Annotated in this window: 97 protein-coding genes (2 of these 97 only partly in view); 58 read left to right on the forward strand and 39 right to left on the reverse strand. The window is 37.2% G+C overall.

All coding sequences use genetic code 11. The annotated features are described in order from the left end of the window. The 14 genes from ACOXY8_RS02380 to ACOXY8_RS02445 all read left to right on the forward strand — a co-directional run. Nucleotides 1–755, forward strand: partial view of a restriction endonuclease subunit S gene (locus ACOXY8_RS02380; RefSeq protein WP_458329956.1) — the 3' portion only. It extends 475 nt beyond the left edge of the window; only the last 755 of its 1,230 coding nucleotides appear in the window; its start codon lies off the left edge, out of view; its stop codon occupies nucleotides 753–755. An 11-nt stretch (nucleotides 756–766) separates the two neighbouring features. Continuing rightward, entirely contained in the window at nucleotides 767–3,073 is a 2,307-nt protein-coding gene (locus tag ACOXY8_RS02385) for a hypothetical protein (RefSeq protein WP_458329957.1), read from the forward strand. Beyond that, nucleotides 3,074–4,441: an RNA-binding domain-containing protein gene (locus ACOXY8_RS02390; RefSeq protein WP_458329958.1), complete on the forward strand. Its 1,368-nt coding sequence runs from the start codon at nucleotides 3,074–3,076 to the stop codon at nucleotides 4,439–4,441. A 6-nt stretch (nucleotides 4,442–4,447) separates the two neighbouring features. Continuing rightward, nucleotides 4,448–7,687: a type I restriction endonuclease subunit R gene (locus ACOXY8_RS02395; RefSeq protein ID WP_458329959.1), complete on the forward strand. Its 3,240-nt coding sequence runs from the start codon at nucleotides 4,448–4,450 to the stop codon at nucleotides 7,685–7,687. Next, a complete protein-coding gene (locus ACOXY8_RS02400) occupies nucleotides 7,680–8,390 on the forward strand; it encodes a M48 family metallopeptidase (RefSeq protein ID WP_458329960.1) in 711 nt (236 codons plus the stop codon). Before ACOXY8_RS02395 ends, ACOXY8_RS02400 begins: the two co-directional genes overlap by 8 nt. Nucleotides 8,391–8,499: 109 nt before the next feature. Continuing rightward, nucleotides 8,500–8,697 (forward strand): hypothetical protein, encoded by a 198-nt coding sequence (locus tag ACOXY8_RS02405; RefSeq protein WP_458329961.1) that lies wholly within the window; start codon nucleotides 8,500–8,502, stop codon nucleotides 8,695–8,697. A gap of 12 nt (nucleotides 8,698–8,709) precedes the next feature. Next, nucleotides 8,710–9,252 (forward strand): hypothetical protein, encoded by a 543-nt coding sequence (locus ACOXY8_RS02410; protein WP_458329962.1) that lies wholly within the window; start codon nucleotides 8,710–8,712, stop codon nucleotides 9,250–9,252. 127 nt (nucleotides 9,253–9,379) lie between these two features. Continuing rightward, a complete protein-coding gene (locus tag ACOXY8_RS02415) occupies nucleotides 9,380–11,653 on the forward strand; it encodes a bifunctional SulP family inorganic anion transporter/carbonic anhydrase (protein WP_458329963.1) in 2,274 nt (757 codons plus the stop codon). Nucleotides 11,654–11,734: 81 nt separating this feature from the next. Then, the gene (locus tag ACOXY8_RS02420) at nucleotides 11,735–12,463 is read left to right on the forward strand and encodes a hypothetical protein (protein ID WP_458329964.1); all 729 of its coding nucleotides are present in this window, start codon (nucleotides 11,735–11,737) and stop codon (nucleotides 12,461–12,463) included. 229 nt (nucleotides 12,464–12,692) lie between these two features. Further along, on the forward strand, nucleotides 12,693–13,361 hold the full coding sequence (locus tag ACOXY8_RS02425) for a response regulator transcription factor (RefSeq protein ID WP_458329965.1): 669 nt from the start codon (nucleotides 12,693–12,695) through the stop codon (nucleotides 13,359–13,361). Beyond that, the gene (locus tag ACOXY8_RS02430; RefSeq protein WP_458329966.1) at nucleotides 13,358–14,725 is read left to right on the forward strand and encodes an ATP-binding protein; all 1,368 of its coding nucleotides are present in this window, start codon (nucleotides 13,358–13,360) and stop codon (nucleotides 14,723–14,725) included. The genes ACOXY8_RS02425 and ACOXY8_RS02430 overlap by 4 nt, the downstream gene beginning before the upstream one ends. A gap of 112 nt (nucleotides 14,726–14,837) precedes the next feature. Further along, on the forward strand, nucleotides 14,838–19,166 hold the full coding sequence (locus ACOXY8_RS02435) for a CusA/CzcA family heavy metal efflux RND transporter (protein ID WP_458329967.1): 4,329 nt from the start codon (nucleotides 14,838–14,840) through the stop codon (nucleotides 19,164–19,166). 2 nt (nucleotides 19,167–19,168) lie between these two features. Further along, entirely contained in the window at nucleotides 19,169–20,344 is a 1,176-nt protein-coding gene (locus ACOXY8_RS02440) for an efflux RND transporter periplasmic adaptor subunit (protein WP_458329968.1), read from the forward strand. 2 nt (nucleotides 20,345–20,346) lie between these two features. Next, nucleotides 20,347–20,826, forward strand: coding sequence for a hypothetical protein (locus ACOXY8_RS02445; RefSeq protein WP_458329969.1), 480 nt, complete (start codon nucleotides 20,347–20,349; stop codon nucleotides 20,824–20,826). Nucleotides 20,827–20,909: 83 nt separating this feature from the next. Here the strand turns inward: ACOXY8_RS02445 and ACOXY8_RS02450 are convergent, their stop codons facing one another. From ACOXY8_RS02450 to ACOXY8_RS02465, 4 genes are all read right to left on the reverse strand, one after another. Then, on the reverse strand, nucleotides 20,910–23,141 hold the full coding sequence (locus tag ACOXY8_RS02450) for a prolyl oligopeptidase family serine peptidase (RefSeq protein ID WP_458329970.1): 2,232 nt from the start codon (nucleotides 23,139–23,141) through the stop codon (nucleotides 20,910–20,912). A gap of 132 nt (nucleotides 23,142–23,273) precedes the next feature. After that, complete coding sequence (locus ACOXY8_RS02455; protein WP_458329971.1) at nucleotides 23,274–25,028, reverse strand: M14 family metallopeptidase; 1,755 nt, start codon at nucleotides 25,026–25,028, stop codon at nucleotides 23,274–23,276. Between the two features lie 8 nt (nucleotides 25,029–25,036). Next, nucleotides 25,037–26,671 (reverse strand): M14 family metallopeptidase, encoded by a 1,635-nt coding sequence (locus tag ACOXY8_RS02460; protein ID WP_458329972.1) that lies wholly within the window; start codon nucleotides 26,669–26,671, stop codon nucleotides 25,037–25,039. A gap of 207 nt (nucleotides 26,672–26,878) precedes the next feature. Further along, nucleotides 26,879–27,880 carry a zinc-binding dehydrogenase gene (locus tag ACOXY8_RS02465; protein WP_458329973.1) on the reverse strand — a complete coding sequence of 334 codons (1,002 nt, stop codon included), beginning with the start codon at nucleotides 27,878–27,880 and terminating at the stop codon, nucleotides 26,879–26,881. 289 nt (nucleotides 27,881–28,169) lie between these two features. Here ACOXY8_RS02465 and ACOXY8_RS02470 point away from each other — a divergent pair, with 289 nt between their 5' ends. The 4 genes from ACOXY8_RS02470 to ACOXY8_RS02485 all read left to right on the forward strand — a co-directional run bounded on the left by ACOXY8_RS02470 (nucleotide 28,170) and on the right by ACOXY8_RS02485 (nucleotide 34,301). Beyond that, nucleotides 28,170–28,823 carry a transposase gene (locus ACOXY8_RS02470; RefSeq protein ID WP_458329974.1) on the forward strand — a complete coding sequence of 218 codons (654 nt, stop codon included), beginning with the start codon at nucleotides 28,170–28,172 and terminating at the stop codon, nucleotides 28,821–28,823. A gap of 140 nt (nucleotides 28,824–28,963) precedes the next feature. Beyond that, nucleotides 28,964–29,869 (forward strand): hypothetical protein, encoded by a 906-nt coding sequence (locus ACOXY8_RS02475; RefSeq protein WP_458329975.1) that lies wholly within the window; start codon nucleotides 28,964–28,966, stop codon nucleotides 29,867–29,869. 357 nt (nucleotides 29,870–30,226) lie between these two features. Next, the gene (locus ACOXY8_RS02480) at nucleotides 30,227–32,860 is read left to right on the forward strand and encodes a DUF5686 and carboxypeptidase regulatory-like domain-containing protein (RefSeq protein WP_458329976.1); all 2,634 of its coding nucleotides are present in this window, start codon (nucleotides 30,227–30,229) and stop codon (nucleotides 32,858–32,860) included. 547 nt (nucleotides 32,861–33,407) lie between these two features. Continuing rightward, nucleotides 33,408–34,301 (forward strand): MBL fold metallo-hydrolase, encoded by an 894-nt coding sequence (locus ACOXY8_RS02485; RefSeq protein WP_458329977.1) that lies wholly within the window; start codon nucleotides 33,408–33,410, stop codon nucleotides 34,299–34,301. Nucleotides 34,302–34,314: 13 nt separating this feature from the next. Here ACOXY8_RS02485 and ACOXY8_RS02490 read toward each other — a convergent pair whose 3' ends face one another. Next, the gene (locus tag ACOXY8_RS02490) at nucleotides 34,315–34,596 is read right to left on the reverse strand and encodes a hypothetical protein (RefSeq protein WP_458329978.1); all 282 of its coding nucleotides are present in this window, start codon (nucleotides 34,594–34,596) and stop codon (nucleotides 34,315–34,317) included. Between the two features lie 22 nt (nucleotides 34,597–34,618). On the opposite strand from ACOXY8_RS02490, the gene ACOXY8_RS02495 reads away from it, so the two are divergent. From ACOXY8_RS02495 to ACOXY8_RS02515, 5 genes are all read left to right on the forward strand, one after another. Beyond that, nucleotides 34,619–34,891 carry a hypothetical protein gene (locus tag ACOXY8_RS02495; protein WP_458329979.1) on the forward strand — a complete coding sequence of 91 codons (273 nt, stop codon included), beginning with the start codon at nucleotides 34,619–34,621 and terminating at the stop codon, nucleotides 34,889–34,891. A gap of 145 nt (nucleotides 34,892–35,036) precedes the next feature. Further along, complete coding sequence (gene epsC, locus ACOXY8_RS02500) at nucleotides 35,037–35,867, forward strand: serine O-acetyltransferase EpsC (RefSeq protein WP_458329980.1); 831 nt, start codon at nucleotides 35,037–35,039, stop codon at nucleotides 35,865–35,867. Nucleotides 35,868–35,869: 2 nt separating this feature from the next. Further along, entirely contained in the window at nucleotides 35,870–36,760 is an 891-nt protein-coding gene (gene cysM / locus ACOXY8_RS02505) for a cysteine synthase CysM (RefSeq protein ID WP_458329981.1), read from the forward strand. A gap of 75 nt (nucleotides 36,761–36,835) precedes the next feature. Then, nucleotides 36,836–37,174 carry an ArsR/SmtB family transcription factor gene (locus tag ACOXY8_RS02510; protein ID WP_458329982.1) on the forward strand — a complete coding sequence of 113 codons (339 nt, stop codon included), beginning with the start codon at nucleotides 36,836–36,838 and terminating at the stop codon, nucleotides 37,172–37,174. After that, a complete protein-coding gene (locus ACOXY8_RS02515) occupies nucleotides 37,165–37,806 on the forward strand; it encodes a protein-tyrosine-phosphatase (protein ID WP_458329983.1) in 642 nt (213 codons plus the stop codon). The genes ACOXY8_RS02510 and ACOXY8_RS02515 overlap by 10 nt, the downstream gene beginning before the upstream one ends. Before the next feature lie 33 nt (nucleotides 37,807–37,839). On the opposite strand, the gene ACOXY8_RS02520 is transcribed toward ACOXY8_RS02515, so the two are convergent. Next, nucleotides 37,840–38,367, reverse strand: a complete 528-nt coding sequence (locus ACOXY8_RS02520; RefSeq protein WP_458329984.1) for an acyl-CoA thioesterase — start codon at nucleotides 38,365–38,367, stop codon at nucleotides 37,840–37,842. A gap of 176 nt (nucleotides 38,368–38,543) precedes the next feature. On the opposite strand from ACOXY8_RS02520, the gene ACOXY8_RS02525 reads away from it, so the two are divergent. Beyond that, a complete protein-coding gene (locus ACOXY8_RS02525; RefSeq protein ID WP_458329985.1) occupies nucleotides 38,544–39,422 on the forward strand; it encodes an HAEPLYID family protein in 879 nt (292 codons plus the stop codon). Between the two features lie 54 nt (nucleotides 39,423–39,476). After that, nucleotides 39,477–40,325 (forward strand): SDR family NAD(P)-dependent oxidoreductase, encoded by an 849-nt coding sequence (locus ACOXY8_RS02530; protein WP_458329986.1) that lies wholly within the window; start codon nucleotides 39,477–39,479, stop codon nucleotides 40,323–40,325. Here the strand turns inward: ACOXY8_RS02530 and ACOXY8_RS02535 are convergent. Beyond that, entirely contained in the window at nucleotides 40,322–40,846 is a 525-nt protein-coding gene (locus ACOXY8_RS02535) for a DinB family protein (RefSeq protein ID WP_458329987.1), read from the reverse strand. The genes ACOXY8_RS02530 and ACOXY8_RS02535 overlap by 4 nt on opposite strands. A gap of 98 nt (nucleotides 40,847–40,944) precedes the next feature. Between ACOXY8_RS02535 and ACOXY8_RS02540 the strand changes: the two genes are divergently transcribed. Continuing rightward, nucleotides 40,945–42,306 (forward strand): M28 family metallopeptidase, encoded by a 1,362-nt coding sequence (locus tag ACOXY8_RS02540; RefSeq protein WP_458329988.1) that lies wholly within the window; start codon nucleotides 40,945–40,947, stop codon nucleotides 42,304–42,306. Between the two features lie 69 nt (nucleotides 42,307–42,375). Here the strand turns inward: ACOXY8_RS02540 and ACOXY8_RS02545 are convergent, their stop codons facing one another. Together ACOXY8_RS02545 and ACOXY8_RS02550 are read right to left on the reverse strand one after the other, a co-directional pair. Continuing rightward, complete coding sequence (locus ACOXY8_RS02545) at nucleotides 42,376–43,611, reverse strand: pyridoxal phosphate-dependent decarboxylase family protein (protein ID WP_458329989.1); 1,236 nt, start codon at nucleotides 43,609–43,611, stop codon at nucleotides 42,376–42,378. A 118-nt stretch (nucleotides 43,612–43,729) separates the two neighbouring features. Then, nucleotides 43,730–44,791: a cation diffusion facilitator family transporter gene (locus tag ACOXY8_RS02550; protein ID WP_458329990.1), complete on the reverse strand. Its 1,062-nt coding sequence runs from the start codon at nucleotides 44,789–44,791 to the stop codon at nucleotides 43,730–43,732. A gap of 56 nt (nucleotides 44,792–44,847) precedes the next feature. Between ACOXY8_RS02550 and ACOXY8_RS02555 the strand changes: the two genes are divergently transcribed. Continuing rightward, the gene (locus ACOXY8_RS02555; protein ID WP_458329991.1) at nucleotides 44,848–45,396 is read left to right on the forward strand and encodes a ferritin; all 549 of its coding nucleotides are present in this window, start codon (nucleotides 44,848–44,850) and stop codon (nucleotides 45,394–45,396) included. Between the two features lie 84 nt (nucleotides 45,397–45,480). Further along, nucleotides 45,481–46,818 carry a sensor histidine kinase gene (locus ACOXY8_RS02560; RefSeq protein WP_458329992.1) on the forward strand — a complete coding sequence of 446 codons (1,338 nt, stop codon included), beginning with the start codon at nucleotides 45,481–45,483 and terminating at the stop codon, nucleotides 46,816–46,818. 30 nt (nucleotides 46,819–46,848) lie between these two features. On the opposite strand, the gene ACOXY8_RS02565 is transcribed toward ACOXY8_RS02560, so the two are convergent. From ACOXY8_RS02565 to ACOXY8_RS02600, 8 genes are all read right to left on the reverse strand, one after another. Beyond that, nucleotides 46,849–48,333: a Do family serine endopeptidase gene (locus tag ACOXY8_RS02565; RefSeq protein ID WP_458329993.1), complete on the reverse strand. Its 1,485-nt coding sequence runs from the start codon at nucleotides 48,331–48,333 to the stop codon at nucleotides 46,849–46,851. A 127-nt stretch (nucleotides 48,334–48,460) separates the two neighbouring features. Beyond that, nucleotides 48,461–48,670, reverse strand: coding sequence for a (2Fe-2S) ferredoxin domain-containing protein (locus ACOXY8_RS02570; protein ID WP_458330094.1), 210 nt, complete (start codon nucleotides 48,668–48,670; stop codon nucleotides 48,461–48,463). Nucleotides 48,671–48,712: 42 nt separating this feature from the next. Next, nucleotides 48,713–49,345 carry an NUDIX hydrolase gene (locus ACOXY8_RS02575; protein WP_458329994.1) on the reverse strand — a complete coding sequence of 211 codons (633 nt, stop codon included), beginning with the start codon at nucleotides 49,343–49,345 and terminating at the stop codon, nucleotides 48,713–48,715. Nucleotides 49,346–49,493: 148 nt separating this feature from the next. Beyond that, nucleotides 49,494–50,792, reverse strand: coding sequence for a TRAP transporter large permease (locus ACOXY8_RS02580; RefSeq protein WP_458329995.1), 1,299 nt, complete (start codon nucleotides 50,790–50,792; stop codon nucleotides 49,494–49,496). 4 nt (nucleotides 50,793–50,796) lie between these two features. Then, complete coding sequence (locus ACOXY8_RS02585; protein ID WP_458329996.1) at nucleotides 50,797–51,285, reverse strand: TRAP transporter small permease; 489 nt, start codon at nucleotides 51,283–51,285, stop codon at nucleotides 50,797–50,799. Then, nucleotides 51,278–52,264, reverse strand: coding sequence for a TRAP transporter substrate-binding protein (locus ACOXY8_RS02590; RefSeq protein WP_458329997.1), 987 nt, complete (start codon nucleotides 52,262–52,264; stop codon nucleotides 51,278–51,280). The genes ACOXY8_RS02585 and ACOXY8_RS02590 overlap by 8 nt, the downstream gene beginning before the upstream one ends. A 12-nt stretch (nucleotides 52,265–52,276) precedes the next feature. Then, nucleotides 52,277–52,948 (reverse strand): bifunctional 4-hydroxy-2-oxoglutarate aldolase/2-dehydro-3-deoxy-phosphogluconate aldolase, encoded by a 672-nt coding sequence (locus tag ACOXY8_RS02595; RefSeq protein ID WP_458329998.1) that lies wholly within the window; start codon nucleotides 52,946–52,948, stop codon nucleotides 52,277–52,279. Nucleotides 52,949–52,952: 4 nt separating this feature from the next. Further along, a complete protein-coding gene (locus tag ACOXY8_RS02600) occupies nucleotides 52,953–53,951 on the reverse strand; it encodes a PfkB family carbohydrate kinase (RefSeq protein WP_458329999.1) in 999 nt (332 codons plus the stop codon). Between the two features lie 121 nt (nucleotides 53,952–54,072). Here ACOXY8_RS02600 and ACOXY8_RS02605 point away from each other — a divergent pair, with 121 nt between their 5' ends. Further along, nucleotides 54,073–55,719: a UxaA family hydrolase gene (locus ACOXY8_RS02605; protein WP_458330000.1), complete on the forward strand. Its 1,647-nt coding sequence runs from the start codon at nucleotides 54,073–54,075 to the stop codon at nucleotides 55,717–55,719. A 990-nt stretch (nucleotides 55,720–56,709) separates the two neighbouring features. Here the strand turns inward: ACOXY8_RS02605 and ACOXY8_RS02610 are convergent. The 11 genes from ACOXY8_RS02610 to ACOXY8_RS02660 all read right to left on the reverse strand — a co-directional run bounded on the left by ACOXY8_RS02610 (nucleotide 56,710) and on the right by ACOXY8_RS02660 (nucleotide 72,947). Continuing rightward, nucleotides 56,710–58,050, reverse strand: a complete 1,341-nt coding sequence (locus tag ACOXY8_RS02610) for a pectate lyase family protein (RefSeq protein ID WP_458330001.1) — start codon at nucleotides 58,048–58,050, stop codon at nucleotides 56,710–56,712. Between the two features lie 32 nt (nucleotides 58,051–58,082). Then, complete coding sequence (locus ACOXY8_RS02615; protein ID WP_458330002.1) at nucleotides 58,083–59,618, reverse strand: pectate lyase; 1,536 nt, start codon at nucleotides 59,616–59,618, stop codon at nucleotides 58,083–58,085. Nucleotides 59,619–59,668: 50 nt separating this feature from the next. Next, the gene (locus tag ACOXY8_RS02620; protein WP_458330003.1) at nucleotides 59,669–61,318 is read right to left on the reverse strand and encodes a hypothetical protein; all 1,650 of its coding nucleotides are present in this window, start codon (nucleotides 61,316–61,318) and stop codon (nucleotides 59,669–59,671) included. Nucleotides 61,319–61,357: 39 nt separating this feature from the next. Further along, nucleotides 61,358–63,106, reverse strand: coding sequence for a RagB/SusD family nutrient uptake outer membrane protein (locus ACOXY8_RS02625; protein ID WP_458330004.1), 1,749 nt, complete (start codon nucleotides 63,104–63,106; stop codon nucleotides 61,358–61,360). Nucleotides 63,107–63,124: 18 nt separating this feature from the next. Then, nucleotides 63,125–66,340: a SusC/RagA family TonB-linked outer membrane protein gene (locus ACOXY8_RS02630; protein ID WP_458330005.1), complete on the reverse strand. Its 3,216-nt coding sequence runs from the start codon at nucleotides 66,338–66,340 to the stop codon at nucleotides 63,125–63,127. A 464-nt stretch (nucleotides 66,341–66,804) separates the two neighbouring features. After that, the gene (locus ACOXY8_RS02635; protein WP_458330006.1) at nucleotides 66,805–67,566 is read right to left on the reverse strand and encodes a rhamnogalacturonan acetylesterase; all 762 of its coding nucleotides are present in this window, start codon (nucleotides 67,564–67,566) and stop codon (nucleotides 66,805–66,807) included. A gap of 18 nt (nucleotides 67,567–67,584) precedes the next feature. Further along, complete coding sequence (locus ACOXY8_RS02640; protein ID WP_458330007.1) at nucleotides 67,585–69,285, reverse strand: glycoside hydrolase family 28 protein; 1,701 nt, start codon at nucleotides 69,283–69,285, stop codon at nucleotides 67,585–67,587. Between the two features lie 4 nt (nucleotides 69,286–69,289). After that, complete coding sequence (locus ACOXY8_RS02645; protein ID WP_458330008.1) at nucleotides 69,290–69,451, reverse strand: hypothetical protein; 162 nt, start codon at nucleotides 69,449–69,451, stop codon at nucleotides 69,290–69,292. A gap of 1 nt (nucleotide 69,452) precedes the next feature. Beyond that, nucleotides 69,453–70,463, reverse strand: a complete 1,011-nt coding sequence (locus ACOXY8_RS02650) for a pectinesterase family protein (RefSeq protein WP_458330009.1) — start codon at nucleotides 70,461–70,463, stop codon at nucleotides 69,453–69,455. Then, the gene (locus tag ACOXY8_RS02655; RefSeq protein ID WP_458330010.1) at nucleotides 70,460–71,674 is read right to left on the reverse strand and encodes a glycoside hydrolase family 88/105 protein; all 1,215 of its coding nucleotides are present in this window, start codon (nucleotides 71,672–71,674) and stop codon (nucleotides 70,460–70,462) included. The genes ACOXY8_RS02650 and ACOXY8_RS02655 overlap by 4 nt, the downstream gene beginning before the upstream one ends. Before the next feature lie 10 nt (nucleotides 71,675–71,684). Beyond that, nucleotides 71,685–72,947, reverse strand: coding sequence for a DUF4861 domain-containing protein (locus ACOXY8_RS02660; protein ID WP_458330011.1), 1,263 nt, complete (start codon nucleotides 72,945–72,947; stop codon nucleotides 71,685–71,687). A 260-nt stretch (nucleotides 72,948–73,207) separates the two neighbouring features. On the opposite strand from ACOXY8_RS02660, the gene kduI reads away from it, so the two are divergent. The 10 genes from kduI to ACOXY8_RS02710 all read left to right on the forward strand — a co-directional run bounded on the left by kduI (nucleotide 73,208) and on the right by ACOXY8_RS02710 (nucleotide 82,535). Continuing rightward, a complete protein-coding gene (kduI, locus tag ACOXY8_RS02665; RefSeq protein ID WP_458330012.1) occupies nucleotides 73,208–74,047 on the forward strand; it encodes a 5-dehydro-4-deoxy-D-glucuronate isomerase in 840 nt (279 codons plus the stop codon). Nucleotide 74,048: 1 nt separating this feature from the next. Continuing rightward, nucleotides 74,049–74,837: a gluconate 5-dehydrogenase gene (locus ACOXY8_RS02670; protein WP_458330013.1), complete on the forward strand. Its 789-nt coding sequence runs from the start codon at nucleotides 74,049–74,051 to the stop codon at nucleotides 74,835–74,837. 6 nt (nucleotides 74,838–74,843) lie between these two features. Continuing rightward, on the forward strand, nucleotides 74,844–75,875 hold the full coding sequence (locus tag ACOXY8_RS02675; RefSeq protein ID WP_458330014.1) for a LacI family DNA-binding transcriptional regulator: 1,032 nt from the start codon (nucleotides 74,844–74,846) through the stop codon (nucleotides 75,873–75,875). Between the two features lie 15 nt (nucleotides 75,876–75,890). Beyond that, nucleotides 75,891–77,330 carry a glucuronate isomerase gene (gene uxaC, locus ACOXY8_RS02680; RefSeq protein WP_458330015.1) on the forward strand — a complete coding sequence of 480 codons (1,440 nt, stop codon included), beginning with the start codon at nucleotides 75,891–75,893 and terminating at the stop codon, nucleotides 77,328–77,330. 56 nt (nucleotides 77,331–77,386) lie between these two features. Beyond that, on the forward strand, nucleotides 77,387–78,790 hold the full coding sequence (locus tag ACOXY8_RS02685) for a tagaturonate reductase (RefSeq protein ID WP_458330016.1): 1,404 nt from the start codon (nucleotides 77,387–77,389) through the stop codon (nucleotides 78,788–78,790). Nucleotides 78,791–78,925: 135 nt separating this feature from the next. After that, on the forward strand, nucleotides 78,926–79,762 hold the full coding sequence (locus ACOXY8_RS02690) for a hypothetical protein (RefSeq protein ID WP_458330017.1): 837 nt from the start codon (nucleotides 78,926–78,928) through the stop codon (nucleotides 79,760–79,762). 241 nt (nucleotides 79,763–80,003) lie between these two features. Beyond that, nucleotides 80,004–80,510, forward strand: coding sequence for an RNA polymerase sigma factor (locus ACOXY8_RS02695; protein WP_458330018.1), 507 nt, complete (start codon nucleotides 80,004–80,006; stop codon nucleotides 80,508–80,510). Further along, entirely contained in the window at nucleotides 80,503–81,087 is a 585-nt protein-coding gene (locus ACOXY8_RS02700; RefSeq protein WP_458330019.1) for a hypothetical protein, read from the forward strand. The genes ACOXY8_RS02695 and ACOXY8_RS02700 overlap by 8 nt, the downstream gene beginning before the upstream one ends. Before the next feature lie 4 nt (nucleotides 81,088–81,091). Beyond that, the gene (locus ACOXY8_RS02705) at nucleotides 81,092–82,174 is read left to right on the forward strand and encodes a serine hydrolase (protein ID WP_458330020.1); all 1,083 of its coding nucleotides are present in this window, start codon (nucleotides 81,092–81,094) and stop codon (nucleotides 82,172–82,174) included. 169 nt (nucleotides 82,175–82,343) lie between these two features. Next, entirely contained in the window at nucleotides 82,344–82,535 is a 192-nt protein-coding gene (locus ACOXY8_RS02710) for a hypothetical protein (RefSeq protein ID WP_458330021.1), read from the forward strand. Between the two features lie 14 nt (nucleotides 82,536–82,549). On the opposite strand, the gene ACOXY8_RS02715 is transcribed toward ACOXY8_RS02710, so the two are convergent. Then, nucleotides 82,550–83,284, reverse strand: coding sequence for a response regulator (locus ACOXY8_RS02715; RefSeq protein ID WP_458330022.1), 735 nt, complete (start codon nucleotides 83,282–83,284; stop codon nucleotides 82,550–82,552). Next, a complete protein-coding gene (locus ACOXY8_RS02720; RefSeq protein WP_458330023.1) occupies nucleotides 83,281–85,224 on the reverse strand; it encodes a tetratricopeptide repeat protein in 1,944 nt (647 codons plus the stop codon). Before ACOXY8_RS02720 ends, ACOXY8_RS02715 begins: the two co-directional genes overlap by 4 nt. A gap of 174 nt (nucleotides 85,225–85,398) precedes the next feature. On the opposite strand from ACOXY8_RS02720, the gene ACOXY8_RS02725 reads away from it, so the two are divergent. The 6 genes from ACOXY8_RS02725 to ACOXY8_RS02750 all read left to right on the forward strand — a co-directional run bounded on the left by ACOXY8_RS02725 (nucleotide 85,399) and on the right by ACOXY8_RS02750 (nucleotide 91,634). After that, nucleotides 85,399–85,806: a RidA family protein gene (locus ACOXY8_RS02725; RefSeq protein WP_458330024.1), complete on the forward strand. Its 408-nt coding sequence runs from the start codon at nucleotides 85,399–85,401 to the stop codon at nucleotides 85,804–85,806. Between the two features lie 26 nt (nucleotides 85,807–85,832). Beyond that, nucleotides 85,833–86,765, forward strand: a complete 933-nt coding sequence (locus ACOXY8_RS02730) for an NAD-dependent epimerase/dehydratase family protein (protein WP_458330025.1) — start codon at nucleotides 85,833–85,835, stop codon at nucleotides 86,763–86,765. A 9-nt stretch (nucleotides 86,766–86,774) separates the two neighbouring features. Next, nucleotides 86,775–87,410 carry a DUF2306 domain-containing protein gene (locus ACOXY8_RS02735; protein WP_458330026.1) on the forward strand — a complete coding sequence of 212 codons (636 nt, stop codon included), beginning with the start codon at nucleotides 86,775–86,777 and terminating at the stop codon, nucleotides 87,408–87,410. Nucleotides 87,411–87,466: 56 nt separating this feature from the next. Beyond that, nucleotides 87,467–88,258 carry a sterol desaturase family protein gene (locus ACOXY8_RS02740; protein WP_458330027.1) on the forward strand — a complete coding sequence of 264 codons (792 nt, stop codon included), beginning with the start codon at nucleotides 87,467–87,469 and terminating at the stop codon, nucleotides 88,256–88,258. Between the two features lie 166 nt (nucleotides 88,259–88,424). Then, complete coding sequence (locus ACOXY8_RS02745) at nucleotides 88,425–90,584, forward strand: ATP-binding protein (RefSeq protein WP_458330028.1); 2,160 nt, start codon at nucleotides 88,425–88,427, stop codon at nucleotides 90,582–90,584. Nucleotides 90,585–90,596: 12 nt separating this feature from the next. After that, a complete protein-coding gene (locus ACOXY8_RS02750; protein WP_458330029.1) occupies nucleotides 90,597–91,634 on the forward strand; it encodes a zinc-dependent alcohol dehydrogenase family protein in 1,038 nt (345 codons plus the stop codon). A 57-nt stretch (nucleotides 91,635–91,691) separates the two neighbouring features. Here ACOXY8_RS02750 and nqrE read toward each other — a convergent pair whose 3' ends face one another. The 9 genes from nqrE to ACOXY8_RS02795 all read right to left on the reverse strand — a co-directional run bounded on the left by nqrE (nucleotide 91,692) and on the right by ACOXY8_RS02795 (nucleotide 99,100). Continuing rightward, nucleotides 91,692–92,303: an NADH:ubiquinone reductase (Na(+)-transporting) subunit E gene (nqrE, locus tag ACOXY8_RS02755; RefSeq protein WP_458330030.1), complete on the reverse strand. Its 612-nt coding sequence runs from the start codon at nucleotides 92,301–92,303 to the stop codon at nucleotides 91,692–91,694. Between the two features lie 11 nt (nucleotides 92,304–92,314). After that, nucleotides 92,315–92,980, reverse strand: a complete 666-nt coding sequence (locus ACOXY8_RS02760; RefSeq protein WP_458330031.1) for an NADH:ubiquinone reductase (Na(+)-transporting) subunit D — start codon at nucleotides 92,978–92,980, stop codon at nucleotides 92,315–92,317. 11 nt (nucleotides 92,981–92,991) lie between these two features. Further along, a complete protein-coding gene (nqrC, locus tag ACOXY8_RS02765) occupies nucleotides 92,992–93,765 on the reverse strand; it encodes an NADH:ubiquinone reductase (Na(+)-transporting) subunit C (RefSeq protein ID WP_458330032.1) in 774 nt (257 codons plus the stop codon). After that, nucleotides 93,752–94,954, reverse strand: coding sequence for an NADH:ubiquinone reductase (Na(+)-transporting) subunit B (locus ACOXY8_RS02770; RefSeq protein WP_458330033.1), 1,203 nt, complete (start codon nucleotides 94,952–94,954; stop codon nucleotides 93,752–93,754). The genes nqrC and ACOXY8_RS02770 overlap by 14 nt, the downstream gene beginning before the upstream one ends. Before the next feature lie 7 nt (nucleotides 94,955–94,961). Further along, nucleotides 94,962–96,326 (reverse strand): Na(+)-translocating NADH-quinone reductase subunit A, encoded by a 1,365-nt coding sequence (locus tag ACOXY8_RS02775; protein ID WP_458330034.1) that lies wholly within the window; start codon nucleotides 96,324–96,326, stop codon nucleotides 94,962–94,964. A gap of 150 nt (nucleotides 96,327–96,476) precedes the next feature. Then, nucleotides 96,477–97,373, reverse strand: a complete 897-nt coding sequence (locus ACOXY8_RS02780) for a 4-hydroxy-3-methylbut-2-enyl diphosphate reductase (RefSeq protein WP_458330035.1) — start codon at nucleotides 97,371–97,373, stop codon at nucleotides 96,477–96,479. A gap of 10 nt (nucleotides 97,374–97,383) precedes the next feature. Then, nucleotides 97,384–98,079 (reverse strand): (d)CMP kinase, encoded by a 696-nt coding sequence (gene cmk / locus ACOXY8_RS02785; protein ID WP_458330036.1) that lies wholly within the window; start codon nucleotides 98,077–98,079, stop codon nucleotides 97,384–97,386. Between the two features lie 102 nt (nucleotides 98,080–98,181). Beyond that, on the reverse strand, nucleotides 98,182–98,868 hold the full coding sequence (locus ACOXY8_RS02790; RefSeq protein ID WP_458330037.1) for a phosphoadenylyl-sulfate reductase: 687 nt from the start codon (nucleotides 98,866–98,868) through the stop codon (nucleotides 98,182–98,184). A gap of 1 nt (nucleotide 98,869) precedes the next feature. After that, a complete protein-coding gene (locus tag ACOXY8_RS02795; RefSeq protein WP_458330038.1) occupies nucleotides 98,870–99,100 on the reverse strand; it encodes a DUF2061 domain-containing protein in 231 nt (76 codons plus the stop codon). Between the two features lie 181 nt (nucleotides 99,101–99,281). On the opposite strand from ACOXY8_RS02795, the gene ACOXY8_RS02800 reads away from it, so the two are divergent. The 13 genes from ACOXY8_RS02800 to argB all read left to right on the forward strand — a co-directional run. Beyond that, nucleotides 99,282–99,719, forward strand: coding sequence for an RrF2 family transcriptional regulator (locus ACOXY8_RS02800; protein ID WP_458330039.1), 438 nt, complete (start codon nucleotides 99,282–99,284; stop codon nucleotides 99,717–99,719). 172 nt (nucleotides 99,720–99,891) lie between these two features. After that, nucleotides 99,892–100,788 (forward strand): sulfate adenylyltransferase subunit CysD, encoded by an 897-nt coding sequence (gene cysD / locus ACOXY8_RS02805; protein ID WP_458330040.1) that lies wholly within the window; start codon nucleotides 99,892–99,894, stop codon nucleotides 100,786–100,788. A gap of 16 nt (nucleotides 100,789–100,804) precedes the next feature. Continuing rightward, nucleotides 100,805–102,052 (forward strand): sulfate adenylyltransferase subunit 1, encoded by a 1,248-nt coding sequence (locus ACOXY8_RS02810; protein WP_458330041.1) that lies wholly within the window; start codon nucleotides 100,805–100,807, stop codon nucleotides 102,050–102,052. Then, nucleotides 102,053–104,128: a nitrite reductase gene (locus ACOXY8_RS02815; RefSeq protein ID WP_458330042.1), complete on the forward strand. Its 2,076-nt coding sequence runs from the start codon at nucleotides 102,053–102,055 to the stop codon at nucleotides 104,126–104,128. It abuts the gene before it with no gap. Continuing rightward, on the forward strand, nucleotides 104,115–104,882 hold the full coding sequence (gene cobA, locus ACOXY8_RS02820) for a uroporphyrinogen-III C-methyltransferase (RefSeq protein WP_458330043.1): 768 nt from the start codon (nucleotides 104,115–104,117) through the stop codon (nucleotides 104,880–104,882). The genes ACOXY8_RS02815 and cobA overlap by 14 nt, the downstream gene beginning before the upstream one ends. Continuing rightward, nucleotides 104,879–105,445 carry a precorrin-2 dehydrogenase/sirohydrochlorin ferrochelatase family protein gene (locus tag ACOXY8_RS02825; RefSeq protein ID WP_458330044.1) on the forward strand — a complete coding sequence of 189 codons (567 nt, stop codon included), beginning with the start codon at nucleotides 104,879–104,881 and terminating at the stop codon, nucleotides 105,443–105,445. Before cobA ends, ACOXY8_RS02825 begins: the two co-directional genes overlap by 4 nt. A gap of 84 nt (nucleotides 105,446–105,529) precedes the next feature. Beyond that, on the forward strand, nucleotides 105,530–107,149 hold the full coding sequence (gene ade / locus ACOXY8_RS02830; RefSeq protein WP_458330045.1) for an adenine deaminase: 1,620 nt from the start codon (nucleotides 105,530–105,532) through the stop codon (nucleotides 107,147–107,149). Between the two features lie 72 nt (nucleotides 107,150–107,221). Then, nucleotides 107,222–107,908, forward strand: a complete 687-nt coding sequence (locus ACOXY8_RS02835) for a VIT1/CCC1 transporter family protein (protein ID WP_458330046.1) — start codon at nucleotides 107,222–107,224, stop codon at nucleotides 107,906–107,908. Between the two features lie 159 nt (nucleotides 107,909–108,067). Further along, nucleotides 108,068–109,543, forward strand: coding sequence for a potassium/proton antiporter (locus tag ACOXY8_RS02840; RefSeq protein WP_458330047.1), 1,476 nt, complete (start codon nucleotides 108,068–108,070; stop codon nucleotides 109,541–109,543). Between the two features lie 141 nt (nucleotides 109,544–109,684). Further along, nucleotides 109,685–109,894, forward strand: a complete 210-nt coding sequence (locus ACOXY8_RS02845; protein ID WP_458330048.1) for an alkylphosphonate utilization protein — start codon at nucleotides 109,685–109,687, stop codon at nucleotides 109,892–109,894. A gap of 52 nt (nucleotides 109,895–109,946) precedes the next feature. Next, nucleotides 109,947–110,480, forward strand: a complete 534-nt coding sequence (locus ACOXY8_RS02850) for a DUF922 domain-containing protein (RefSeq protein ID WP_458330049.1) — start codon at nucleotides 109,947–109,949, stop codon at nucleotides 110,478–110,480. 159 nt (nucleotides 110,481–110,639) lie between these two features. Further along, complete coding sequence (locus ACOXY8_RS02855; RefSeq protein ID WP_458330050.1) at nucleotides 110,640–114,938, forward strand: PAS domain-containing protein; 4,299 nt, start codon at nucleotides 110,640–110,642, stop codon at nucleotides 114,936–114,938. 392 nt (nucleotides 114,939–115,330) lie between these two features. After that, nucleotides 115,331–115,343: the 5' portion of an acetylglutamate kinase gene (argB, locus tag ACOXY8_RS02860; protein ID WP_458330051.1), read on the forward strand. 818 nt of this gene lie beyond the right edge of the window; the window shows 13 of its 831 coding nt (coding positions 1–13); it begins with the start codon at nucleotides 115,331–115,333; its stop codon lies beyond the right edge, outside the window.

Raw genomic sequence — 115,343 nt, forward strand, 5'->3', positions numbered from 1 at the left:
TTAAAATTCCACTTCCACCCCACAATGAACAACAAAAAATAGCCGAAATCCTTAGCACTTGGGATTTAGCAATATCAACCACACAAAACCTTATTAATGAACTCAAACTCCGCAATAAAGGACTTGCTCAGCAATTGCTAACGGGGAAGAAACGGTTAAAGGGATTTGAGGGGGAGTGGAAAACGAGCCCTTTGAGTTATTTGATAGTATATTCTCCAAGACCAGTTGATAAACCAACTAAAAACTACCTTGCTTTAGGTGTTAGAAGTCACGGTAAAGGAATTTTTCATAAACCAGATTTTGATCCTGATACTATAGCAATGGAAACATTATATGAAGTAAAAGAGAATGATTTGGTTGTCAACATAACTTTTGCATGGGAACATGCAGTTGCCATTGCAAGCAAAGGAGATGAAGGTGGTTTAGTTTCACACAGATTTCCAACGTATACTTTCAAACCAGATAAAGCATCACCAGACTTTTTCAAGTTCTTTATACTTCAACCTTACTTCAAATATTTATTGGATTTGATTTCTCCAGGTGGTGCAGGTAGAAACCGAGTATTGAGTAAAAAAGAGTTTATCAAACTTGAAATCAAATTCCCTATTCTGGAAGAACAAATTGCTATTGCTTCAGTGCTATTAGAATCAGACAAAGAGCTAAAATTATATCAACAACAATTAGAAACCTTGAAAGAGCAAAAGAAAGGCTTAATGCAGAAGCTGCTGACGGGGGAGGTTAGAGTTAAACTTTGAAATAATAAGGTATGAAAGATTTAAAAAATCATTTAAAAATACTCTCCGCATTGTCGGTTGCTGCATCAGATACTAGGAGAGATACCTTTATCTCCGTAGTTATCAGAACTCTTAACGAAATCACTTCCAGTGAACGTAAGGAGTTACCAGCATACATTAATGAGCAATTCGGTTTTGAGCCATATCAACCTGAGTTGGATGAAGTAGTCAATTTGCTTCTAAAGGAAAGACGGATCGTAGAAAAGAAAAACTTACTTTCCTTATCAGCAGAAGAGAAGGAAACAATCGATGCCCTAGATGTAGAGGCAAAAGACAAAGAGAAAAGTCGATATCAGAATTTCAAGAACTTTATCAAAGATGATCTTGATAATGATATAAAAGGGGATAAAGTGAAATTGCTTTGGGAGACCTTTTTAGAGTATCTATACAACTCTTTTTACGAATACGGAGAAGAAGCCATTAAAACATTACATCCTCATTTGAAAAATGGAAACGGGAACAGCTACTACGAAACCGTTCTTACAAGTACAATAAAGAAAATAGATGATCCCGAGGTTAAAATTCTTTTTAAACAGGTAATTGAAAGATTCCCAGATTTTGCCTCAACAGAAGACCTCAATTTCCTTAACGACTTAGCTCAGAAGACCCTTTCATTTTCTTCTCTTGGTTTTCACGCCAATATAGCCCAAGATACTATTAACCACAAAATTGTTGACTGGACTCTTTACCTCGATACAAACGTCTTATACTCTCTCTTAGACCTGCACTCCCACCCTGAAAACTATGCTTGCAAAGCACTTGTCCAGTTGGTAAGAGAAAATAAAGAGCACATTAAGGTCAAATTACGCTATTCAGATATTACCTATAAAGAGCTAGGGAAAAAGAAGGCTGATTTTGACCTATTAGATGATAAGCTAACCGATAGCTCAATCAGAGCAATGTTGAAAAGTGAAAACCTTGATGGTTTTTCAAGAAAATTCTACGAAAGCCTTTTGGAAAACCGTGAAGGCACGATTCACCCTTCTGAGGCCATTGGCTTATCCCAAACAACGCTAAAACATAAAACAATTGAAATAGCACGAAATGCAAAAAGAATTGAACATCTAGGTGAGGACTATATCAATGCAAAAGTTCAAGAATTTTATGAATTCATAAATAGTAAAAATGAAACGAGAAAAGAATTCTACGGCTCAAAAAATATTCCCTTTCATCCAATTGAAAAAAGTGAGAAGCAGTCCCTACACGATATAACCCTTCGCGAATTACTATTGGAAAGTCGACACAAAGAAATGAAAGACGAAGAGGTCTCATTAAATTCTATCAAATACTTTGGCGTGACTTTAGATGACCTTTTAATACAGTTTGATAAGTCTAGATTAAAAGATGTCAATGACGTTAACAGCTTTCCGGTATTTTTCAAGCCTTCATTTCTCCTTAACAAGTTGGTAAGGGTTTTACCAATCCAAACCACGGACTACAAGAAAGCTTTCATTAAGGCAGTTACTTCAAAAGGATTTCATAAGGATTCTTCAAAATCAAGAGATGTATTGAAAATTGTTAATTATCTTAAATCACAGGGTATTGACGATGAAAAAGTAGTTTATAATATAATTTCCCAAGACATTTTTCTTGAAAAGTATCATAGAGAGTCTCAGAATGAAGATTTTGACCAAGGAGAATTTATTGAATCGGAGCTCAACCGTGAATTCAAACTCTTTCAAGAGCAACTGGAAAATACCCGAAATGAACTGGAATCGACATCAAAAACTGCTAATGAGAGAGCAGAGGAAAACCAAAAATTAGAAGTTAGAAAATCAATTTTAGAATCTGATGTCCAGCAATATGAAAAGGCACTCAAGAAAGTAAATAAGCGGGTAGAGAGTTTGGAAAAGTCAGTGGGTGCATCTAGCGGCCAAAGCAGAATTAATTTTGAGGAAGGCGAGGCAAAAGCAAAAGCGGAAAAGGAAAAAGAGCATGTAGAAATTTTAAAAAAGAAACTTCGAAATGAAATCGAAGATCAAATTGAAAAAGAAAAAATAGCTAATGTAAGTATATGGCAAAATAAAACTTGGTTACATTTATTTTGGGTAATTCCATGCATTTTAATTGCATTATTCTTTGTACTTCCATTAGATCAAAACCCGATTACAGATCAGGAAAATCGCTATAAATTGGCAGGAGTAATTATGGTTCCTGTTATTTGGGTTTTTCTTTATCTAGTTCAAAATAGGTTTTGGAATGAAAATAATATTAAAGCAAGAAGGGACAACCACAAAACTTCTGAGAGCCTCAAAAATAAACTTAGAGAATTAGAATAAATGGGAAACCACCTTAAAACAGAGAATTTCCAATCCCTCATCCAATCAGGTGAAGGCTACAATGCGGAGTTTAAAGTCCAGGTGCCTAAAAAGTTAAAGGAGCTAAGTGAAGAGATCTGTGCATTTGCGAATGCAGCTGGCGGTGTTTTATTGATTGGTGTGAGTGATGATAATGTAATTCATGGAACAGAAATAGATAATGCTAAGCGTTCGGCCATTCAAAACTCTTTAAAGGAAATAAATCCATATATCCCTACTAGTCTATATTCGATAGAAATTGAAGGTAAAACCATTTGGGTGATTGAAGTAAATAGTGGCCCACAGAAACCCTATGTTCTGTCTGGAGCCATATATGTGCGTCAGGGTACAAATACCCAAAAACTTACCACTGTTGAGGAAATGCGATACTTTTTTCAACAATCCGACCGCATTTATTTTGATGAAGCACCTTGCCCTGGCTTTGTCCTCCAAAATGATATAGATCACAAATGGTTCGAAGAGTTCAGGCTACAAAGCGGATTGTCTAAAACAATCACTCAAGATCAAATCATACAAAACTTGAGACTGGTTTTGACAGATGGGAATTTTAAAAATGGAGGCGTTTTGTTTTTTGGTGCTGCTCCAGAGCAGTTTATTGAAACTGCTGTATTGCGTTGCATTGCTTTTGAGGAAGAGAACAAAACGCAAATTGTTGATGACAAGATCTTTGGTGGGCCGTTGATAAATCAATATAAACTGGCCATGCAATGGCTTAAAGGTAAGCTCAACGTTCGCTATGAAATAGAAGGTAGTGGTCCCAGAAAGGAAGTTTGGGAAATACCTGAAACTGCTTTAAAAGAAGCTATCATTAACGCTTTATGCCACCGTGATTATTACGATAAGGGAGCTAAAATCACTATTGAGTTATTTAAAGATCGCGTAGAAATCACCAACCCGGGTGGATTGACAAGCGCTATCCCTCCCGCTGATTTTGGAACCAAGAGTCACAGTCGAAACCCATTAGTCTTTGGGTTATTTGTTCGTATTCGTATGGTCGAGCAAGTGGGTTCGGGAATCGGTAGAATTAAAGATCAGATGATGAAGGCAAAACTACCAATACCTGAGTTTAGGACGGAAGGCTTGTTCACAGTAGTTCTCCGCAGGACTGTGGAAGAAACTGTGGAAGAAACTGTGGAAGAAACTGTGGTGATCATCTTAAAGGCCATGCGTGATAACCCTAAGATCACCGCTAAAGAACTGGAAACTTTAACTGGACTGACAAGACGCGGTATTGAGTACCATATCGATAAACTCAAAAAAGAAAAACGCATCAAACGAGTAGGTTCTACCAAAAGTGGAAGTTGGGAACTCATAACTCATAATTCATAATTCAAAATGGCAATACCATCATTCAAAGAAGACCATATATCACAGCTTCCTGCACTGAAGCTTCTTATGAATATGGGCTGGAAATACCTCACTCCAGAGCAAGCTTTGGAAGCTCGCGGCGGTAGAACATCCAATGTGTTGCTAGAAAATATATTGAAGGGTCAAATCAAGCTCATCAATACTATTGAATACAAAGGAAAAGAGTTTCCTTTTTCTGAGGCTAATGTAAACAATGCAATTCTTGCTATTCGTGACCTGCCTGTACAAGACGGGTTTATAGCTGCCAATAAAGCTTTTTATGAACTCCTTACTTTAGGCAGAAGCTTTGAGCAATCAGTTTTAGGTGATAAAAAGAGCTTCTCATTCCATTACATAGATTGGAAGCATCCTGAAAATAATTGCTACCATGTTTCAGAAGAGTTCAGCGTTCTTAGAAGTGCTAGCAATGACCATTATCGACCTGATATTGTCTTGTTCATAAATGGTATTCCGGTAGTAGTTATTGAGTGTAAAAGTCCGAAGATCAAAGAACCTATTGCAAAGGCAATTGAACAACATTTAAGAAATCAGCAGGAAAACGGAATACGTTCCTTATATCAATATTCCCAATTGGTGATGGGATTGGCAACACATGAGGCCAAATATGCTACAACCGCTACACAGAAAGAATTTTGGAGCTTCTGGAAAGAATTATTCAAAACCAAAGCAGAGGAAACCGCATGGCTTGACAATCTTCGAGCTTTAAAAAATCAGCCACTAGAGACAAACGAGAGTTCCACTCTTTTCCAAGATCGTTATAAGAATGTCTGGAATTACTTTCAGAACCTCGAAAAGGAAGAGCAATCACTCACAGAGCAAGACAAGCTACTATTCAGCTTATGCAGGCCTAAGCGACTTTTAGACATATTCTTCAACTTCACCTTGTATGATGATGGAATCAAAAAGGTGACAAGATATCAGCAATACTTTGCTGTACACAATACCTTGAATAAAGTTGTAAAAACAGACAGTGAGGGATTAAGAAAAGGTGGTGTGATTTGGCATACACAAGGAAGTGGAAAATCCCTAACTATGGTTATGCTTGCTCAACTAATTGCTACACATCCTGAAATCAAGAACCCAAAGATTATATTAGTCACCGACCGTATTGATTTGGATGATCAGATCACAGAAACTTTCAGAAAGTGTCAAATACCCATTGAAAATGCTCAAACAGGAAGGCACTTGGTAGAACTTCTAGAAGGAATAGGCGATAAGGTAATTACCACATTGATCCATAAGTTTGAAGCTGCTGTCAACCAAGCAAAAGAAGGCTTCAACTCTCCTGACATCTTTGTTTTAGTAGATGAAGGCCACAGAAGTCAATACGGTACTTTCAATATTAAAATGCAAAAGGTATTTCCACAAGGGTGCTTTATCGCCTTTACTGGAACACCATTGATGAAGAAAGAAAAAAGCACAGCAAATCGCTTTGGTGGCTTAATTGATGTGTATTCTATTACAGACGCAGTCGAAGATGGTGCCGTAGTTCCTCTTTTATATGAAGGTAGACACAACTTGATTGAGGTTAATGAAAAGCCTTTGGATAATTACTTTGAAAAGGTTTCTGAGCCACTTACATCTTATGGAAAAGCAGCACTGAAACGAAAATTTAGTACAACTAGTCAGCTTAATAAGGCTGAAGAAATAATTTATGCTAGAGCTTGGGACATTTCCTATCATTATGAACAAAATGTTCAGGGAATTCTATTTGGCGGATTGAAAGCAAAAGGGCAATTAGTCGCTCCTAACAAGACTTCTGCAATTAGGTATCGTGAGTTTATTAAGGAGATTTCTAAGGTAAGTTGCGAAGTACTTATTTCTGCTCCTGATATAAGAGAAAATTATGAAGATGCTTTCGAAGAAAGTGAGGACTTAGTTTTGAAGTTCTGGAAGGCTATGATGGATAAGTATGGTACAGCTGAAAATTATGAGAAATTATTAATTAGTTCATTTAAAAAGCAAGATCATCCGGAAATTATCATTGTAGTTGACAAGCTTCTTACTGGCTTTGATGCACCAAACAATTATGTTCTTTATTTGACCCGTCCACTAAAAGAGCATACTTTATTACAAGCAATTGCAAGAGTAAATAGATTGGCTCCCGGCAAAGAACATGGGTTGATAATTGACTATTACGGTAACCTACAGAATCTTGATAATGCATTAGAAACCTATTCAGGTGCAAATAATTATGATTCTATGGATTTGGAAGGCACATTAACCAACATAAATGAGGAAATTAAAAGGTTACCTCAAGCTCAATCCGAGGTTTGGGATATTTTTAAAGGAATCAAAAATAAATATGATGAGCCTGCTTACGAAGAACTATTACAAGATGAGGCAATCCGTCATCTTTTTTATGAAAAAGTTTCAGCGTTTGCGCGCTTACTCAAATTAGCCTTGTCAAGTTTTGAGTTCATTAGCAAAACCCCAGAGAAGCAAATCAATAAATATAAGCAAGATGCCAAATTCTTTTTGGGTCTGAGGATATCTGTAAAAAGACGATATTTTGATGACTTAGAGTATAAAGAGTATGAACCTCAAGTTCAGAAACTAATTGATAAACATATTACCACTGAAGGTGATGTTCTTCGCATAACAGATTTAGTAAATATTTTTGACAAAGAGCAAAGAGATAAAGAAGTCGAAAAATTAAATAGTAAAGCAGCAAAAGCGGATCATATTGCTAGCAGGACAATTAAGGCCATCAATGTGAAAATGGACGAAGATCCTATTTACTATAAAAAACTATCTAGCCTAATTAGAGATACTATTGATGATTATCACCAACATCGAATATCAGAGGTTGAATATTTGAATAAAGCAAAAGACTTCGAAGACCAATTCCACAACGGCAGACAAGAAAATGTACCGGAAAATTTGGCAGGAAACGATACAGGAATTGCGATTTATAACCTTACAAACGAAATATTCAAAGGACAACTCAAAAGAACAGAGGATGGAGAAAATATTGCAGCTATTATTGCTGAGGGCATTGACAGCTTAATTAAGTCAATTGTCTTTGAAAATGGTAAACCAATAATTGATTGGAGCAATAAATCAGACATTGATGGAAGAATCAAAATTGAGATTGATGACTATTTGTATGATCTAAAGGAACAGTACGGTCTTGTTTTACCATTTGATTCGATAGATGAATTGGTTGAAGCAGTACTTAAAGTAGCCAAGTTAAAATATGTCTGAAATTTTTACCATAGAAACTCTGAAATTTGGCTCCAAGGTGATCAATTATGAACTGTCTTTTCAAGATCGTAAAACCCTTGGCATTAGGGTCTACCCTAATTGTAAAGTGAGGGTAATTGCTCCTTTTGATACTACAGAAGAAAAACTTGAAGCCAAATTAAGAGAGAAAGCACCATGGATAATTAAGCAACAAATTGAGTTCCTTTCCTATCATCCTTTGACTCCACCTCGAAAATATATCAATGGAGAAACACATTTGTATTTAGGAAGACAATACAAACTCAGAGTCGAGAAAGCAACGAATAATAGTGTGAAACTATATCGCGGAAGATTAATAATCATGAGAAAGGAAAATTCATCTGCTAAAAATCTATTATCTGACTGGTATAAGGAAAAAGCATCTGTTTACTTCGAGGAATCATTAAAAAATATACTGCCACGTTTTGCTCGATATAATATCAATCAACCTGAGCTTCAGGTAAGAAACATGGCAACCCGTTGGGGAAGCTGTACGCCTAATGGTAAAGTGATTTTAAATCCCGAGTTGATCAAAGCACCAAAGGGAAGTATTGAATACGTAATAATACATGAGCTGTGTCATTTAATCCATCATAATCATACACGTGCATTCTACGACCTTCAAGAAACTATAATGCCTGAATGGAAGAAATGGAAAGAGAGACTGGAAAACACATTAAACTAGTAGGTTCAACCATAAATATGATAAAGCCAATTAAAGTTATAAGTGATTTTCCTTTTGCCACCTCACAAAACAGAACTCAACTGGACTATCCTTACAAAGGAAAATTATAATGAAAAGCCCAATTTCAGGAAAGGAAATGAAATTATCTTACGAATGGAGAGAGATTCCATTTCGCAAGGAGTCATTAAATATTCCATATCAGTTCTACCTCTGTGAGGAATCTGGTGAAAAATTTACCTCTACGGCATTGGATGAATTGAACATGCAAATGATTTACATTCAATATGGCCATTTAAATCAATCCTAAATTTATCGAATCATGACCGACCGCTGCCCCAAATGCAAATCCGTGCATATTTACACCAAAAGGAATATTGAAGTGCCTTGGGATTCAAGCAGCAACGCTTTTAATGATGGGTTCGATAGACCGATGGCTCGTGCAGATGATCCTGCCAAAATGTTAATGGAGTGCTTAGATTGTGATTTCAGCTGTTTACTTTCTGATTTTCCGGAAGTAAGTGCCAACATAGCAAAGTATAAAAAGGCAGATGAAGAGCTAAGGGATAAGGTTTACATAGAATCTAAAGTTAAAATATTATATGAAGCTGGCAAATTTGAGGAAGCTGAAAAAATTTACCTGAGCAAATATAAGTTTACTGATAAGAAGACAAATATCGACGAAGTTTACCGAGCTATTATTAAATCAAAAAACCAATCCTATTTTCTTATTATCACAATTTCGGTTTTAGTATTAGCATTGCTGATTTGGTTGCTATCTCCCTATTTTTGGGGAGTAGTAATTCTGGTATTTTTGATGTCCTTATTTTTTACATTAAGAAGCCTAACGCAACATTTTTTTTAACTAGCTGCATTTTTTTTCAACAATTATTTTAATCAGTTTTTGTGTTGTTGAGAAGTATCTGCTAAACGAATTGCTTCAATTCCCCTCAAATTTTCTATTTTAGAAGAAAATAAAAGGATAAAATATTTTGAATAACTATAAGCGCTTTCAGCAATTAATAACTAAAGCTAGCATTGAAACAAGACTAAGACCGATGTTCAGTCGACCTGAAAAGGACATTCCGTCGGGAATTGTAGTGTTTCTTGTTGCCCTCCCGCTTTGTCTAGGAATTGCATTAGCTAGTGGAGCGCCACTTATCTCAGGCCTAATTTCCGGAATTATTGGAGGCCTAGTTGTTGGATATTTGAGTCAATCAGAAGTAAGTGTAAGTGGACCAGCAGCAAGTTTAACTGCAGTAGTAATTGTAGCAATCCAAAATCTTGGAAGCTTCGATGTCTTTCTTTTATCCTTAGTAATTGGTGGCGTAATTCAGTTAGGGTTTGGTTTGGCCAAAGCAGGGCTTATTGCTGATTATATGCCTACTAGCATTATCAAAGGGCTTTTGGCTGCCATTGGTTTGATACTAATAATCTCTCAAATTCCTTACGCTTTAGGTATAGATCAAGAAAGCAGACTGCTTGATTACTCTCGAAATTTCCTATCTGATCCACCGGATTTCTCAACTATTATGAGCTCCTTTTCTGCTGGAGCAATAATTATCACTACCATTTCTCTATTGCTTATTATCTATTGGGACAAAACTGTACTTCGAAAATTCAAGCTAGTACCTCCATTTTTAGTAGTAGTGATTTTGGGCGTATTGATAAACTTATTATTCAAATACATGGTGCCTTCACTGTATCTTGATAGCATCAAATTAGTAAGCATTCCTCAAATTGATAGTCTTTCATCATTTCTAACATTTCCTGATTTCACTGCCATAGGCAATCCACAAGTCTGGACTTATGGGTTTACGATTGCGTTAATTGCTTCTATTGCCTCTTTACTTGCAATAGAAGCTGCGGATAATTTGGATCCACATAAGCGCAGGAGTCCACCCAATAGAGAATTGGTAGCTCAAGGTATCGGCAATACTTTAGCGGGTTTGATTGGTGGTATTCCCATCACTTCGGTAATTGTAAGAAGCTCTGTAAATATTGGAGCAGGTGCTGAGACCAAGCTATCAACTATTGTTCATGGAATTCTATTATTAGCCAGTGTATTCCTGCTTAGCTCCATTATCAATCTTATACCACTTGCTTCATTAGCAGCTATATTGTTGATGGTAGGTTATAAACTTGCTTCGATCAGCATATTCAAAAGCATGTTCAAAAAAGGCTGGGAGCAGTTTATTCCATTCGCAGTGACTACTGTTGGAATTCTTTTTTCTGACGTGCTAGTAGGTGTGTTAATTGGTACAGCATCAAGTCTATTCTTCTTGCTGAGAGGTAATTTTTATAATCCATTCTATATAGAAATAGTAAAGTCAAAGAAGAGAAAGGAATATCGCTTGGAGCTTTCCAATGAAGTTTCATTCTTGAATAAACCTGCCATTAAAAAAACGCTGTGGGGGTTGCCCAAAAACTCCAAGATTGTAATTGATGCCACATTTACAACTTACGTAGAAAGAGATGTTATTGAAATTCTGAATGATTACCAAAATACATTTGCCATTGAAAATGGAATAGATGTGGTAATTATAGGTTTGCGAGAAAGTTATGATTCGGAAGTGAAAGAAGAACTTTCAAAAGGGGCAATTAATTACGAGAAAAACATTGGAAATCCTCAGGATATATTGGACAGCTTTATTAATGGAAATCAGCGCTATGTTGATGGTAATTTGGTTTCCAAGCGACTGCGGAATAAGGAACTTCTTGATTTCATAAAGGATGCTCCGTTGGCTACGGTCATTAACTGTATGGATATGCGTGAGCCACTTAATATGCTCTTGAATACAGGAATTGGAGATTTGATTCCACTGAAGGCGGCTGGAAATCTAATCAGCGATAATATTATTTATAGTTCTGAAATTGCTTGCCGAAAACAAGGTGCAAAACTTATCTTGCTAATGGGGAATTCTAGAAATTCCTTTATTAAGGAGGGTCTAGAGCATTATATCAAAAATGAAGATTCATATTTGCGCGAATTACTAAAACCTGCAATTGATGCTGGAATATTAACAAAGGAAAAAACTCAGCATAAAGATTTGAATGAATTAGCTGATGAGATTACCCTTTGGAACCTAGAAGAATCCAAGAGGCGGATTATCCAAAAAAATGAGTTTATCAGGCGGGAGGTTATTCAGGGCAATATTGGATTATGCTCTGCTTTCTTCAATCGTAAAACTGGTAAAATAGATTTTTCTGAACTGTATGAGGTTACTGAAAACGAAAAAGAAACCCAAAATCTAATACAGCCTTAAAGCTTTTTTAGATAATTATTTAGAAATCAATTTTATAGAAAAAATAGATTTTTTATTTTTAAATAATTAACCTTTTAATCCATGAAAAAGATGCTTGGAATCAGCTTAATAGTAATTGGAGGATTAGTTCTTACTTCAGGAATTATTATCGTCATAAACTCTACTCCTCCCAAAGCTGAAAACTTGGATCAGGCCGTTTCGCTTGTTATGGCAGATGGTGTACTTACCCCTAAAGAAGAAAAACTTATACGGGAAATTGCTTCTGAAGAAGGTAAAGATGGTGATTATTACATCGAACAAATTAAGCTTGAACTAGCGTCTTCAGAAGAAGATTCTGAAACTGAGATAATAGATATAAACGCAAAAGCAGGGCTGGACTTTGAAAAATTTGTTGTTAAAAAATTCGATTCTGATTACTTTATTATTAAGAATTGGGCAAGTGATAAGTACGTTGAAGGTGTATATGCAGAGACCAATTTACATCCTGATTTACAACTTGAACTGAATTTAAGAGATGGGAAATACCCATTTGCAGTAGAATGCAAATGGAGAAGTAAAAGGGATAGTGAGTCAATTTGGTTTGCTGAAGACTATCAACTTAAGCGATATCAAAAGTTTGAGCGAGATAATGGCTACCCTGTATTTATAGTATTGGGTATTGGTGGAAAACCTTCAAACCCAGAGGAATTGTATATTATCCCAGTTAGTCTATTTAATACAGCAAAACAACCTAAAAATAAATTGGTCCAGTTAAGAAAAGATATTAGCAAGAACTTCTTTTTTGATGGAGAGAATGCCATACTAAGATAATTTAAAAACGATGATCGATGTAAATAATAGCTATCAGCAACAGCTGCATAAATATATCTCCACTTTATTCTAGTAGTATTCTGCCTTATCAAAAGGCAAAATATTCCCTAACCTATAAAAAAATGAAAGGCTTGATTTTGAGAATAGACTGCTTAGCCTTTTGTATTTTTAAGCAAATCTTAAGAAAGCCTTATACAAGGCTTAAATAAGATATTTGAATATTTGGCCAATGAGAATACTAGTAGTCGAAGATGAAGAAGGTATCGCTGCATTCCTAAAGCAAGGATTGGAAGAGGAATCTTATGCTGTAGATATTGCTAATGAAGGCAAAAAAGGTCTTCAACTGGCCCTATCAGGCGATTATGATTTAATACTACTAGATTGGATGCTTCCGGGCCTTAGTGGTATTGAAATTTGCAGGCAGTTTAGAAAAGAATTTGCAGATACGCCTGTTATATTCTTAACTGCTAAAGACACCCTCGATGAAACTATTTTTGGACTACAGACAGGAGCAAATGATTATATAAAAAAGCCATTTCATTTTGAAGAGCTTTTAGAAAGAGTGAAAGTGCAGCTCAGACCAAAAACAGGTGAGCATTCCATTTTTGTTCTTGGCGATATCACTTTGAATACAGAAACCTATCAAGTTCATAAAGGAAATCTTGAAATTAACCTTACCCAAAAGGAATTTGCCCTATTGGAATACCTTATCCGAAATAAGGGAAAAGTTTGTCGAAGGTCACGCATCATCGAAAGTGTATGGGATATTCATTTTGACTATAACACTGGCGTTATTGATGTCTATATCAATGCCCTGCGCAAAAAGCTCTTATTGTCGGAGGAAGAAAATTACATTCAAACCGTGCGTGGCGTAGGTTACATAGCCAAGGAAATATGAATTTCAGTTTTAAAAACAGAATAGCTTTTAACTATATGGTTGCTACGGCAATCATAATGGCTGTTTTATTTGGTGCTATCTATTTCATTGTTCATCAAACGGTGATGCTAAATCTAGATAATGACTTGTCTTATGAGGCAGAAAAGCATACAGGTGAAATACGGATATTAAATGATAGTATCAAGTTTATCAACATAGCTGAATGGGAAGAAAGAGAACATAGGGAAATTCAAGTCAATCCTGTATTTATTCAGATAATTGATAAAAATGGGCGAGTTATGGATAAATCACCCAATCTAAAAGAGGATAATCTTCCCTTTAAAGAATCGGAATTTGGAGGACATTTTAATGCAAAATTGAGTAATCGAGCCATCAGGCAAGTGCAACTTCCTATCGAGCAAAATGGCAAAATAATGGGCTATATATTGGCTGCTATATCATCAGAATCAGCTCAATCAGTACTTCTTAAATTGAGAAATGTACTTCTCATCTCCTACTTTATCGTATTAGCAGGCGTATATTTTGTCTCCCGTTTCCTTGCAGGCAGAAGTATTAAGCCAATACAAAAAGTAACTGATACTATCACTCAAATAACCAAATACAATTTGAAAGAAAGGGTTGCATTACCGCAACACCAAGACGAAATCTATGAGCTATCGTCTAATTTCAACGCTCTACTTGAGCGAATTGAAAATGCTATAGAGCGTGAAAGACAGTTTACATCCGATGCCTCACATGAATTAAGAACGCCATTGGCTACACTTAGAGGAACGTTAGAAGTATTGATAAGGAAGCCAAGAACCCAAAGTGAGTATGAAGAAAAGATAAAATATAGTTTAGTTGAGATTGAGAGAATGACTGTGATATTGGAGCAATTACTTTTGCTCGCCAGATTAGATGCAAGTAATAATGACAAAAAAAATGACTTTCCTTTACCCACAATAATTACTGAATCATTAGCTCATTTCAAGCGCCAAATCGTTGAAAAAGAACTCAAAATTGACTTCCAATTTAACCGAGAAAAGGAATTATTGGTACCACATTACTACACGAACTTAATTATTGAAAACCTTATTAGTAATGCTGTAAAATACTCTAAGGAATCTACGACTCTATACATCCATTCAGATGAAATTGATAATCATGTTGTTTTCTCAATTAAGGATGAAGGCATCGGAATAAAAGAGGAAGATTTAAAGCAAATATTTGAAAATTTCTTCCGTTCAGAGGCATTAACACACAAACAAATAACGGGTAATGGACTGGGCCTTAGTATTGTGAAGAAATGCGTAGATGCCATAAAAGCCAATCTATATATTACAAGCACCTTAGACGAAGGCACAGAGATAAGGATTAGCTTCTAAGCAATTAAGCCCGAATCAATTGATCTAAAATCTTAAGCAAATCTTAAGAAAGGCTTGAGAATAGCCTTAGGTCTCTCACTCTATTTTTGATGTGTAATTAAAAAACGCATCAATGCTAGATAGAATTATTCAGTATAGTATCCACCACAAGTTAATTGTACTTTTATTTTCAGCAGGAATCATTGGGTTTGGTCTATATTCTCTTTCTCAAATTCCCATTGGTGCTGTACCTGATGTTACCAATAATCAGGTGCAAATAATTACAACCTCAAAAAACCTTGCTACAGAGGATGTAGAGAAGTTTCTCACCTATCCTGTAGAATTAGAAATGGCTAATCTTCCTGATGTAAAGGAAATTCGTTCTGTTTCTAAGTTTGGCCTTTCTGTAGTCACGGTAGTATTCAATGACAATATTGGGACCTACCTACCAAGACAACTAATTGCAGAGAAGATAAAAGCGGCAGAAGAAAAGATTCCTGCTGGCTTTGGAACACCCTTTATGGGCCCAATTACAACAGGTCTAGGTGAAATCTACCAATATGTCATTGAAGTGGATTCTGCTCATCTAAATGACTACTCACTATCAGACATTCGAACTATTCAGGATTGGATAGTAAAACGACAGCTTTCTGGAATTCCAGGAGTAGTAGAGGTTAATACTTGGGGTGGTTTTTTGAAGCAATATGAAGTAGCCATCAATCCTGCAAAACTTAGGAGCTTAAATATTTCATTTGCTCAAACATTTTCAGCTCTTGAAAAAAATAATAGCATAGCGGGAGGTGGATATATTGAAAAGACTAATCAGACTTACTTCATACGAGGTGAAGGATTGGTAGGCTCTCTAGAAGACATAGAAGACATTGTCATCGAAGTAAGAAATGGCTCGCCCATTTTCATTAAAGATATAGCCACTGTAGGTTTTGGACATGCCACTCGTTTCGGAGCAATTACTGGCAATGGAGAAGGTGAGAAAGTATTAGGTCAGGTAATGATGCTCAAAGATGCCAACTCCAAAGCGGTGATTGATGCAGTAAAAGAGCGTGTAGCACAAATCTCTCCTTCCCTCCCGCCTGGCATTAGTATCAATGCATTTTTAGAAAGAAGTGAATTAATAGAAAAAACCACCTTTACCATAGCTGAAAACCTAATTTTAGGCTGTTTGATTGTCATTTTTGTGGTAGTACTATTATTGGGAAATATCCGCTCTGGATTAGTGGTGGCTTCTGTAATTCCAATGTGTCTATTATTTGCATTATCTCTTATGTACATCTTTGGAGTAGATGCCAATTTGATGAGCTTAGGTGCTATTGACTTTGGAATTATTATAGATGGAGCAGTCATTATTGTAGAGTTTATCGCATTCAAAATTACTGCCGAACGCTCTCAAATAATGGCTTTGCCAAAACTTGAAAGGCAGAATTTCATTGACAATATTACCCATATGGGCGCAAGCAAAATGATGCACTCGGCGGTATTTGGTCAGCTTATCATCATCATTGTTTTTATTCCAATCCTTTCATTGGTAGGCGTCGAAGGTAAGATGTTTAGACCTATGGCTTTGGTATTTTGCTTTGCATTGATTGGTGCTATGATACTCTGCTTCACTTATGTGCCTGTAATGGCTTCATTATTTATTAAGCCATCCGATCCTTCCAAAAAAACTATATCAACACGTCTCATTTCATTTCTAGAAGATAAATACAAGCCAACTATTGCTTGGGCACTACGCAGAAAAAGTCTAGTACTAAGTTTGGCATTTGCGCTTCTAGTCGCTGTAGGATTTCTATTTACTCGTATGGGCGGTGAATTTGTACCTACTCTCGATGAAGGCGATTTTGTAATACAGCCTGTGTTGAAAACAGGAACTTCCCTGAGCAACACTGTAATCGCTACAACAAGAATTGAAAATATTCTCAAGCAGTTTCCCGAGGTTAAGCAAGTGGTAAGCAGAATAGGTGCAGCTGAAGTTCCTACGGATCCGATGTCTATGGAGGAGAGCGATGTTATTATTAAGCTAATTCCAAAAGAAGAATGGGTATCTGCAGAAAGTAAAGATGAGCTAGCGGATAAATTCAAAGAAGCTTTAGCAATAATGCCAGGAATAGATTTTGAATTTACCCAGCCTATTGAGATGCGCTTTAATGAATTGATTACAGGCGTAAGAGCTGATCTAGCCATTAAGATTTTCGGTGAGGATTTAGAAGTACTTTATGATAAGGCTTTAGAAGTTGAAAAAGCAATTCAAGGTATAGAGGGAGCGGCAGATATAATTGTAGAAAAGGTAGCAGGACTCCCTCAAATGTCGGTAAAATACGATAGACGAAAGATTGCTAAATATGGTCTTAATGTGGAAGATTTAAACAACATAATCACCATGGGCTTTGCTGGAAAGACTGCTGGGACAGTATTTGAAGGAGAGAAACAGTTTGATTTGGTTGTGCGCTATGATAAAGAACATCATCAAGATATTGAAGATATCAAAACTGCAACCATTCAACTTCCAAATGGTAATCAATTGCCATTAAGTGAATTTGCATCCATTAGCTACACAAAAGGCCCAGCCAAAATATCTAGAGATAACACAAAAAGAAGAATTGTAGTAGGCGTAAATGTTCGGAATAGAGATTTAGAATCTGTAGTAAACGATGTTCAGGCAGTTATAAACAAAGAAATCAAACTTCCAACTGGTTATACCATCGAATATGGAGGTCAATTTGAAAATTTGAGAACAGCAAAAGATCGCTTAATGATTGCTGTTCCAATTGCTTTGATATTAATATTTGTACTTCTCTATTTTGCTTTTGATTCAGTTAAGGAAGCATTGATTATTTACAGTGCGATCCCTATGTCAGCTGTTGGTGGTGTTCTTCTTTTATACTTTAGAGATTTACCATTTAGTATTTCTGCAGGTGTAGGATTCATTGCATTATTTGGTATAGCTGTATTGAATGGAATCGTACTAATAGAAGAGTTTAAAGAATTAAAAGCTCATGGAGTTTCAGATATCAATAGACGGATTCTTATAGGCACAAAAAATCGTTTGCGTCCAGTTCTACTAACTGCATTTGCAGCTGCATTAGGTTTTTTACCTATGGCTATTTCTACTTCAGCAGGAGCCGAAGTACAAAGACCTTTAGCCACTGTTGTGGTAGGTGGACTTATTTCAGCAACTGCACTTACCCTAATTGTCTTACCTATTCTTTATGCCTTATTTGATAGAAAAGGACATTTTCCAAAAATAAATGTACCTGTAAAAGCAGTAATGATTTTGATACTAATAGCTATACCAGCATTAGGACAGAGTCAAAGTCAAAAAATTACGGTAGATCAGGCCATTGAAATAGCACTACAAAATAACTTAGGACTTAAAGCATCTTCACAACGAATAGAGCAAAGTTCGAAACTTACAGGAAGTGCCATCGATATCGATAAAACTCAAATTTATTACGGTTTAGATCAGAACAACATAGCTCCCAACAATCTACCTCTTAATGTTTGGGGAATTAGTCAATCTATTCAATTTCCAACTGTATATGGTGCCCAGCAAAAAGTAATGCAGGGTAAAACTAAATTGGTGACTGACCAATATGCTTTGGATAAGCGCATGGTTACTAAAGAGGTTTCCAAATCCTATTATGAAATAGTTTATTGGCAACAAATGTTTCAGAATTATACCTATTTGGATAGTTTGTATTCCTCTTTTGAATATGCTGCTAGCAGAAAATTCGAACAAGGTGAATCTAATTATTTGGAAAAACTCACCGCTGAGACCAAGAAAAAAGAAGTTTCCTTAAAGCTTAATCAAATAAAGGAAAGCATAGAAAAGTCAACAGTCCAACTAAATCAATGGCTGCAATCAGATACTATTTTTTCTGTGGATGAAGTGGAATTTGAAAGAATAACCCTTACTCCTCTTAATATACAAAACCATCCTGCACTGATTTATTATAAGGATGCAATAGAGCTTTCAGCACAACAAGTGGCATTGGAAAAACAAAAGCTATTGCCTGATTTACATGCCTCTATTTTCCGAGGAATAAACAATGGTCCAGGTGTTCAATCTTATTCAGGTTTTCAAGTAGGCCTTGCAGTTCCAATATGGTTTGGTAGTCATAAATCAAAAATAGCCGCAGCTAAAATAGATACTAATATTTTGGAGTATGAAAGTGATAATTATAAAGCGCAGCTAGATTCAAGGTACAATGCTTTACAATCGGATCTAAGACAATTTGAAGAAGGCCTTAATTACTATGAAACAACAGGTAATAAATTGGCTGAAGAAACCTTGCTTCATGCTATGATGGCATTCCAGAATGGTGAGATAAACTTTCTGCAATACATCCAACTATTGGATAATGCTAAAAGCATAGAAACCAATTACCTATCAACACTTTTCCAATACAATATGACAGTGTTGGAAGTAAACTATTTAATGAACTAAAGATGAAAAAATATAAAAACACTCAAATGAAAAAATACTCATTAGTCCTTTTGATTGTAGTGTCCATTATTTCTTTGAATTCATGTAATTCAAATTCAGAGGAGTCAACCATTGATGCATTACCCATGGAATCAGTTGACGAAGATATCTACAATCTAACCATATCACAGTTTACCTCTTCTGATATGAAATTGGGAACAATGGAAATGAAAACATTCAATGACATTGTAAAGGCTAATGGAATGTTTGATGTGCCACCTGAAAACCTAGCAACCGTAAGCACTTATTTTGGTGGAACAGTGAAGAGCATCCTACTTATACCTGGTGAGCAGGTGAAAAAAGGACAAGAATTATTTGTTTTAGAAAACCCTGATTATGTTCAAATACAACAAGAATATTTGGAAGCAAAAGGCCTGCTTGCATATTTAGCATCAGATTATGAAAGACAGAAAAATCTTGTTAAGGATAATGTTACTTCACAGAAAACCTTTTTAAAGGCTGAATCTGATTATACGGTAACTAAAGTAAAGCTTGAATCTTTAGGTAAGAAATTAGTCCTGATGGGAATTAATCCTGATGGTTTAACTGTAGATAATATCCGTACTACAATAAGTATAAAGTCACCAATTAATGGCTTTGTTTCCCAAATCGGTATCACAAGAGGAGCATTCTTACTTCCTACTCAATTTGCAATTGCAATTGTAAACACAGAGCATCTTCACTTAGAGCTAGCCATATTTGAAAAAGACCTACCAAGAATAAGTATAGGTCAAGCTATTAATTTTAGAATTCAAGAAGATAATAGTAAGGAATACCAGGCAACTGTTCACTTGATAAACAAAACAGTAGATTTAGAAAAAAGGACAATTGGCATACACGGCCACCTTTTGGATGAATCGCTTGAAGCTAAATTTAATCCCGGAATGTATGTGGAAGCAGAAATTTTAACCTCCTCTGAATTAAGAAATTCTATACCTCAAAATGCTTTGGTTGAATTAGATAATAAGTACTATGCCTTAGTTCTGCTTGATTCGACAAGTGATGGATATACTTTAATAAAAAAAGAAGTAATAACTGGCTTGACAAATGATGACTATGTAGAGGTACTTAATACCCAAGATTTCAAAGACAATGCAAAAATTCTAATTAACGGTGCTTTTAACTTAATCACAGAATAATCATGAACGGCGCACATTTTCATTTATTAGTTAATCACTTACCTATAGTAGGTCTGCTGATTGGAATTCTTATCCTTGTTGTTGGATTATTACTCCGGAAAACAGAGGTTAAACTGACTGCCCTAGGTGTATTTATTTTTAGTGCAATCACTTCAATTCTTGCCTTTTATACAGGCGAGAGTGCAGAAGATGTAGTAGAGAATATTACAGGAATTAGTGGGACCCTCATTCATCTCCATGAAGAATATGCAGAAACATTTTTCATAATTACTCTGATTTTAGGAGTTTTATCATTGATTGTATTCTTCGCACAACTAAAAAAATTCAAATACACTCAACATCTTATGTTTATTATTCTTTTGCTTGCCATAACTGATGGTGTCATTGCCAAATTTGTGGGAACCAGTGGCGGTGAAATTCGCCATACTGAAATAAGAAATGAAGCAAAGACAATCCTAATTAACAATGATTCTGACGATTGATTAATAAAATAAAGATCATTTGGAGTGAACGTAATACCAAAATAAATCAGAAACGCCCGACAAAATTGCCGGGCGTTTCTTTTTCAATTACTACTTGCTGTAGTTACAGCTTCAGTTTCTTTACCCTCCTTGTTAAAGTGTTTATCATAGAAGGCAAATACACGATTCCAATGATCATGGAAATCAGCTTCATCACTTGCTGCTCCAGCACCATGTCCACCATTTAGATAGTTTACCCAAATTACATCTTTACCCAATCTTCGCATGGCATAGTATAACTCACGTGAATTTGTCCCAGGCACATTCCAATCACCTTCTCCTGTCATAATCATATGCGGCGTTTTTATTCTATCCGCATACATTACAGCTGTTGTCGCTAGATATTTCATTGGCTCATCCCAAAGTGAACCTCCTATCCTATCTTGTCCATACTCAGCTGCTGTGTAGTTACGAGTGCCAATTTTTGGACTATCACCCAAGAAGCTAATGATATTTACCTTACCCGAAATATTTATCGCCGCAGCAAAACGATCTGTTTGAGTTATTAGCAGAGACGTTGCATAGCCACCATAGCTACCTCCTTGTACGCCTACTTTGTCATTATCTACTTTGCCTTCATCTACCAATTTGTTGATAGCAGAAGTGATTCCCTTTACCCAAGCCTCGCCAGGATAGCCCATTTCCAAATCGACAGATGGACGAAGAGCAAAATAGCCTTGGTTGGTGAATAAGTTCATATTACGATTGTATCCATTGGAAAAGAACCCTTCATAAATTTCACAAACAAGCGGGTACTTTTTGCCAGGCTCATAATCAACAGGGTAATAAAGTATTCCTTGCAGTTCCTTGCCATCTGAATTTCTATAGCTAATTAATTCAGAGCGAGTTAGTTTCTTATTATTCATCCATGGATTAAGATCTGTAAGGGCTTTCATATTTGCGAAACTTATGTCTGTAGCCATCACATTCGAGGGCATATCACCATCCGAAAAACTCAATACTACGCTACTTCCATCTTTAGAAAACTGCACTCCAGAATACAAATTGCTGTCTAGTAATAAGTTTTCCATTTGCTTAGTTTGCAGATCATATCTTGTAAAACCTCTCTCCCATTTATCTTTGGCTGAATAGCTAAAATATAGATATCGCTCATCTTGAGACCAATTGATCATATTAAGACTCGGAGCCTTATCCTTATCTTCTGGAAGCTCATATACCATTTCTAAATTTTCACCTTCTGTATCAACCAACCAATAGCCTTTGTCTGAGCTCAGCAATAATTTACCTTCTTGCGGACTCCAAGTCATCACAGAAAACTTCACTTCCTTTTTCTTTTCCTCATCTGAATATGCCTTTCCTTTGGTTAAGTTTTTGGCATCGTCCATACCTAGTGTTTGGATATAAACGTAGCCAGAATCCACCCAAGCATATTTGCTTTTGCTATCACTCCAGTTGAAATTTCTTCTTTGCTTATTGCGCTCATAGATGATTTTTGCGGAATCCTGCTTATTCAATTCTAAGTAGGCAGTTTGGTATTCTGTTCCTTCATTACGAACATAGGCTGTTTTTAATGGGAAAGTCTCACTGAAAATCATAAACTGACCATCTTCGCTTACATTAATGCCTCCATAATTCGATTCCTCTAAAAGCTTCACCGCTGAGCCACTGGCAATATCTACTTTGTGGACTACGGTAAGGCTATTTGTATTTCTGATTTCATCCCATTTCAAAAATGGTTTTGACCCGTCATATACCACTATCGGACCTTTTGTAGCTTCATTATAAAGTGCCATTGCCTTAGCCATCCATCCATCCTCCCGCGTATGCAATATCAAAGATTTGCTATCGGGAGTCCAAGTGAGAGATGAATTTGCTAGCAAAGGATTTCCTGCAATTTTCACTTCACGAAGCCTTTTTCTATCTACATCATAAACCATCAAATGGAGCTTTTCATCTTTCTCTTCCAAAAAAGCAATCTCCTTATTATTTGGTGCCCAAGACATAGAGGTAACTTTTGCGTTGCTCGTATAAGGCTTTATTTGCGAACCATCTTCTGTATTAATAATGACGAATTCTCCGGCATTTACATTGATATAACTAGGATCTTGAAATCTGAAATGATCGGTTCCAAACCTTGAGCTTCCGTCGCTAATCATTCCGGCGAGATACTTTCCATCGTTGGATAAATTTTGACTGCCCATTGATTTCACTTTTATAGCATCATCGATGGTAAAAGGAGTTTTTTGCGCAATACTACTTGGTAACACACACACCCACAGAATGATGGATAATGCGTAAATCTTTAATTTTTGCATGGCTATTTATTTTGCTTGAAACAAAATAGGGCAATTTTGAAATAATTACTAATGCATTGGTAAAAGCGGGAGGATAAAAACAAAAAAGCCACGCTTATTGCTAAACGTGGCTTTCAGATTGGTCAGAATTATTTATTTGGACTTAGATACTATGCCTCCTTTGGCACTATCTACTGTAATCGTGTAACTTCCGTTTCCTGATACAATCCAACGGACATGTACTACATCATTACCTGGGATATTAGCAACTTCCATTTTAGATGGATTTTGTGTTTGCTCAGTATTATTGTTAAAATCTGCATTCTGTACAATCATACCTGTGATCACTTTTGGACCACCACTAATAGTTACATAATCAGGTCTGTTGATTTTGAATTTCAAATCGTGACTAGAGTGAGTAGGGATTAATCTTTCGTTTTTGATCAATACATTCACCTCTTTCAAACCACCACCAAGGTCCTTCTCTTCGATGGATTGGATCGACAATTTAGGAGTATGGTATGCGTGGAAAATTGTGAAAGCCATATTTCTATGCGCATCTGATTCTAGCAAGAATCCTGGGTGAGCTCTGCCAAAATTCTTTTTGAAGCCACCAATTTCAACTTTTCCATACATTGGGTGATCGTACTCTTCCCATTCTACCAATGCATCGCCAAAAAGCAGATCATTATTGAAATCGTACTGAATATCTTGGCCACGTCCACCTTCTTGATTGTACATTAGATAGTTTGTCCAAAGTTCGTTGGTATAAGTAAATACACCACGTCCGCCATGGAACCAATCTAATTCACCACCAAATACTGAGTATAGATCTTTGTAAACCACCAAATAACGGTAACCTGGGATCATACTTTCGCCTTTGCGACCAATGATATCATATACTTGTGTATCCGCGCGATCGTAAGTTGGCAAATCCTCTTGCGCACCAGGACCGCGTAAAATCATCCCGCCAGAGTTATGGTAACTTTGAGCAGCAGCAATATTTGGATGCTTCATTGCAAACTCCATCACTGCTCTATTCTCAGGTTGTGAGAATGGATACTTCCACGCACCACCTTGAATATAGCCTGGTTGCCAATTCCAACCCCAATCTCTATTAGGATCGTAGAAACCTTCTGCACGGTCTTCACCGCTTGAGCCATCTCCATCATCATCAATACCTTCTTGGCCTAGCAATTCATATTCACCCTGTACTCCAGGATTTACAACAATCATTCTACGAGGATCCTGCGGATCAACAATAAAACGACCATTTGGATTTTTTCTTCTCATCTGAGTGATATGGCCATCACCATTCAAATCGTCATAACCATCATCGCCAATTATTTGGTCACGGTCATTATCGATTGGAATCACACCTGAACGAGGGGAGCTTGCAGTATTTGCTTTACGCATATAATGCTCACGGCCATCAGGGTTGATAGTAGGTACAATGTAGAAAGTCTTATCAGTAAGTAGTTCTTTGATGAACTCTACATCAGCAAAATTCTCTGTAAGGTACCATGCTGTATAAAGAGAAAACTCAGCTCCTTGAATTTCATTGGAGTGGATGTTACCATCGATATAGATAGCTGGCTTGCGGTCAGGATCACCACCTTCTTTGAAATTGGTAATGGTCAATAACCACAAATCTCTGCCTTCATAGGATTTGCCAATAGACTCTAATTTCGCCAAATCCGGATATGCAGCAGCAATTTTCTTCATGATGTCTGCAATGCCACTATGGGAATAGTAACGATTCCAAGCCACATTTACTTTTGGGTTGTGTGGTGTACCAGCAGCTCTGAAAAAATGTTCAGGGTTGTTGCTCTGACTTTGGGCATCATTTGATGCGAATAAGCCTGCGGCTACCAAAGTGAGGGATAATAAATATATTTTTAGTTTCATAGCCATTCTCAATTAAGGTTTAAGGTTTTGGTTATGTAGCCAGTATGTGGAGCACCAGCTTTGATTGTGACATTGCCGCTGCCTTGCACTAGCCATACCATTTTCTCATGGCTATCGCCAGCAATACTGTCAACTAGCGTTAGGCCTTGGCCAGAAAGAAACTTTTGTCCTCCCGCTAATCCAGTTTCGATTCTGATGCGCTTAAGCCAGCCTGCTCTATTTCCAAGTTCGCCGTGAGTTGGTAGCACACTTGTATTTTTCAAGTCCACAGTAATACGATAAACATTGTTATCCAACTTTTCAATTTTTTCATTTACTATGGATAAACCTGGGCTCATTGCACTAAAATCTACCATAAAGTCGGTATGCTCTTTTGCAATTTCAGCAACCATTTCGAATGGAGGATTATACATAGCAAATGGCTTGATGCCACCTACTTCTACCTTTTTACCTGGAAAATCTGGATGATTTACACTTGTCCACTCTACCAGAGCATCTACATTGTTTTGCTCAGCCCAGCGAATGAAATTCACTTCTCTATTTTTGTCTGTATTAGGCTTTTGATCTGCATTGTCTTTATCATCAGCAACCATTGGAGCCCACCAGCCGGGAGTACTGAAACTCATTTTGCCATAATGGAAATATGCCCATTGGAAAAAATCACCATCCGAACCAGAATTCTCAGGAGCATTCTTTTGAGTGATTGTTTTATTGTACATATCAGAAACTAATGCATTTAGCTTTTGGTCTTCTTCCAAAATACTTGTGATTACACGTACTGTTGCTCCAGAACGATTGTATTTCAAAGGTGAGCTCAAGTTGTTTGCTGGTCCAAATGTGAATACAGCAAACACATTCCATCTTTCATATAAGTAATCAGCAATGGCTCTAGTTTCTTTTTCAGAAACAGCGAATTCACCAGCACCCGGCTGGAAAGATGGATATTTGTAAGACCAGTTCGAGTTGAAGAAAATTCCTCCTTCACTGTCCTCGTTAAATTTACCATCCTTATCATTGTCCGCACCTTCAGTAAATAATTTGTAAGCTCCAGCTTCTCCTTTATCGGTTTTTGCAGGAATCAATACACGAGAATCAGCAGGATGAGGAATCAAAGTTCCAGTAGCATCTTCTACACGCATCATCGTGATAAGTCCATCATTATTTAGATCTTCGAAAGGATCTTCACTCATACGACCATCACGGTCCATATCTGTATTGCGAGCGTTGGCTCTCCTTTCATATTTCAATGAAGCAAAATATTGAGCAGAAGCATCAGGACTCATATTTGGGAAAATATAAAAGGTTGTTTTATCCAAAGCACTGCGCTTTTCGCCAACCAATTGTTCAGCGAATTGTAGTGCCAATTCGGTTCCAAGCAAATGGAATCCTTCAACGCCACCTACCACAGCGATACCCGGCTTGTTTTCTACATCTCCAGTTCCTATTCGAAGCACGTAGATGTCTGAGCCGCCATCGGTTTTGGTAAGGCTTTCGAGTTTAGCAATCTGCGAGTGGTCTGATGCAATCTTTTGCAGCCTTTGGGCAGTCTGAGCATTAGTAGGATAATTGCTCTGCGACATGCCTATAAAAGGAGCAAAAAGAAATGCCGCCACTAACATAGTCTTGGTAATTCTTTCTTTCATGTTTATTTATTTTGGTAATTTATTAGGGTTGATAAAATGTCAATTCCTGTCTCGGGACATCAAATTACAAATAATGCCACAGTCAGCGAAATTGCGTTTATAAATATTCTAAAAATAAAAATAACTAAGCACTAGGCATCATAATACGCTTTTTGATAGAAATACTCATTAACCTTTAAAAGGTAAAGATTGGCTTTAAGCGTTGGCTTAAATTTCTAAAATTATCTTTCCCATTTGAGAGGAATCTTTCATTTTGCTGAAAGCATCCAAATAATTCGATAATGAAATTGGCTCCTCGATAATAGGCTCGATTTTGAAATCGCTTACCAATTGAAGCATTTCGGCAAATTCTTCATCATTGCCCATGGTAGAACCTTCAATAGACGTTTGGCTCCAAAACATCTTGTGAAGCTCAAGTTTCCTACTAATTCCCAATGTGGCACCATAGAACACTAATTTACCACCCGGCTTTAGCAGTTTCATCAATTCATTAAGTTGATCACCTCCCGCACTATCAATTATCAAATCGAAGCCGCCTCCACTTTCTGCTTTAGCCGATTTGAGCCAGGTTACATCTTTATAATTAAAAACTGCCTGAGCTCCTAAATCCAAACTTTTCTTTAACTTTTCATCCGAACCTGATGTCGTATAAACTTCAGCACCAACAGCATTTGCAAATAAAAACGCCATCGTGGCTACTCCACCACCAATTCCACTTATTAGCACTTTTTTTCCTTTACTGGCATTTCCTTTTTTGATGGTGGCTCTGTACGCAGTGAGACCGCCTAATGGAAGCGCCGCCGCTTGGAAAAAATCCAAATGCTTAGGCTTGAGATGTAAGCGATCTACAGGAACGGCTACATATTCAGCAAAAGTACCATTGCTCGGCATTCCAAGGATATTGTATTTGGAAGATTGTACTGCTGGGTTTTCGCCCCAGTCTATATTTGGATTGATGACCACTTCCTTTCCGACCCAATTTTCATCATTCTTATTGAAGACAGATTCAACAATTCCTGCACCGTCTGAACCTAAAATTACACCATATTTTAATCCAGGATACATACCTTCCCTGCACCATTGGTCTCTTCTATTCAGTGCTGCCGCTTTTAATTTAACCAAAGCCATTCCTTCAGATAAAGATGGTTTGCTCAAATCAAGTAATTCCAATTTTTCTGGATGATGTTCACTTAAAATTAATCCTCTCATAAAATTCAATTTTTGATAAGGCTAAGATATAAAAGGAAAGCGGGAGGATAGGCGTTTCTGATATATTTCAATTTGCTTATTCAAGTCTAAGGAAGCTAAAAAGCTTAATTTAAGCTGCTATTTGACCTTAAGACATATTGCATTCATCCTGTTCAACATTTGCAATGTCGAACTCACAGATAAATAGGATTTGCAATCCGACAATAACAATCCCATCCTGAAAACTGGGAGAAGGATGTGGTTTACTCTACTCAAGTAGTATTTTGAAAATTGAGTAAAAAATCGTTCTTTGAATCTGAAAATCAACAATTTGGACAGATTCAAAAACAACTATAGAATACAATCAGCCCGCGCCCAATGGTGGGATTATGGATGGAATGGTGCGTACTTTATCACCATTTGCATTCGTGAAAAGGAACGGTATTTTGGTGAAATTGTGGGTGGGGAAATGGTTTTGTCAGATATTGGGAAAATTGCGCAAAAATATTGGAATGAAATTCCTAACTATTTTTCATTTGTAACATTGGATTCGTTTGTGATAATGCCCAACCATATGCATGGTATTTTAATTATAGATAAATCAGATCAAATAGCTAACAGCGGTAAAATGGGCAACATTTACCATTGTAGAGACGCGATTAATCGCGTCTCTACGGAACTGCAATCGACAACCAAACCCAAATTGGCAACCAAATCAGAATCAAAAACAATTGGGGGTATTTCGGGTTCAAAAAATCCAATGTTGCATGATAACATACCAAGGATTATACGTTGGTATAAAGGTCGTTGTACCTTTGAAATTCGCAAAATGAAATCACCATTCGCCTGGCAACCCCGCTACCACGACCACATAATCCGCAACAACGCAGAATTCCAACGCATTTCAGATTATATCAAAACAAATCCTGAAAATTGGGAGAAGGATAAGTTTTATTGTCATTAAGGGTTAGTTTGAAAGTTTTTTTATGCCAGTCACTTAAATATAATTTAGAGCAGATAGATTTTATCTAAAGACAAAACTATGGTTTTGTAACTATCTAGAGAAAACCTTAGATTTATAAAAATGGTAATTTAATTGAGATAATGGGTTTAGATAGTAGAGAAGAATCGAATGCACAAAAAGCTTTAAATGCTGCTATTAAGCAAGCAAAGAGTCTAAATATTCCTGATCTCAGATATAGTTTAGAGAAAATTTTCAAAGCTCACGCAAGCATAATTCAATCCATATATGATTATAAACCTAAACTTGATGTTGGTGAAGTTTATATTGAATCACTTTCAATTAAATTATTACTGGCTTCAAAAAGTATTGTGAAATTATCCTTTGGAGATAATCTATCGGGGGTTCATCAATATAAGAAAATTGAAATTATTGACAGGTCTTCTATTTTCATTTTAACTCGAGCCATTGTAGAAAACTTTCTAACATTAGAATACTTATTTTACAATGACTTATGCAAGGAAGAACAAATTTTTAGATATAATCTATGGAGAATCTCCGGCTTTAAAGTGAGACAATCTTATGGTGAAAATTTACGTCAACAGTATTTAGAAAAATTAGAAAGAGAAAAACAAGAAATTGAATATCTGACAGATTCAATACAAAAAAGTAAATATTATTCAAACTTAAATAAAAACAATATATGGAAATTAAATAAGTATGGTTTTCCTAGAATTCTAAGTTGGGATAAATTGATAGATGAAAGTCAACTAAACAGTTCGATAGTCAAAAAAGCTTATACGCTTTATTCAAACTACGCTCACTCTGAGTTTATTTCAGCAATTCAAATTAACGAAAATGGTAATCACAAAAACTCTAAATTCAACCAAGAAACATTAACAACTTCACTAAGTTTAATCAGAATGATAAATTGTGTATCAATTTTACAACTAATAAATAAATTTCAGTTTTCAAAAGAGGTTTATAATAAAATGAATAAGGAACTAAAACATGAAATAGAATTTTGGAAAAATATTATCACCTTATGATTAATTGTAATTGGAAATATTTAAATTCACCTCCTGTTCAACATTTATGATGTCGAACTCACAGATAAATAGGATTTGCAATCCGATAATAACAATCCCATCCTGAAAAACAAATCCTGAAAATTGGGAGAAGGATAAATTCTATTGTGATTAAGTATTGCTATGGAGCAGTTTCATAAATTCACACCCCTCCCCCAAATACCCAAAAATCTCCACAATAAGTAGCATTTTCCATCCACCAAATATCCCTACTAACCGTATAAGAAACCAACCAATCTAATAATCTTGTATTAAGCAGATTCATTTTCAACTTTGTGCAACCTTTCGGTATTTTCCGGCATCTCTAAAATAAAACTTGTGAGAAAAGCATTACTGATTCTATCCTTATTCTTCCTTACTTTTTCAGCATCTTTTGCCCAAGGCATCAAAGGAAAAGTAATTTCTTCAACCGGTGAAGTTCTGCCGTTTGCTTCCCTTTATATTTCAGAATTGAAAACGGGTACTTCCAGCAATGAGGAAGGGCTTTACGAAATTAGTCTGAAGCCTGGCACTTACACCATTGCGGTGCAATACATTGGCTATGCAGCTGTCAACAAGCAAGTAACAGTTAATAATAATTGGCAGGAAATAGATTTTACACTTCAGGAGCAGGGATTTACACTTTCGGAAGTGGTGGTAAAAAGCGGTAAAGAAGATGCTGCATACACCATAATGCGTAAAGCCATCGCAAAAGCTAAATATCACCTCTTGCAATATGACAGCTTCAATGTACAGGTTTATCTAAAAGGAACTGGTGTAATCGAAGGCGTGCCATTCTTCTTGAAAAACACCTTGAAAAAAGAAGGTGTAAATGTTGATGATGCATTTACGAGTGAATCGGTAAGTGTAATCACATTTAAACAACCGAATGAAATAGATGAGAAAGTTATTTCCATCCGTACTTCTGGGCAGGGTTTAGACAACGCCTCTCCTACTCCGTATATCGTCACTAGCTTTTATCAAGATAATATTGCTAGTGCAGTTTCTCCACTTTCTACATCAGCATTTGCCTATTACCGTTTCGAATATTTAGGCAGTTTTGTCGAAAATGAAATGATTATCAATAAGATAAAAGTAACTCCAAGGTCTCGCGGTGAGCAGGTTTTCGAAGGTGAGATTTTCATTATTGAAGACCTCTGGGCAATTCATAGTTTGGATCTCACAAGCTATTACCTAGGAATCCAAATAGATGTAAAGCAAACATACGCTCCGGTAGAGCCTGCAGTTTGGATGCCGATAAATCATCAATTTGAGTTTAGTGGAAAGATGCTGGGCTTCAAAGGGCGCTATAATTATCTGGCATCGCTTAGTGATTATAATGTAAGCTTGAATGAGGAAATAATGGCTACGCAAACCAACATTATCGATGAGAAGATTGAGGATGTGCCGGATGAAATCAAAAAAGCAGCACCAAGTATCATAGCGCAAAGAGATAGTGAAATTGCCAATCCTGAAGAAATGACGAGGAAGCAATTCCGAAAAATGATAAATGAGTACGAAAAGGAGCAAATCAAGCAAAGTGAAGAACCGGAAGTAGTGTCCGTCAGAAACTATAAAACGGACTCATTGGCTACTAAAAGAGATTCCAGCTATTGGGAAACCATCCGTCCAGTCCCACTTACGAGCAAAGAGATAAAAGGCTATAAAAGAGATGATAGCGTGGCGGTGATTAGACAGGTAGAGCTTACAGGCGTGGATACTACAGGCGTGATAAAGAGAAGGAAATTTAATCCAACAGATATAATTTTTGGTGGTAGCTACCGACTTGGGCCAAGCCTGCGATTGGGCATCGACAATAATATTACCCAAGTGTATTATAATACAGTGGAAGGTTTCAACACCAATATTGGCACATCGCTAACGTATAATTTTGATAGTTTGCGTCGCAGGATTGAGTTCAAACCTTTGCTTAGATATGGATTTTCAAGTAAGGATTTCTATGGAAAAGCGGCATTTGCCTATCGTAAATCTGCAAGAGCAGGCAAGCCTTCATTTAGATTGGAAGTCGAAGGTGGCAAATTTGTGGATCAGTTCAATACGGTAACCATGCCCATCCACCCGCATATCAATACGATGACTTCGCTATTATATCGCCAAAATTTCATGAAGATATTTGAAAAAAGCTATGGACAAATAGCTACTTCTTGGCAAAAAGGCGAGCATTGGAGCATCAAGGGTAAACTAGAATTTGCGCAGCGTTCTGAATTATTCAATACCTCAGATATTAGCTTATACAATAGAGGCGAAAGATCTTACACCGAAAATAGACCCGTAAATGTGGGTTTGGCAAATACCGGATTCGAAACGCACAATGCGCTGACTTTCCAAACAGAAGTAGCATTCAGGCCAATAGTTAAATACAGAATCGTAAATGGTCGTAGAATCAGTGATTTTAGTGATTCGCCGGAATTATTATTCCTCTATCGAAAAGGCATTAACAATGTAGCAAATAGTGCCGTAGATTTTGATCATATAGAATTGGGCATAAACCATGGATTTAGGTTCGGAATTAGTGGAAATTTGCAGTTTGAATTGAAAGCAGGTAGCTTCTTGAATAACAATAAGACCTATTTCATGGACTACAAACATTTTGATGGAAACCGAACGATTTTAAGTAGTCTGAGACCGGCGGGAGGATTCCGTTTGCTGGACTACTACAACTATAGCACTGATCAGAATTACTTCTCAGGCCATACACATTATCAGTTTAGGAAATTCTTGGTAACCCAGCTGCCTGGCGTCCGCATTAGTGGCTTACGAGAAAACATTTTTGTAAACTACCTCAAAACCGATGCTTCGCCACATTATGCAGAATTGGGTTATTCTATCGACAATATTTTCCGCTTATTCCGTGTGGAAGTTGCTGCTGGATTTAACGACTGGAAATATGAAGAAGTTGGCCTACGCATTGGTATTGCTACTATTATTTCGATCACTTCAGGTGATGATTAAGTAATCAATAGACTCCTTTGCGCAGAGCTATTTCTAAGTAATGACATAAACACAAAAGCCGTAACTAGAGCGCAGCAAAAGTTCGCTTTTGGTAAAGCGTAATCATCTATTTTTAGGGTTTGCAATCCGAGCCTTGAAAAGGTCTAAACTGTGATCAAGTTTGATAAAATGAATACTACAATTTTGTTGCTCATAATTTAGATTAAGCAGATTTACGAATATCGCTTCTGAAAAAGTGAAATTTAATCATAGCAAAAGACAACAATCACTCAACCCAAATTTGGCAAAAAATGAATAAAACTTAGGCCAAAGGAAGGGCGCAGAGGAGTCGCAAAGAAGAAATCAAAACTCTGCCCCATTGCTCAAGTGTATGCATTTAAATTATCTCTATCTTCTGATTCAATCAGTAATTTCAAATGATTGTCTTTTTGCCAATCAATGAAACCAAAATAACAGATTTTGCCTTTTCTTATTGAATGTACATTACTAGCCTAATATTGTAATACAGCGCCTTGCATGAGCATGCAATTTATAATTCGAAAACACCATGATAAAAGTACTTGACTTAAACTTCCTCGACCATAAACAGACCATTGCGGCATTTTTGGTGGAAACTTCTATTGGACCAATTTTATTTGAAACAGGCCCACATTCATCTTGGCAAAACTTAGGAATTGCATTAGCTGAACATGGCTACAAATATTCAGATATTAGACATGTATTCATTACCCATATACACCTAGATCATGCTGGTGCCGCTTGGGCAATGGCTGAGCATGGAGCAGATATTTATATGCATCCATTAGGCACCGCACACATGATCGACCCAAGTAAATTGCTAGCATCTGCAACCAAGATTTATGGCGATAAAATGGACTATCTCTGGGGGCAATTGAAACCCATTCCGACTAATAAAGTAAAAGCAGTTGCCGATGGAGCCATACTGAGATTTGGGGATACAGAAATCAAAGCTCATTATACTCCAGGGCATGCGATTCACCATATTGCTTGGCAAATTGGCGATGAAATAATTACAGGTGATGTAGCTGGTGTTTGTATCAATAATGGTCCAGCAGTACCTCCTTGTCCTCCACCAGATATAAATATAGAAGACTGGATTACCTCAATCCACAAGCTAAAATCTCTGAATCCAAAAGGCTTGTTTTTGACTCATTTTGGTAGAGTCGACGCACCAGAAAGTCATTTTGAATACTTGGAAGAAAGGCTCATTCGCTGGACAAACTTTATTAAGGAAAAGCACAATGAAGGAATTGAATTACAAGATCTTATTGCACTTTTCAGAAATACAACACTCGACGAATTGCAAGGTCACGCTATAGACGATGAAGACCTAAAAAGATACGATGCGGCCAACCCTGCCGATATGAGCGTGACTGGGATACTCCGCTATTGGAAGAAAAAGGGTGCGTTAATAGAATAGATTAAATGCTGGGCTAATAATCCTGAATTTGAACATTGAGCGTACTGCTATAAATATCTTTTCCTCCAATAGAACGGATATTTACATCGATTCTATTTTGGTCGATCAAACGAACATTTATGCTCCCATCTTCATTAAGCGGAATTAATCCATAGCTATTAGGTATCTCAGAATTTGCTTGCGCTGTATTTACAAATGATACATTCTGAAAAACCAATAGCATCAAGCAAAGGGCAATAATAGTTAGAATTGTTTTGGTGTAAGTGTCGGAATTTTTCATGATTGCTTTAGTCATTATGTATTTTCTTACGTAAATTATGAAAAAAATTTCAATAATGACTGGAGGACTTGGGTTTTCAAAGCTTGGAAAAGATCTTTTTGATAATAATCATAAGCAACTCAACCGTAGAACAAAGATGGGTGAAAACCCTTATGTGGGAGCAAAAAGTAAAAGAACAAAAAGACTAAATCCATATCTCAGAGAAATTCAGCAATGGAAAGAGACGAAATTACTTACTGAAAAACGTACTAAAATTATCTACTTAGCTGTTGCAGTTTTGATTATGATCATTCTCTTTTTTATAATTTAGAATACCCCGCAATTTGCTTTTTTCCACTAGTATCACATTTTCGCATTCCATATAATTAAACAGCCTATTTGAACCAATACAATAATACCTTGTTTTTGGATTTATGGTGTAATGTTTAATTAAGCCATTCTTAAATCTAAAATCAATGGACACCACATACTTAAAAGAGCTTTTTCATAAACATCAAAAAGCTGCTGAATGCCCTCAGCCGCAAAAGGTAGTTGAGTTTTTCGAAAAGACTCTAGGCTTATTATTCCCAGAATTCTCTAAAGTGAGTTTTACAACTTTTGAAGAACTCGAAGCATTTAATCAGCAACTTAGACTTGAATTTGAGGAAATTCTTTCCAAGAATATAACGCCAAGCTTAAGCATCGCAAAAACAATAACTGAAAACCTTTTCAAGGTACTCCCAAGTATTAGAGAAGCTCTAGTGGAAGATATAGAAGCCGTTTACCTTGGTGACCCTGCTGCACAAAGTACAGCAGAAGTAGTGAGAACTTATCCAGGTTTTTATGCTATTGCCGCACATCGAATTGCACATTTTATTTATCAACAAAAAGTTGCTTTGTTACCAAGAATCATTTCTGAACATGCCCATAGCAAAACAGGAATCGACATTCATCCTGCAGCGATCATCGGCAAGCATTTCTGTATCGATCATGGAACAGGTGTGGTAATTGGTGAAACTACCGTAATTGGTGATAACGTGAAGATATACCAAGGCGTGACGCTTGGAGCCTTGAGTGTTGATAAGGTAGATGCGCAAACCAAAAGACACCCAACAATTGGCAATAATGTAGTGATTTATGCAGGTGCAACCATTTTGGGAGGCAATACACATATTGGCGATAATTCAATAATAGGAGGTAATGTTTGGCTCACCCAAAGTGTGAAAGCAGGCTCAAAAGTTTACTATAAAGTACAGCCAAATACGGACGGAGTGCATACTGAATTAATTCTCCACAAGGATATATAGCAATGAATATCAAATATATAGAAGACACCATTGGCAATACTCCAATAGTTAGACTTAAGCATATTCCTATCAATCCAAATGTAGAAATCTACTGCAAACTCGAAGGAAATAATCCTGGAGGGAGTGTGAAAGATCGAGCGGCTTATGGGATGATAAAGAGTGCATTGGATAGAGGCGATATAAAGCAAGGTGATAATTTGGTAGAAGCCACAAGTGGAAATACTGGTATTGCGCTAGCTATGATGGCAAAAGTATTGGGCGTGACGATGACTTTGGTAATGCCAGATAATGCCACAAGAGAACGAGTACTTTCTATGAAAGCTTATGGTGCGGAAGTGATATTAACTCCTGCTAAACAAACCATTGAATATGCTCGCCAATTGGCAGCCGAAATGGAAGCGGGAGGTGATTACAAGCAACTAAACCAATTTGCTAATCCCGATAATTACCGGATGCATGAGAAAACTACTGGCCCTGAAATATGGCGAGATACAGATGGTAAAATAACTCATTTTGTATCGAGCATGGGTACTACAGGCACAATTATGGGTGTTTCTCGCTATTTGAAATCTAAAAACCCAGCCATACAAATTATTGGTGCTCAACCAACTGATGGCTCAGAAATTCCTGGCATCAGAAGGTGGTCACCAGAATACTTACCAAAAATATATGAGCCAAATCGGGTAGATACGATAATGGATGTAAGCCGAGCACAAGCTACTAATATGACTCGTCGACTAGCTAAGGAAGAAGGTATATTAGCAGGAATGAGTAGCGGAGGAGCTTTGTCAATCGCATTACAATTGGCAGAAAATCTCAGCAGTGGACTAATAGTTTGCATTGCCTGCGATCGTGGCGATAGATACCTAAGCTCCGATTTGTTTGAAGATTAATTAATCAAAAGGTAAAGATGAATTAAACCTATTTGAGGATTACATCGTAATATTGCAATATATTTGCAAAAAATTATGGGAGTTACCAAATCAGATTTATTTACAAAAGAGCAAAATGATTTAGCGCAATTAGCTAAATTATTTGCGCATCCGGCAAGAGTTGCTATTATTCAGCATTTGCTCAAAGTGAATGCTTGCGTCAATAGTCATTTGGTTACGGAGCTTGGTTTGGCTCAAGCCACTATTAGTCAGCATTTAAGAGAATTAAAGGACAGCGGGATTATCCAAGGAACAATTGAAGGTGTTTCCGTGAGTTATTGCATCAACCCTGATCGCTGGGCCGAAATTCAAGAAGTATTTAGTACTCTTTTCAATAGTTTCAAACAAGCAAATTGCGGTGATTCTTGCTGCTAAACACTCCTGAGAATATGAATTTCAACCTCCCGCTTTTTCCAAGACTTAAGGAATATCTCCAAAACCTCAAGACTAAAGAAATCCCTCAAGATAGAAAAGAAGTTCTTCAAGTATTGATTGACTACATTCAAGCAAAGCAAAATAAGCAAGAAGATACCCATCTTAATTTTATTTGCACCCACAATTCAAGAAGAAGTCAATTTGCTCAAATATGGGCGCAAACTGCTGCGAATTTATTTCGTGTAAAAGCTATTTGTTATTCAGGTGGAGTGGAAACTACTGCTTTCAACGAAAGAGCTGTAGCAGCTATGGAAAGAGCTGGATTTAAGGTAGATAAAGATGGAGAAGGCAATCCAAAATATAGTCTTTATACATCAGAAAATTCAGTTGCTATCAAGGCTTTCTCAAAATTATTTGATGATCCGAGCAGTCCAAATAAAGGATTTGCCGCAGTGATGACTTGCTCGCATGCAGACGAAAACTGTCCATTTATTCCAGGAACAGAAGCTAGAATTCCTTTGCTATATGATGATCCGAAAGCTTTTGACAGAACCGAGCTGGAAGCACAAAAATACGACGAGCGATGCAAGCAAATTGCAACTGAAATGATCTATGTATTCTCAAAAGTTTAGAACTGCAATCCTGTTATTCAAATACAGATTTATTTACTTTTCAGCCCAGCCTTTTATTTCGGTTTTAATTTCCTTTACTCTAACATTAAAATCATGTTGACTTGGGTCAAAGTCTGTGAGGCTTACCGCTTCTAGATATTCAACCACCGCACCTTGGTGAGGAACTCTTTGACCGCTTTTGAAATCGACATATTTCAGTGTAGTCCAAAGTACTGTTTTCAATTGCGTCTTATCGTCATTGGTCATAAAATACTCAACTACAGAAGTGTAGTCATCAAACCAAACAATACGAGAAAAAATCCGCACCCACTCTCCTACCATCGCCGGTCGGATGTATCCAATCTGATGCTGATAAACCACCCACGCAGCTTTATATGCATTGATGAAGTCCATCACCTGCAAGCCATATAATTTAGGCACCTGATCCTCCCGAGCATTGAAAAAATAATCGAAGTATTTCGCATTATTCAAATGCCGAAGCGGATCGCAATCTTGAAATCGGATTACAACTCGGCTTTCGGTAGTTTTTTGCGGGTTCTTTAATTTTTCGTAATCGAGCATCAGGTTCTTATTATTTTCAAACCGAAATTAAGACTTATTTATCAATTACAACCACAAATTGACTTAAAGTAAGGAATGTAATAAGGTTGATTTTTTTTTTAAAATTGCCCATTTCATGAAGCACTTTTAGCCTAATATTTGCTCAAGGCGAATCTGGAATTTAAAATAATCGCACCATGTTTTTGAGAGTTTTACTTTTTGGCATTCTTCTGCTTTGCACTTCATTTGTCATTTTTGCACAAGAAGTTGATAGCATAAAAATTGAAAATCAAGCACTTGACAGTATTTACATACAAGAAACAGAAGGAAAAAAAGAATCTCTTAAACTACTACACGCTGAACCATTATACATCGATCTTATTCGCGACTTAGGAGCTAGAAAAGGCGAGAGAGAATGGAACCTTGGTATGGGTATTACAGACAATCTGGCATTTGATAGTTATGAATTACTAGTCGAATACGAATGGGCGCCTATTGATAGATTGGGCTTGGAAGTTGAACTTCCATTTTTACTTAAGGCTCCACAAGCTGGTGTGCTTAAAGAGGATGTTCCATCAGATAGGCTTGAGAGTTTTAAAACTGCTTTTCAATATACTTTTCTGGTATCGGACAAAGCCAAAACGAGTTTAGCTTTTGGCTATATAAATGAATTAGTTTTTACAGAACTGAGGAATTTTGGTAAGCCCTTATTCGAAGGCAATGTATATAATCCATTCTTTGTTGCTGCAAAAAGATGGGGAGGTAATTATCACACACTTATTTATACAGGTCCAAGTTTCTATCGTGAGTTTGAAACCAAACTTTGGGAGTTTAGCTATGAATGGCATACAAACTTTCACTATATGATTCCAGGAACACGCAATTTCATTGGCTTAGAAGTGAATAAATATTTGCGTGATGATCAAGATTTTGATATGACTTTAAGGCCTCAAATTAGAGTTGCAATTGCTGATAATTTTTTGATCGGACTAGTTGGCGGAGTGCCTGTAGCTAGGGAAAATGAACGCTTCAGTATGTTTACTCGGTTAATTTGGGAGCCTCTCAAACATAAATAAGTCCTTTTCTGAAACATATGCTGTTGGATTCATAGTTAAGCATAAAAGGACACTATGAATAAAAAGAAAACAATACTCATTACAGGTGCCACTTCTGGCATAGGAAAAGCAACCTTACTAAAATTAGCTAATTCTCCTGATAGATATATTTTTATTGCTAGAAATAAGGAAAAGGCCGAGCAGACCAAGCTGGAGGTAATAGAGCAATGCAAAAATAAGGATGTAGATTTCTACCTAGCCGATCTGTCTCGCATGGAAGAAGTGAAGAAAGTAGCAGATGAAATTTCTGCTAAAGAATCAAGAATTGATACGCTGATAAACAATGCTGGAATTTTAGGACCAGATGAGAAGCAATTAACGGATGAAGGTTTTGAACTAACATTTGCTACCAATCACTTATCCATGTTTTTGCTTAGCAATTTGCTTTTACCACTACTTGAGAAAAGCAATGCAGCAAGAGTAATTAACGTCTCTTCCGAGGCTCATCGCATTACCAGTTTCAATCTCAACAACCTGCAAGGTGATGAAGGCTATTCTTCATTGAAGGCTTATGCACTTAGCAAAATGTGTAATATCTTATTTACTATAGAAGCGGCAAAAAGATGGCAAGACAAGGGAATTAAGGTAAACTGTATGCACCCAGGCGGAGTAAATACCAATTTTGGCGAAGGGAAAGGCTTTATTCGAAACCTCGCATTTATTTTAGCCAAACCATTTTTCATCAGTCCAGAAAAGGGAGCTGAAACAATCATTTACCTTGCCCAGAATGATATTGGGCTTAAAATCAATGGTAAATATTTGAAAAAGAAGAAAATTATAGAGCCATCCAAAAGTGCAAGAAATACTGAAAATGCCCTTAAGCTTTGGAACTTAAGCACAGCTCTAGTCAAAAGCCATCTTTAAGCTAGATAACGATCTTTCAAAATGTTGATATGGTGAGCTGCATGACCTGCTATAATATAGCACAGGGCAGCAACCGTTACCTTCAATCCATTAGCATTGCCCGCTTGATTCAGTTGAACTTCAGAAAAACTAGCTATTAAATCAATATTTGAAGCTCTTAAGCTTTTGAATTCTGAGATCAAACTTGCTAAACTTCTTGCCGCAAAACCTCCCGCATCCACATAATCATTTTCGTTGAATCCTGGTATTGATTGGAGTTCTGAACGACTAAACGCCAAGGCTCTAAACGCCATAATTCTTTCTGTATCAATCAAATGCCCAATTAATTCTTTTGTAGTCCATTTTCCTTCTGCGTATCTAAAATTCTCTTTTTCACTTGGTATAATTTTCAGCACTGAAATTATTTCTTTGCCTTGAATTTCAAGGAATTGAAGTAAATCACCCTCAGGTACTAAAGCTATATAATTGCTATAATATGCTGGAAATTCTCCCTGTTTTGGTCTTTGTATAAAAGTGCTCATGCTTATTTAAAAAAAGGATTAAATTGGAACCCAAATATGGTAAAAACACAGCCAATATTTTAATCTGGAAAATCAATTTCTAAACTAATACAATAAATATGAAGTACGGAATACGAAATGGTCTGTTGGTGGGTGCTATGATCCTTTTTGGAGGACAAGCAATTGCGCAAACAGAGATTGTAAACAGGGATCCTGTAATCAACGAAATGGTACAAGAAGTTTCGGCTGATAGTATAGAATCTTATGTTAGAAAATTATCTTCATTTGGAACGCGCCATACACTTAGCTCGCAAACAGATCCTGAAAGAGGGATTGGTGCGGCCGGTAACTATATCTTATCCAAGTTTCAAGAATGGGCGAAAGAATCTGGCGGGAGGTTAAATCCTGAACTAGACTACTTCACCCTTAAAGCTGATGGTCGCCGTGTAACAGAAGATGTTCAAGTTTTTAATGTAGTTGCCACACTTAATGGAACTGATCCTAATGATGATAGAGTGCTAATTGTAAGTGGACACATGGATAGCCGAGCTTCTAGCGTGATGGATCCGGATATTGATGCTCCAGGCGCAAATGATGATGGTTCAGGTACGGCAGCTGTGATGGAAATGGTGCGTGTGATGAGCAAAAAAGCATTCCCTCATAAGATCATTTTTATGACAGTAACCGGCGAAGAGCAAGGCCTGTTGGGTGCTCGTCACATGGCTGAAAAAGCTAAGGCTGAAAACTGGAATTTGGTAGCAATGCTCAACAACGATATGATTGGCAATAGCAATAGCAGCGGCACCAATATAAATGACAATACGCAAGTGAGGATATTTAGTGAAGGTGTACCTTCTGTTGAATCTGAGCGTGAAGAAGCACTGAGAAAACAATTGAGCTTAGAGAATGACGGAATATCACGTCAATTAGCTCGCTATAGCAAAGAAATTGGAGAGCGATACGTTGATCAATTGCAAGTAAAATTGATTTATAGAAACGACCGCTTTCTAAGGGGTGGCGATCATACTCCATTTGCTCAAAACGGTTTCGCGGCAATTCGTTTTTGCGAGATGAATGAGAACTACAACTATCAGCATCAGAATGTGACACTACGACTTGGCGAGAAAGTAGGTGATTTACCAGAATTCGTTGATTATGAATATATCAGAAAAATCACGGGAATGAATGTTTCAGTTCTAGCAAATCTAGCTAAGGCTCCGCCAGCTCCCGCCAGAGCAGGCATTAACATTAGGTTGGAAAACTCAACCACGTTAAGCTGGGAAGATGCAGAAGGACCAAAACCAAAAGGATACTATGTACTTATGCGTGAAACAGACCAAAGTATGTGGCAAAGGAAATTTTATGTTGAAGGAAATAGCGTAACCCTACCCTACTCAAAAGATAATTACTTATTTGCTGTACAATCTGTAAGTGCAGATGGACATGAAAGTTTGCCAGTGATCCCATTGCCGACCAGATAATTAACAAACATAAATTATAACAAAAAAGCCCGAATTATCGGGCTTTTTTCGGTTTATATAGTTGAAACATTATAAAGCTTTAGACATTCGAAATGAATCAAGAAAATTTGTCAACTTCTCACGGCTTACATGATCCATTATCACAATCTTATGCGCTTTTGGTGATTGGTGATTATCAGGCACCAAGCCGTATTTCTCAACAATTTCCTCAGGAAGCTGGCTAGATTCGATGGTTACAATATTTGAGAATGGCTCACGATAATATTCCAAACCCAATTCATCGAGTTGATGACAAAACCACTTTGCTCTATTAAGCAATACTTCCACTTTCTCTTGCCAGCCATGTGGGCCATGTGTTTGTAAAATCATCCAAACTGCAATAGCATTTGCTCCAGATCGGCTGCCAATTAAGGTAAAATCCTCTCCTTCTACATAGCTTGCTTCTTTGGTATTAGCAAAGTGCATTAATCCTTTACGCACCAAAAATATGCCCGTTCCGTATGGAGCCTGAGCCATTTTATGCGCATCGATAGTAATTGACGAAACAGCAGGATTTTTAAAATTCAATACCGATTGCTGATTGGAAAATGGATAGAAAAATCCACCATAGGCACCATCTACATGCAATCTAAATTCAATTTCAGCTGCATTTAAAGCATTAATATAAGCATCAGGCTGATCCACAGACCCATACATTGTTGTCATCATATTGCAGACTACAATAGCGTACTTTTTACCATTTTGCTTTTGTTCTTGGAGGATTTGTTTTAGGGCAGATTTATCAACTTGACGAGTTTTCGATTCTGTTGGAACACTCACCATATCCACATCGAAAACGTTGGATGCTTTGGCCATTGAGTAATGACTATCAGCCGAGCTTAGAATGAACATTTGCTTGTGCTCCGCTCCAAACTCCTTTTTGAAAAGATTTCTGTAAATCCAAATGGCCTGCATATTAGCCTCTGTACCGCCTGCAGCGACATAGCCATCATATCCTCCCGCCTCAGCTCCAAAAATATCCTCAGCACATATCGAGATCAATTCACGCTCGATAGCTTGGGTACCACTGAAGAAATGCTCTGATTTCTCTAATGTATGGCAACCAATATGATTTGGATTATGGATCAGTGATGTCAAAAAAGGAGCATCTTTCAGAAATGGTAAATCCTGATAAAAAACTTCTTTATCCAAATGGGAGGCAGGCAAGCCCAATATATTGGAATCGTAATAATTTATGTTTTTTGCCAATGCACCAAACACCCTGTCTTTGATTTCCTGATGATTATGTTTTCTCCAATAATTCATTTCCAAATTTTCAATTTGAGGACAAAACTAAGAAATCTTGAATGAGGAATTCTACTCAATTTCGAATACAAATGATTTTGGGTTCAACCTTTAGTATTGAAAAAAGCGGGAGGATAAATTAAGCTCGATAGTGCTTTTGATTTTTACTCAAATTCTCGACTGTCCATGGAATATCCACACTGTAAGGTTCCTTGCGTACAGGACAATCCGTAATTCGGCAGTAGCTACAGCAGTTTTCAGGGATGCATGGATCGGCATGTAAAAATATCTCTAAATCGTGATTGTAATTTTTAGTGAGTAATTCTTCTACTTGATCCACCGCATCGTGCGTTTGTACAAGGCTGTAATAATAAGGCAATGTAATGTGACAATCCACATGAATATTAGCTCCATAGCGTTGAATCCTTAAATTATGAATGTCAATCCAGTTCTCTTGTCGATGATTATTGAGGATGGTATTGATCTCCTCCAAGGTTTCAGGGTGAGCAGCATCCATCAATCCAATAACTGACTTTTTGACCAATGAAAATCCACTAAAAACAAAATAGATGGAAAAGCCAATTGCCAAATAACTATCGAGCTGAACGATATTAGTCAAATAGACAACCCCAACGCCGAGCACCAATACCACGCTACTGATGGCATCAGTAAATATGTGTTTACCATCAGAAACTAGCACAATAGAATTAAGCTCCTTGCCTCGAATTTTCAAGATGATGCCCATTGCAAAATTTGCTATAGCCGTTATGGCAAGAATAATCATACCTTCCGGCAGATTACTGAACTCTACTGGATTAAATAGATTGAAAATAGATTGGAAAAAGATGATCACTCCAGCAATCATAATCAATGCTCCTTCTAGTCCTGCCGAAAAGAATTCGATCTTCCCATGTCCATAAGGGTGATTTTCATCCTTTGGAACTGATGAAAGATAAATACTATAGAATGCAAATCCAGACGCCACAACATTCACAATAGACTCTACCGCATCGGTGAGAATAGCCTTACTTCCAGTGAGATAATAAGTAAAAAATTTCAAACCCATTAAAAAAATACTCAATATGAAGGAAGATAAAATCAACTTTCGCTTTTGAATTTCAGGATTATTTGGATTGATTTGGCTCAAGGGAATGGGCTTATTTTTATTTTGACAAGTTATAAATAGGAATCTTAAAACCATTATTCGAACTCAATATCAAAAATAAAAGTTAAGATTGCATGATAACTAATGATAACATGAAACAATTAATCACCCTCAAAAGGTCATTGACAGATACAACAGAAGAATTGTTGAATAATCAAATTGTAATGGAAGGTAAATCTTCTGCCTATTACTTATCCATGGCTTCATGGTGCGAGAAAAGTGGCTATGCAAATTCAGCACAATTTCTTTATCGCCATGCCGAAGAAGAAAGAATGCACATGCTTAAGATTTTCCATTACGTCAACGATGCTGGTGGACATGCTTTGCAACCTGAAATTACGGGGATTCGTCACGATTTCAATTCTTTGAGAGAAATATTCGAATTGATTTTGGAGCATGAAATTAGCGTAACACGTTCTATCAATAACATTGTAGATCATTGCTTCAGTACGAAAGATTTCACCACCTTCAGTTTCTTGCAATGGTATGTAACTGAGCAGCGCGAAGAGGAAACTCTTGCTAGAAGAGCTGTAGAACTATTCGACTTAATTGGTGAAGCTGGAATTGGTCTATGGACAATCGATCAGGAAATCGGAAAACTTGAGGAAAATGCTGCAATGGCGAATGCTCCTCAAATATAATTTTCTATAAAAATAATTTATTAATTTAGAGCTCTTTATGGGCTCTTTTTTTTGTTCATAGAATTCTCATTAAGCAGTTAAAACATGGCAAATATTTGGAAAAGGCTTACCAAGCTTGGAATAAGGAAAAATATGCCAATCCTGCAGGTAAGAACCGTTCGAACAGTAAATGCTGTAAGTATAGTAGCCATACCATTAATAATTACTGCATGGATGGTAAGGCTTTCAGAGGGCGTAATTTTCAATAATTTCTTTTACCCAATATTCATTCTTTCTGCATTTGTTCCTCTGGTTTCTAATATCAAAGGGAAATTTGAATTAGCGAAAGTAAGCCAATTATTGATTACCGTTATATTTATGACGTATGTGTCAATTCAAAATCTCAAGATTGGACTAAACAACCATCCTGAAATAGTTTTGATAGGTTACTCATCTGTAATAATTCTTGCATTCGACAGGTGGGGTCAAATAGTAGCTTTCGTATTCAATTTTCTAGCTTACTTTTCTGTTGTTGTTTTTTCGATGACACTCAATGAGCAGCCTTGGATAAATTTGATTCCAAATGGCATCAATAGCTTTGCGGCATTTGCCATAGTATTTTTAATTACCAGTGTTTACAAGCGGGACTATATTTATTCACAAGCTGAGCTACTCAAAAAGAACAAAGTCCTAGAAAACCAATCCCGAAAGATCTCAGAGCAAGCAGAAAAACTTGCGGCACTAAATGAATTTAAGGTTCAGCTATTTTCTATTATCTCCCATGATATGCGAGGGCCATTGCAAGCGGTCAATAGCTATTTCCAGTTGTTAGAAAATGAAGATTTATCGAAAGATGAGTTTGAAGAGATATTACCTTTTTTGTCTGAAAATGTGTTCAAAACATCAAATTTGATGGAGAATATGCTCATTTGGGCAAAAAGCCAACTCAAAGGACAAAGCCTTTTGATTGAGCCGGTAAATATCAAAAGTCTGGTATCTGAAACATTAAATCTGCTAAATGCTCAGATTGAAAAAAAATCACTACAAGTAAGCCTAAATGTAGATGACAAATCAATAATTAATGGTGACAGAAACATGCTGGCTTTGATAATTAGGAATGTGATTAGCAATGCAATCAAATTTAGCAACATAGGCGGGAGGATAGAAATTAATTTAACTAATAGTGAAGAAATTGCTACGCTCAAAATTTCTGATAATGGCATAGGAATTAATAAGAAAGACCTCAAATATATATTCACCGAGGAATCAACTAATCGTAATGGAACCATGATGGAGGTCGGAACGGGTTTAGGACTGAAATTTTGCAAAGAATTTGTTGAAAAAATGAATGGTGAGTTACACCTAGAAAGCGAGGAAAATGTAGGTACCAAAATATCAATTGAACTTCCTGTAAAAGCAGAAAATCCCGCCACTGTTGAGTAACGGGATTTTCAATTTCAATAAATTAGAATCTTAAACTCCTAATCCATAATACCTAATTCCAGGTTCACCTTCGTACATTCCTTCTAGCAAAATTCCGCCGCTTTTCGAGGATAAAAGTCTCTCCACATCTTCTGGAGTTTTCACAGCTTTACCATCTACTTTGGTGATGATAAAACCTTCTTTCATCTCAACTTGCTGAGTGATAAGGCCTGGATTAAGCTTAAGGACTTTCACACCTCCCGCTATTCCAAGCTTATTGGCGAGTTCGGCATCAATTGCTACCATCTCGGCTCCTAATACACTTTTAACACTACCTGGCTCAATTCTAGCAAGCAGTTCAGTACTTCCATCTTCATTTTTAAGAATCACATCTTTACTCAACTCTTTTCCATCTCTTCTTATTTGCAGGCTCACTTTATCTCCAGGACGCTTTCTACCAACATATTCAAGTAATTCGGCACTTGAATTAATTGTGCGACCATCAATACCTACAATTACATCTCCATCATTAAGTCCAGCAAGCTCGCCAGCACTTCCTTCAATCACACTTGCGATATACGCACCCACTACTACATCAAGCTTATACTCTCTCGCCAAGTCGCTATTGATATTGCTGATCTGCACTCCTAAGAATCCACGTTGCACTACACCAAATTCAATCAAATCTTCTACTACTTTGCTCACAATATTAGATGGAACTGCAAATCCATACCCGGCATAAGTTCCTGTTGGACTGGCAATTGCTGTATTTATTCCTATAAGATTTCCTGAAAGGTTTACCAAAGCCCCTCCACTATTACCAGGGTTAATGGCAGCATCGGTTTGGATAAATGACTCAATCGCATAGTCGCGCTGCAAAATGTTGATGTTCCTAGCTTTGGCACTTACTATTCCAGCAGTAACTGTGGAGTTCAGCGAAAGAGGGTTTCCAACTGCTAATACCCACTCTCCCACTTTTATATTATCAGAATCTTCAAATCTGATCGATGGCAATCCTTTTTCTTGAATTTGAATAACTGCAATATCAGTATTTGGATCGGTACCAATAAGTCGAGCTTTGTACGAGCGATTGTCACTTAAAGTAACCTCAATATCACTTGCATTATCAATTACGTGATTGTTTGTAACGATATAGCCTTGATCATTAATGATCACGCCACTACCCGAGCCAACTCTTGGTGTTGGTTGACTATTTTGTCCTCCTCTGTTTCGTGGACCGAAGAAAAACTCAAATGGGTCTTGAGAGGGGCCTAATTGTCGAGAAGTCATTTGCTGCATACTTGTAGAGCGAATGTGCACCACCGATTTCATTACTGCTTCAGCTGGAGCTGTAAAATCCATTGGGATAATCTCTCCATTTTCATCTGCTGTGTACATGGCTCCTTGCACTGGCATTGAGCTTACATGCTCAACTTTTAGTGGCACATTAGCATCATCTTCGAATATTTGGATGGTACCATACATTACGGCACTACCTAGCATTCCTGCCAATAGTAAAGGCATAAATTTTTTCATATTATATTACTGTTTAGATTTTAATATTTGAACCATCAGGAAAAGCAATTTCCGATGTCATTTTCCTGTGGATTTGCAAACTTCTAAATGAATTTGCGATAGGAAAAAATTCAAATATTATGCCAAGTCATTCTTCTGTAATTTTGACAGAATTTTCAGTTGCATGAAAGTGAATTTCATTGTTTGCGACTAAAACTGGTGCTTTTTTGCAGTAATCAATACATTTAGTCTTAATTACCTTAATACGATTTTTGCTTCCCGGTAAAGATTTAAGCTTACTATAATGCTTGTACAAATCATTACTTCCCGCTTTTTTACAGTCTTTGCCGAGGCACACAAATACAAAATCAAATTTGGCTCTACTCTTTGTCAAAGCGGTTTATCCTCGTTTTATAATTTCTATTAATTCGCCAAGCATCATTGCTGTTGCACCCCAAATGACATAGTCATTGATATGAAAATATGGCGTGTCCAAAATTACACCATTTCTTGGAGTTAGATTTTTTCTTTTGATATAAGTTGGATCAATAAATTTTGAAATTGGCAATTCGAGCAAGCGCTCCACCTCGTATGGATCGATATTAAAGTTGGGTCTTTTGGTTGTGAAACCAACAATGGGCTCAACTGAAAAATTGCTAGGCGGAATATAGAGTTTTGAAAGTTTGCCTAGCAATGTTACATCCTTTCTATCAATGCCTATTTCTTCTTCAGATTCGCGCAAAGCAGTATCAATTACGCTATTATCAATTTCTTCACATTTACCGCCTGGAAAACTCACTTGTCCGCCATGAGTGCCATCGTATTCGGGACGTAAAATAAGTGGCATCATGGTTTTTTTCTCATCAGGATAAAACAAGATAAGTACGCCGCCCTTTCTCGCATTTGGCCTTTCCTTCACTTGAAACCGATCTGAATCCACAGGAATAGGTGCCATAGTCATTTGTGCTGAAGGACCAGGTAGCGGATGCTCAAAGGCACTACTTAATTGCTGTATAAGCTGATCGAAATTCATTGATTTAAAAATAAAAATGACATACGAATTAGAAAACCGTATTGCTCATATATTAATTCAACTAGTCTGCAATTCGAATCAAGCTGCAAATCAAAATTCAGAATAGCTAAACGGTTGGAATCTAAAAAAAATGTATCGTATAAATTAATTACCCCAAACCAAAAAGTCTAGGCAGCCATAAAGTGATTTGCGGGAATAGAGAAATCAAAATTAGCCCAATTAACATTGCAACAAAAAATGGCAATAAAGGTCGTATCACTTTCTGAATTGTGATATTGGCAATACCTACACCTACAAACAGCACTGAACCTACAGGAGGTGTACATAGACCAATTGACAGATTCAATACCATGATAATCCCAAAGTGAATTGGATCCAAGCCAAGTGCTGTAACAACCGGAAGAAATATCGGAGTGAAAATGAGAATTGCAGGGGTCATATCCATGAAAATCCCAACGAAAAGCAAAATCAAATTTATGATGATTAAAGTCACAATGAGATTATCGCTAACACCCAAAAGCAGTTCACTAATCGTATTAGGTAAATCCTCACTCGACATCACCCATGACATACTCATGGAAGTCGCAATAAGAAGCAACACAATAGCCGTAGTTTCAGAAGATTTTAAAAGGATCGATGGAAGATCTTTGAGTTTTAATTCCCTGTAGAAGAATGATAAAACTAGCGTATAAATCACGGCAATTGCCGAAGCCTCTGTTGCTGTAAAAACACCTGCTACGATTCCTCCCATTACAATTACTAATAGCATCAGACTTGGCAGAGCTTTGAAAAACTTCGAAAATATATCACTAAAATTACTGGCTTCACCGGCAGGGAATTTCTTGAATTTGCCGTAAACAAAAACTGTAGAAATTAGCAAAAAGCCAATCAACAAACCCGGCAAATAACCCGCTACAAACAATGCCGCAATCGACACACCACCACTTGCGAGAGAATACACAATTAATACATTAGATGGAGGTATTATGAGTCCTGTAGTAGAAGCAGTTATATTCACTGCCGCACCCACTTCCTTTGGGTAACCATCCTTATCCATACGCTTACCAAGTATACCACCTATTGCCGAAGCAGCAGCCGTTGCTGAGCCTGCAATTGCGCCAAAAAGCATCGCAGCAATCACATTTACATAAAGCAACCCACCTGGTAATCGACCCATAAAAGCCTTTGCCAAGTCAATAAGTCTTGACGCAATACCCCCTCGATTCATAATTTCACCAGCGAGAATAAAAAACGGGATTGCCAATAAAGTAAAGCTATCCAATCCCGTTGCCATTCGTTGTGCAATCGTAGTTGCAGACGCCTCAAAACCCACCACAACAATCAAAGTAAGAAAGCCTGAAAGCCCTAAACTCCAAGCCACAGGCACGCCCAATGCCAATAATACAATGAAACTCAAGATTAATATTATGATCGGGAGGAACTCCATAAGACTAGGAATTTTTAAAAGTTAAAAACGCATTTCGGCCTTTTTCCCACTGATAATAAACCACAAACAAGCCGCTAATAGGAATAATAGAATAGATATATGCTAAAGGAATTTGTAAAGTGGCAGATTTCTGTTGAAGCGTATAAGTAATGTAAACCAAATTGCCGCCTCCGATCACCATAACAGATGCTACGAAAAACACCACTATGGCATAGATCAAAATTTGAAGTCGAACCTGAGATGCTCCTTTCAAGGATTGCGGGAGGATATCTATGGCCAAATGACCCGATCGACCAGAAACATAAGCAGCTCCGAGCATTCCAAGCCAAATAAGCGTATAGCGGGAAAGTTCATCAGTAAATGAACTTGGCTGACTCAAAAAATAGCGAGAAAATACCTGCCAGCTCACATTGAGGATCATCAATATCATGAGAACCACCAATGAATATTCAATTGTATGATCAAGGAATTTTCTCAGTTTGCCACTATTCATAATTTCGGATGTTTTCGATAATGCTATACATTTCCGGATTGTTCAGCTTCATTTGCTCATATATTGGTTCTACAGCTTTTCTAAAAGGTTCTTGATCCGGATAAGTAATTTCTACACCAGCTTCTTTTAAAGTTGCCAGAGATTCTTCAACTGATTTGGCCCATAGCTCATATTGAAAAACGGCTGATTCATCCGCAGCTTCTTGTACCCATTGCCTCTCTTGATCAGATAATTTCTCCCAAACTTTGGTGCTGATAATGAGCATATCTGGAATGGCCGTATGCTCATTGATGGAATAATATTTACTCACCTCGTAATGGCGGGAGGTTAAAAAACTTGGAGGATTATTTTCAGCTCCATCTACAACTCCCTGTTGCAATGCACTATACAATTCGCCATAAGAAACTGGCGTAGGCGAGCCACCAAAGCTTTTTACAGTATTAATGGCCGTATTGCTTTCCATTACTCTTAACTTAAAACCAATCAAATCTTCGGGCTTTTCAATAGATTTTTTCGTGGTATAAAAACTTCTTTTACCTGCATCATAATAGCAAAGTCCTCGCAACCAAAAATCTTCACCTGCCAATAGCAACTCTCTGCCAATCTCACCTTGTAATACCGCATTTCTATGCGCATCATTACGAAACAAATAAGGCTGACTGAACACTTGTAATTGTGGAGCAAAGCTTTCCATAATCGCAGAGGCAACCTTCGTCATTCCTAAACTGCCTATTTGAAGCAATTCAACCAACTCCCGCTCTGTGCCTAATTGCTGATTTGGATAAATCTTTACAATTAATTCGCCTTTAGATTTTTCTTCCACCCGCTTTGCCATAAATACCATTGCCTCATGCACAGGATGGCTTGTCGGTAGCGCATGACCTAGTTTAATGATTCTCACATTTGTGTCTACTTGACAAGCTCCTAAAATCACAATCAGGGATAGCAAGACCAGTAAGTATTTAGAATATTTATGCATTTGGTTGCAAACTTAATTTCTAATGGATTTTATAATATCAAGCACTTCTTTCAATTGCTCTTGTAAGAGTTCGAATTTGCCCGTGGCCAAAACATCCTTTCTAAATAAAGAGGAACCCATTCCTACACAACTCACTCCTGACCTGAACCAAGCTTTCAGATTCTCATTAGTTGGCTCCACACCTCCTGTAGGCATAAATTTCACATTGGGCATCACCGCTTTGGCAGCTTGCACAAAGCCTGCTCCTAGTACATTGCCTGGGAATACTTTGACCAATAGAGCACCTAATTGTGTAGCTTGAAAAACCTCCGAAACTGTGGCACAACCAGGAATCCATAGCAGATCAGCACTTTTACAGTAATCTGCCAAACCTGGAATTAGTGCAGGACTGACAATGAAATCTGCTCCCACATCTTTGAATTTTGCAGCATCCTCCCGCCCAAATATGGTTCCTATTCCTAGGCTCAATTCTGGATAATTTTCAGACGCATATTTCTTCAATTCAGCAAAAACCTCCAATGCCTCTGGTCCACGATTTGTGAATTCGAATACAGTAATTCCTGCTTCTGCACAAGCACTCAAAACCTTTTTTGCAATGATTATATCGGAATGAAAAAATACCGGGATCAATCCCGATTTCTCCATTTTATCAATCAATTGCTGATTATTATTTAGCGTTTCCATTAATCTATCTTAGCAGTTTACCAAAATCTTCTCCATTGACCAATTGCTGGATTTCCTCCAAACTCACCAAATTGGAATCTCCTGGAATACCATGTTTCAATACAGCCGAAGCCACAGCGAAACTCAGCGCATCTTCTTTGGACATGTGGAGCATACCGTAAATAAATCCAGCCATAAATGCATCTCCACTTCCTACTCTATCCACAATGGGGGTCATATCATAAGATTTGGAATGCAGCAGATTGCGGCCATCCCATAGAATTGCCTTCAATCTATTATGTGTAGCTCTAATCGATTCACGCTCTGTTGTAGTAAGAATTTCTACATTTGGGAATTGCTGTTGCACTTGCACACAAGCCGCTACATATTCATTTGCTTTGATGTCAAGGCTATTTTTAAAATCCTCTAGCCCCGCAACCACTACATTGCTATAGCTTATCAATTCTGGCATTACGTCTTTTGGACCTTTGCCATACTGCCAGAGGTTACGTCGATAATTTATATCAGCGCTAACTCTTATTCCTCTTGCATTAGCTTCTTGCAAGGTTTTTAAACAAAGGTCAGCTGCCTTTTGCGACAATGCAGGTGTAATCCCCGTCCAATGAAACCAATCGGCATCTTTGAAAAGTAAATCCCAATCAATCTCAGCACCATCGAATTGTGAAAATGAAGAATCAAATCGATCGTAAACCACCTTACTTCCACGCTGCATCACACCCTTTTCGAGGAAATACAAACCCATCCTGCCGGGTGTTTTGAAAACAAATGAAGTGTCGACTCCGGTTTGCTTCAAATATCGACAAGCAGCAAGTCCCAAATCATTGTCTGGAAAGGCAGTGATATGAGCTGTTTGGACATCCCATTGGGAAAGTGCAATCGCCACATTTGCCTCTGCACCACCGTAATAAACACGATAATTATTGGTTTGCAGAAATCGCTCATGACCTTGCGTGGATAGGCGCATCATCACCTCACCTAAGGTAATTACCTTTTTGGGCTTCATTCTATAATCTTTTGGGTTTATAGGCTTGTCGAACCTGTAAAATATTGTCTTAAATAATTTCAATTCGCAATTCTTTTACTTAATTTGCGCAATCGATTGCGCAATATAAACAAAAAATCGAATGTTCCATAAAACTTTAAAGATACATCCCAAAGACAATGTTTGGGTGGCATTACGCGACCTTAGCAAAGGCGAAAACATTGATTTGGAGAATGGATTTGTGAAACTTGTACAAGATGTACCAGCCAAACATAAGTATGCTGAATCAGCCATTCTTCAGGGCGAAAATATCTATATGTATGGTGTTATTGTAGGTAAGGCTGTGCATGATATCCGAGCAGGAGGAATACTCACCACAGAAAACGTCACAAACAAATCCGCTGAATATGGTGCTAAAAAAGAAACCATAACTTGGGAAGCTCCAGATGTAAGCAAATACAAAGGAAAGACATTTTTGGGCTACCATAGATCCGATGGGCAAGTTGGAACAGCGAATTATTGGTTGGTTATTCCACTAGTTTTCTGTGAGAATAGAAATGTCAATATCATCAAAGATGCCTTTATGGAAGAGTTGGGATTCTCGAAACCCAATCCATACAAGAGCATTGTAAAGCAAATGGTAAAGCAATATGCGGGAGGAAACTTAAGCAATATTGATGAACTAACTGCAGAACAGGCTGTTGAAGATACTGATTCTAAGATATTTGACCAGCTTGATGGGATTAAATTCTTGACCCACGAAGGTGGTTGTGGAGGAATTAGACAAGATTCAGAAGCATTATGCGCATTGTTTGCTGGCTACATCAATAATCCAAATGTAGCGGGAGCAACCGTACTCAGTTTAGGTTGCCAAAATGCTCAGGTTACTCTATTGATGGAAAAATTGCAGGCGATTAACTTCGACCAAAACAAGCCACTAATTATACTGGAGCAACAAAAAGAAGGCACTGAAAAGACTTTATTAACCAAAGCAATTAAGCAGACTTTCCTTGCAATGGTGGAGGCTAATAAAACGCAAAGAGCACCTGCTCCTTTGAGCAAATTGAAAGTAGGTTTAGAGTGTGGTGGATCTGATGGATTCTCTGGCATTTCAGCAAATCCATCTGTTGGGCATGCATCGGATTTGCTGGCTGCATTGGGTGGAAGTGCCATATTATCTGAGTTTCCAGAGCTTTGCGGTGTAGAGCAAGAATTGATTAATCGTTGCGAAAATGTTGCGCTTGCCAATAAATTTGAGAAGTTAATCCGCACCTATGAAGCTTCAGCTGAAGCGGTTGGCTCTGGCTTTGATATGAACCCTAGCCCTGGAAATATACGCGACGGCTTGATCACTGATGCAATGAAATCTGCCGGCGCCTCCAAAAAAGGTGGTACATCCACAATTGTAGATGTACTTGACTATACAGAGCAAGTAACAAAGCCGGGATTAAACCTACTTTGCACTCCTGGAAATGATGTAGAAAGTACCACAGCATTGGCAGGTTCAGGTGCAAATATCATCCTATTCACCACTGGTTTAGGTACACCTACGGGCAATCCTGTAGCGCCAGTGATTAAGATTTCCTCGAACACAAAAATGGCTGAAAAGATGGCCGATATTATAGATGTAAATACTGGAGGAGTAATTACAGGAGAAAAAACCATTGAAGAAATGGGAGAGCAATTACTTGATTTCATCATAGAAGTAGCAAGCGGGAGAATAAAAACCAAAGCCATGATCTTAGGACAGGATGACTTTATCCCTTGGAAAAGAGGCGTTTCACTCTAATAAATAAAATCTACTAATAACCCAAATATTAGCAGTTCATGATAGCCTGTTGCGTAAGTGATGGGCTATTTTTTTGTAGATTTCTAGCTCCAGCAGAGCGAAATTTTCAGAGGATATTGGAATGGCACAAATCATCCTCCCGCACTTGTCTGAACTATGATTAAATATGATTTTTTTGATGGACTATGATTTCAAATTTTCTTCAGCAGAGCGAAAAGTCCATAGTCCATAGTTTTAATCATGGGCTAATACGCTCTATAGACATTTGAAGTGTTAAAGCAGATTCATATATTCCGTACCCAAATGCACGGTGTTTCATTATTATCATATTTTTCTATCAATAAAATGTCCCTAATGGGAAAAGGCTTTGGTAAGTAATTTATGTTGTGGAAAAAGAAGTAATTAAGTAATACAACCCTCCGACTAGAGACATTAAGCCAGCAAAAGTCAACTTAACATCACCAATGTGGCTTTCTTCTTTTGTTAAATATGTTCCATCTCTAATTTGAATTATTAGAATAATTATTGAAATAAGAATAAAACAAATCCCAATTAGCATGCGAAAAATATCCATAGTCTTAATTCTTCTTGTTATACTTTTCTATTTGACGTAATTCTTACCTCTCTATTGAAAAAGTACATAGTAAGCTTTCCTTTCTAAATTTCCAGCTAAATCAATTTAACAAGAAAAATTAACAGTTCAAATAGCTTAAAAGTAAATCAAACAGCTTCCAATTAATAATCCCAATGGGATTACATGTTTATAGCAAAATTAAAGTAGAAAAAACGACCCTGAAATGGGTCTAATATATTGGGCTAATCATTCAAAATTTTGTAGGTAATTCCCATCCCATCAAGCTTTAAACCCTTGAATGGCTTTGCAATTACATAAAACTCTCTTGGGATAATGTAAAATAAAAAGGCCTCAACAATGCGAGGCCTTTCTATAAAATTAAACAACTTAAAATTCAACTTTATTTGAAATACAATTTACTTGGTCTTCACAAGACTATTCACATAGACTTCGATGTTTGTGTAATTCTTATCTAGGGTGAAAAGAACTGCATCACTTGCATTATTTGGATTGAGTTTATTTGCTTTTTCCCATGCATCTGGAATACCGTCGCTATCTGAATCTAAAGGAGCTTCGGTGGAAGTGAATGTCAACCATCCTCCCGCCTCTTCTTGGGAGTCAATGATACCGTCGCCTAGTTTACCCTTCGTAGCAGTTCCAGTTCTAGTTTCTTCTATTATTCTAGCATCTATTTTGTCCCTAAAATGACTTGCGCCAGCATGAGAAAGTACTTCCAAAAATGCCTTTTCAGGAGTATGTGTTTCCACATCGGCCACGACAAAGGGCACATTTACAATGGCAGTTTGTCCTTCTTTAACGCCAAGTAAATTGTCATTATTTACCTTATCAGCACCTTCAACAAAATTTCCATTTACAAAGAATTTACCAAATGGCTCATAGGGTTCTAGGATTCTAGTTTTGTTAGATTTGGTGGCTGGACCCGGTTTATAATAATTGTTAATCATATTATGCTGACCTTCTTCGCCTCCATAAGAGCTGTTTCCTCGCCAATTGTAAATCACATTATTTCTAAAATCTACCAATTCTTCTGCGGGCAATTTATGATATCTTGCTCCATTGAATCTTGGGTTTCGCGAATTGTGATGAGCTAATAAATTATGATGGAAAGTAGCTTTTTTGCCACCCCAAATGCCCCCATAACCGTGCTCACCTTTGGCGTGTACCGATTGGTTGAGACTTTCTGAGAGTATACACCATTGCAAAGTGAAATTCTCATTGTCGTAGAATGATCCGCTCTCGTCTGTACCCCAACTCATGGAGCAGTGGTCTATTATAATATTGGTGTTACGAATGCTAGAAATCGCATCATCTTCGGTTTGACTGACATCACCCAAACGAAAACGCATATAGCGAACGATCACGTTATCACCCTTGATTTTCATGGGATAATCGCGAAGTGTAATTCCCTCACCGGGAGCACTTTGCCCTGCAATAGTAAGATCTCCGTAATTAATATCTAAAGATGATTTTAAGCGTATTTCGCCCGAAACAGCAAATACAATAGTACGTGGATGCTTTTTACGAATCGCCTCCCGTAATGAACCTGGGCCGTCATCTTCTAAATTGGTGATGACATAAACCTCTCCTCCGCGGCCACCAGTTGTGTATTTTCCAAATCCCTCTGCACCAGGAAAAGCTATTGGCGGCTCATTTTCCTTTTGGTCTGCAGCGCATTCCTGATTTGCACTAGATAGAAATATAGTTGCTAGAAAAAATACTAGTGACTTAAAATTCATTAATTTGAGGTTTTCATTTTACTAAATTGAAATCAGTTCTGACTATCCGTGATTGATTTCACAAGACTATTAATATAAACTTCGATATTATCGTAAGCCGTACTTAAATCTCGCCCATTTGCATTTGCTACATTTGGGTCAAGTTTATTCGCAATCTCCCAAGCATCAGGCATACCGTCATTGTCTGTATCTAATGGAGCATTTGAGCTCTGTAAAGTTGGATATCCACCAACATCATTTTGACTATCGATGATACCATTTTGGCTACCTCGGGAGCCGGGACCGAAAAAGGTGCCATTTTTCAAATCATTTACAATTCGCGCATCAACTGCATCACGTTTGAGGCTAGCTCCTGCATATAGAGCTACTTTGTCGAACGCTTGCTGAGCAGTGTGATTTGAAAAATACATTCCATCAGTAGCAAGTGGGCCGGAAAGTCGCATTGCAGTTTTGTCGCTGCTACTTCCACTTTTTGCAACTACTCCTATCCAATTGTCTGCATTTATATCTGGCTGATTCTCTAAAATATTTCCTGCAATAAAAAACTTACCATAACCATAAACTGGACTGCTGTTAGTCGCTTGTTTGTATGCATTCAAGAATCGTCTTCTTACTTGTGTAGCAGGACCAGGTTTATAATAATTGGCAATCATATTGAATGTACCGGCTTCTCCTCCATAAGAGGCATCAGTTCCCCAGTTGTAGAGTACATTGTTTCTGAAATCGACTACACCTCTTAAGGTTTCCGCTGGATTGCTCGAAGAATATACTCCAGGATGATCGAATCTTGGGTTTCTGTTATCATGATGAGCTAATAAATTGTGATGGAATGACGCATTATTTCCTCCCCATATACCACCATATCCGTGATTTCCTTTTTCGTGTACCGAGTTTCTCAGACTTTCAGATAAGATGCACCATTGTAAAGTGAAATTTTCATTTCCATAAAAGGAAGCTGTTTCATCAGTAGACCAAGACATTGAACAATGATCTAAAATGATATTCTTTTTGTAGCGACCTTCTAAGGCATCACCTTGGGAAGCGCCTTCATCGCCCATTCTGAATCGCATGTACCTGATGATTATTTCATTGGCATTTACGATGAGCGAGTAATTTTTCAACGTAATGCCATCTCCAGGGGCAGTTTGACCAGCGATGGTAATGTTGCCATGGCTTATTACAATATTACTTCCCAGCTCGATATTGCCGGAAACTTCAAATACAATTATCCTAGGTCCAAAGGTAGAAACAGCTTGTCTAAAACTACCCGGGCCATTGTCATTCAAGTTGGTTACTTTAATTACTTGACCTCCTCTACCTCCCGCTGTTACTCTACCGAAGCCCTCAGCCCCAGGAAATGCAAAGGGATCTTCTTGTACTTGAACAGGCTTATTCTCTTCTATAATTTCCTCCTCATCAATCGGTTCAGTGTCATCACTTGATCCACATGATGAAAGTATAAAAAGAGAAACCGACAAACAAAGTATAAAAATGTTGACCCTAAATACATTCTTTTTAAAGACCCTATTCTCCCAAAGAACAATTTGAACAAATCTATACTTCATCATGTCGGTTTCTCCTTCGCAATTCCTATTTAACTACACCTAACAATTTATAATTAAAACGCCCATCGTAAGTCACCAATAGGACCTCCAATACTAGACGCATTACGCAATGGCGAACCGGCAGGTAAGGTCAAATCTGCTTGCTCAGCAGTCCACCCTAAATCTACAGCAAGGTTATTCATCAAAATCACATATTCATAGATACTCAATGGCTCAGGCTCAGCTCCTCCGGTAGTGAGATTGAATAAATTACAATTTGCTAGCATTACCCTAGCATTAGAATTATTCGCTCTGATCAAACGAGAGCCTACTGTTGTACCCGGCATTGGAATATTATTGATAATGGAATTTGTCATTTCAAAATCAATCTCATTGTTGTTGGCATCTAGCAATACATCATTTCTTCCTCTATTACCAAGTCCGTTTATCGTTACTTGATCAATTCGAACAGTTGGCACAAATGGCATTGTCAGATTGGTTGTCCAACCAACAAATGCTCTCGCAGTATTATTATTGAATGTTGTGTTGGTTACTTCCAAATGACGGAACTCCAATTTATCCAGATGGAACACATGGTAGTTATTGTCTTTGTTATTTCTGATCCAAGAGTTCTTAACAATGATATTATTGATTTTGTGAGCGTTGTTGCTCGCGCGATTTGCACGCATAAAGGTAACTCTCATGCCTTCTACAATACAATTGTCGAGGATAACATCCGTAAACTGAGCTTCACCTCCCGCAAAATTCCAGAAATAATCTCCATTGCTTTCACTTGCTGTAAAAGTAATTCCGGTCATACTGATACCTGCACCGCTTTCTGTAAATGTGAATTCACGAAAAACAACTTTAGTATTTGTTGGATCTAAAGAAGTTGATCTTAGATCTATGGTTTTACCTTCTAATCGTAAACTTGCATATTCGCCTTCACTGTCGAGAATATGATATTCGCCTGGCTCCAAACCTATAATTGCGCCATCTTCTGCAGCTTCAACGATAGATCTAAAATCATCAGCAGGAGTTAATACTATATCGAAAATACTTTTCTCCTTGGTCGTAAATAAAGTGGTTCCTTTAGAAACGTTTCCTTGGAAAATTTCTGCTACATAGGCGGTAAGTGGCTCCAACCCATCTACAATTCTTTGAGCTTCTGCTCTATCATTGTCAGATAATTGAACCTCAATGCTATTGAACCCATCATTTAATACAATGCGGGTGGGTGTTGCAGTTGGTCTCCATTTAAGCAAAACTGAAGATGGAAGTATATCTGTATCTAATATCGGGAAGAAAATTTGTTCACCCGTAATCATAAATGAGTCACTCCTCACCCATTCAGAATCAAGTGCCGGCGTTAAACCATTGGCTTTTACTCTTGCATAGTGATTGAGTTTAATAGCTATTTCACTATCCGTCACAATCAATTCATTTGCGGGAGTTTCTAATTCCATTACAGATTCCGCAAACAAGGAATCAGTGGCGAGTTCAAGCGTATATGTTACTTCTCCCGGCTCGGTAAATAAGGAACGCGGCCAAGTTAAAATGGCTTGAGTCTCTCCATTGCTTGCCGTAATAGTTGCTGGCCTAAATCTCTTTAAGTCTTCAGGAACCTCGTAGTCGGCATCATCATTTTTATCACAACTGGCCAATCCCCATCCCATCAGCAATACCAAAAGGATACCTAGGTTTATTTTTTTATTCGTTTTCATTGTCCTATTAATTTTTTCACAATAAATACATCCCAAAAATTAGTAACCGTACTCCTGCTTTAGCTTAGGATTCGCATCCAAAATTGACGTGTGGAGAGGAAGTAACTCACTTTTTCCGGGAGTGAATGCAACTGCATAGTAAGTCAAAATAGTTGTTGCTATGTTTGGATTCAGCCACTCAATACTTGCTGCACCTGATGGAGCAGTTTCAGGTGTTGGTTCATAAAATGATGTTAACCAATTAAGTTGTGTCGCATCTGGCTCATAATACATTACAGTTGGCAAGTTCGCATATTCACCTGTACCAGCAGCCATTTGAGCAAGTTTAGCTTTAGATTCATTTAGCTTGGTTTCAAGCAAATTCCAGCGAATTAGGTCATACTTGCGGATGCCTTCACCTGCCAGTTCAAATGCTCTCTCATCAACAATTGCATCGAAAAATCCTTGATAATCGCTAGGAGGAGTTCCAATTAAAGAACTGTTGCCACCGAAGGCTCTCAACCTTACTTGCCTTAATGCATCTATTGCACCAGCAGTAGGCCCACCATTCAATTCATTTTCAGCTTCTGCATACATCAGCAATACATCAGAATAGCGAATCATTGGCCAGTTTAACCCAAAGTATTGAGCTAGGGAATTCACCACAACTGGGTTCGTAACCCAATCTCTTCTAAACTTGCCATCAACCAAAGTCCTCAAGTTTCTGGCTGCGATGGTGAAATTTTGATTAATATTATAAGGAGCAACAGTTACATCGCGACGAGTATCGTTCGGATCGAATGAGTAGAAGAATGTTGGAAGAACCGTTAAAGCACTATTTCCAATATTGTTCCACCTTGGGCCATTGTAATAGCCCAATTTACTATCTCCAAATGAGCTACCACCACCTGTCATAGCAATTTCCCAAAGTACTTCACCATAGACATCTTGTCGTCTAGCAAGTATTCCATCCTTAAATACAGACTGGAAACTTGGATTCAAACCATGAGCACCACTTTGGATTACAGCTAAAGTTTCATCACGAGCAATTTGATAATAGGCTGTATGATTCTCACCTCTACGCATTTGTCTGTCCAAGCGCAAGGAGTATCCACCTCTAAACAAAGCAATTTTAGCTCTCATTGCACGAGCAGCACCTTGTGTAATTCTTTCGGTATTGCCACCCCAAGGAAGCAATGGAGCTGCAACAGCTAAATCATCAAGTATCTGATCATAGATCACATCGCGATCGGTTCTATCTAAGAACAAATCAGGCTGCATACTTGATGGCTCAAACTGTGCTGGAATATCTCCCCAATTTCTAATCAATTCGAAATAGTATTGAGCTCTCAAAGCCAATGCTTCACCATACAATCTTCTTAATGCTGCTTTTTCCGATTCTGTGCCACTTTCATACATGGCCATTTTTGGAATTTCATTGATACAGATATTGGCTCGCTCTACACCTAAATACAATTGGTTAAAAGGATTTCTCAATTGCGTATTGCTAGGCTGCGCATTGTAATGAGCAATATCTCTTCTTTCGTTATCTGGAAAAGGATTTCCTCCTTGCCCCATCATTATATCATCATCCAATGAATAGTACATACTCAATCGGATGCCATAACCTTGATCACCTCCTAATGGTGCATATACACCTGATAATGCAATAGTTGCATTAGTCACATTACTAAATACATAATCAGGACCAAATGAAGAAACTGGATCTACTTCGAGATAGTCTTTGCAGGAATTAAGCAAACCTGCCGAGATTAGTAAAATGAAGCTTATTTTAAATATTCGTCTCATGATAATTTTTTTAATAAACTAGAAAGTAATATTAACACCACCAATGAATGCTCTGCTACGCGGATATGCTGAATAATCAACACCTGGAGTCATTGGCGTTCTTCTCCTTGTATTTACCTCTGGATCATATCCCGAGTACTTCGTGAATACAGCTAAATTGTTCACTGTGGCATAAAATCTTACACGACTGATTTTAAGCCTTGATAGCAAATCTTGCGGGAGGGTATAGCCAACAGTTACATTATTGATACGGATAAATGATCCATCTTCAATCGCCCATGAATGCATGTAAAAGGAACTGGCAGATCTCAATGGTGACCAGATGGTTGCGTCGGCATTCAAAGCAGCTAAAGCTACTGGGTCGGTTACTACTTCACCTGCATCATTCACATTTCTCCATCTATTATTCATGATCGATAATAGGTTAGAGTTTGGCGTGTAGCCGCTTGAGAATTCCAATTTATTAGCGTTCAATACATCATTACCATACTGGAAGTTGACAAAAATACTCGCATCGAAATTCTTATAAGAGAACTGCTGATTAAGGCCACCAAACAACTTCGGGGTCGCATCACCTATAATGGTTCTGTCCTCATCGTTGATTACGCCGTCAGCCTTAATATCTTTAAATTTGATAACACCAGGAGCCGGCGCAACTGAGGTAATACCTTGATTACTAGCAACGCCTTGCTTCAAGGTATACACACCATCTGAATAATTGAAGTCATCAATTTGGTAAAACCCATCTGTTACCAATCCCCACATAGTACCCACAGGACTTCCTACTTGCACTGCATAGTCAAAAGGAACATTACTTCCAGCCCATCCGGATGGGAATAGGAAGAAATCCTGCTGACCAAGACTTTCTACTCTATTTCTGTTGCTTGAAGCATTGAATGTAGCACTCCATTGGAAATCCTTCTTTTCGATAATTGAAGTGAATAATTGAAGTTCTATACCTCTATTCGATGTTTCACCCACATTTTGAAGCTGAGTAGTGTAACCAGAAGTACTTGGTACAGGCACTTCTACTAGCAAATCACGCGTGGAATTTTGGTATGCATCCACAGAAATTTGGAACCTCCCGCCTAATAATTCTAAATCTACACCCACATTATTCGAAATGGTGGTTTCCCAACGTAAGTTTTCATTTGCCAGAGCACTAGCTCCATAACCTACATTTACTTGATCATTGAAACCGTAATAAGCATTTGGCTCAAACTGAGTTAGGTATAGAAAATTGCTAATCCGGTTGTTTCCTGACTCACCATAGCTAGCTCTTAATTTCAATCCACTTACAACTCCATTATTATTCTTCATGAAGTTCTCTTCAGATATTCTCCAAGCACCAGAAAGTGATGGAAATAGGCTCCATTTATTTTCCTGGGCAAACTTGGAAGATCCATCAGATCGCAAAGTTGCTGTAAGTAAATACTTCTCGTTATGTGTAAAATTTACTCTTGAGAAAAAGGAAACTAACGTAGATCTCTGTTCATCTGAATTTGGAATTTGGGGCGTTCCCAAACCCATATTGCCTAATGCTCGATCAGCAGTGATACCAATTGGAAAAAAACGAGCTTCCAGATAGTCTATTCTAAAATCCTCTTGATATATCTCATGACCTAAAAGAACATCAAACTTATTCTTTTGTGCAAAAGCCGAATTCACATCTTTATTTGTATAGGTCAGTACATTTGAATTATTCAAAATCTGACGTTCGTTTCTACGAATGGATGCAATTGGTTGGCTTGAACCAACTTGACGAGATGAGCTCGTAATTGTATCGTTAAATGCATAATCTGCCACATTATTAAAATCGACACCTAATGTTGTTCTAAATGACAAACCAGGTGCGATATCATAATTTAAGAATGTGCTAAAATTGGTCACATTCTGATCTCGCCTTCTGTACTCTGCCATGGAGAGTAATATAGGGTTAATCAAAGCAAGTGAGTTTGCATTAGTATCGTCTGCATAATCTGGATCATATGCTGTACGGTCGGCACCAGCCATTAAAAGTGGACGATACTTCACAGCATGACGAAGTCTATTCGTCGAAGATGAACCTTCAGAAGCCGTGCCTGCGCCATTTACTACCGTATTGTTATATCGTACATTGAATCCTGCTCTTAGTTTTTCATTTACTTTTTGATCGAATTTGAAATTGATCAACTTACGATCAAAGTCAGATTCTAGCATGATGCCTTCCTCAGTATTAGAGGTTACACTCAAATTGAATTTGGTGTTTTCATTCCCACCATTTACACTAAAGTTGTGTGTTTGCATCATTGCATCCCTACCAAAAACCTCATCCTGCCAATCCACAAATGGAACTCTCGCATAATTACCTAAGTCTCCAAAATGACCATATGTATTCAAGAAATTATTACGCTCTTGCTCACTCCCTCTCGATCTTTCGTACTGATAATTGATGAATTCCTCTGCATTCATCACATCTAGCTTATTTGCTAATTGCCTAAAACCTGCTAAGCCATTATAGCTTACAATTGTTCTGCCTGAAGAACCTCCTTTCGTTGTAATGATTACAACACCATTTGCACCACGTGCACCATATATTGCTGTTGCAGAAGCATCTTTTAGGACATCAATTGATTCAATATCCTGAGGAGATATTACTGATAATGCGTTTTCTACCTGCACACCATCTACCACATACAAAGGAGAATTATCTTGGGTAATTGACCCTCCACCTCTTACTCGAATAAGAACTTCCGCATTTGGTGAGCCTTCTGTACCTGTGACTTGCACACCTGCTAGTCGGCCAGCAAGAGCTTCAGCAGCAGAGTTTATGGGTATATCAGTCAATTGCTTTGCACCGATAGAAGATACTGAGCTAGTTAAATCTCGGCGCTCCATAGTTCCATAGCCAATTACTACTACCTCATCCAACAGCGATACATTCTCTTCAAGAACTACCTCTATGCGAGTTTGATTTCCAACTAATACTTCTTTTGTAACTAGTCCTACAAAAGAAAACACCAATATATCACTTGGTGAAGCTGAAATTGAAAAACTACCTAAACCGTCAGTGATTGTACCTCTGGTCGTACCTTTTACTTGAACAGATACTCCTGGAAGTGGATCTCCTATTTCATCAGAAACTACCCCACTTACACTATTGGTTTGGGCAGAAACATTGAAATTGAAAAGGAGAATCAAAAATCCTAGACAACACAGTCGGAGTAATCCCTCATACTTTGGTGAAATCTTCATTTTTTTTATTCAGGTTGGTCTTTGATTCATTTCTCTTTATTTTCCTTCAGAACGGATTCCTTTAGGCAATTTCAGAGCAACTTCTCATTGATTGGGTTTTATAAAATTTGTTTAATTCAATTTGTTGTTTGGGTAAAATGGTTGGTAAGAAGAAATTCTTACCCACTCGAAAAATAAGCCTCATTAAAATCTATCCTTTGCATATTGTGAAATTTTTATTGCGCAAAACAAAGCATTGTATTCTCTCAAATTTGCACAACCTATTAGTGAATTGCGCAATCGATTGCATTTTATGAATTATTTTACGTAGTACCAAATTAATTTTTAAAAATTAGTACTAATCCACTTGAAAAAATTTGAATTACCCTAAATACAGGAAGAATCTTCTCTTGAGTGGTGAAAAATACAAATAAGCGGGAAGGCAATTTATGCAATATTGTGCAATCGGTTACACAACAAATTGACTACTGTTTGGAAAGCGGGAGGTATGTAGCTAAAGCTGGAACCTTCGCTTGAATTTCGACCACTACTTGATCACAAATAATAGAAGCTCCAGTAGCAGACAAATGAGTGTCATCATTCACTCCATTAGGAAACTTATCGAAAACTCCTGCTTCGAAATGAAGAAACATGGTTTTTGATGCCTCAGAACCGAGTTTGGAAATTATCTCAGAACTGGACTTGTGCAAATCAATTACAGGAACACCTAACTCTAGCCCAAGATCTCGAACAACTTGTGGATAATCACCATGGGTATCGACTAATTCATTATTATCATTGAATAGTCGGCGAGCAATAGAGGTTGCTAATATGGGAAATGCTTTTTGTGCTCTAACCTCATTCACAAAAGCTCTTAAATTTTCTTTGTAGTCAGTATTTGCTTCAGCATATCTACTACTATCTTGCTCCTTTTGATCATTATGACCAAATTGGATTAACACAAAATCACCTTCATTTACATTATTTATTAGCTCCCGCCATTTTCCCTCGTCACGAAAACTTTTAGAGCTTCTGCCATTTACAGCATAGTTTTTAATCCGCAATTCATCATTTACATACAAAGGAAAAAGCTGTCCCCAACCACGCTCAGGAGTATTGGGAAACAGCTGTTTATCAGCCATGGTAGAATCTCCAACCAAATGAAGGGTAATTTCTTTCTCCTCAACTTGGCAAGAAAGCATAATGAATAAGTATATAATTGTCAGAAGACTTTGATGAGTTTTCATTTCAGAACTACCTACAATCTATTTTACAATCACAGTTCCTTCTTTGACATCGGCATTTTTCCTTATCCGCGATGCTGCATTAGGGAAATTCTCTGCACTCAAAGTAATATTGCTAGAAAGTGAGCCTGTAATGAGTACAGGGCTCTCCAGGTCATTTGGAAAGCGAAAATCACTAACCTCAATTTGTTTGGAATTATAGAGCGTCAATGCCGTTCCTTTGACTGGAATTACTTCTATGTTTTTCAAAATAAGCCCATCCGTATCCATAGCGATTATGCCATTTTGTGTTTCGAAATAGGCATTTTCAAGAGTAACATTTTGCAAATTCATTTCTGGCAAACCTTGAAAATTCGCAGCCGTACCACTAGCAACAGCTCTAATATTCTTCATGAAAATATTCTTGAAAGATGGCGTTTCCTCCGTCACAGGCACCAATTTTTCATCTCTTGCTTCTTTACTTGCATCCTGATCAGCTTCAAGAACGGGTGCATTACCACCATAGAATAAATTGAAATTGATAACATCTGTTGGAATATTGATCATATCAATGTTAGATATATAGATATTCTCAACCACACCTCCTCGGCCTCTTGTGCTTTTGAAACGAAGCCCCACATCCGTTCCAATAAAGGTGCAATTGGAGATGTGGATATTACGAATGCCGCCTGACATTTCGCTGCCAACCACAAAACCACCGTGGCCATGATACACTATATTGTTTTTCACAATCACATTTTCTGTAGGCATACCACGGTCTCTGCCATCTTGATCTTTGCCTGATTTGAAACAAATGGCATCGTCTCCAACATCAAAAGTGTTATTGTAAATCACTGCATTCTTACAGGATTCCAGATCAAGGCCATCACCATTTTGTGAATACCATGGATTGCGCACATTGATATTGCGGATGGTAATATCTTCACTCATAAGCGGATGGATATTCCAAGCTGGTGAATTCTGGAAAGTTGGGCCATCCAGCAGTATTTTTTTACTGCTAACTATACTCACCATTACTGGCCTAAGAAAATCTTTTACTTCTTCGTACTCAGCCATAGTTTCAAAGCTTGGTACATTGAAATTCTTTACTCTATCGCCATTTTTAGATTTCTCGGATGGGTACCAAACTTGACCATTATCGCTCAAAACACCACCTCTGCTCAATAACTTTTTCCATTGCGCATCAGTCATTTTTGGTCGCTTCACTGGTCGCCATGCATCACCGTTTCCATCAAAAACACCCGTACCTGTAAAAGCTATGTTCTCAACATCCTTTGCATAAATGGGTGAAATACAGCGATAAGTATTTAAGCCTTCAAAGCTAGTAGCTATCAATGGGTAATCGTCGAAATCCGGACTGAAAAGCACCAAGGCGCCTTCTTCTAAATGTAGGTTAATATTACTTTTCATTATAATTGGGCCTGTAAGCCACATTCCTCTTGGGAATATCACTCTGCCACCACCATTGTTTGCGGCATCTTCTATTGCTTTGGCTATTGCATCCGTATTTTTGGTAACACCATTCCCAATCGCACCAAAATCTGTAATGCTTACTTCATAGTCAGGGATTACAGGCTCTTGTACCTTTGGCATATCGAATTCTATAGCATCATAAATGTGGCTGTAGTCTGCCCTATTAATTATTACTTCTTCATTTTGCGGTTGGCAAGCAAGGGCAAACAAAAAACTTGAAATAAGCAATGTTAATTGTTTAATTTTCATATAATTATAATTTTTTACTTTCCAGTTTTTTTAAAAGAAAGCGAGAACTTAAAGAGACTGTATGGTGTAATTCAGACCTTTTTAATTTCTTATCAAGCTTCAGTCTTTCGTTGAAAGTTGCCTTAGAGATAAACTTATCTATTTTACTTTCTTCTTGCTCCTCCATATCAATTTTTGTTATGGTGTGGGCTTGGCCAAAGCTTATTTTCTAAAGTTTTGCCTGGTTGCCAATTATCATCACCTGCAAGGATGTTTTCTACTGTATATTTTGCAGCTTCATCAGCAGATAATTGATGTGACCATGGAACTCGCGCTAAAGGCTTTGCGCCTGCTCCGGTGCTTAAATATTCTGCATAAAAGGCAGTGCTTTCTGCTTCCGGTTTACTCCAATTATGCCAGCCTTCCGGTCGTATATGCTCACCCATTTCGCAATTGATAAAGACCGTTTGAGCATATATTCTCCATGGCCTTCCAAGAAAGACTTTTCCCAAAGGCGCATCTCCAGTAAGTTTACAATTAAGAAAAACGAAACCAAATTCGGTATCCTCCAAAGTAGAAGCTGCCGTAAGATATTGGCCTCCATCTTTTGAGAAAATCTCGCAATTGTCGAATACCGCAGTTGACCAGCCAAATATAAAATCTGTACCTCCTTCGATATAGCAGTTTTTGTAGTATTGGCGACTCTTTTCTCCATGCGCATATAGCGTATCTTGAAAGCCGAGGAATCTGCAATTCTCAAAAATGGCCCTATCGCCTGTTACTCTCATCGCAACGGCTTGACCCACTTTACCTGCCGAATTCTCAAATGTGATATTCATAGCAGTGAAATCATCGCCAAAAACGAAAAAGCTACTTGATCCGGTCGTCCCATATTCCTCGCCAAATCGATTGTGCTTGCTGGAATAATCATCATAGGTAATTATCGTTGTTTCAGCTGACTCGCCTATTAGCGTGACTTTGGTCTTGGAAGTAGGTAGGATTACTTTTTCTTTATAGATGCCGCTTTTCACCAAAATGAATGTGCTTTCATTTCTGAAATCTGGTACAGCCATTATAGCATCCTGCACCTTAGTGAAATCTCCTGAGCCATCTGCTGCCACTACAAAATGGAACTCTTGTCCTATTGCTTTGAAAGCAAAAAGCGTAATGATTAGTGAAGTAACAAATAGCTTTCTCAATTTATTTGAAGGTTTTCATAAATGAGTGAAGCCATGATAAACGGCCCAACGCCTTTTGGGTCATTGTTACGACGTGGCTCATTGATGTAGTATTCATACGTGCCGCTTCGGTATGGATTACCTCCGAGGCCGGCAACTGCACAAACCTCTGTAATACTTAAAGCTCCAGTTTCATCTTCGATAATGAAATTATCAATAATGCCCTGATAAGCTTTAACTCCATGATCTTGATAGGATTTGTCTATGTATCCTTTATCAGAGGCTTTCAGTAGAAAATAAGTAAACATACTTGAGGCAGAGGCTTCAAGGTAATTTCCCTCCCGCCCTTTTTTATCGACTACTTGATACCAAAGTCCTGTTTCCGCATCTTGATGTTTGATAATTCCGGCAGCTAATTTTTTAGCGATATCAATTATCATTTCCCTTTTTGGGTGATTAGCAGGTATAAAATCAAGTACATCCGGCAATGCCATGGCAAACCAACCTATACTCCTTCCCCAAAATTCCGGAGAAAGACCTGTGATAGAATCAGCCCAGGCTTGTTCGCGTAAATCATCATAGCCATGATAGTACAAACCGCTAATAGAATCGTATGCATATTTATCGATCAGTTCGATTTGCAATGCAACATCATCAAACAACTCAGGCTCATTGAATTCAGCCGCATATTGTGCTAGGAATGGTGAACCCATATACAATCCGTCGAGCCACATTTGGCCTGGGTAGATCTTTTTATGCCAAAATCCTCCCGCATCAATTCTAGGATGATTACGCATCTGATCCCTCAAATCATCCACTGCCAGTTTATATTTTTCTTCGCCGGTTGCTTTATAAAGCTCTATTAAAAATTTACCGCCATTTACTCTATCAATATTAAAATCAGACTTTTTGTAGGTGTTTATCACGCCATTTTCATCAATCATAAAGTCAGCATAGTACTTAATATAATCTAAATACTTCTGTTCGCCGGTTTCATCCCATACGCGATCAATTGCTGAACAAATCAAGCCTTGTGTATAATCCCATTTTGGTTTTTCAAGAAAATCAATCGTCCAAACTTCAGGATTGCGAGCCATCTCTGCATCTGCCATGCGAATGGAATATGGCTTGGGAGCTTCTACCTGTTCCGTACTTTCACTGCAAGAACTTAAAATTGCCAAGCCGCAGAAATTGAGAAGAATTAGTCGAATGAAATATATTGATCGATGCATTGAGGTAAATTTAAAAATTGATTTTCAGCGGATTAGATAATTCCTGAATCACTTGTTCCAGATAAGCAATGAATTCTTCTTTATTTGTAATCCCATCCTTTTCTTGTTCCCAAGCGGCAGCAAAATAGTAATCGAAAGCAGTTAAATCCGACCCAAAACTTACCACATGGCTATACTCATCTTGCGTACTTTCAATCAATTGTTCAGTTGGAAAGAAAATAGCGATTCCTAAACTATCACCAGCCAGACTCTGTAAGCCATAAGTTGCCAAATAACTGTATTCCAAATTGCTATCACTTTTTATCAGTTCACCATTTGGATCAATAATTAAACCTGTTGCTACATTGGACATAGGTCGAGAGAAGCTCAAAGAATTTTTAGACAATCTAGTGCCTGCATGGATACTAATAACAGATTCAACATCTACTTTACCATCGGGCAAATTCCAGCCATAGTAATTGGTTTTGATGGATGAGTAAACAGATCCATCGAATTGAATTTCTGAATACAAGCTATCCGTTTCGTCCACTCTTCGGGCTTTACCATCTATAAGTGTGGCAATAGAACCCAAACCCAGCGAGCTCCCGACTTTGAGGATGTCCATCCCCCAGTCTTGCATTTCGTGATAGGAATCGAATCCATCCAAACCAACCTTTTGCAATATTGGCTCACTTACTTTTTTACCAAAAACGTCGATACCATTTCGCCAATCTAAATAAAAGCGATATCCAACTTTGTCTGACTCCCAACCCGGGCCTTCATAGCGGATATAAAATGAGTGATCTGTATGTTCATCTGGTACTCTAAGAGTGGTAATATTTACAAAATCACCACCAATATATTTTCTATCTTCAAAATAGCCACCCTCCTTCACAGACAATTCAGCTTGTGTCAGTTTTGGATAATTTCTCTCAATTGAATTTTCTGAATCATAGCTAATGGAAATAGCTTGTGTTGCATTTGGTCCAATTTCCGGCAAAACAAAAACCAAATCGTCATTTGCATTGATTTCTGCACTCAACTCAGTCTCTCCGAACATTACTACAAAACCATCAACATTGAAATCTGTGGCTTTAGCTATTATAAAACTGATGGGTATTTCGATTAATTGATTTTGGCGTAACTTGTCTATTGGATTACTTACGGTAAACTCAATAGTAGAATTTGCACTCTCTGATGATTGTTCATTTGCCTCACATGAAGTCAAAAACACAATAGCAAGTGCCAAAACTGCCTTTGAAAGGTTAGAATAAATTTTGAATGGGCTATTCATTTTGAATATTATTGAGGCTTTTAGTAAAAAAAAACAGAGCTAACTCAAACACAATTTCATGATATTTGAGCAATCGATTGCATATTTAGAAATTTTACTTGGAATAACAAAGCAAGTCAAAATCTTTTTTAATCGCCTATTATAATAGTATTTGGAACAATTTGCGGGAGGATGATGTAATCAGAGAGAAAATAAAGCTGAATATTTTTTGTTAAATTAATTAGAAATCGTCTTTTTTGTGCAAACGATTACACGGAACTATGCAAATGAAAATTTCTACAAGATATGCCGCCCATCCCAATGACGTTGAAAAATATTCTACCGAACAACTGCGTGAGCATTTTCTAATTCCTGATCTGTTTATTAAAGATACAATTTCTGGAGTATATACCACTAATGATAGACTAATTGTTGGTGGAATTCATCCGGTAAGCCAAAGTCTTCGTCTAGAGACGGTAGATCAGCTGAAGGCTGAATACTTTCTAGAACGTCGTGAAATTGGAATTATTAATATTGGTGCTCCTGCGACTATCAAAGTGGATGGAGAAACAATCACACTAGCTAATAAAGAAGCATTATACATAGGTAAAGGAGCAAAAGATGTAACATTTGAACCTTTAGCAAGTGGAGAAGCAAAACTGTATTTTAATTCTGCGCCTGCTCATTGCTCCTATCCTACTCGCAAAATTGGAATGAATGAAGCTAATATTATGGAAATGGGCTCTGCAAATGAATCCAACCATCGCTTAATTCACCAATTAATTGTGAACTCAATTTTACCCACCTGCCAATTGCAAATGGGTTTGACCATGCTGAAACCAGGCAGCGTTTGGAACACAATGCCTGCTCATACGCATGACCGACGAATGGAAGCCTATTTTTATTTTGATTTAGACGAAAAGGCCGCGGTTTCTCATTTTATGGGCAGACCACAATCTACCCGAAACCTTTGGGTGCACAATGAGCAAGCAGTAATTTCACCACCTTGGTCTATTCATAGTGGCGCTGGCACATCCAACTATACGTTTATATGGGGTATGGCTGGCGAAAATCTTGACTATGGCGATATGGATAAAGTTAGCCCAACAGAATTGAGATAAGATGAAAAACCTGTTTGATCTTTCTGGCAAAACTGCATTAGTTACTGGCGCAACTCATGGATTGGGAATGGCAATGGCCAAAGCCCTAGCGAATAATGGGGCTACATTAATCATAAATGGACATACTCCTGCCAAAATGGAAAAAGCTTTGGCAGAATACAAAGCTGATGGAATAGAAGCGCATGGCTATTTGTTTGATGTAACTGATGAACAAGCTGTAGATCAATATATAAGTGAAATTGAAACGAAGTTTGGCTCTATAGATATACTTGTAAACAATGCAGGTAAAATAATGCGAGAACCAGCTTTGGAGATGAAAGTATCAGATTTCCGCAGCGTAATAGACGTTGATTTGGTTTCTCCATTTATTATGGCGCAGCGGGTAGCAAAAGGAATGGTTCGAAATGGTGGTGGCAAAATCATCAATATTTGCTCTATGATGTCTGAATTAGGTCGAGATACCGTTACAGCCTATGCTGCTGCAAAAGGAGGTCTAAAAATGCTCACTCGCAATTTAGCTACCGAATGGGCAAGACTCAACATTCAGGTAAATGGCATTGGTCCTGGCTATTTTGCTACTGAGCAAACTGCACCAATTCGTGTAAGCGGACATCCAATGAATGAATTTATCATAAATAGAACACCAGCCGGAAGATGGGGAAACCCGGAAGATTTGGCTGGAACCACCATATTTTTAGCTTCGGAAGCAAGTAATTTCGTGAATGGGCAAATTATTTATGTAGATGGGGGTATTCTTGCAACTATTGGGAAACCGTATGATCTAACCTAAATTATTATGGCAAAAAATTCCGGAAAGGCAACTATACATGATATCGCAGAGCAATTGAATATTACTGCATCTACTGTCTCGCGTGCGTTAAATGACAATCCAAGGATTTCAGACGCCACAAAGAAATTGGTGCATAAAATGGCTCGGCAGCTCAACTATCAGCCAAATAATATTGCATCGGCTCTAAGAAGTGGGAAAAGCAAATTGATTGGTGTAGTAGTACCTACTACCAATCGTAATTTTTTCTCAAGCGTAGCAAGAGGAATTGACGATGTTGCCAATAAGCTCAATTATCAAGTAATCATCTCCCAATCGTACGATAGCTACGAAAAGGAAGTGCAGAATATTGAAGCTCTAATGAGTGCTCGAGTAGATGGGATAATTGCTTCGGTGAGTAAAAACACAGAGAATTTTGATCACTTCAAAAGAGTGATGGACAAAGGTATTCCATTGGTATTGTTTGATCGAATCACTAATGAATTAGATGTAAGTCAAGTAGTTATAGATGATTATCAAGGTGCATATCAAATTGTAGAGCATTTGATCCAGCAAGGATATAAGCGGATTGCACACTTTACCAGTCCAAAGAAAATTAACATTTATAAAGAACGTCTAAGAGGTTATTTGGACGCATTGTTCGATCATAATATTGAGCCTGATCCTGCGCTAATTGTAGAAAGCAATATGCAATTGGAAGATGGAAAAAACAGTATGATTGAGCTGTTTGAAAGAAATGTTCCATTCGATGCAGTATTTTCTTCATCAGATTATGCTGCGATGGGTGCGATGCAGGTATTAAAGCAAAATGGGAAAAGGATTCCTCAAGATGTAGGCGTAGCTGGATTTGGAAATGAGCCATTTACTTCATTTACAGATCCTTCTCTCACCACTGTAGATCAGGTAAATATTTCGATGGGACATGTAGCCGCAGAAACATTTTTTGATTTACTCCAAAATCCGAAAAAAGCTACCATACAACAGAAAACAGTATTGAAGCCTGAAGTCATATTCAGAGATTCAACTAAAAGAAATTCTTAAATAAAATAAACAGAAATGGTTACATCAAGCCATAGTATTGAAACGAAGAAATCAGTTTCTACATTTTTGAACGAGGACTTTCTACTTACAAATGAATTTGCGAAAAGGCTTTACCACAATCACGCAGCTCATTTGCCTATTATAGATTATCATTGTCATTTATCCCCACAATACATTGCTGAGAATAAAATCTTCAATCAGATTACGGAAGCTTGGCTCGATGGTGACCACTACAAATGGCGGGCAATGAGGACTTTAGGAATTGATGAGAAATATATTACAGGCAATGCCGAACCTCATCAGAAGTTCCAGCAATGGGCCAAAACTGTTCCTTATACAGTAAGAAATCCCTTATATCATTGGTCGCATTTGGAGCTGAAAAGATACTTTGGGATAGACATGCTATTGACGGCCAATACAGCCGATGAGATATATACTGAAACCTCCCGCCAACTCAAATCTGAGTCTTATGGAGCATTCGGATTATTAAAAAAGATGAATGTCGAAACAGTTTGTTCTACAGACGACCCGATTGATAGTTTGGAATATCATGATCTGGCCAAAAGTAAAGATTTGCATCCTAATCTATTGCCTGCGTTTCGTCCTGATAAAGCTTATGCCGTAGAAAACACAAAAACCTACCTGGTTTATTTAGAGAAACTTGGTGAAACAAGTAATATCAATATTCACAAGTACGATGATTTGCTTGATGCACTAAAGAACCGGGTAAATTATTTCCATTCAAAAGGAGGTAGACTATCTGACCATGGATTAGAGCAGCTTTATTACTTTGAAGAGAATACTTTCGATATCAACCAGATTTTCAGACGGATCACAAGGCGGGAGGAATTATCCATTCCCGAAATTCAATTCTTCAAATTCAAGACTTTGCTTCATTTGAGTAAAATGTACCATGCATTAGGCTGGACGCAACAGTACCATTTGGGTGCGTTGCGTAATACAAACACTCGAATGCTAAGCACTCTTGGGCCAGATACAGGCTACGATTCTATTGGTGATTTCCCGCAAGCACAAGCATTGGGTGCATATCTAAATAAGTTAGATTCTACAGATCAACTTGCCAAAACAATCTTGTATAACCTCAACCCAGCAGACAATGAAGTAATGGCAACTATGATTGGCAACTTCAATGATGGATCGGTAAAAGGCAAAATCCAATTTGGCTCTGGCTGGTGGTTTTTAGATCAAAAGGATGGGATTGAAAAACAATTGAATGCGCTTTCGAACTTGAATTTACTTAGCTGCTTTGTGGGCATGCTTACGGATTCTCGCAGCTTCTTATCCTTTCCAAGACATGAGTATTTCCGACGTGTGCTTTGCAATTTGATTGGACGAGATGTAGCCAATGGCGAGTTGCCAGCAGATGAAGTTTGGTTAGGCAAAATTGTATCCGATATCTGCTATCACAATGCCAAGGAGTATTTCAAATTTTAAAATTTAAGACTCCAATACCATCCACCATATTGTTTTTATAGCTCAATTTTCTAGCAATGCGTTCACTTACACGACAAAATAGTAACAGCAAATCTGACCGTGCTGTAAAGGTAATTCAGTTTGGAGAAGGTAATTTCCTCAGAGCATTTGTAGATTGGATGCTCGATATTTTAAATGAAAAAACAGGTTTCGATGGAGACGTACAAATTGTACAACCTATAGAAAATGGAATGGGCGAATTGCTCAACAAACAAGAAGGCTTGTATCATGTATTGATACAGGGTCTCGAAGGAAACAAACAGGTCGATACAATCAGGCTAATTAAAAATATTAAATCAGTAATCAATCCATATACGAATTACAATGAGTATTTGAAATTAGCTGAAAACAAAGATTTGAAACTGATAATATCAAATACAACCGAGGCTGGAATTGTTTTTAGTGAATTGGATAAAGATTTTGAAAATACACCAATAACTTATCCTGGTAAGTTGACAGCCCTTTTGTATTATAGATTTAGCCAGAAACAAGAGATAAAGAATCAGCCATTAGTTATCATCCCATGCGAGTTAATTGAGAAAAATGGAGACAAGCTAAAAAAATGTATTCTGCAATATGCAGATTTATGGGAGTTATCAACAGAGTTTATGGATTGGCTGGAAAGAAATATCACTTTTTGCAACTCTTTGGTAGATCGTATTGTGCCGGGCTATCCTAAAGAAACCATTTCAGAAATAAAAGCTAAAATTGGCTTTGATGATAGTATGGTAGTAAAAGCTGAGCCGTACCATTTGTGGGCTATTGAAGGGCCAAAAGAGCTTTACCATTTACTACCATTTGATAAGGCAGGTCTTAAAGTAAAGATCGTGGATGATATTCATCCATTCCGTATAAGGAAAGTACGAATACTTAATGGCGTACATACTGCTATGATGGCCTATGCTTATTTAAGAGGATTTAGAGCAGTGAAAGAAACGGTTGAAGATCCACAAATGGCTGAGTTTATTAAAGACCTTATATTCGAGGAAATCATACCTACCATTGATTTACCGAAAGAAGAGTTAGTCGAATTTGCAAACGATGTAATGGATCGTTTCAGAAACCCATTTATTCATCACGAATGGAAAAGTATTGCCTTAAATTCAGTTTCAAAATTCAAAGTAAGAGTATTGCCCTCAATGCTTGACTATAAAGCTGCAAATGGAAATTGGCCTATTAAATTGGTAATGGCAATGGCGGCATTATTTCAATTCTACAAAGGCACTCAAAATGGTGAAACTCTTCCGGTAAGCGATGATGAAGAAGTAATTGCCTTTTTTCAAAATGCTTGGCTGAAAGAAAACCCAACTGAAGTTGCAAAAACGATTCTTGCAAATGCTGAATTGTGGGGACAAGACTTGAGTAGTGGTGAGGAGTTGCTTGGATTGATCACTGAGTATTTGACTAAAGAAATTGCGTAAAAACTTAAGTGACTTACTCTTCGAGATTTGCAATCTTGAAGTCAGATCAATTGAATTTACAATTCAATTCCTAAAACCTGTTTTAGCATTTTCAATTAATTGAGATGAATCAAATTAATAGTTATATTCACCTAAATGAATAGGCTATTAATTACGATATTAATCTTGTTGGGCTTCAATCAAGCTTTTGCCTGCAGTTGTGATATGCCATTAACAACGCTTGAATTCTACTCTTCAGACATTGTTTTTGAAGGTAGAGTAATTTCAAAGATTTATGCTGAGGATTCTCTCACTTACACTGCAACTTTGGAGATTATAAAGAATTATAAGAATCAAAGCCAATTACAAACAGTAACCATAAATAGACCTGCAGAAGGTGAAATAACTGGCACCTTTACATCATGTGACTGGCACATAAAATTAGGTGAAACCTGGTTAATTTATGCTGAATTAGATGGTTCAAGGATTTCTTTTGATTACATGTGTTCCAATTCTATGCCTACATCATCTAGAAAAATTAATGAATACGATCAAAAGATTTTAGACAATGGAAAAGACCTTGACCTTCAGAAATTCTTTATAGAGGATGATTTTTATTTCAATCCTGTACAACCAATATTGAATTTTGATTCAATTGTATCAGCAGCAAAACCAAAAGACTATGAAAATGAACTTGCTTTGATCGATTTAGCAATTGATGAAAAAGGGAAATTGATAAATCTTGCATCCAGAAAATCACTTCTTGTGCAAAAGGATTCAATCTTCGGGTTGCCTATATCCTTTTCTATAAATAAGGATAGAATTAATAATCAACTTGAAAGAGATGCTGTAGAGCTACTAAGCCAATTTGATACATGGGAAATTAAAAGGCATAATAAGACCAATTTGCCAGTAAAATATTTTCAAGGTGTCGTGGTGAGATATAATAAGAAAGAAAATAGTTGGACTTATGAGCTAGTCATAAGACTATAAATTAATGACAGCATTCCATTAACCTATTCCCTCCCGCTTCTACCACACAATTCAAAAACTTGCTGAAAGTCTGATTACAAATCCTATTTATCTTTGGTTCAGGATTGCAAATCCAGAACAGTTATATTTCGCCCTCATCCTACCATTTTGCGGTTCCTTCAAAAAAAATTTAATCAATCTGTCATATTTTCAAATAATTTGTAACTAAGCTTATGAGACGGATAAATCTCAGCTTAGTAAAATGAAGGAATTGAACAGTAATTTCATTGAGATTCTAGAAAGTAACAAGGATATGATTCTGCGGATTTGTGGCGCATATGCTTCGGATTTAGCAGAAAAGCAGGATTTGTTCCAAGAAGTTACCATTGCCATTTGGAAATCTCTCCCTTCATTTCAAAGCAATTCAAGTGTTTCTACATGGATTTATCGGATTGCACTCAACACTTGTATTCGATTGAGTTTGCGGAATAAAAAATCCAAAATGGAAACGGTGAAACTTACAAGTGTCCATTTGGAAAACCTGCATGAAGAAAGCCATCGTCAAGAAGATGAGACTCAATTCACAAAGCTGCAATCATGTATTCAGCAATTGCAGGAGCCTGACAGAAGTATTGTTTTGCTGCATTTGGAGGAGTTGTCTCATAAGGAAATTGCCGAAATTATTGGCATTAGCGAAAATCATGTTGCCGTGAAGATGAAAAGGGCTAAGGTGAAATTATTAAACTGTATGAATCAAGATCATGGATGATTTGAAACTATTAAATATTTGGCGGGAGGGTAATCAGCGCAATAAAGTTAGTATAGATGCTAACAAATTGCTGACAGAACTTACTGAAAACCTGAGTGAGTTTGATGCAAAATTAAAAAAGCGTGATTCTCTGGAAATCACTGTTGCGTTAATTATGATCCCAATGGCCATTCTCTTAGCCTATTTTGTTGATTCCAGCTTGCAGCAATTAGGTTTTGGGTTGATTGTACCCTATTGTGCTTTAGTAATTTACAAACTGAAAAGAGTGAAAAAATACAAAGTTCAAATAGATGCTCAGCAAAGTCAAAAAGCATTCTTAACGCAATCAAAAGAGTATTTGGTCAAAGAAATGAATTTACTTAAAACAGTATTGTACTGGTATATTCTACCGGCCTTTTTGTGTGCATCATTAATCAACATAGGCTCCGATAGTGGGCAACTTGAACTTATACTCACTTTTATCGGGATGATTGCCCTATTCGGATATATCTATTATTTAAATAGAAAAGCCGTAAAAGATGATTTTGAGCCAATTTTAGCTCAGCTCAACCAAACTATCGAAGAACTAAACAACTAACACCATGTTGAAAAAAATATTAATCGGATTAGGAGTGTTTATCGCACTCATATTTATCACTTTTGGGATTGCCGCTTATTATTTCTTTCCCGACAAAAACACCATTCCAGATTTTGCATTAGCGCATCCAGACAAATCTGCTATGATGCTTATGCACAATGGCGAATTAATCGCAGCCCATAATCCAGATAAGCTGATGACACTTGCAAGCACCATGAAGGTGGTCGTGGCAATAGAATATGCTGAACAAGCACAGAATGGAAGTATCGATCCCAATGAGCAGATTCCTATCACAGAGCTAGACTTGTATTACATTCCAAATACAGATGGTGGAGCACACCCAGCCTGGCTCAATTGGGCAAGCGATAAAATAAATGACGGCAAAATAAGTATTCGGGATATCACCAAAGGCATGATCATGTTTAGCTCCAATGCAAATACGGAATGGCTGATTGATAAACTGGGGATGGAAAATATTAATAAGCAGTTTGATAAACTGGACTTGAACCAACATACACCTATCTATCCTATCGTTTCGGCCTTATTGGTAAGTAAGGAATTTGAAAATGGAATAGAGCGGGAGGAATTGATTGAAAAGCTGCAAGAGCTTTCACAGCAAGAATACATTGATCTAACGTTGGACATCCACCAGAAACTGAAATCAGATACTAGCTACAAATCCACTTTAGGAAACCTTGCTTTCGATTTACAAAAAATATGGTCGGACAGATTGCCCGCTTCAACCGCAGCCGATTACCTTAAAATAATGAAGTTGATAAATGACAGAGAATATTTTGCTGAAGGCACTCAAGAATACTTAGACGAAATAATGGAGTTTATGCTTGCAAACCCTGCCAATCGATCGTGGCTAAAGCATACTGGTAGTAAAGGAGGATCCACAGCATTTGTTCTAACACGTTGTTTGTACGCCACTGAAATATCTGGCGACAAAACCGAGCTAGTATATTTTTTCAACGACCTCAATTTTGTGGAGCAGCAAAGACTACAAATGAGCATCAATGATTTTGAATTGCAAATATTAAGTGATACGGATTTTAGAGAGGAATTGAAGGAGAGGTTTAATTAAATATTCACGATTCTTAGAGATTGATAATTCAAAGTTTGATAAAGTCGTATTGCAAATCCTTTTTATCTGTAGTTCTGGATTACAAATCCAGAACAGTGGAAAAAGATAATCAATTAACCAAAATTAGAAATTCAGAAAGCTATTTTTATATTTACCCAAAATATTAATTATGGGACTATTCTGGAATCTAATTCAACAAAGCCAAATATCAACTCAAAGTTCTAGAGCATCTACTTTAGAAGCAAGAGTTGCCTACCTAGAAAGTGAGCTGCAGAAAACGCAAGAGCTCTTGATGAAAACATTGAAAGTTCTGGAAGAGCATAGCGGCAAGGATATAAATGGTGATGGTAAGATCAGCTAAAGAGTCAGCCTAAATTAAACCTTCTTTATACTATTCATTAGACTTTCCTTATACATTTTGCTTATTGGAATCACCTTTCTATTGATTTCCAAATGGGAATCCGCAACCGCATCCAATTTTTTGATATTTACTACATAGGATCTATGTACTCGTAAGAAATCCTTGCTTTCAACTTTTTCACAAAATGAATTTAATGGACTAACAATTAAATAGTTTTTACTTAAGGTTACGATATTACAATAATTTCTTTCCGCTTCAATGTAGAGGATTTCATCTAGCATCAATTTGATGAGTTTGCCATTATTTCGAATAAATATCCGATCATCCATGCAATCTGAAAGTGTGTTTATCTCACGGTTTCCTTTAACTTCCGTATTGATCTTTTCGATAACTAGCTCAATGGTACGTTCTAAGTTTAGTTTATTAAATGGCTTTGTAATAAATGCATAAGGTTTGGTTTCTTTAGCTTTTTGGAAGGAGGCATCATCCGAATTTGCAGTAAGATAAATTAAAGGTATATCAATACTTTCCTGAATTTGGCTTGCGGCTTCTATTCCATTAATTTTTCCTTTGAGATTTATATCCATTAGAATGATATCGGGCTGATTCTCTTTTGCATGATTTACCGCATCCTCACCGCGAGACTCAATGCCTGTAACATCATAGCCCAAATTGGAAAGCTGTAAGGAAATATTTGCAGCGATTATCATATCGTCTTCCACTATCAGGATTCTTGCTTTTTTACTCATGCTGCATTTTCAAGTTGAAATTCAAAAACTACTTCTGTACCTAATTGTTTGTTTAGTTTCATCTTGCCATCTAATTGTCTCGTCAAAAGTTCGATCAATTGAGTTCCAAATCCTGTCCCTTTTACTTGAGGGTTTTCGCTAAAACCTACTCCATTATCGGTGATAGATAAATGCAATATAGAATTTTCCTCCCGCATACTTATGCCAATGATACCTTGTCTACCATTTGGGAAAGCATATTTCAATGAATTAGTAATAATTTCATTCACAATCAATCCAATAGGTATAGCCCTATCTACATTCAGTTCCATCCTTTCCATTTCACATTCAAACACTACCCGGTCTGTCATATCAAATGAATCTATGATAAAGCCTCCTAAATTTTCAAAATAGTTTTTCATTTCGATTGCAGCCAAATTCTCGCCCTGATACAAGTTTTGATGAATAATCCCCATACTTTGTACCCTATTTTGGCTTTCGCGCATGATATCCCGCAATTCTGCATTATCTACCTGAGCAGTTTGCAAAGAAAGTAAGCTGGATATAGTTTCAAGATTATTCTTTACTCTATGGTGGATTTCCTTCAATAGAAATTCTTTTTCCTTATTCTGCTTTTCTAGAAGTAAACTGTACTTTTTTCTGCGTATAAAAACTCTGTAGAGCAAAAACAAGAATAAGACCATCACAGCCGTCAGAATAAAGGTAAACAACTGGATGATTTCTTGTTTCTTTAATTCCTCATTTTGAAGCAAAATGATATTTTCCTTTTGGTTGACATCCATTTCAGTTTGTAGCTGTGCAATCCGCTGATCAGCCTCCGTATTGAAAACCAATTGGTTTAGTTCATTATATTTTTTGAATGCATTTAAAGACTCTTCTATTCTATTAGCTCCTTCGAAAGCTTCACTTAGGTCTCTGTGAATTAAGCTTAGATAATATATGTCTCCAAAATCAGCTGTGGCAGTTTGGATACTCCGCTCAAGGTAGACTACCGCTGCAGCATACTCTCCAAGCTTATTTTTCAATTTACCTAGAGAATGTAAAGACCGCACAATCATGAAGTCATTTTGCAGTAGTTCGGCGTATTTAAGCGCCTCTTTTCCTGAAGTTTCTGCATTTTTAAAATCACCCATTTGACTGTATAAATCTGTAAGGGCTATATAGGTATCGCTCAGATTATTATAAAATCCATATTGCTTTCCTATCTCTGTGGATTGTTGGTAATAGGGTAAAGCCTCTTCAAACCGTCCTAGCTCCATTAGATTATTCCCTAGTACATGAAGTGTGAAATCGTAATCTAAATCCTTAATTCCTCTTTCTTCAAAAATTGCGATAGATTTTAAGCCATACTCTACTCCACTTTCATATTTCCCTTGCTTCCAAAATAGATTACTGATATCGGAATAGGCCATTGCAATGGCTTTTTTATCCTTATACTTTTCGCCTAATTCAAGGGTTTTTGTTGCATATTCAAAGGCAATACTCAAGTCACCTCTTCGCTCAAATACATAGCCCAAATTAGTCAGCAGCAACCAAGTTTCTGCTTCGGGCAATTTTTGTAGCGCACTTCTCAAGGCTAATTCTGCTTGGTCAAGTTCCTCTAATCTAAGCATGATAGCACCTTGCGTAACTTGCATTCTCCCCTCCCACAATTCATTGTCGGCTAACCTAACTTCCTTCAAACTTTGATTAATGATCTCCAAAGATTTTTTGAGATTCCTTGTATGATAATAGTATGCAAGATCATTCAACACCCGAAATCGCAAGGTATCTTGCTTGATACTTTCTATGCTTTGCTCGAGTACATTTAGGTACTCAGGGCCAAAATCATCTGTTTCCTCAAAAATCTTAAGATACTGAATTTGCCCATTTTGCTGAACAATTTGTGCATTTACATCGAAGGACAGCAAAAGCAAAAAGGATACAAAAAGCCTGTTCATGCACTCAAGATACAAGAAAAAGTTATTGAAAATCAGGAATTAAGTGATCAAATATTCCTAGATAAAAATATCAGTCACTCGGGACAATTTTTAAGAGCCTTAGTCCTTAATCTTTGGCAAAAAAATTTACGCTAGAACATATTGAAAGAGTATTCCAAACAAATCAACAATACAATGGGCCAAACTAACCGAAACACTCCTGTTTATTTTAACCTTAGACCAGAACTTGAGAAAGCGTATGGCTATACGCATGCGGTAAAAGTAGGCAATAGCATCAAAATATCTGGTGCGGTGAGCATGGATGATGAAGGAAACCCACTAGCTGTTGGAGACATCCTTCAACAAATGAAAAATTGTTATGCTGATTTAGAAAAGGTGCTTTCTCACTACGGCTGTACTTTCGACGATGTAATAGTTGAAAATGTATTCACTACCGATATGCCGGCTTTTTTAGAAAATGCAGTATACAGAAACTCAATCTACACCAAGAGATTTCCCACGGGATCTTGGATGGAAGTAAAAAGTTTAGTGATGCCCGAATTTTTAATTGAGATTGAATTAGAAGTACATGACCCTAAATAAAAATAAACAAAACCCTAAAAAAATATATGATAACAGTAGGTATTATAGGTGGCTCTGGGTTTATCGGAAGCTACAATACAAAGAAATTTTTAGAGAATGGATTTAAAGTAAAAGTCTCTACCACAGACACTTCCAAAAAAGAGAAATATGCTCACTTGAAGAAATTACCAAATAATGAGAATCTGGAAATTGTTGGTTTAAATGTACAAAACCAAGCTGAGCTTGAGTCATTTTTAAAAGGATGTCAAATTGTAATTCATGGTGGCACACCTTTCCAACTTGCTGTAAATGATCCAAAAACAGAATTATTTGACCCGACTGTAAAAGGTACTGAAAACTTCTTGAAGGCCATTCAAAAAACTTTAGGAATAAAGAAGGTGGTAATTATTGCTTCTGTAGGCGCCTTCAATACCGATTTCCCTATGCCAGTAGGAAATAAAAAACCGAGCGAAATTTTTAATGAAAATGACCAACCATACTTTAATGAAGCTAGTCACCCTTATGCTCAAGCAAAGTTTCTTGCTCAGCGAGCAGTAGAAAAATTCATTGATTCTCAACCAAATCTAGTTTTTGAAATTGTCACAGTTTCGCCTGTAATGGTTATTGGCAAATCACTTTCAAACAGAGAAGATTCAACTTCTACTGGCTTACAGTTTTTATTAAAGAATAAAATTGCTCCGGATCCATTCATGCAAAGTCTATATGATAATGATGTTGAATTTGCCATGGTAGATGTGGAAGATGTAGCGGGAGGAATCTATGTAGCTGCAACTAAAGAAGGATTGCATGGTAAAAACTACCTCCTAAGCAGTGAAAGCTACCCTGTTTCGGATATTACATTGATGCTTAATAATAGTGAACCCTCCCGCCCTGCTAGAATCGCTTATTCCAATAGTTTGGCAAAAAAGGACCTAGGGATAGAGTTTCAATCTGCTAGAATTTCTTTGAGTAAATATTAACAATCTGCTATGGTTAATAAACAACTTTCATTAATGCCTAACTCATGGCACTCTTGGTTGAGACTAGCCTTTTGGATATTCTTGATTCTCTTTGCGGGCAAATTTATCATTAATGATGCCTTGCCCTACTTTGGCCTTAGTGAAAATGTTTTTGGAAGGTTTTGGGTAATGAAATGGCCACTCATTGGACACATCACTGGAGGTTTGGTTGCTTTAATAGTAGGCCCTTTTCAGTTTTGGACTGATTTCCGAAGAAAGTACCTAAACATGCACATAGTAATGGGAATAGCCTATATCACAGGAATTATGGTTGGAACCATAAGTTCTATTGCTCTTGCATTAACAACAGGGTTGGCAATTCACTGGACATGGAGCTTATCCTTAATAGGTTTGGCTTTTGCCTGGTTTACTACTACCGGAATGGCCTTCAGGTTTATACTACTTAGGCGCATTAAACTACACAAAGAATGGATGATTAGAAGCTATGTTGTGACTTTTGCTTTTGTACTCTTCCGCTGGCTTACCAGTCAGCCATTCTATAATGAATTTGGTTCATCTCAAGAAACTGGTTCAACAGCTATATGGCTTTCTTGGGTCATCCCATTATTTTTTACTGAGGTGATTTTACAATGGAATAAAAAGTAAGCCATTCATCGAAAAACGAGGTGTAAATCAATTCAATTTGAGCTCATTTTAAAAAAATGGATAAATTAGAGTACCTTCTTTCAATCGACCTCAATTACCTTGTAATAGGTATCATTGTAATATTATTTACTTTGGAGCAAATTCTATCTACTCAATTTCCCTTCAGTGGTAGAGGAAGGCATTTTTGGCATAATTTCCTATTCCAGATACTTTTTATAACAATCAATATTTTCTGGGCTACCCTCACTGTTTTCATTATCGAATGGCTCAATCAAAATGAGATTGGATTATTTTTCATGATTGAATTACCTCTATGGGTTAAGCTAATTTTAGGTCTCTTAATCCTAGATTTTGCTGCTTATTGCTTTCATAGATTATCACACCTTGTTCCTTTAATCTGGCGCTTCCACCGCGTGCATCATAGCGACACCAAAATGGATTCCTCTACCTACTTCCGATCGCATCCGATGGAAATATTGTTATGGTTTGGCACGGCAACTATTATAGCTTGCAGCCTATTTGGTTTGGATTTACTGATTGTAGGTTTTTACCTTTTAGTACTTACGCCATTTCAGGTTATTGCGCACTCCAATCTCCGTTTTCCCACTTGGATGGATCGCACCTTTGGCTTAATATTTACAACCCCCAATTTACACAAGCTTCATCATGATAAGGATCAGAAATATACGGATTCAAACTATGCAGACATCTTCATTTTGTGGGATAGAATTTTTGGCACTTTTAAATACAAACCTGTGGAGAAAGTAAATTTAGGACTTGACGAATTTGATAATGACAAAAAGCAGACATTTTGGTTTTTGATAAGAAGTCCATTTATAAAGGATTAATTATCTGAATATTCTGAGGATAAAATTTTCTCAATTTTAACCACTCATTGATGGACAATCTGAACATTAAAAACCCTTGATTATAGCTTTAAAAATTCACAAAAATTGGCTCATGATGGAAAGCAATAAAATTCATTATTACATATTATTTATATAATTTTAGAATATGAAAAACTCCGTAATCTGGCTAATAGCAACCATTCTTTTCCTTTTTGGAAAGGCAGGTTTTAGTCAAGACTTTTCTTCCCCAATTAAGGTCAAATCACTCAATGAAACCACACAAATTTCGCTATCAGAAGCAGGTGCTTGGCAATATCAGCCAGTGGATGGATTTGATTGGGACAAGGAAGGAAGTTGGAGACCAATCGATATACGCTTAGCCAAAGATCAATTACCATCTGATTGGAATGGTGTTACGAAATTCCAAACATTTCTCGAAATAGACCCAAGTCTTTATGGCAAAGAAGTAAGTATTTACGGTAAAATAAGAGGCGCTGCCGAAATATATATAAATGGTGAATTAATTGGGAAAGCTGGTGAAATCGGACAAAACCAGCGGGAGGAAAAAGCTGTAGGCAAAATACCATTCATAGTATTTAAATTAGCAGAACAGGCTATACAAAAGATAGAAATTAGGTATACGAATTTTGCAGCTGAAAAATACTGGGGCATTTCACATTCAGGATTAGATTTGTCAATAGCATTGCCATCAACAGCTGGAGAGTTAATAATTGCAGATGGTGAGGAATTTCAAGCCGAAATCAGCCGATATCATTTCATATTTGGATTTATGGTTGCTTTGGGTCTATTGCACCTTATTCTATTTGGATTTTATCCGATTGAAATTGCTAATTTAACATGTGCTATTTTCTTCTTTTGCCTATCAGGTATCTTTCTAAGCGGCATATTCTTCAGACCAGCTGTAGCCCCGGAAGAGCTTTCCGGACTACTGCTTTGGAAGGGCGTATTTCATATTTTAGCTGCCGTTGTCCTACAGTTTTTTATCTATCAGATCATGGACAAGAAGTTCAATTGGCTCCCCTATTTGAACTTGGTTGTAGGTCTGGTTGTACTTGTTATTACCATTCAAGATCCAGTTGCCAACAGCAGTATTAGCTATTTCTTTTTCATGTTGACGATGACTATCGGCTTAATTCTACTAATCAATGCTAGGATAGTTCACAATATGAAAGGGACTAATATCATCTTTATTTGCTTCGTAGTTTCATTCATCTTGGTATTCCCAGGCTTATTAAAAGCCACATTTGGATTATCAGTATTATGGTCGGACAAGCTGTTTTTCATGAATTTCGCTACCATTACAGCGGCAGCAGGATATTCATTTTACCTTGCTCGTGGTGTTTCCATTACCAATCGCCAACTAAGCGAAAAACTAAGGGAAAACATGAGGTTAACCCAAGGAAAGTTGAAAGCGGAAAAAGAAAAACAACATCTTATAGAGAAACAAAAGGAACTATTGGAACAGGAAGTTGCTGATCGTACTATAGAGTTACGCAATTCTCTTGCAACACTTAAAAAGGCCCAAGCCCAACTTATCCAACAGGAAAAACTGGCATCATTGGGTGAATTGACTTCAGGTATTGCACATGAAATTCAAAACCCAGTAAACTTTATCAATAATTTTTCGGAGTTAAGTATTGAGCTCATTGATGAATTGAAAGAGGAGAATGAAAAGAATGCGGAATCGAGAGATGAAGAAATGATCAACGATATCTTATCCGACCTTCAAAGTAATCTGGATATCATCACCAAGCATGGAAAACGTGCTGATGCGATTGTAAAAGGTATGCTGGCTCATAGTAGCGCAGGAAAGGGAGAAAAACAGCAAATAAACTTAAATACTTTAGTAGAAGAGTATTTAAAACTCTCACTGCATGCAATGGCTTCCCACGACAAAGATTTTAGAGACAATTATCAGATCAATTTCGATTCTGAGCTGCCTAAGGTAAAAGTAGTACCACAGGATATTGGAAGGGTAATGCTCAACCTTATCAATAACGCCTTTTATGTTGTGAATGAGCAAGCTAAATCTGCTGGATCCGATTACAAACCTTTAGTGACAATAGAAACCAAACATATTAATGGTTCCGTAAATATTTCGGTCACAGACAATGGAAATGGTATCCCTCTTAAAATACGGGATAAAATATTGCAGCCATTCTTTACCACCAAACCAACCGGTGAAGGCACAGGCTTAGGCTTGAGTTTAAGCTATGATATTGTAAAAGCTCATGATGGAGATTTAAGCTTTGATAGCGAAGAAGGTGTAGGCACTACCTTTAGAGTGATTTTACCAATATCCTAAGCTAAACAATAAATGAGAGCAGCATATTATACTCAATTTCAAGGCTCAGTAACTATAGAAAATCTACCTGACCCTACGCCAACGGAGGGATCAGTAATCATAAAAGTAGGAGCTACAGGTATGTGTCGTAGCGACTGGCATGGATGGATGGGACATGATTCTGACATCAACCTTCCGCATGTCCCTGGTCATGAATTCGCAGGTACTATTATAGAAATTGATAAGCGTGTAAAAGGCTTTAAAATTGGTGATAGAGTAACTGTACCTTTTGTTGGTGGTTGTGGCCGCTGTCCACAATGTACTTCTGGTAATCAGCAAGTTTGTGATTATCAGTTTCAGCCTGGTTTTACTCATTGGGGGTCGTTCGCAGAATATGTAAATATTCAGTATGCTGAAACCAATCTGGTTCACTTGCCGGATGAAATAGGTTTTGAGGAAGCTGCTAGCTTGGGATGTAGATTCATTACATCATTTAGAGCTGTAGTACAGCAAGGAAAACTAATGCCCGGCCAATGGCTTGCTGTTCATGGCTGCGGGGGTGTTGGATTATCTGCTATTATGATTGCCAAAGCTTTAGGAGCTCAAGTAATCGCTATAGATATTGATAGGGACAAATTACTCATCGCAAAGGAGCTTGGTGCTGAGTATGTGGTAAATGGATTAGAAACCCATGTGATTGATGCTGTGAAGAGCATAAGCAAAGGTGGAGTAGATGTGTCTATTGATGCTTTGGGAAGCAAGCAAACTTGCTTCAATTCCATTGCCAATTTGCGCAAAAGAGGAAAGCATATTCAAGTAGGTTTGATGGCTGGTGAAGATTACCTCCCGCCTATTCCAATGCACTTGGTGGTAGCAAATGAACTAGAAATTATTGGTAGCCATGGAATGGCAGCCCACGCCTACCCTCCAATGATGGAAATGATCAAAAGAGGACTTTTGGATATCGACAAACTAATCTATGAGACCATTAACCTAGGTGAAGGAGCTGAATTATTACCCTTTATGAATTCCTTTCATGGAAATGGCATTAAGGTAATTAACGAATTTTGATCCAATAAAAAAGCCTTCCCAAATTGAGAAGGCTTTCAAAATATTGTGAAGTTTCACTTAAAGACTAATTCCCATAAATGACATAAATGCCATTCCCATTAGTCCGGTTATAAACATTGTAATACCTAATCCTTTAAGTCCATCTGGCACATGTGAGTACTTTAATTTTTCACGAATTGCAGCTAAAGCAATAATGGCTAAGAAGAAACCAAAGCCTGATCCAAATCCAAAAACTGTTGCCTCACTGATCGTATAATCTCTCTGTACCATAAATAAGCTACCACCCAAAATTGCGCAGTTTACTGCAATAAGCGGGAGGAAAATACCTAGAGAGCCATAAAGACTTGGAGAGAATTTCTCGATTACCATTTCCACTAATTGCACCATTGCAGCAATAAATGCAATAAACATGATAAAACGAAGGAAGGACAAATCAATAGTTGCGAAGCTTTCGCCCAACCATGCTAAGGCGCCTTCTTTCAGTACATATTCTTGTAAGAACCAGTTTGCAGGTACAGTAATCGTTAAAACGAATGTTACTGCTAAACCCAACCCAAAGGCCGTGCTTACTTTTTTCGATACAGCTAAGAAAGAACACATGCCTAAGAAATAGGCAAGAACCATGTTCTCGATAAAGATCGCTTTTATTCCTATGCTTATTAAATCCATTAGTCTAGAGTTTAATGTTCTACGTAACCAGTTTTTGTTCTTTGTACCCAAATAATTAGGCCAAGGATTATAAATGCTCCAACAGGTGTTACCATCAAGCCGTTAGTTGGAAATGAAGATAATCCTACAGCTTCGAATACTTTGAAACCGAAGATTGCACCCGAGCCAAGCAATTCTCTAAAGAAGGCTACAGCAAGGATAATCCAAGAATAACCCAAAGCACTTCCTAGTGCATCTAGTACAGAGTCATAAGGCTTGTTTCCTAATGCGTATGCTTCTAAGCGACCCATCACTATACAGTTGGTGATAATCAAACCAACGAATACCGAAAGGCTCTTATACATATCAAATGCATAAGCTTTTAGCAATTCGTTAACAAGGGTTACTAGCGTTGCAATTACAGCAAGCTGTACAATAATTCTAACACGAGCTGGAATTAGATTTCTCAATACAGAAATAGTGAAACTAGACATCACCATTACAAATATTACCGAAATCGCCATTACAAGGGTTGGATGCAATTGGGTAGTTACTGCCAATGCCGAACATATTCCCAATACTTGAATGGTGATTGGGTTGTCGTCAGAAAGAGGATCGGTTACAATCTTCTTCCTTCTTTTCGACAATAAGCCTTCTGCTACTTTTTCAACAGGTTTATCAAGAGTTTCTGCGCTCATAGTTCTCTATTTTATTTGGCAAGCACTGCCATGCTTCCGTTTTGTTTCACATTTTTTTCGAAGTAATTCTGATAATAACCTACATAGTTTCTCATCATATCATTAACTCCATTAGCGGTGATTGTAGCTCCAGACATGCCATCAACCTTATGTGGGCCAAGCTTGGACTCATCATTGTTCTCACCTTTTACCATAACTACAGATACAAGTTCTCCATTTTCATAAAGCTTTTTACCTTGGTATCTTTCTTGAACTTCACCTTCGGTAATTCTTGCACCCAAACCTGGAGTTTCACCTGCGTGAGCGAATTTCACACCTTTGATTGTTTCCAAATCGGTATCTATTGCTAAATATCCCCAGATAGCATCCCATAATCCAGCACCAAAAAGCGGGAGGATATATGCTTGAACCGCATCAGGATTACCTTCATCGTGAAATTTGAATACTGGAAACAAGCGATTTTCAGGAGCTAATTTATAGTTTTTGTTGATATCAACATTCTCCGCTACAACAGGTGCTCCATCTTGAGTTTCCACAATATCACCTGCTAAGTTTGTAACTACAGAGGTGATGCTGCTTTCATATTTCGCTAATATCTGATTAGCATCCATTGCTTCTAGCTCTTCAGCAGGAAGGACTGCACCTAATATTTGTTTTTTGGTGTCAAGCTCTTCAGACTTTTTCTGTGGTTCCTTCAATACTTGAGAAACCCCTGATAATAATCCGCCAATCACAACTGTCATGATCACGGAAAATATAATGATATAAGCGTTAGACTGTCGCACGTTTTAGCCTCCTTTTTTTATTTCCTTCTACAATGTAAAAATCGATAAGTGGTGCAAATACATTCATAAATAGAATGGCAAGCATAATTCCTTCAGGATATGCAGGATTGAATACTCTAATAATTACAGTTAATGCACCAATCAACAATCCGTAAATCCATTTACCTGTCTCGGTTTGTGTAGCAGATACTGGATCTGTTGCCATAAATACAGCACCAAATGCCAAACCACCCATTACCAAATGATACTCAGGTGGCATTGCCATGTACTCATTAACGCTTAATAAGTTGCATATCCAACCCATCACATAAGCTCCACCAAATACACTCACTATAATTTTCCAGCTGCCAACACCTGTTGCAACTAGTATTACACCACCAATCAAGGCCCAAAAAGTAGAAGTTTCACCAATTGAGCCTGGAATGTATCCAAAGAACATATTGCTGAAACTAAAGAAATCTGCACCTAAGACATTATTGGTACTGGCCAGCGCTGTCGTGACCGATCCAATATCTTCAACTGTAGTTTGGTAAGCTACTGCAAGGGCAGTTGCTCCAGAATAACCTTCTACAGGAGCTGCATCGGCCAAAACTGTCCAAACTTCACCTGAAATCTGACTTGGGTAAGCAAAGTATAAAAACGCTCTTGCTGTCAAGGCAACGTTTAAGATATTCATCCCTGTACCACCAAACACTTCCTTTGCAATAATCACTGCAAAGATGGTCGCTAAAGCAACTTGCCATAATGGAATTGTTGCAGGCATAATCAATGGAATAAGCATTCCCGAAACAAGGAAGCCTTCATTTACATCGTGTCTTCTAATAGTAGCAAATGTAAATTCAACCGAAAGTCCTGTAGCATAGCTAACTGCAACAATTGGTAGAACATACTTGGCACCAAATAAAATTTTCTGAATGAAATCTGCTTCTACACCTGTTGCCAAAAAGTGCATATGACCTGTGTTCCACATTCCAAAGATCAAACATGGAATCATGGCGATGATCACAGTCATCATCATTCGTTTCAAATCCACGGCATCCCTTATCTGAACACCTTTTGCAGATGTAGTATCTTTTGGTGCGAATAATAGGGTTTCGTGCGCCTCATAGATGTAAAAGTACTTTTCGTACTTCCCACCTTTTTCGAATAGAGGCCTCTTCTTTTCTAAGAAATCTAGTAAAAATTTCATATCGAAATTAGCTGTTTTGTATTAAGTCCAAACCTTCACGTATAATATTTTGAACATCGTGTTTGGACACATCCACAAATTCACACAATGCCAAATCCTCTTCTATCACTTCATAAATACCTAATTGCTCCATTCCATCAAAATCTTCAGCCATAATTGACTTAATTAGATGAACCGGCAAAATATCCATTGGAGTAACTCTTTCGAAAACACCACTTTGCACAAATGCTCTATGTTGGCCGTGCATATTGGTATCTAAAACATACTCTTTCTTAGGCTGCAAGAAAGATAACAAGCCAAATGCTCTTGAGAAACTCAATTTATTTGGACTAGGTAAAATCCAACCCAAGAACTCATGATAATCTCCCTCTGGGATTACCGTAACTTGGTGATGATAATAACCTAAATATCCATCCTTATTTATTTTCTCGCCTGTAAGAACATTTCCAGAAATTACTCTTACATGATCAGTCTTAAGGTTATTTGCAATTAACTTGTTCACACAAGCTCCAGTTCTCAAATTATAATATTGAGGTTCCTTTACTTCTGAGCCAGTAAGAGCAACAATGCGGGAGGAATCATATTGTCCTTCCACAAATAATTTACCTATTTGGATAACACCATAAGGATGAACAGTCCAAATCAAATCTCCCTTATTAATCGGATCTAAATGGTGGATTTGAACTCCAACATTTCCAACTGGGTGTGGACCTGTGAATTTGTTTATTTCCACTCCTTCAGCTTTTGAAAGCACCGATGCAGCAGCTCCATTTGCATGTAGATTCACATGCACTTTTCCTTGGCTGAATTTCTTCAACACATCAATACCCACTTGAAAATACTGCTCTTGATCTTTGAAAATAAATTCATAATCCGGAGCAAGAGGATGGGAATCAAAACCAGAAATGAAAATAGCTTTTGGAGAATCTTCAGGATTAGCAATAATACCAAATGGGCGCTGGATTATATTTGGCCAAACACCACTTTTCAACATCAATTCCTTTGCTCCTTCTACACTCATACTTTTGATCTGAGAGTCGGAATGCTTTGGAAATGATTCAAATTCGATATTTTTGTCTGCTAGAATCTTAACTTCAAGTATTTTTCGCTTCTCTCCTCTTATCACATCAACGATTTCACCGCTTACTGGAGAAACGTGCATGACACTATCCATTTTCTTGTCGAAAAACACTGGTGTTCCAGCTTTGACATTCGAACCAACTTCTACAAGTAGTTTCGGACGCTTAATTCCTACAAAGTCGGTTGGCTTCAATGCATACGTTTCGGGTTGGACTGTAGAAGCTATCTTCTTTTCAGCCTTTCCAACGAGGTTGATGTCAAAGCCCTTTTTTAGATTGATGGTCCTAGACATAGGGTTATTTCAAAATTGATTTATATTCATTTTTAGGCGTCGCAAAATTAATAATTTTTCCTTCAAAAGAAATTCTTATTCGTATTGATGGCCTTTAAAAATGGCTTTTGATTAGTGATATTAACAGTATCAACAGTAACAAGCTACTTTTCAACTTGTTGTCAATTCTAGATTTAAATTTTTTACATGGTCGGCAACTTGCTCCATCAACCACATAGGTGTAGAGGTAGCTCCGCATATTCCCACACGCTTCATTCCGTGCAGCCAAGAAGGATCAAGCTCCTCTTCGCTTTCAATAAAATAGCTGTTTGGGTTTTGAGAAAGGCACACATTATATAGTGCTTTTCCATTCGAGCTTTTCTTTCCACTTACGAATAAGATCACATCATTTTCTTGTGAGAATCTATGCAATTGTGGTTCGCGATTTGACACCTGTCGACAAATGCTATCATTAGAGTTAAACTCAACCATTTCTAAACTGCTATTAGCATTTTGGATTCTCTGCTCAATCAACTCTCGTATTTTATAAAATCCTTGAGTACTTTTAGTTGTTTGGCTAAATAGAGTTACTGGCTTGGTAAAATCTATCTTATCCAAATCTTCCTCAGTAGTTACAATTATTGCTTGTTTATCTGTTTGTCCACTCAGGCCAATTACTTCTGCATGACCTTTCTGTCCGTAGATTACAATTTGCCCTTCTGCTTGTTTCATTTTATCCCAAGCATTCTTCACTCTGTTTTGCAGTTTCAATACCACTGGGCATGAAGCATCTACAAGCTCTATATTATTCTTAAGTGCAGTCTGATACGTTTCTGGTGGTTCACCATGTGCTCTAATCAATACTTTGCAGTCATGAAGCTCCTCCAATTCCTCCCGCCCAATTACACGCAAGCCTTTGGCATTAAGTCGCTTTACCTCCATATCGTTATGCACTATATCACCTAAGCAATAAAGCACTCCATTTCCATCCATCTCATCCTCAGCCATTTGGATTGCGAATTCTACTCCAAAACAATAACCTGAGTTTTTATCAATTACAACTTCCATTTTACTGCCTTTAAATGTTGGACAAATCTTTATTAATTATGTCCGTGGCCATCATAGTTACCTTATGTACCTGTTCCTCAAAGGTAAGGTTTGTAGTGTCTAATTCGATAGCATCATCAGCCTTTTTTAGTGGAGACACATCTCTTGTAGTATCAATCTGATCTCTTTTTTGAAGGTTCGATATGATTTCATCCAAAGGAATCAAATGTCCTTTTTCTAACAGTTCCTTTTGCCTACGTTCGGCACGGATTCCGACATCGGCAAGCATAAAAACTTTCAATTCAGCTTCTGGAAATACAACTGTTCCAATATCCCTTCCATCCATTACCACACCTTTATTTTTTCCCCATTTGCGCTGTAATGCTACCATCGCACGGCGCACTTCCGAAATGGCACTCACCTGACTTACTTTCTCAGATATTTGCATTTCTCTTATCTGCTGTTCAACATTTAAACCATTCAAATAGGTTTCCTGTTGGCCATTTTTCGGATTTATTTTGAACTCAACATCTATCTCGCTGATTGCCTTGCTAATAGCTTTATCGTCGGTGAGACTAATATGGTGCTGAGAAAAATATAATGTAACCGCCCGATACATGGCGCCAGAATCAATGTAGATATATTGGAGGGAATGGGCTACTGCTTTGGCCGTGCTACTTTTGCCGCAACCTGAGTAACCATCTATGGCTATGGTGATTTTCCTCATATTTGCCCTATTGGCAGTAATTTTATGTGGCAAATATAGGCGAATAATATTTAAGTGATAAAGGCAGGAGGTTTATGTTCTTCTTCCTTTAATGAAAAGTTATCAACTGTGCAAACCACACTCCTTTTTACTATTTTCCCACCACCAGCGTCCATCTCTAAAATCCTCATTTTCCATGACTGCACGTGTACATGGCTGGCAACCTATACTGGGAAATCCCTTTTTATGTAATGTGTTAATTGGGATATTATTATCATCAACTACTTGGTTGAGTTCTTCCCAAGTAAGATTTAACAGCGGATGATACTTTATGATATTATTATGCTCATCATATTCTAATTGAGAAAGACCATTCCTGCTGGCTGATTGCTCCGCACGCAAACCAGTAACCCAGAGTTTTCTTCCTTTAATGGCTTGTTGCAATGGGTCTATTTTGCGTATTCTACAGCATTCTTTACGATCTTCAACTGAGTCATAGAAAGAATTAGGACCCTTCTTTTCAACCATTGCTTGAATCTTACCTTGATTTGGAAAAAAAGGTGTGATGGGTAATTTATAGCGAATGAGTGTTCGACTCCACACATCATAAGTCTCCGGAAATAGCCTTCCTGTATCCAATGTAAAAATTGAGACAGGATGTTCCATCTTAGATATCAAATAGGTAATATACTGATCTTCAATACCAAAAGAAGTACTAAATACCATATCCCGACCAAATTGGTTATGAAGTTTATCCAAATTATCTTTTGGATTATCTGTAAGTATTGATTGTAATTGACTTAAATCCATACTACATCTCTATTTTGTTCCAAACTCGCTCATGTAGGTAGTAAAGCAATATCTTGGTTAGCACTTCGATGGAGCCAATTGAAAATGCCATTACAAGCTCTCCTGTTACTATATATGAAATTACAATCGTATCTATTGTACCAACAATCCTCCAGGAGACAGCCTTTACAGCTGATTTTAAGCTTCTGTCTCCTTGTCTTACTTGCTTATTCCGTATTAACTGATCTATCATAACAATTAATTTTTTGCAAATATATTTATTCCTATCAAATTGGTAGTATTAATATGAATTAATTTTCAAATTAGTCATTTAGCCGCTTGCTTCTACTCAATAGTGGATTGAACAAGCTCATATCGTTGTTCAATTAAATTCTGTCATACATTCGTATATTTGAGGATAAGCACCCAAGGTTATGATCTCAAAGAAATGTAAATATGCCATAAAGGCCGTATTGTATATTGCTCGAAAGTCTGAAGAAAATCGCCCTCCTTTCGCCGCAGAAATTGCGGAAAATGAACATATTCCCTTAAAATTTTTAGAAACAATTTTGAGAGAGTTGAAGAATAATCGCATCCTGCTTAGCAAAAGAGGAAAAATGGGTGGTTATGTTCTTCTAAAGAAGCCAGAAGAAATCAAGCTTATGGAAATCATTCGAATAATGGATGGTCCTATTGCACTATCACCATGTGTTTCTCTAAATTATTATTCCCCTTGCGACGATTGCAATGAAGCTACTTGTATGATCAAAAAGGTTTTCGAACAAGTAAGAGATGTGACTTTAGAGGTATTAGGAGGCAGCGATATTAAAATGATGGTAGATAAAGAAAAAGAACTTCGACAAGCAAAATAACCAGCTGTAGCCAAGCCACTACCAATCCTAACAATCCTATTTGTAACCTACGGCCATTAGAAGCATTATTTTAATCTTATTCATACTATTTCTATAGACTTTATTGTTTTTATAGATTTTCGTTATTTCCTTTGCTTCCTCAAGTAATTATTCAATCTACAATAAATTGAAAATGACTAATCAATTATTGAACACTCTGGAAGAAGAAGCTATTTACATTATGAGAGAGGTAATAGGGCAGTTTCAAAATCCAGCTCTACTATTTTCAGGAGGGAAAGATTCCATTACATTGGTTCATTTGGCGAAAAAAGCATTTACTCCTGCTTCATTTCCATTCCCATTGCTTCATATAGATACAGGTCATAATTTCCCCGAAACAATACAATTCAGAGATTGGCTTGCAAATGAAGTCAATGCAAAGCTGATTGTTAGATATGTGCAAGATAATATTGATGCCGGTAAGGTAAAAGAAGAAAGCGGGAGGTATGCATCTCGAAATGTACTACAAACAGCTACCCTGTTAGATGCAATTGAAGAGTTCAAATTTGACGCTTGTATTGGAGGTGCTAGACGCGACGAAGAAAAAGCCAGAGCTAAAGAGCGGATATTTTCAGTACGTGATGATTTTGGGCAATGGAATGAAAAACTTCAAAGACCTGAGTTATTTGATATACTCAATGGCAAAATAAATCACGGTGAAAATGTACGTGTATTTCCCATTAGCAACTGGACAGAAATAGACGTTTGGAATTACATAAAACAAGAGAATTTAGCAATTCCTTCAATTTATCATTCGCATGTACGGGAGGTTTTTTATAGAGACGGACTACTCACTCCCATTTCAGAATTTACCCAACCTCAACCAAGTGATAAAGTATTCACAGCCTCTGTTCGCTTTCGTACCGTTGGCGATATGACTTGTACCGCTGCGGTCTTATCTGATGCAGAAGAACTAGATGAAATAATCAATGAAATAAGCCATTCAAATATTTCAGAAAGAGGTGCTCGAATTGATGACAAACGAAGCGAAGGCGCAATGGAAGAAAGAAAAAAGGTTGGCTATTTCTAATTAATCAGCGTAAAAAATGGATATACTAAAAATTGTAACAGCAGGTAGTGTCGATGATGGCAAAAGCACATTAATTGGTCAATTACTTTATGTCACTAATTCGCTGAAAGAAGACCAGCTTGAGAATATAAAGGCTAAGAGCAATGCAAAAGGCTATGATTATATAGATTTATCACTTGCTACTGATGGATTGCTCACCGAAAGAGAGCAAGGAATTACTATAGATGTTTCCAATATCTATTTCTCAAGTGAACATAGGCGTTACGTCATTGCCGATTCTCCAGGTCATATAGAATATACTAGAAATATGGTGACTGGAGCCAGCAATGCGGATGTAGCAATAATCCTGATCGATGCTCGCAAAGGTGTAATTGAGCAAACAAGGAGACATTACTTTATCACACAATTACTAGGGATAAGGCATATTGTTATTACCATCAATAAAATGGACTTAGTAGACTTTGATGAGACAGTTTACAATACTATTAAAACAAACTTTGAACAACTCAACGCAGGAAACTCACTATCAAAAACCAACCATTACTTCCTTCCAATATCAGCATTAAGTGGTGAGAACATCCTTACCAATTCCGAGAAATTAGATTGGTATATAGGGCCAAGTCTTTTACCTCTTTTGGAAACCATCCAATTGGCAAAGAATTCATCCCAAAGCGCTGCATTACAGGTGCAAAATATTATTCGGCCTAAAACACATCAATTACATGACTATAGAGGAATCTCAGGAAAAGTAAAAAGTGGCCATTTCCATTTAGGAGATCAAGTGCAAATTTCACCATCAGGTAGAAGCAGCATTATCCAATCAATTGAAAAATACGGTCATCCTATTAGTGAACTGAAGGAAGGTGAAAATGGGACGATCCTGCTAAAAGACGATTTAGACATAAATAGAGGTGATAGCATTTTCATACCTGACAATTCTTTACAAGAAATAAAATCTTTAGAAGCGACCATTTGCTGGATGCAAAATGACACAATTAGAAATGGACAAAAGTACTGGCTTCAGCAAGGATCCAATCGAGTATTGGCAAAGGTTCAAAAAGTTTCTTCCCGATTCAATACCAACTTATTTGAGAGTGAAGCAAGTGATTCGTTAGGATTGAATGACATTGGTGAAGTCGAGCTAATACTCAACAAACCGCTACTTGCACTGCCATACATAGTCAATAAGGCTTTAGGAGCATTCATATTGATCGATCAGAATAGTAATAACACCGCAGGCGTAGGCTTTATAAAGGAAAATTAAATGCAAAGTTTTAGAACTGAATTAGAAGATCCCATAGTACAAAAAGACATACTAGACCTTGAACAAAAAATCTATGCTTATAAGAATGGAAGTTTGGATGAGGATAGGTTTAGAAGTCTAAGATTAGCACGTGGAGTATATGGGCAAAGGCAAACAGGCGTTCAAATGGTTCGAATCAAAATTCCATTTGGTAAAATTTCAGCCAAGCAACTAATTCGCATAGCAGAAGTTGCGGATCAATATTCAAATGGAAATTTACACATCACCACCCGCCAAGATATTCAAATACATCATGTAAGCTTGGATGATACACCTCAATTATGGGCAGAACTAGAAAAGGATAAAATTACCTTAAGAGAAGCCTGTGGTAATACCGTTCGAAATATTACTGCTTCGATATTTTCAGGAATTGATAAGAAAGAGGCATTTGATGCGACACCTTATGCTCAGGTATTATTCGAATATTTACTGAGGAATCCCATATGCCAAGAAATGGGTAGAAAATTTAAAATTGCCTTTGCGTCAAGCACCAAAGATGATGCTTTCACATTTGTGCATGACCTTGGATTTATTCCAAAAATGCAGGAGGATATTCGTGGCTTTAAAGTTCTTTTAGGTGGAGGAATCGGTTCCCAACCTAACCATGCAAATGTGGTTCAAGAATTTTTACCAACTGATCAGCTCATACCCTTTACTGAAGCAGTAATTAGAGTATTCGACAAATACGGAGAAAGGGATCGTAGAAATAAGGCAAGACTTAAGTTTCTCATCAACGAAATTGGACTAGATGAATTTTTGATTCTGGCGGAAAAGGAAAAAAAATCACTTCCCTATCTAAAATTCCCCATCATACCAAATGAGCAGGTTATTACCATTCCTGCCATTTATCAATCAACGCCACCAACATCTATCAAACATGAATACGATCGTTGGCTACTCGTTAATGTGTTTGAGCAAAAGCAGAAAGGGCTATATTCTGTGGGAATTCAAATTGATAGAGGAGATATTTCATCTGAATTGGCAAGAAAATTAGCCCTAATAATAGAAAAATATACAGGTGACGATACCAGACTTAGTATTGGGCAGAGCATATTGCTAAGGCATATTCCAAATGAAAATTTGCCACAATTATTCGAGGAACTTCATCACTTGAATTTGGCCAATCCTGGCTTTCACAAAATCAATGATATTGTAGCTTGTCCCGGTACCGACACATGTAATTTGGGAATTGCAAGTAGTATGGGACTAGCCAAAGAATTACAAAAAGTAATTGAAGCCGAATTTTCCGAATTAATCCTTGAAGAAGAAATATCAATTAAGATAAGTGGCTGTATGAATGCTTGTGGCCAACATACAATTGCAAACATAGGATTCCAAGGAATGACAATAAAGGCAGGAAATAAAGTGGCTCCAGCTACTCAAATTCTATTAGGCGGCGGCCCCCTTGGCGATGGCAATGGAAGGTTTGCTGAAAAACTCTTAAAAGTCCCTTCAAAACGAAGTCCTGAAGTCCTAAGATGGATCCTCAATGACTTCTATATGCAACGTACTCCAAATGAGACATTCCTTCAATATTATGATCGATTTGGCGCCGATTACTTCTACCAGAATCTAAAGCATTGGTCAGATGTGAATGAATTGACTGATACCGATTTTGTTGATTGGGGAAATACAGAAAAGTACGAAAAGGCAATTGGTATTGGAGAATGTGCTGGAGTAGCTATAGACTTAGTAGCAACCTTAATTTTTGAGGCCGAAGACAAGCTGTTTCTTGCGCAAGAATGCTTGGATAAAAATGCATTTGCAGATAGCATTTACCAAAGTTACTCAGCTCAAACCCATGCTGCTAAAGCTTTGCTGACAAGCACAAATGCCAAGACAAACTCTCATGCGCTTATTCACCAAAATTTCGACATTGAGTTTGCTGATTTCAAAAATGAATTTGGCAATAACTTCGAAATATTGATCTCAGCAATAAATGAAAATACGCCCTCAAAAGCATTTGCTCTACAATACCTTACACAAGCCAAAAGCATTATTCAATGGATCAAAAATTACAGGAATGCGCAAAAATGAAACTGGAAAACTCACGCTAGTTGGGGCAGGTCCAGGCGATCCCGAGTTGCTCACACTGAAAGGGCATAAAGCTATCAGTCAAGCTGACATCATACTGTACGATGCTTTGATACCTATCGAACTCCTAAATATCAATCCTATTTCAAAGAATATATTTGTTGGAAAACGAAGAGGCATTCAACAATATGCCCAAAATGAAATAAATGAGTTAATTATAAATTACGCACTTTTAGGACTCAATGTAGTACGGCTCAAAGGAGGTGATCCAATGGTTTTCGGTAGAGCACATGAAGAAATATTAACTGCGATCGAGCACGGAATTGAATGTAATGTCATTCCGGGCATCTCATCTTACGCAGGCATTGCGGCTTATCACAGGATTCCCATCACAAAAAGAGCCCAGCATGAAAGTTTTTGGGTTTTAACAGCCTGTACATCACAGAAGCAACTTTCCGATGATATTGCTCTTGCGGCACAATCTAGCGCTACCATCATCATATTAATGGGTATGGCATTTTTACCAAAGATTATTGATCTTTTTAGCAAGTATAAGAAGGCTGATTTCCCCATAGCAGTAATCCAAAATGGCACTACTCAGCATGCAAAAAGTGTTTATGGAACACTCCAAAATATCGAAGAATTAGTCAAAAACAACAATATTACAAATCCTGCAAATATCATCATCGGTGAGGCAGTTCTTGACAAAATAACCTCCCGCCATTTGGTAAGAAGGTCTGAGTTTGAAACAGCATGAATCAATTATATCCAATTTTCTTGAAAACAGAAGCACTTTCAATACTTGTAGTTGGAGGAGGAAATGTGGCATTAGAAAAACTCTATTTTCTATTCAAAAACAGCCCTAATGCTAATGTACTACTCATTTCAGAAAATATAAAAGAAGAGATTCTCTCACTAAAATCTAATTATCAAATCACCTTTGTTTATGACCGTTACCATCCAAAGTACTTGAATGGGCACCACATTGTAATTGCTACTACCAATGAACCCGAAACCAATAAACTAATTCATAGTCATTGTAGATCTAGGAATCTTTTAATAAATGTGGCTGATTGCCCACCACTTTGTGATTTCTATATGGGTGGCATTGTGAGTAAAGGAAATTTAAAAATTGGTATTTCCACAAATGGCAAATCTCCTACCCTAGCAAAAAGGCTCAAAGAGCTTTTGCAGGAAGTACTTCCGGAGGAAATAGACGACTTGCTAATCAATATGCACACCTACCGTAAAACACTCTCTTTAAGTTTTGAAGAAAAGGTAGCTCACTTGAATGAGCTCACAAAAAAATTCATCCAGTAGACAATTTATAGTCAAGCACCAATTACAACCTTTTGAAAAGCACAATGCCGTTTGTAATATTGAAAACAAATAAAACAAATGGTCATGCAAATAGAAGGTCAGATAATAGATATAGAAGCAAAGAGAATTTACCCTGGAGTAATCTACATTGATAAAGGCAAGATTAAAAGGATAGAAGAGCGGGAGGTTGAAAATAAGCAATACATATTACCTGGTTTTATCGATGCACACGTACATGTGGAAAGCTCCATGTTGGTGCCTTCTGAATTTGCTCGTTTAGCAGTTGTTCACGGTACAGTAGCCACCGTTTCCGACCCACACGAAATCGGCAATGTACTAGGCGTGGCAGGGGTCAACTATATGATAGATAATGGCAAGCAAGTTCCATTTAAATTCTACTTTGGTGCACCATCCTGTGTGCCTGCTACTACTTTCGAAACTGCAGGAGCGATAATTACTGCTGAAGAAATAGATGAACTGATGGCTAGACCTGAGGTGAAATATCTCAGTGAAATGATGAATTGGCCGGGTGTGCTGTTCAAAGATGGAGATGTTTACAAAAAACTCGCAGTTGCCAAAAAGCATGGCAAACCTATTGATGGCCATGCACCTGGACTTATGGCCGAGCAAGCGCGTGACTATGCAGCTGCCGGCATTAGTACCGATCATGAGTGCTTTGCTATAGAAGAAGCTCTCGACAAATTGAAATATGGAATGCACATTGCCATCCGCGAAGGTAGTGCAGCCAAAAATTTCGAAGCCCTCTACCCTCTCCTGCACGATTACGAAGATAAAATAATGCTATGCTCTGATGACAAACATCCGGACAATCTGGTTGAAGGTCATATCAATTTGCTTGTAAAAAGAGCTATTGAAAATGGTGTGGACATGTACAAAGTATTAAAAGCGGCATGTATCAACCCTGTGAGGCATTATTCATTAGACGTAGGTTTGCTCAAGGAAGGAGATCCTGCTGATTTCATCCTTGTAGATGATTTGAAAACTTGGAAGGTAACAAGCACCTATATAAATGGGCGGGAGGTTGCAAAAGATGGCAAAACCTTGATCTCAAAAGTAAAAAATAAAATTATCAACCAGTTCAATTGTGATAAGCTTTCAGCAGCTGACTTCAAAGTTAAAGCCGAAGGTGAAGGTATTCATGTGATAGAGGCACTTGATGGCCAATTGATAACCAATGATTTGCTGCTAAGCTGCCATATTAAAGATGGATTTGCTGAATCAGATATTGAAAATGATGTCTTGAAGTTTACAGTAATAAACCGCTACCAAAAAGCAAAGCCTGCTATAGCTTTCATCCGAAACTTCGGATTGAAAAGAGGTGCAATAGCTTCTACCGTTGGCCATGATAGCCATAATATATTAGTGGTTGGTGTAGATGATGAAGCTATGGCAAAAGCAGCTAATCTGGTCATCGAAGCGAAAGGTGGAGTTTCCGCATATAATGGTCAAAGTTCACAATTAGTGCCTCTACCTGTTGCAGGACTTATGAGCGAAAAAGACGGCTATGATGTTGCCAAAGCTTATTCAGCTATCGACAAAATGGCAAAAGAAATGGGCAGCACATTGAATTCTCCTTTTATGACATTGAGCTTTATGGCATTGCTAGTTATCCCACAACTCAAGCTTAGTGACAAAGGCCTATTCGACGGCAAAACATTTAGGTTTACTTCACTTTTTGAGTAAATTGTAATGCCTTAGATGTTTTTTGAATAAGTTTATCAACTTAATATGACGTAGTAATCTAATTCAAATTAAATGCAAAATGAAAATCACTATCTAATTAGAAGCGGTTGGTTAAGAGCTGCTGTTTTAGGTGCTAATGATGGGCTGCTATCTACAGCCAGTGTGATTGTGGGCGTTGCAGCGGCAAGCGAAACGGCTGATCCCATTCTAATTGCTGGTGTTGCCAGTTTAGTAGCGGGCGCATTGTCTATGGCAGCAGGAGAATATGTATCGGTGAGTTCGCAATCGGATATTGAACATGCAGACATGGCAAGAGAAAAAATGGAGCTACAGGAAATGCCAGAAGCAGAATTGATAGAACTTGCAGAAATCTATGAAAATAGAGGACTTGACAAAACCCTCGCATTACAAGTAGCCACACAACTCACAGAACATAATGCACTTGAAGCTCATGCGAGAGACGAGTTAGGAATCAACGAAATAACTGAAGCTAAGCCCATTCAAGCGGCTTTAGCATCTGGAGCAGCATTTATATTAGGTGGTTTTATTCCTGTTTTACTAGTATTAGTAGTTCCAGTCAGTCAAATGGTGCTATTGCAATATATATGTGCCATACTCTTGCTTATGGTACTGGGAGGCGTGGCAGCCAAAGCAGGAGGCTCCAGTGTAAAAAAGGCCATCATCCGATTGAGTTTCTGGGGGACTATTGCAATGGGAATCACAGCATTAATTGGCTCATTATTTAATGTGAATGTTTAAAATCCAACCCTTCTTGATAGTATTCAAGGCAATTATATCAATAATTTTTTAATGCAATCGCAATTCATCCTCGTCATGTAATTCGTTTATTTTTATGGCTACTTATGAAAAAGTAAAAACCAGCATCGTATCTTAGAGATTTCTGTAATTATTTAATGAATGATCCTCACCACCGAAAATATCTTATTAATTGGCTCACTTTTGCTATTTGTGAGCATAATTGTAGGTAAAACTTCCTATAAATTCGGTGTACCAACTCTTTTACTTTTCCTTGCAATTGGGATGATAGCAGGCTCTGATGGGATTGGAGGAATTAGCTTTGATGATCCGAAAATCGCCCAATTCATAGGCATAGTTTCGCTCAACTTTATTCTTTTTTCTGGTGGTTTGGATACCAATTGGTCTGCAGTAAAACCTGTAATTAAAGAAGGAATTGCTTTATCGACTCTTGGGGTATTATTGACAGCAGTTGCCTTAGGCACCTTTGTTTGGCTTATTACTGATTTTACAATTTACGAGAGCTTACTTTTGGGGTCAATTGTATCATCTACAGATGCAGCAGCTGTATTTTCAATATTAAGATCAAAAAGCCTCGCTTTAAAAACCAATTTACGTCCAACGCTAGAGCTTGAAAGTGGAAGTAATGATCCTATGGCATATGTACTTACTATAGCATTCTTAAGCCTGGTTGTTAATCAAGATCAAGGACTACTTTCAATTATTCCACTCTTCTTTCAACAAATGATTTTTGGTGCTGTAGCAGGTTTTGGCTTTGGTAGACTGAGCAAAATCATCATAAATAAAATTAAGCTGGATTTTGAGGGGTTATATCCGGTGCTAGTAATTGCATTGATGTTTGTAACCTTTTCTGCTACCACATTCATTGGAGGAAATGGATTTTTAGCAATTTATATTTGCGCTGTTTACCTTGGCAACCAAGACTTAATACATAAGAAAACCATACTAAAAATGTTTGACGGTTTAGCTTGGTTAATGCAAATCGTTTTATTCCTTACTCTTGGCCTATTAGTTTTTCCTAGCAAAATTCTACCGGTAGTAGGTATTGGACTTCTCATTTCATTGTTCTTAATCTTTGCTGCACGCCCAATTGGAGTATTCTTGAGCTTGATATTCTTTAGAATGAAACTCAGAAGACGGTTCTACATTTCTTGGGTTGGTTTAAGAGGTGCAGTACCAATTGTTTTTGCAACTTATCCGCTTTTGGCTGGTATCGAAAAGGCCGAAATGATGTTTAATATAGTTTTTTTCATATCAGTAACTTCTATTTTGATACAGGGCACTACTTTAACTGTGGTTGCCAAATGGCTTCATGTGGCACTTCCTGATAAAGCGAAACCGCCATCTGGTACAGAGAAATTTTTATCTGAGCTTCCTAAAACAGAGATGAAAGAATTTGAAATTCTTCCTGATAGTTTTGCTTCAAATAAAAAAATTGTGGATTTAAGATTTCCTAAAAATGCTATTATTGCAATGATCAAAAGGGATGATAAATACTTGACTCCTACGGGATCAACAATATTAGAAGCAAATGACATCTTAATTGTATTGTCAGAAAATGAACAAGGCATAGCAGCCGTAGAGAATTGCCTTAATAATTTATCCTTGAAGGGCTAAAATTGCTTTACTGTATAAAAACAACCTAAAAATATCAATTAGGCATTTATTGTTGCTCATACAATTAATCTTGCCTTTTGGAGTAATTATAATTAACATTCGAAACATAATTCCTATTTGTATAACAACACTTCAAGAAAAATGGAAATAAAAGACAACAACGGAAATATCTTGCAAGAAGGTGATAGCGTTACATTAATTAAGGACTTGAAAGTAAAGGGCACGTCTATTACTTTGAAAAGAGGCAAAATGGTTAAAAATATAAGGCTTACAGACAACCCTGATGAAGTTGAAGCTAAGGTAGATAAAGTCCATATGGTACTCAGAATTGAATTTCTGAAAAAAGCCTAATAATCAATATTTCAGATTATTATTTTTTGATCTGTTGAACATATTTTTTTTAATGAAGCTACTTTTATTCGTTTATATTCAATCACTTATCCTCTTAAATTCGAATATCTGCCAATCTACTGAAATGATTTTTTGGCGGGAGGATTTGGAACTTAGCTGGTCAGATTTTAAAGGTGAGCCACAATTGGAAAGCCAATATGAAGCTATGACAGCATCTGGCATTGAATATGCCTACGAAGCTAATAATAGAAATGGTAAATTGACCTTTACTTTTAAAGTGAGAGCTTATTTCAACCCAAATACGTCTTGGTTGAAACCATCCTCCCGCACAAACGAACTCCTTGAGCACGAGCAAGTCCATTTTGACATTTCGGAACTTCATGCAAGAATTTTAACTAAGGCTTTTGATGAAGCAAGTTTCACGGAAAATTTTAAGAAAGAAATTGATACCATATACCAATCCGTTATTAAAAGAAGAGCTGAAATGCAGGAACTTTACGATAAGGAAACAGATCATTCTAGAAATGCGGAAAGACAAAAAGAATGGATAAAACAAGTTGAAAATCAGCTTGCTAGTTTTAGATAAATAGAAATATTTATATTTATCTAAAACTCAGATCAATTTTAAATTGGATTTTCAAGTTATAGGTATAAATAAATAATGCTTTTAAAATTTTATAAGACTAAAGTTCTTTATACCTTACTTTAATACAGACAATCAAATCAGTATCGGAGCAACCAAAAAATGAACCTTCATAAGGATATCATATTATTATTTAATGCTAATCCTGAACCTAGCTTATTATTAGCATCCAATGCTCCAATTTTCACCATTCTTGCTGTAAATAATGCTTATTTAAATGCGCTTGGTATTGAAGAAAAAGTATTAGTTAGAAATGGAATTTTTGAGGTGTTTCCAGATTCGCCTTCTAATTCACCAAGCCCGCTTTACCAATCATTACATAAAGTAATTGGTTCCAAATCAGTAGATTCTATTCTTCAAAATCGATATGATATACTCAACCCAAAATCAGCTCAAAAAGAAACTAAATATTGGAAAATAAGCAATTCACCAATTCTTAAGGAAAGTGGTGAAATAGATTACATTCTACATACTGTTACCGATAAATCGAAAGAGGTAATTCAATCTGAAATTAAGGATCTGTCAATCGAACAAAAAGCTCGGTTGCTAGCCACATCGGGTTTATTTGCAAGCGCCCTTTTGAGTAATGAATCATGGGAAGATGCACTCAAAAATGCATTCAGTTTAATTGGAGAAGCCGTAGATGCTGACAGGGTCTATTATTTCGAAAACTTCACGGATAAAGCAACTGGAAATAAATTCACTAGCCAAGTGATGGAATGGTGCAACGAGAAGGTAGTACCACAAAGGGATAATCCCAACTTACAAAATGCAGCTTTCGAAGACTTCAAGGAGTTTTTCGAACCGCTACTTCAAGGGAAGTATTACATCCGAAGCACCAAAGAAGTTAAAGATAATAATCTAAGGCTTATACTAGAATCAATGTCTATTAAGTCGGTATTGATAATGCCGCTTTATATCGACTCATATTTTCATGGATTTATTGGTTTTGACGATTGCCATAACAACCGAAACTGGACAAATGAAGAAATAGAATTTCTTACTTCAATTGCATCCAATCTAACTATCGCTATCGATAAAAAGCAAAAATCAGAAGCTTTTGCAGAAAGTCAGCAAAGATTACAATCCGCAATAAATAATAGCCCTGGAGTAATATATAGGTGCAAGGCTGATAAGGACTGGACCGCAACTTTTATTAGTAATGAAATAGAGAGAATTACAGGCTATCCGGCTTCTGATTTTATCAATAATATGAAAAGAAGCTTTGCAAGTATTATCCATCAAGAGGATAATATATCAGAAAAAGAGTTGGAGAAAATGCTAAATGACTTTAAAGCATATTCTTACCAATGCCGTATTGTTTGCAAAGATGGGACAATTAAATGGGTAGAAGATAGAGGTACTGGTATTTATGACGTAGATGGAAATCTAGCTTGGATCGATGGCTTGATAATAGATATAACCGATCGAAAGCATATAAATGAAAAGTATAAAGCGATAGTAGATCATACAAGTGACGCTATTATGCTTGCCGATAATGAAGGCAAATATGTGGCTGTAAATGATGCTGCAACTTTCATATTTGGTTATAGCGAGTCCGAATTTCTTCAAATGAGTGTGGATGACTTACTACTTTCACACCCTGAAATCGATTTCAGCGAAATCTGGGAGAACTTTAAAAGTAAAGACAACTCTTCCGGCAATATGGATTTGCTTACAAAATATGGCAAAACCATTTCAGTTAGTTATAAAGCCAAAGCGAATGTTCTGCCTAGTTTACATCTATCGGTAATCACCGATATAACAGAAGCAACCAAGAAAGAACTTGAACTGAAAGCCAGTGAAAGAAGATTTAAAGCTTTGGTTCAAGAAGGATCTGATTTGATTAGTATCATAAATGAGAAAGGTGAATTTACATTTATTAGTGAAAGTACATCAGCTTCCTTTGGTATTAGTACTGAAGATTTTATTGGCACACAAATATTTCAATACATCCACGAAAATGAGCGTCCAACTGTAATCAAGCAATTCAAAAAGCTCTTCAAACAAAAGAAATTAAAGTTAGACCCATACCGACTGATAGATGGTGAGGGGGGTTGGAGGTGGATTACAACTACGGCCACAAATTTATTAGAAGATCAAGCGGTAAATGGAATCGTAACCAACTCAAAGGACATTACTGAAATAGTAGAAAAAGAAACGGCTTTAAAGAGAGCTAATACGAGATATGAACTAGCACAAAAGGCTACTACAGATGCTATATGGGATTTGGACATTGCAACAGGTGAATTGAATTGGGGAGAAGGCTATAAAAACATATTTGGTTACCCAGATATTTTATACCAATACGACCAAAAATATCTTGATAGGAGAGTTCACCCAGACGATGTAGAATGGGTTGCCAACAGCTTCCGTAATGCAATAAATGATCCTGCAAAAGATATTTGGAGCGAAAATTACAAGTATTATAAGTTTGATGGTTCTCTTGCATATGTGAGCAACAAAGGGTTTATATCTAGAGATGTCAATGGCAAAGCTATCCGAGCAGTTGGCTCCTTATCTGATATATCAGCTGCTAAAAACAGAGAAATCCAAACCGAACTGATGCATTCATTAACCTATGCATTCAATAAAACAAATGAGTTTAAGGAAAGCCTAGATGAAGTACTAACTAAGATTTCTGAATTCTTCAAAATAAGTCTTTCAGAAGCATGGATCACTTCCATCGACGAAAAGAACATAAACCTTATAAGTCAAATAATTACAGATCGCAAAGGACAAGAATTCGCTCAGCTAAATTCTAATTTTACTACCCTTACGAGTGGCAAAGGATTAATTGGAAAATGCTGGGAATCAGGAAAAATTGAGAAATGGAATATTCAAGAAAATAAACAAGATTTTTTAAGAGAAAAATCAGCAAGACAGTCAAATCTTGAAAATAGCTATGCAGTCCCTATCAAATACAATGATCAGGTTATAGCTGTATTCAATTTTATTGGTGATTTCAAAGAAGTTAACTTAGTTTATTTCGAGCAAATACTCCTTGGAATATCTGAACAAATTGGTACCGAAGTATTAAGAAAAATGCGGGAGGAAGAACTTCATAATTTTTTTGAATTATCTTCCGACATTTTAATTATAGCTGGATTCGATGGTTATTTCAAGAAAATCAATCCGGCCCTTTCCAAATTATTGGGTTACTCAAAAGAGGAATTATTATCGAGACAATTTACAGATTTCATACATACAGAGGACATCCATCAAACAAAAACTATTATATCTAAAGCCTTGAGGGGTGAAGTGATATATGACTTTGAAATACGGTGCCGAAAAAAGAATGGAGAAATTGTTTGGATTACATGGACTACTACGCCTAAACTAAGTGAAGGCTTGCTCTACGCAGTTGGTAAAGACATAACCGAGCGTAAATCAATTGAATTAGAAATATTAGAAGCCAATGATCAATTGAAAACAGCGCAAGACATTGCTAAAATTGGTTATTGGATAAGAGAAATTAACTCTGATATTTCTCATTGGTCAAGCAAAGTATATGAGATATATGAGCAAGATCCTGAGACCTTTGTCCCTACCACAGAAAATATCAAAAAATTATTTCACCCTGAAGATCGCCCTTATTTAGACGAGGATCTTTCAAGGCATTTCCCTTCGGATGGATATCATGATTTTGAGCATCGGATTTTAATAGATGGCAAAAAAGAAAAATGGGTGTTTCAAAGAATAAAGCTAAAAAGAGATAGCAAAGGTAACCCAATTCTAATAGATGGAGTAATTCAAGATATAACATTGCCTAAAACTCGTGAAATTCAACTAAAAATAAGTAACGAGCGATTTGAAATGGCAATGAAAGCCACTAATGAAATGATATGGGATTGGGATATCCAGAATGATTATGTAACGAGAAGCCAAGGTTACGAATCTATATTTGGATTCAAGTTTGACGATATTTCCTCAGTCCAAAGCTTCTGGCTTCAGAATATTTATAAAGACGATTCAAAAGCTGTAACAATCTCATTAAATGAAGCTTTAGATAACCCAGAGACAAAGCAATGGCATAAAGAATATCGCTTCGTGAAAGCTAATGGGGACATTGCTTTTATAGCGGATAGAGGTCATATAATCAGAAATGAAAAAGGGCAGGCTATACGGATGATAGGTGCTGTACTAGATGTAACTGAATCTCGGAAATTGTTAAAGGAAATCACTATTCAAAACCATGCTTTGAAAGAAATCGCTTGGACTCAGTCGCATGTAGTTAGAGCCCCTCTATCTAGACTTTTAGGTTTCATTAGCCTAATTGAGCTAAACCTTTTTGATAATGAAGATGAATATTTCACTATAATGAATGGTATTAAAACATCCGCTGAGGAGTTAGATGAAATAGTAAAAAATATTGTAGCAAAAACTAACACACTAAAATAGTTTTTGATTGTTTTCAAGAGCCAAAACAGATTGAAACTAATTTAAAAACCTTTCAATTATTTCGTATTGAGCTATTTATTAATTAAAATTTAGAATAAAATTTCGAAATTTTAATTTACACATTCGATTTAACTATAATAAATTCACAAGCAGTTGAATAACAATTGATTGCGAATTATTAAATTCTCCTATTCTTAATTATCTAACCCTCAAAAAAGATAGGAATTGCTGTAAAACCATTTTAAAGGCCTTTTTTAGTCGTTTTTCTGCCTATATTTTTGTAAATTTGTTGATATCACAATTAGAAAATCCATATTCCTTAATTCTTAAATAAATAGATACATTTCGAGGTGAATGAACCTTTAGAAGGCAATTCATCGAAACTAAATTTTATGTTCAAAAATC

The organism is Peijinzhouia sedimentorum, from assembly GCF_049340005.1.
In the GTDB taxonomy this organism is placed as follows: domain Bacteria; phylum Bacteroidota; class Bacteroidia; order Cytophagales; family Cyclobacteriaceae; genus CAXBDP01.

Excerpts from the sequence above, each read along its gene's own strand:
- ACOXY8_RS02605 (WP_458330000.1), top strand. The coding sequence starts at position 54,073 with ATGTTCCATAAAACTTTAAAGATACATCCCAAAGACAATGTTTGGGTG.
- cmk (WP_458330036.1), bottom strand. The coding sequence starts at position 98,079 with ATGAGGAAAATCACCATAGCCATAGATGGTTACTCAGGTTGCGGCAAA.
- ACOXY8_RS02565 (WP_458329993.1), bottom strand. The coding sequence starts at position 48,333 with ATGAAAAAATTTATGCCTTTACTATTGGCAGGAATGCTAGGTAGTGCC.
- ACOXY8_RS02655 (WP_458330010.1), bottom strand. The coding sequence starts at position 71,674 with ATGCATCGATCAATATATTTCATTCGACTAATTCTTCTCAATTTCTGC.
- ACOXY8_RS02825 (WP_458330044.1), top strand. The coding sequence starts at position 104,879 with ATGAATCAATTATATCCAATTTTCTTGAAAACAGAAGCACTTTCAATA.
- ACOXY8_RS02640 (WP_458330007.1), bottom strand. The coding sequence starts at position 69,285 with ATGAAAATTAAACAATTAACATTGCTTATTTCAAGTTTTTTGTTTGCC.
- ACOXY8_RS02855 (WP_458330050.1), top strand. The coding sequence starts at position 110,640 with ATGAACCTTCATAAGGATATCATATTATTATTTAATGCTAATCCTGAA.
- ACOXY8_RS02475 (WP_458329975.1), top strand. The coding sequence starts at position 28,964 with ATGGGTTTAGATAGTAGAGAAGAATCGAATGCACAAAAAGCTTTAAAT.
- ACOXY8_RS02410 (WP_458329962.1), top strand. The coding sequence starts at position 8,710 with ATGACCGACCGCTGCCCCAAATGCAAATCCGTGCATATTTACACCAAA.
- ACOXY8_RS02490 (WP_458329978.1), bottom strand. The coding sequence starts at position 34,596 with ATGACTAAAGCAATCATGAAAAATTCCGACACTTACACCAAAACAATT.
- ACOXY8_RS02550 (WP_458329990.1), bottom strand. The coding sequence starts at position 44,791 with ATGGTTTTAAGATTCCTATTTATAACTTGTCAAAATAAAAATAAGCCC.
- cysM (WP_458329981.1), top strand. The coding sequence starts at position 35,870 with ATGAATATCAAATATATAGAAGACACCATTGGCAATACTCCAATAGTT.
- ACOXY8_RS02530 (WP_458329986.1), top strand. The coding sequence starts at position 39,477 with ATGAATAAAAAGAAAACAATACTCATTACAGGTGCCACTTCTGGCATA.
- ACOXY8_RS02720 (WP_458330023.1), bottom strand. The coding sequence starts at position 85,224 with ATGAACAGGCTTTTTGTATCCTTTTTGCTTTTGCTGTCCTTCGATGTA.
- ACOXY8_RS02425 (WP_458329965.1), top strand. The coding sequence starts at position 12,693 with ATGAGAATACTAGTAGTCGAAGATGAAGAAGGTATCGCTGCATTCCTA.
- ACOXY8_RS02850 (WP_458330049.1), top strand. The coding sequence starts at position 109,947 with ATGAAGCTACTTTTATTCGTTTATATTCAATCACTTATCCTCTTAAAT.
- ACOXY8_RS02780 (WP_458330035.1), bottom strand. The coding sequence starts at position 97,373 with ATGGAAGTTGTAATTGATAAAAACTCAGGTTATTGTTTTGGAGTAGAA.
- ACOXY8_RS02660 (WP_458330011.1), bottom strand. The coding sequence starts at position 72,947 with ATGAATAGCCCATTCAAAATTTATTCTAACCTTTCAAAGGCAGTTTTG.
- ACOXY8_RS02575 (WP_458329994.1), bottom strand. The coding sequence starts at position 49,345 with ATGAATTTCGATCAGCTTATACAGCAATTAAGTAGTGCCTTTGAGCAT.
- ACOXY8_RS02670 (WP_458330013.1), top strand. The coding sequence starts at position 74,049 with ATGAAAAACCTGTTTGATCTTTCTGGCAAAACTGCATTAGTTACTGGC.
- ACOXY8_RS02535 (WP_458329987.1), bottom strand. The coding sequence starts at position 40,846 with ATGAGCACTTTTATACAAAGACCAAAACAGGGAGAATTTCCAGCATAT.
- ACOXY8_RS02390 (WP_458329958.1), top strand. The coding sequence starts at position 3,074 with ATGGGAAACCACCTTAAAACAGAGAATTTCCAATCCCTCATCCAATCA.
- ACOXY8_RS02705 (WP_458330020.1), top strand. The coding sequence starts at position 81,092 with ATGTTGAAAAAAATATTAATCGGATTAGGAGTGTTTATCGCACTCATA.
- ACOXY8_RS02450 (WP_458329970.1), bottom strand. The coding sequence starts at position 23,141 with ATGCAAAAATTAAAGATTTACGCATTATCCATCATTCTGTGGGTGTGT.
- ACOXY8_RS02625 (WP_458330004.1), bottom strand. The coding sequence starts at position 63,106 with ATGAGACGAATATTTAAAATAAGCTTCATTTTACTAATCTCGGCAGGT.
- ACOXY8_RS02700 (WP_458330019.1), top strand. The coding sequence starts at position 80,503 with ATGGATGATTTGAAACTATTAAATATTTGGCGGGAGGGTAATCAGCGC.
- ACOXY8_RS02385 (WP_458329957.1), top strand. The coding sequence starts at position 767 with ATGAAAGATTTAAAAAATCATTTAAAAATACTCTCCGCATTGTCGGTT.
- ACOXY8_RS02615 (WP_458330002.1), bottom strand. The coding sequence starts at position 59,618 with ATGATGAAGTATAGATTTGTTCAAATTGTTCTTTGGGAGAATAGGGTC.
- ade (WP_458330045.1), top strand. The coding sequence starts at position 105,530 with ATGCAAATAGAAGGTCAGATAATAGATATAGAAGCAAAGAGAATTTAC.
- kduI (WP_458330012.1), top strand. The coding sequence starts at position 73,208 with ATGCAAATGAAAATTTCTACAAGATATGCCGCCCATCCCAATGACGTT.
- ACOXY8_RS02430 (WP_458329966.1), top strand. The coding sequence starts at position 13,358 with ATGAATTTCAGTTTTAAAAACAGAATAGCTTTTAACTATATGGTTGCT.
- ACOXY8_RS02510 (WP_458329982.1), top strand. The coding sequence starts at position 36,836 with ATGGGAGTTACCAAATCAGATTTATTTACAAAAGAGCAAAATGATTTA.
- ACOXY8_RS02690 (WP_458330017.1), top strand. The coding sequence starts at position 78,926 with ATGAATAGGCTATTAATTACGATATTAATCTTGTTGGGCTTCAATCAA.
- ACOXY8_RS02545 (WP_458329989.1), bottom strand. The coding sequence starts at position 43,611 with ATGAATTATTGGAGAAAACATAATCATCAGGAAATCAAAGACAGGGTG.
- ACOXY8_RS02760 (WP_458330031.1), bottom strand. The coding sequence starts at position 92,980 with ATGAGCGCAGAAACTCTTGATAAACCTGTTGAAAAAGTAGCAGAAGGC.
- ACOXY8_RS02740 (WP_458330027.1), top strand. The coding sequence starts at position 87,467 with ATGGATAAATTAGAGTACCTTCTTTCAATCGACCTCAATTACCTTGTA.
- ACOXY8_RS02580 (WP_458329995.1), bottom strand. The coding sequence starts at position 50,792 with ATGGAGTTCCTCCCGATCATAATATTAATCTTGAGTTTCATTGTATTA.
- ACOXY8_RS02445 (WP_458329969.1), top strand. The coding sequence starts at position 20,347 with ATGAACGGCGCACATTTTCATTTATTAGTTAATCACTTACCTATAGTA.
- ACOXY8_RS02710 (WP_458330021.1), top strand. The coding sequence starts at position 82,344 with ATGGGACTATTCTGGAATCTAATTCAACAAAGCCAAATATCAACTCAA.
- ACOXY8_RS02560 (WP_458329992.1), top strand. The coding sequence starts at position 45,481 with ATGGCAAATATTTGGAAAAGGCTTACCAAGCTTGGAATAAGGAAAAAT.
- ACOXY8_RS02590 (WP_458329997.1), bottom strand. The coding sequence starts at position 52,264 with ATGCATAAATATTCTAAATACTTACTGGTCTTGCTATCCCTGATTGTG.
- ACOXY8_RS02600 (WP_458329999.1), bottom strand. The coding sequence starts at position 53,951 with ATGAAGCCCAAAAAGGTAATTACCTTAGGTGAGGTGATGATGCGCCTA.
- ACOXY8_RS02645 (WP_458330008.1), bottom strand. The coding sequence starts at position 69,451 with ATGGAGGAGCAAGAAGAAAGTAAAATAGATAAGTTTATCTCTAAGGCA.
- ACOXY8_RS02725 (WP_458330024.1), top strand. The coding sequence starts at position 85,399 with ATGGGCCAAACTAACCGAAACACTCCTGTTTATTTTAACCTTAGACCA.
- ACOXY8_RS02525 (WP_458329985.1), top strand. The coding sequence starts at position 38,544 with ATGTTTTTGAGAGTTTTACTTTTTGGCATTCTTCTGCTTTGCACTTCA.
- ACOXY8_RS02675 (WP_458330014.1), top strand. The coding sequence starts at position 74,844 with ATGGCAAAAAATTCCGGAAAGGCAACTATACATGATATCGCAGAGCAA.
- ACOXY8_RS02810 (WP_458330041.1), top strand. The coding sequence starts at position 100,805 with ATGGATATACTAAAAATTGTAACAGCAGGTAGTGTCGATGATGGCAAA.
- ACOXY8_RS02540 (WP_458329988.1), top strand. The coding sequence starts at position 40,945 with ATGAAGTACGGAATACGAAATGGTCTGTTGGTGGGTGCTATGATCCTT.
- cobA (WP_458330043.1), top strand. The coding sequence starts at position 104,115 with ATGCGCAAAAATGAAACTGGAAAACTCACGCTAGTTGGGGCAGGTCCA.
- ACOXY8_RS02840 (WP_458330047.1), top strand. The coding sequence starts at position 108,068 with ATGATCCTCACCACCGAAAATATCTTATTAATTGGCTCACTTTTGCTA.
- ACOXY8_RS02790 (WP_458330037.1), bottom strand. The coding sequence starts at position 98,868 with ATGGATTTAAGTCAATTACAATCAATACTTACAGATAATCCAAAAGAT.
- ACOXY8_RS02610 (WP_458330001.1), bottom strand. The coding sequence starts at position 58,050 with ATGAATTTTAAGTCACTAGTATTTTTTCTAGCAACTATATTTCTATCT.
- ACOXY8_RS02495 (WP_458329979.1), top strand. The coding sequence starts at position 34,619 with ATGAAAAAAATTTCAATAATGACTGGAGGACTTGGGTTTTCAAAGCTT.
- ACOXY8_RS02715 (WP_458330022.1), bottom strand. The coding sequence starts at position 83,284 with ATGAGTAAAAAAGCAAGAATCCTGATAGTGGAAGACGATATGATAATC.
- ACOXY8_RS02630 (WP_458330005.1), bottom strand. The coding sequence starts at position 66,340 with ATGAAGATTTCACCAAAGTATGAGGGATTACTCCGACTGTGTTGTCTA.
- ACOXY8_RS02455 (WP_458329971.1), bottom strand. The coding sequence starts at position 25,028 with ATGAAACTAAAAATATATTTATTATCCCTCACTTTGGTAGCCGCAGGC.
- ACOXY8_RS02465 (WP_458329973.1), bottom strand. The coding sequence starts at position 27,880 with ATGAGAGGATTAATTTTAAGTGAACATCATCCAGAAAAATTGGAATTA.
- ACOXY8_RS02420 (WP_458329964.1), top strand. The coding sequence starts at position 11,735 with ATGAAAAAGATGCTTGGAATCAGCTTAATAGTAATTGGAGGATTAGTT.
- ACOXY8_RS02555 (WP_458329991.1), top strand. The coding sequence starts at position 44,848 with ATGAAACAATTAATCACCCTCAAAAGGTCATTGACAGATACAACAGAA.
- ACOXY8_RS02585 (WP_458329996.1), bottom strand. The coding sequence starts at position 51,285 with ATGAATAGTGGCAAACTGAGAAAATTCCTTGATCATACAATTGAATAT.
- ACOXY8_RS02485 (WP_458329977.1), top strand. The coding sequence starts at position 33,408 with ATGATAAAAGTACTTGACTTAAACTTCCTCGACCATAAACAGACCATT.
- ACOXY8_RS02620 (WP_458330003.1), bottom strand. The coding sequence starts at position 61,318 with ATGAAAACGAATAAAAAAATAAACCTAGGTATCCTTTTGGTATTGCTG.
- ACOXY8_RS02685 (WP_458330016.1), top strand. The coding sequence starts at position 77,387 with ATGCGTTCACTTACACGACAAAATAGTAACAGCAAATCTGACCGTGCT.
- uxaC (WP_458330015.1), top strand. The coding sequence starts at position 75,891 with ATGGTTACATCAAGCCATAGTATTGAAACGAAGAAATCAGTTTCTACA.
- ACOXY8_RS02845 (WP_458330048.1), top strand. The coding sequence starts at position 109,685 with ATGGAAATAAAAGACAACAACGGAAATATCTTGCAAGAAGGTGATAGC.
- ACOXY8_RS02405 (WP_458329961.1), top strand. The coding sequence starts at position 8,500 with ATGAAAAGCCCAATTTCAGGAAAGGAAATGAAATTATCTTACGAATGG.
- epsC (WP_458329980.1), top strand. The coding sequence starts at position 35,037 with ATGGACACCACATACTTAAAAGAGCTTTTTCATAAACATCAAAAAGCT.
- ACOXY8_RS02815 (WP_458330042.1), top strand. The coding sequence starts at position 102,053 with ATGCAAAGTTTTAGAACTGAATTAGAAGATCCCATAGTACAAAAAGAC.
- ACOXY8_RS02750 (WP_458330029.1), top strand. The coding sequence starts at position 90,597 with ATGAGAGCAGCATATTATACTCAATTTCAAGGCTCAGTAACTATAGAA.
- ACOXY8_RS02400 (WP_458329960.1), top strand. The coding sequence starts at position 7,680 with ATGTCTGAAATTTTTACCATAGAAACTCTGAAATTTGGCTCCAAGGTG.
- cysD (WP_458330040.1), top strand. The coding sequence starts at position 99,892 with ATGACTAATCAATTATTGAACACTCTGGAAGAAGAAGCTATTTACATT.
- ACOXY8_RS02460 (WP_458329972.1), bottom strand. The coding sequence starts at position 26,671 with ATGAAAGAAAGAATTACCAAGACTATGTTAGTGGCGGCATTTCTTTTT.
- ACOXY8_RS02635 (WP_458330006.1), bottom strand. The coding sequence starts at position 67,566 with ATGAAAACTCATCAAAGTCTTCTGACAATTATATACTTATTCATTATG.
- nqrE (WP_458330030.1), bottom strand. The coding sequence starts at position 92,303 with ATGGATTTAATAAGCATAGGAATAAAAGCGATCTTTATCGAGAACATG.
- ACOXY8_RS02735 (WP_458330026.1), top strand. The coding sequence starts at position 86,775 with ATGGTTAATAAACAACTTTCATTAATGCCTAACTCATGGCACTCTTGG.
- ACOXY8_RS02695 (WP_458330018.1), top strand. The coding sequence starts at position 80,004 with ATGAAGGAATTGAACAGTAATTTCATTGAGATTCTAGAAAGTAACAAG.
- ACOXY8_RS02520 (WP_458329984.1), bottom strand. The coding sequence starts at position 38,367 with ATGCTCGATTACGAAAAATTAAAGAACCCGCAAAAAACTACCGAAAGC.
- ACOXY8_RS02440 (WP_458329968.1), top strand. The coding sequence starts at position 19,169 with ATGAAAAAATATAAAAACACTCAAATGAAAAAATACTCATTAGTCCTT.
- ACOXY8_RS02770 (WP_458330033.1), bottom strand. The coding sequence starts at position 94,954 with ATGAAATTTTTACTAGATTTCTTAGAAAAGAAGAGGCCTCTATTCGAA.
- ACOXY8_RS02395 (WP_458329959.1), top strand. The coding sequence starts at position 4,448 with ATGGCAATACCATCATTCAAAGAAGACCATATATCACAGCTTCCTGCA.
- ACOXY8_RS02775 (WP_458330034.1), bottom strand. The coding sequence starts at position 96,326 with ATGTCTAGGACCATCAATCTAAAAAAGGGCTTTGACATCAACCTCGTT.
- ACOXY8_RS02595 (WP_458329998.1), bottom strand. The coding sequence starts at position 52,948 with ATGGAAACGCTAAATAATAATCAGCAATTGATTGATAAAATGGAGAAA.
- ACOXY8_RS02795 (WP_458330038.1), bottom strand. The coding sequence starts at position 99,100 with ATGATAGATCAGTTAATACGGAATAAGCAAGTAAGACAAGGAGACAGA.
- ACOXY8_RS02730 (WP_458330025.1), top strand. The coding sequence starts at position 85,833 with ATGATAACAGTAGGTATTATAGGTGGCTCTGGGTTTATCGGAAGCTAC.
- ACOXY8_RS02800 (WP_458330039.1), top strand. The coding sequence starts at position 99,282 with ATGATCTCAAAGAAATGTAAATATGCCATAAAGGCCGTATTGTATATT.
- ACOXY8_RS02835 (WP_458330046.1), top strand. The coding sequence starts at position 107,222 with ATGCAAAATGAAAATCACTATCTAATTAGAAGCGGTTGGTTAAGAGCT.
- ACOXY8_RS02435 (WP_458329967.1), top strand. The coding sequence starts at position 14,838 with ATGCTAGATAGAATTATTCAGTATAGTATCCACCACAAGTTAATTGTA.
- ACOXY8_RS02745 (WP_458330028.1), top strand. The coding sequence starts at position 88,425 with ATGAAAAACTCCGTAATCTGGCTAATAGCAACCATTCTTTTCCTTTTT.